At 65.1% G+C, this 114,062-nt stretch carries 103 protein-coding genes (2 of these 103 running past the window's edge); 71 read left to right on the top strand and 32 right to left on the bottom strand.

Going from position 1 to position 114,062, the window contains the following annotated elements; translation table 11 throughout:
* On the bottom strand, positions 1 to 994 hold the beginning of the coding sequence (gene glgB / locus NLR35_RS13400) for a 1,4-alpha-glucan branching protein GlgB (protein WP_257167004.1). The gene continues 1,145 nt to the left of window position 1, outside the view; the window shows 994 of its 2,139 coding nt (coding positions 1-994); it begins with the start codon at positions 992 to 994; the stop codon falls past the left edge of the window.
* Positions 991 to 4,296, bottom strand: a complete 3,306-nt coding sequence (gene treS, locus NLR35_RS13395) for a maltose alpha-D-glucosyltransferase (RefSeq protein ID WP_257167003.1) — start codon at positions 4,294 to 4,296, stop codon at positions 991 to 993. The genes glgB and treS overlap by 4 nt, the downstream gene beginning before the upstream one ends.
* A gap of 344 nt (positions 4,297 to 4,640) precedes the next feature.
* On the opposite strand from treS, the gene malQ reads away from it, so the two are divergent.
* On the top strand, positions 4,641 to 6,593 hold the full coding sequence (malQ, locus tag NLR35_RS13390; RefSeq protein ID WP_257167002.1) for a 4-alpha-glucanotransferase: 1,953 nt from the start codon (positions 4,641 to 4,643) through the stop codon (positions 6,591 to 6,593).
* 42 nt (positions 6,594 to 6,635) lie between these two features.
* Positions 6,636 to 8,447: a glycoside hydrolase family 15 protein gene (locus NLR35_RS13385; RefSeq protein WP_257167001.1), complete on the top strand. Its 1,812-nt coding sequence runs from the start codon at positions 6,636 to 6,638 to the stop codon at positions 8,445 to 8,447.
* 10 nt (positions 8,448 to 8,457) lie between these two features.
* Here NLR35_RS13385 and NLR35_RS13380 read toward each other — a convergent pair whose 3' ends face one another.
* The 5 genes from NLR35_RS13380 to NLR35_RS13360 are packed head-to-tail and all read right to left on the bottom strand — an operon-like array spanning position 8,458 to position 15,974.
* Positions 8,458 to 9,270: an HAD family hydrolase gene (locus NLR35_RS13380; RefSeq protein ID WP_257167000.1), complete on the bottom strand. Its 813-nt coding sequence runs from the start codon at positions 9,268 to 9,270 to the stop codon at positions 8,458 to 8,460.
* A 19-nt stretch (positions 9,271 to 9,289) separates the two neighbouring features.
* Positions 9,290 to 10,543 carry a 6-phosphogluconolactonase gene (gene pgl, locus NLR35_RS13375; protein WP_257166999.1) on the bottom strand — a complete coding sequence of 418 codons (1,254 nt, stop codon included), beginning with the start codon at positions 10,541 to 10,543 and terminating at the stop codon, positions 9,290 to 9,292.
* A 4-nt stretch (positions 10,544 to 10,547) separates the two neighbouring features.
* Positions 10,548 to 12,071 (bottom strand): glucose-6-phosphate dehydrogenase, encoded by a 1,524-nt coding sequence (gene zwf, locus NLR35_RS13370; RefSeq protein ID WP_257166998.1) that lies wholly within the window; start codon positions 12,069 to 12,071, stop codon positions 10,548 to 10,550.
* Positions 12,068 to 13,114, bottom strand: a complete 1,047-nt coding sequence (gene gnd / locus NLR35_RS13365) for a phosphogluconate dehydrogenase (NAD(+)-dependent, decarboxylating) (RefSeq protein WP_257166997.1) — start codon at positions 13,112 to 13,114, stop codon at positions 12,068 to 12,070. Before gnd ends, zwf begins: the two co-directional genes overlap by 4 nt.
* 13 nt (positions 13,115 to 13,127) lie before the next feature.
* Entirely contained in the window at positions 13,128 to 15,974 is a 2,847-nt protein-coding gene (locus tag NLR35_RS13360; RefSeq protein ID WP_257166996.1) for a bifunctional transaldolase/phosoglucose isomerase, read from the bottom strand.
* Between the two features lie 1,036 nt (positions 15,975 to 17,010).
* Between NLR35_RS13360 and NLR35_RS13355 the strand changes: the two genes are divergently transcribed.
* The 3 genes from NLR35_RS13355 (at position 17,011) to NLR35_RS13345 (ending at position 21,986) form a co-directional block, all read left to right on the top strand.
* The gene (locus NLR35_RS13355; protein ID WP_006614005.1) at positions 17,011 to 18,954 is read left to right on the top strand and encodes a PrkA family serine protein kinase; all 1,944 of its coding nucleotides are present in this window, start codon (positions 17,011 to 17,013) and stop codon (positions 18,952 to 18,954) included.
* Between the two features lie 219 nt (positions 18,955 to 19,173).
* On the top strand, positions 19,174 to 20,451 hold the full coding sequence (locus NLR35_RS13350) for a YeaH/YhbH family protein (RefSeq protein WP_257166995.1): 1,278 nt from the start codon (positions 19,174 to 19,176) through the stop codon (positions 20,449 to 20,451).
* Positions 20,448 to 21,986: a SpoVR family protein gene (locus tag NLR35_RS13345; protein WP_257166994.1), complete on the top strand. Its 1,539-nt coding sequence runs from the start codon at positions 20,448 to 20,450 to the stop codon at positions 21,984 to 21,986. The genes NLR35_RS13350 and NLR35_RS13345 overlap by 4 nt, the downstream gene beginning before the upstream one ends.
* Positions 21,987 to 22,061: 75 nt before the next feature.
* Here NLR35_RS13345 and NLR35_RS13340 read toward each other — a convergent pair whose 3' ends face one another.
* The gene (locus NLR35_RS13340) at positions 22,062 to 22,472 is read right to left on the bottom strand and encodes a VOC family protein (protein WP_257166993.1); all 411 of its coding nucleotides are present in this window, start codon (positions 22,470 to 22,472) and stop codon (positions 22,062 to 22,064) included.
* A 332-nt stretch (positions 22,473 to 22,804) separates the two neighbouring features.
* Between NLR35_RS13340 and NLR35_RS13335 the strand changes: the two genes are divergently transcribed.
* Positions 22,805 to 24,076, top strand: coding sequence for a TMEM143 family protein (locus NLR35_RS13335; RefSeq protein WP_257166992.1), 1,272 nt, complete (start codon positions 22,805 to 22,807; stop codon positions 24,074 to 24,076).
* Positions 24,077 to 24,644: 568 nt separating this feature from the next.
* Here the strand turns inward: NLR35_RS13335 and NLR35_RS13330 are convergent.
* From NLR35_RS13330 to pqqA (NLR35_RS13285), 10 genes are all read right to left on the bottom strand, one after another.
* The gene (locus NLR35_RS13330) at positions 24,645 to 25,700 is read right to left on the bottom strand and encodes a 2-oxoacid:ferredoxin oxidoreductase subunit beta (RefSeq protein WP_257166991.1); all 1,056 of its coding nucleotides are present in this window, start codon (positions 25,698 to 25,700) and stop codon (positions 24,645 to 24,647) included.
* A 127-nt stretch (positions 25,701 to 25,827) separates the two neighbouring features.
* Positions 25,828 to 27,678 (bottom strand): 2-oxoacid:acceptor oxidoreductase subunit alpha, encoded by a 1,851-nt coding sequence (locus NLR35_RS13325; protein WP_257166990.1) that lies wholly within the window; start codon positions 27,676 to 27,678, stop codon positions 25,828 to 25,830.
* A complete protein-coding gene (locus NLR35_RS13320; protein WP_257166989.1) occupies positions 27,648 to 29,447 on the bottom strand; it encodes an FAD-dependent oxidoreductase in 1,800 nt (599 codons plus the stop codon). Before NLR35_RS13320 ends, NLR35_RS13325 begins: the two co-directional genes overlap by 31 nt.
* Before the next feature lie 465 nt (positions 29,448 to 29,912).
* Positions 29,913 to 30,584, bottom strand: a complete 672-nt coding sequence (locus NLR35_RS13315) for a DUF4286 family protein (RefSeq protein WP_257166988.1) — start codon at positions 30,582 to 30,584, stop codon at positions 29,913 to 29,915.
* Between the two features lie 152 nt (positions 30,585 to 30,736).
* Positions 30,737 to 31,714: a prolyl aminopeptidase gene (pip, locus tag NLR35_RS13310; protein ID WP_257166987.1), complete on the bottom strand. Its 978-nt coding sequence runs from the start codon at positions 31,712 to 31,714 to the stop codon at positions 30,737 to 30,739.
* Entirely contained in the window at positions 31,707 to 32,900 is a 1,194-nt protein-coding gene (gene pqqE / locus NLR35_RS13305; RefSeq protein WP_257166986.1) for a pyrroloquinoline quinone biosynthesis protein PqqE, read from the bottom strand. Before pqqE ends, pip begins: the two co-directional genes overlap by 8 nt.
* Positions 32,897 to 33,205: a pyrroloquinoline quinone biosynthesis peptide chaperone PqqD gene (gene pqqD, locus NLR35_RS13300; RefSeq protein WP_257166985.1), complete on the bottom strand. Its 309-nt coding sequence runs from the start codon at positions 33,203 to 33,205 to the stop codon at positions 32,897 to 32,899. The genes pqqE and pqqD overlap by 4 nt, the downstream gene beginning before the upstream one ends.
* Positions 33,206 to 33,358: 153 nt before the next feature.
* A complete protein-coding gene (gene pqqC / locus NLR35_RS13295) occupies positions 33,359 to 34,114 on the bottom strand; it encodes a pyrroloquinoline-quinone synthase PqqC (protein ID WP_306577494.1) in 756 nt (251 codons plus the stop codon).
* Between the two features lie 20 nt (positions 34,115 to 34,134).
* Positions 34,135 to 35,064: a pyrroloquinoline quinone biosynthesis protein PqqB gene (pqqB, locus tag NLR35_RS13290; RefSeq protein ID WP_257166983.1), complete on the bottom strand. Its 930-nt coding sequence runs from the start codon at positions 35,062 to 35,064 to the stop codon at positions 34,135 to 34,137.
* A 248-nt stretch (positions 35,065 to 35,312) separates the two neighbouring features.
* Positions 35,313 to 35,393 carry a pyrroloquinoline quinone precursor peptide PqqA gene (gene pqqA, locus NLR35_RS13285; RefSeq protein WP_012029362.1) on the bottom strand — a complete coding sequence of 27 codons (81 nt, stop codon included), beginning with the start codon at positions 35,391 to 35,393 and terminating at the stop codon, positions 35,313 to 35,315.
* 304 nt (positions 35,394 to 35,697) lie between these two features.
* Between pqqA (NLR35_RS13285) and NLR35_RS13280 the strand changes: the two genes are divergently transcribed.
* Complete coding sequence (locus tag NLR35_RS13280) at positions 35,698 to 35,955, top strand: DUF6894 family protein (RefSeq protein WP_006614239.1); 258 nt, start codon at positions 35,698 to 35,700, stop codon at positions 35,953 to 35,955.
* A 53-nt stretch (positions 35,956 to 36,008) separates the two neighbouring features.
* On the opposite strand, the gene NLR35_RS13275 is transcribed toward NLR35_RS13280, so the two are convergent.
* Positions 36,009 to 36,443, bottom strand: a complete 435-nt coding sequence (locus tag NLR35_RS13275; protein WP_257166982.1) for a group III truncated hemoglobin — start codon at positions 36,441 to 36,443, stop codon at positions 36,009 to 36,011.
* Between the two features lie 222 nt (positions 36,444 to 36,665).
* Positions 36,666 to 37,769 carry a lactonase family protein gene (locus tag NLR35_RS13270; RefSeq protein WP_257166981.1) on the bottom strand — a complete coding sequence of 368 codons (1,104 nt, stop codon included), beginning with the start codon at positions 37,767 to 37,769 and terminating at the stop codon, positions 36,666 to 36,668.
* A gap of 402 nt (positions 37,770 to 38,171) precedes the next feature.
* Here NLR35_RS13270 and NLR35_RS13265 point away from each other — a divergent pair, with 402 nt between their 5' ends.
* The 7 genes from NLR35_RS13265 (at position 38,172) to NLR35_RS13235 (ending at position 43,674) form a co-directional block, all read left to right on the top strand.
* Complete coding sequence (locus tag NLR35_RS13265; RefSeq protein ID WP_257166980.1) at positions 38,172 to 39,566, top strand: amidase family protein; 1,395 nt, start codon at positions 38,172 to 38,174, stop codon at positions 39,564 to 39,566.
* A complete protein-coding gene (locus tag NLR35_RS13260) occupies positions 39,566 to 40,042 on the top strand; it encodes a glutathione peroxidase (protein WP_257166979.1) in 477 nt (158 codons plus the stop codon). The genes NLR35_RS13265 and NLR35_RS13260 overlap by 1 nt, the downstream gene beginning before the upstream one ends.
* On the top strand, positions 40,039 to 40,287 hold the full coding sequence (locus tag NLR35_RS13255) for a DUF3297 family protein (RefSeq protein WP_006614234.1): 249 nt from the start codon (positions 40,039 to 40,041) through the stop codon (positions 40,285 to 40,287). The genes NLR35_RS13260 and NLR35_RS13255 overlap by 4 nt, the downstream gene beginning before the upstream one ends.
* Before the next feature lie 569 nt (positions 40,288 to 40,856).
* Entirely contained in the window at positions 40,857 to 41,906 is a 1,050-nt protein-coding gene (locus NLR35_RS13250) for a hypothetical protein (RefSeq protein WP_257166978.1), read from the top strand.
* A 165-nt stretch (positions 41,907 to 42,071) separates the two neighbouring features.
* Complete coding sequence (locus NLR35_RS13245; RefSeq protein ID WP_257166977.1) at positions 42,072 to 42,566, top strand: hypothetical protein; 495 nt, start codon at positions 42,072 to 42,074, stop codon at positions 42,564 to 42,566.
* A 98-nt stretch (positions 42,567 to 42,664) separates the two neighbouring features.
* The gene (locus NLR35_RS13240) at positions 42,665 to 43,135 is read left to right on the top strand and encodes a DUF4265 domain-containing protein (RefSeq protein WP_257166976.1); all 471 of its coding nucleotides are present in this window, start codon (positions 42,665 to 42,667) and stop codon (positions 43,133 to 43,135) included.
* A gap of 74 nt (positions 43,136 to 43,209) precedes the next feature.
* Complete coding sequence (locus NLR35_RS13235; protein WP_257166975.1) at positions 43,210 to 43,674, top strand: DUF2269 domain-containing protein; 465 nt, start codon at positions 43,210 to 43,212, stop codon at positions 43,672 to 43,674.
* Between the two features lie 299 nt (positions 43,675 to 43,973).
* Here NLR35_RS13235 and NLR35_RS13230 read toward each other — a convergent pair whose 3' ends face one another.
* Positions 43,974 to 44,216: a hypothetical protein gene (locus NLR35_RS13230; RefSeq protein ID WP_257166974.1), complete on the bottom strand. Its 243-nt coding sequence runs from the start codon at positions 44,214 to 44,216 to the stop codon at positions 43,974 to 43,976.
* A gap of 145 nt (positions 44,217 to 44,361) precedes the next feature.
* Between NLR35_RS13230 and NLR35_RS13225 the strand changes: the two genes are divergently transcribed.
* Positions 44,362 to 44,772 (top strand): SRPBCC family protein, encoded by a 411-nt coding sequence (locus tag NLR35_RS13225; RefSeq protein WP_257166973.1) that lies wholly within the window; start codon positions 44,362 to 44,364, stop codon positions 44,770 to 44,772.
* 971 nt (positions 44,773 to 45,743) lie between these two features.
* Here the strand turns inward: NLR35_RS13225 and NLR35_RS13220 are convergent.
* On the bottom strand, positions 45,744 to 47,093 hold the full coding sequence (locus tag NLR35_RS13220) for a malonyl-CoA decarboxylase (RefSeq protein ID WP_257166972.1): 1,350 nt from the start codon (positions 47,091 to 47,093) through the stop codon (positions 45,744 to 45,746).
* A 123-nt stretch (positions 47,094 to 47,216) separates the two neighbouring features.
* The gene (locus tag NLR35_RS13215; RefSeq protein ID WP_257166971.1) at positions 47,217 to 48,020 is read right to left on the bottom strand and encodes a helix-turn-helix transcriptional regulator; all 804 of its coding nucleotides are present in this window, start codon (positions 48,018 to 48,020) and stop codon (positions 47,217 to 47,219) included.
* Positions 48,021 to 48,082: 62 nt separating this feature from the next.
* Between NLR35_RS13215 and NLR35_RS13210 the strand changes: the two genes are divergently transcribed.
* The 4 genes from NLR35_RS13210 to NLR35_RS13195 all read left to right on the top strand — a co-directional run bounded on the left by NLR35_RS13210 (position 48,083) and on the right by NLR35_RS13195 (position 51,778).
* The gene (locus NLR35_RS13210) at positions 48,083 to 49,291 is read left to right on the top strand and encodes an MFS transporter (protein ID WP_257166970.1); all 1,209 of its coding nucleotides are present in this window, start codon (positions 48,083 to 48,085) and stop codon (positions 49,289 to 49,291) included.
* Between the two features lie 219 nt (positions 49,292 to 49,510).
* Positions 49,511 to 50,437, top strand: coding sequence for a cysteine rich repeat-containing protein (locus NLR35_RS13205; RefSeq protein WP_257166969.1), 927 nt, complete (start codon positions 49,511 to 49,513; stop codon positions 50,435 to 50,437).
* Positions 50,438 to 50,576: 139 nt separating this feature from the next.
* Entirely contained in the window at positions 50,577 to 50,816 is a 240-nt protein-coding gene (locus NLR35_RS13200) for a hypothetical protein (protein ID WP_257166968.1), read from the top strand.
* A 164-nt stretch (positions 50,817 to 50,980) separates the two neighbouring features.
* Positions 50,981 to 51,778, top strand: coding sequence for a transporter substrate-binding domain-containing protein (locus NLR35_RS13195; protein ID WP_257166967.1), 798 nt, complete (start codon positions 50,981 to 50,983; stop codon positions 51,776 to 51,778).
* A 92-nt stretch (positions 51,779 to 51,870) separates the two neighbouring features.
* On the opposite strand, the gene NLR35_RS13190 is transcribed toward NLR35_RS13195, so the two are convergent.
* The 3 genes from NLR35_RS13190 to NLR35_RS13180 all read right to left on the bottom strand — a co-directional run bounded on the left by NLR35_RS13190 (position 51,871) and on the right by NLR35_RS13180 (position 55,075).
* The gene (locus NLR35_RS13190; protein WP_257166966.1) at positions 51,871 to 52,665 is read right to left on the bottom strand and encodes a substrate-binding domain-containing protein; all 795 of its coding nucleotides are present in this window, start codon (positions 52,663 to 52,665) and stop codon (positions 51,871 to 51,873) included.
* A 194-nt stretch (positions 52,666 to 52,859) separates the two neighbouring features.
* Entirely contained in the window at positions 52,860 to 54,347 is a 1,488-nt protein-coding gene (locus tag NLR35_RS13185) for an NAD(P)/FAD-dependent oxidoreductase (RefSeq protein ID WP_257166965.1), read from the bottom strand.
* A 278-nt stretch (positions 54,348 to 54,625) separates the two neighbouring features.
* Positions 54,626 to 55,075, bottom strand: coding sequence for a cupin domain-containing protein (locus tag NLR35_RS13180; protein ID WP_257166964.1), 450 nt, complete (start codon positions 55,073 to 55,075; stop codon positions 54,626 to 54,628).
* Positions 55,076 to 55,208: 133 nt separating this feature from the next.
* On the opposite strand from NLR35_RS13180, the gene NLR35_RS13175 reads away from it, so the two are divergent.
* Positions 55,209 to 56,252, top strand: a complete 1,044-nt coding sequence (locus tag NLR35_RS13175) for an AraC family transcriptional regulator (RefSeq protein WP_257166963.1) — start codon at positions 55,209 to 55,211, stop codon at positions 56,250 to 56,252.
* Here the strand turns inward: NLR35_RS13175 and NLR35_RS13170 are convergent.
* Entirely contained in the window at positions 56,242 to 57,462 is a 1,221-nt protein-coding gene (locus NLR35_RS13170) for a polyhydroxyalkanoate depolymerase (RefSeq protein WP_257166962.1), read from the bottom strand. The two genes, NLR35_RS13175 and NLR35_RS13170, sit on opposite strands and share 11 nt — an antisense overlap.
* A gap of 184 nt (positions 57,463 to 57,646) precedes the next feature.
* Here NLR35_RS13170 and NLR35_RS13165 point away from each other — a divergent pair, with 184 nt between their 5' ends.
* The 3 genes from NLR35_RS13165 (at position 57,647) to NLR35_RS13155 (ending at position 59,887) form a co-directional block, all read left to right on the top strand.
* Complete coding sequence (locus NLR35_RS13165; protein WP_257166961.1) at positions 57,647 to 58,303, top strand: glutathione S-transferase family protein; 657 nt, start codon at positions 57,647 to 57,649, stop codon at positions 58,301 to 58,303.
* A 343-nt stretch (positions 58,304 to 58,646) separates the two neighbouring features.
* Complete coding sequence (locus NLR35_RS13160) at positions 58,647 to 59,081, top strand: cupin domain-containing protein (RefSeq protein ID WP_257166960.1); 435 nt, start codon at positions 58,647 to 58,649, stop codon at positions 59,079 to 59,081.
* 257 nt (positions 59,082 to 59,338) lie between these two features.
* Positions 59,339 to 59,887 (top strand): HXXEE domain-containing protein, encoded by a 549-nt coding sequence (locus NLR35_RS13155; protein ID WP_257166959.1) that lies wholly within the window; start codon positions 59,339 to 59,341, stop codon positions 59,885 to 59,887.
* Between the two features lie 23 nt (positions 59,888 to 59,910).
* Here the strand turns inward: NLR35_RS13155 and NLR35_RS13150 are convergent, their stop codons facing one another.
* On the bottom strand, positions 59,911 to 60,183 hold the full coding sequence (locus tag NLR35_RS13150; RefSeq protein WP_257166958.1) for a hypothetical protein: 273 nt from the start codon (positions 60,181 to 60,183) through the stop codon (positions 59,911 to 59,913).
* A 135-nt stretch (positions 60,184 to 60,318) separates the two neighbouring features.
* On the opposite strand from NLR35_RS13150, the gene NLR35_RS13145 reads away from it, so the two are divergent.
* The 6 genes from NLR35_RS13145 (at position 60,319) to NLR35_RS13120 (ending at position 65,597) form a co-directional block, all read left to right on the top strand.
* On the top strand, positions 60,319 to 60,678 hold the full coding sequence (locus NLR35_RS13145; RefSeq protein WP_257166957.1) for a hypothetical protein: 360 nt from the start codon (positions 60,319 to 60,321) through the stop codon (positions 60,676 to 60,678).
* 79 nt (positions 60,679 to 60,757) lie between these two features.
* Positions 60,758 to 61,597 (top strand): AraC family transcriptional regulator, encoded by an 840-nt coding sequence (locus NLR35_RS13140; RefSeq protein WP_257166956.1) that lies wholly within the window; start codon positions 60,758 to 60,760, stop codon positions 61,595 to 61,597.
* A 163-nt stretch (positions 61,598 to 61,760) separates the two neighbouring features.
* Entirely contained in the window at positions 61,761 to 62,687 is a 927-nt protein-coding gene (locus NLR35_RS13135) for an SMP-30/gluconolactonase/LRE family protein (RefSeq protein ID WP_257166955.1), read from the top strand.
* 185 nt (positions 62,688 to 62,872) lie between these two features.
* Complete coding sequence (locus tag NLR35_RS13130) at positions 62,873 to 63,466, top strand: GNAT family N-acetyltransferase (protein ID WP_257166954.1); 594 nt, start codon at positions 62,873 to 62,875, stop codon at positions 63,464 to 63,466.
* A gap of 63 nt (positions 63,467 to 63,529) precedes the next feature.
* Positions 63,530 to 65,164 carry a GMC family oxidoreductase gene (locus NLR35_RS13125; protein WP_257166953.1) on the top strand — a complete coding sequence of 545 codons (1,635 nt, stop codon included), beginning with the start codon at positions 63,530 to 63,532 and terminating at the stop codon, positions 65,162 to 65,164.
* Between the two features lie 40 nt (positions 65,165 to 65,204).
* Complete coding sequence (locus tag NLR35_RS13120; RefSeq protein WP_257166952.1) at positions 65,205 to 65,597, top strand: hypothetical protein; 393 nt, start codon at positions 65,205 to 65,207, stop codon at positions 65,595 to 65,597.
* Positions 65,598 to 65,964: 367 nt separating this feature from the next.
* Here NLR35_RS13120 and NLR35_RS13115 read toward each other — a convergent pair whose 3' ends face one another.
* Positions 65,965 to 68,448 carry an LPS-assembly protein LptD gene (locus NLR35_RS13115; RefSeq protein ID WP_257166951.1) on the bottom strand — a complete coding sequence of 828 codons (2,484 nt, stop codon included), beginning with the start codon at positions 68,446 to 68,448 and terminating at the stop codon, positions 65,965 to 65,967.
* Between the two features lie 189 nt (positions 68,449 to 68,637).
* Here NLR35_RS13115 and NLR35_RS13110 point away from each other — a divergent pair, with 189 nt between their 5' ends.
* The 30 genes from NLR35_RS13110 to NLR35_RS12965 all read left to right on the top strand — a co-directional run bounded on the left by NLR35_RS13110 (position 68,638) and on the right by NLR35_RS12965 (position 97,405).
* Positions 68,638 to 69,231, top strand: a complete 594-nt coding sequence (locus NLR35_RS13110) for a DUF2975 domain-containing protein (protein WP_257166950.1) — start codon at positions 68,638 to 68,640, stop codon at positions 69,229 to 69,231.
* Between the two features lie 28 nt (positions 69,232 to 69,259).
* Positions 69,260 to 69,496: a helix-turn-helix transcriptional regulator gene (locus NLR35_RS13105; protein ID WP_257166949.1), complete on the top strand. Its 237-nt coding sequence runs from the start codon at positions 69,260 to 69,262 to the stop codon at positions 69,494 to 69,496.
* Positions 69,497 to 69,985: 489 nt separating this feature from the next.
* Complete coding sequence (pstS, locus tag NLR35_RS13100) at positions 69,986 to 70,996, top strand: phosphate ABC transporter substrate-binding protein PstS (RefSeq protein ID WP_257166948.1); 1,011 nt, start codon at positions 69,986 to 69,988, stop codon at positions 70,994 to 70,996.
* Between the two features lie 96 nt (positions 70,997 to 71,092).
* Positions 71,093 to 72,091, top strand: a complete 999-nt coding sequence (gene pstC, locus NLR35_RS13095) for a phosphate ABC transporter permease subunit PstC (protein ID WP_257166947.1) — start codon at positions 71,093 to 71,095, stop codon at positions 72,089 to 72,091.
* Between the two features lie 4 nt (positions 72,092 to 72,095).
* On the top strand, positions 72,096 to 72,971 hold the full coding sequence (gene pstA, locus NLR35_RS13090) for a phosphate ABC transporter permease PstA (RefSeq protein WP_257166946.1): 876 nt from the start codon (positions 72,096 to 72,098) through the stop codon (positions 72,969 to 72,971).
* A complete protein-coding gene (gene pstB / locus NLR35_RS13085; RefSeq protein WP_257166945.1) occupies positions 72,968 to 73,789 on the top strand; it encodes a phosphate ABC transporter ATP-binding protein PstB in 822 nt (273 codons plus the stop codon). The genes pstA and pstB overlap by 4 nt, the downstream gene beginning before the upstream one ends.
* A gap of 31 nt (positions 73,790 to 73,820) precedes the next feature.
* Positions 73,821 to 74,537 (top strand): phosphate signaling complex protein PhoU, encoded by a 717-nt coding sequence (gene phoU, locus NLR35_RS13080; protein ID WP_257166944.1) that lies wholly within the window; start codon positions 73,821 to 73,823, stop codon positions 74,535 to 74,537.
* 16 nt (positions 74,538 to 74,553) lie between these two features.
* The gene (gene phoB, locus NLR35_RS13075) at positions 74,554 to 75,261 is read left to right on the top strand and encodes a phosphate regulon transcriptional regulator PhoB (RefSeq protein ID WP_257166943.1); all 708 of its coding nucleotides are present in this window, start codon (positions 74,554 to 74,556) and stop codon (positions 75,259 to 75,261) included.
* Between the two features lie 158 nt (positions 75,262 to 75,419).
* A complete protein-coding gene (locus NLR35_RS13070; RefSeq protein WP_306577485.1) occupies positions 75,420 to 76,736 on the top strand; it encodes a trypsin-like serine protease in 1,317 nt (438 codons plus the stop codon).
* Between the two features lie 189 nt (positions 76,737 to 76,925).
* Positions 76,926 to 78,026: a HoxN/HupN/NixA family nickel/cobalt transporter gene (locus NLR35_RS13065; RefSeq protein ID WP_257166941.1), complete on the top strand. Its 1,101-nt coding sequence runs from the start codon at positions 76,926 to 76,928 to the stop codon at positions 78,024 to 78,026.
* A gap of 31 nt (positions 78,027 to 78,057) precedes the next feature.
* A complete protein-coding gene (locus NLR35_RS13060; RefSeq protein WP_257166940.1) occupies positions 78,058 to 79,074 on the top strand; it encodes a HupU protein in 1,017 nt (338 codons plus the stop codon).
* Entirely contained in the window at positions 79,071 to 80,510 is a 1,440-nt protein-coding gene (locus NLR35_RS13055) for a nickel-dependent hydrogenase large subunit (protein WP_257166939.1), read from the top strand. The genes NLR35_RS13060 and NLR35_RS13055 overlap by 4 nt, the downstream gene beginning before the upstream one ends.
* Before the next feature lie 225 nt (positions 80,511 to 80,735).
* Positions 80,736 to 81,827 (top strand): hydrogenase small subunit, encoded by a 1,092-nt coding sequence (locus NLR35_RS13050; protein WP_257166938.1) that lies wholly within the window; start codon positions 80,736 to 80,738, stop codon positions 81,825 to 81,827.
* A 21-nt stretch (positions 81,828 to 81,848) separates the two neighbouring features.
* A complete protein-coding gene (locus NLR35_RS13045) occupies positions 81,849 to 83,639 on the top strand; it encodes a nickel-dependent hydrogenase large subunit (RefSeq protein WP_257166937.1) in 1,791 nt (596 codons plus the stop codon).
* 14 nt (positions 83,640 to 83,653) lie between these two features.
* Positions 83,654 to 84,397, top strand: coding sequence for a Ni/Fe-hydrogenase, b-type cytochrome subunit (gene cybH / locus NLR35_RS13040; protein ID WP_257166936.1), 744 nt, complete (start codon positions 83,654 to 83,656; stop codon positions 84,395 to 84,397).
* Between the two features lie 10 nt (positions 84,398 to 84,407).
* Positions 84,408 to 84,992 (top strand): HyaD/HybD family hydrogenase maturation endopeptidase, encoded by a 585-nt coding sequence (locus NLR35_RS13035; RefSeq protein ID WP_257166935.1) that lies wholly within the window; start codon positions 84,408 to 84,410, stop codon positions 84,990 to 84,992.
* A gap of 25 nt (positions 84,993 to 85,017) precedes the next feature.
* A complete protein-coding gene (locus NLR35_RS13030; RefSeq protein ID WP_257166934.1) occupies positions 85,018 to 85,308 on the top strand; it encodes a HypC/HybG/HupF family hydrogenase formation chaperone in 291 nt (96 codons plus the stop codon).
* Between the two features lie 233 nt (positions 85,309 to 85,541).
* Entirely contained in the window at positions 85,542 to 85,988 is a 447-nt protein-coding gene (locus NLR35_RS13025) for a hydrogenase accessory protein (protein ID WP_257166933.1), read from the top strand.
* Positions 85,985 to 86,848 (top strand): hydrogenase expression/formation protein, encoded by an 864-nt coding sequence (locus NLR35_RS13020; protein ID WP_257166932.1) that lies wholly within the window; start codon positions 85,985 to 85,987, stop codon positions 86,846 to 86,848. The genes NLR35_RS13025 and NLR35_RS13020 overlap by 4 nt, the downstream gene beginning before the upstream one ends.
* Positions 86,845 to 87,057 carry a rubredoxin gene (locus NLR35_RS13015; protein WP_257166931.1) on the top strand — a complete coding sequence of 71 codons (213 nt, stop codon included), beginning with the start codon at positions 86,845 to 86,847 and terminating at the stop codon, positions 87,055 to 87,057. The genes NLR35_RS13020 and NLR35_RS13015 overlap by 4 nt, the downstream gene beginning before the upstream one ends.
* Entirely contained in the window at positions 87,054 to 87,554 is a 501-nt protein-coding gene (gene hybE, locus NLR35_RS13010; RefSeq protein ID WP_257166930.1) for a [NiFe]-hydrogenase assembly chaperone HybE, read from the top strand. The genes NLR35_RS13015 and hybE overlap by 4 nt, the downstream gene beginning before the upstream one ends.
* Complete coding sequence (locus NLR35_RS13005) at positions 87,551 to 88,645, top strand: nickel-dependent hydrogenase large subunit (RefSeq protein ID WP_257166929.1); 1,095 nt, start codon at positions 87,551 to 87,553, stop codon at positions 88,643 to 88,645. The genes hybE and NLR35_RS13005 overlap by 4 nt, the downstream gene beginning before the upstream one ends.
* Positions 88,638 to 88,979, top strand: coding sequence for a hydrogenase maturation nickel metallochaperone HypA (gene hypA / locus NLR35_RS13000; protein WP_257166928.1), 342 nt, complete (start codon positions 88,638 to 88,640; stop codon positions 88,977 to 88,979). Before NLR35_RS13005 ends, hypA begins: the two co-directional genes overlap by 8 nt.
* Entirely contained in the window at positions 88,979 to 89,956 is a 978-nt protein-coding gene (gene hypB, locus NLR35_RS12995; RefSeq protein ID WP_257166927.1) for a hydrogenase nickel incorporation protein HypB, read from the top strand. The genes hypA and hypB overlap by 1 nt, the downstream gene beginning before the upstream one ends.
* Complete coding sequence (gene hypF / locus NLR35_RS12990; protein WP_257166926.1) at positions 89,953 to 92,208, top strand: carbamoyltransferase HypF; 2,256 nt, start codon at positions 89,953 to 89,955, stop codon at positions 92,206 to 92,208. Before hypB ends, hypF begins: the two co-directional genes overlap by 4 nt.
* Positions 92,208 to 92,444: a HypC/HybG/HupF family hydrogenase formation chaperone gene (locus tag NLR35_RS12985; RefSeq protein ID WP_257166925.1), complete on the top strand. Its 237-nt coding sequence runs from the start codon at positions 92,208 to 92,210 to the stop codon at positions 92,442 to 92,444. The genes hypF and NLR35_RS12985 overlap by 1 nt, the downstream gene beginning before the upstream one ends.
* Entirely contained in the window at positions 92,441 to 93,568 is a 1,128-nt protein-coding gene (gene hypD, locus NLR35_RS12980; protein ID WP_257166924.1) for a hydrogenase formation protein HypD, read from the top strand. The genes NLR35_RS12985 and hypD overlap by 4 nt, the downstream gene beginning before the upstream one ends.
* The gene (gene hypE, locus NLR35_RS12975; RefSeq protein ID WP_257166923.1) at positions 93,565 to 94,605 is read left to right on the top strand and encodes a hydrogenase expression/formation protein HypE; all 1,041 of its coding nucleotides are present in this window, start codon (positions 93,565 to 93,567) and stop codon (positions 94,603 to 94,605) included. The genes hypD and hypE overlap by 4 nt, the downstream gene beginning before the upstream one ends.
* Before the next feature lie 3 nt (positions 94,606 to 94,608).
* The gene (locus NLR35_RS12970) at positions 94,609 to 96,066 is read left to right on the top strand and encodes a sigma-54 dependent transcriptional regulator (RefSeq protein ID WP_257166922.1); all 1,458 of its coding nucleotides are present in this window, start codon (positions 94,609 to 94,611) and stop codon (positions 96,064 to 96,066) included.
* Positions 96,041 to 97,405, top strand: coding sequence for a sensor histidine kinase (locus tag NLR35_RS12965; protein ID WP_257166921.1), 1,365 nt, complete (start codon positions 96,041 to 96,043; stop codon positions 97,403 to 97,405). The genes NLR35_RS12970 and NLR35_RS12965 overlap by 26 nt, the downstream gene beginning before the upstream one ends.
* A gap of 18 nt (positions 97,406 to 97,423) precedes the next feature.
* On the opposite strand, the gene NLR35_RS12960 is transcribed toward NLR35_RS12965, so the two are convergent.
* The 3 genes from NLR35_RS12960 to NLR35_RS12950 all read right to left on the bottom strand — a co-directional run bounded on the left by NLR35_RS12960 (position 97,424) and on the right by NLR35_RS12950 (position 99,861).
* A complete protein-coding gene (locus NLR35_RS12960) occupies positions 97,424 to 98,284 on the bottom strand; it encodes a formate/nitrite transporter family protein (RefSeq protein WP_257166920.1) in 861 nt (286 codons plus the stop codon).
* Positions 98,285 to 98,417: 133 nt separating this feature from the next.
* Positions 98,418 to 99,104 (bottom strand): GntR family transcriptional regulator, encoded by a 687-nt coding sequence (locus tag NLR35_RS12955; RefSeq protein WP_257166919.1) that lies wholly within the window; start codon positions 99,102 to 99,104, stop codon positions 98,418 to 98,420.
* 43 nt (positions 99,105 to 99,147) lie between these two features.
* A complete protein-coding gene (locus NLR35_RS12950; protein ID WP_257167162.1) occupies positions 99,148 to 99,861 on the bottom strand; it encodes a GntR family transcriptional regulator in 714 nt (237 codons plus the stop codon).
* A gap of 266 nt (positions 99,862 to 100,127) precedes the next feature.
* Here NLR35_RS12950 and NLR35_RS12945 point away from each other — a divergent pair, with 266 nt between their 5' ends.
* The 12 genes from NLR35_RS12945 to NLR35_RS12890 form a co-directional block, all read left to right on the top strand.
* Positions 100,128 to 100,517, top strand: coding sequence for a copper chaperone PCu(A)C (locus NLR35_RS12945; RefSeq protein ID WP_257166918.1), 390 nt, complete (start codon positions 100,128 to 100,130; stop codon positions 100,515 to 100,517).
* Positions 100,518 to 100,600: 83 nt separating this feature from the next.
* Positions 100,601 to 102,379, top strand: coding sequence for a PQQ-dependent dehydrogenase, methanol/ethanol family (locus NLR35_RS12940; RefSeq protein WP_257166917.1), 1,779 nt, complete (start codon positions 100,601 to 100,603; stop codon positions 102,377 to 102,379).
* A gap of 97 nt (positions 102,380 to 102,476) precedes the next feature.
* Positions 102,477 to 102,974: a c-type cytochrome gene (locus tag NLR35_RS12935; RefSeq protein WP_257167161.1), complete on the top strand. Its 498-nt coding sequence runs from the start codon at positions 102,477 to 102,479 to the stop codon at positions 102,972 to 102,974.
* Positions 102,971 to 103,603, top strand: coding sequence for a hypothetical protein (locus tag NLR35_RS12930; protein WP_257166916.1), 633 nt, complete (start codon positions 102,971 to 102,973; stop codon positions 103,601 to 103,603). The genes NLR35_RS12935 and NLR35_RS12930 overlap by 4 nt, the downstream gene beginning before the upstream one ends.
* Before the next feature lie 132 nt (positions 103,604 to 103,735).
* Complete coding sequence (gene pqqA / locus NLR35_RS12925) at positions 103,736 to 103,831, top strand: pyrroloquinoline quinone precursor peptide PqqA (RefSeq protein WP_257166915.1); 96 nt, start codon at positions 103,736 to 103,738, stop codon at positions 103,829 to 103,831.
* Between the two features lie 176 nt (positions 103,832 to 104,007).
* Positions 104,008 to 104,496 carry a (2Fe-2S)-binding protein gene (locus NLR35_RS12920; protein ID WP_257166914.1) on the top strand — a complete coding sequence of 163 codons (489 nt, stop codon included), beginning with the start codon at positions 104,008 to 104,010 and terminating at the stop codon, positions 104,494 to 104,496.
* Positions 104,493 to 106,787 (top strand): molybdopterin cofactor-binding domain-containing protein, encoded by a 2,295-nt coding sequence (locus NLR35_RS12915; protein ID WP_257166913.1) that lies wholly within the window; start codon positions 104,493 to 104,495, stop codon positions 106,785 to 106,787. The genes NLR35_RS12920 and NLR35_RS12915 overlap by 4 nt, the downstream gene beginning before the upstream one ends.
* Before the next feature lie 570 nt (positions 106,788 to 107,357).
* Positions 107,358 to 108,380 carry a TRAP transporter substrate-binding protein gene (locus tag NLR35_RS12910; protein WP_257166912.1) on the top strand — a complete coding sequence of 341 codons (1,023 nt, stop codon included), beginning with the start codon at positions 107,358 to 107,360 and terminating at the stop codon, positions 108,378 to 108,380.
* A 30-nt stretch (positions 108,381 to 108,410) separates the two neighbouring features.
* Positions 108,411 to 110,294 carry a TRAP transporter large permease subunit gene (locus tag NLR35_RS12905; RefSeq protein WP_257166911.1) on the top strand — a complete coding sequence of 628 codons (1,884 nt, stop codon included), beginning with the start codon at positions 108,411 to 108,413 and terminating at the stop codon, positions 110,292 to 110,294.
* 33 nt (positions 110,295 to 110,327) lie between these two features.
* Entirely contained in the window at positions 110,328 to 111,878 is a 1,551-nt protein-coding gene (locus NLR35_RS12900) for an AMP-binding protein (protein WP_257166910.1), read from the top strand.
* 42 nt (positions 111,879 to 111,920) lie between these two features.
* Complete coding sequence (locus tag NLR35_RS12895; protein ID WP_257166909.1) at positions 111,921 to 112,859, top strand: AEC family transporter; 939 nt, start codon at positions 111,921 to 111,923, stop codon at positions 112,857 to 112,859.
* Positions 112,860 to 112,887: 28 nt separating this feature from the next.
* Positions 112,888 to 114,062 carry the 5' portion of a thiamine pyrophosphate-binding protein gene (locus tag NLR35_RS12890; RefSeq protein WP_257166908.1) on the top strand. Its footprint extends 538 nt past the window's final position, so 1,175 of the gene's 1,713 nt are visible here — the first part of the coding sequence; the start codon lies at positions 112,888 to 112,890; its stop codon lies off the right edge, out of view.

The following is a 114,062-nucleotide window of genomic DNA, read 5'->3' as shown; positions in this document are numbered from 1 at the left end:
GCCCCGGCACCCAATCCAGCCACACCGCCAGCCCTTCGCGATGACAGGCAGCGACGAGCTCACAGAAGTCCTCGGGGCTGCCGAACCGGCTCGTCGGCGCGTAGAGGCCCGTCGGCTGATAACCCCAGGAGCCGTCGAACGGGTGCTCATTGATGGGCAGGAATTCGATATGGGTGAAGCCCATGTCGCGCGCATAGGCAGGCAGCTGCTCGGCGAGCTCGCGATAGGTCAGCCACTGGTTGTTGTCCTTGCGCCGCCAGGAGCCGAGATGCACCTCGTAGATCGAGACCGGCCGGTTCAACTTGTTGACGTCGTGAGGCGCCGGCTGGGGGCGCGGCAGGCTGGTCTCGTCAACCACGATCGAGGCCGTCTTGGGACGGACCTCGGCCGCGAACGCCATAGGGTCAGACTTCAACGGCAGGTGCTCGCCTTGCGGCCCGATGATGTCGAACTTGTAGTGGTCACCGGCGCGGGCGCGCGGAATGAACAGCTCCCAATAGCCGTTGCCGCGCACCCGCATCGGATGCCGCCGCGCGTTCCAGAAGTTGAAATCGCCGACCACGCTGACGCGCCGTGCATTGGGCGCGAGCACGACGAAGCCGACACCGTCGACGCCGTCGATCACCATGGGGTGCGCGCCGAGCTTGTCGTAGAGCCGCTCGTGATTGCCTTCGCCGAGCAGATGCAGGTCGAGATCCCCGAGGATCGGCAGGAAGCGATAGGGGTCCTCGAGGTCGGTGACGGAATCGCCGAAGGTGGCGCGCAGGCGATAGCGCTGCATGGACGACATCGTGCCGGTGAAGAGGCCCGAATCATGGATGCGCGCCAGCGGCGCGACTTCGCCGTGCTCGCCCACGACCTCGACCCGGGACGCCTCGGGCAGAAACGCACGCACGACCGTCCGGCCCTCGACATTGTGCTGACCGAGATAGCGAAACGGGTCGGAATGCCGACCTTCGATGATCGCAAACGCCTCGGGAGAAAGATGGGTCATGAAGACTCGCTGGCAGGTGCTGACTCGGACAGGACGCGAAGCAGATTGCCCAGCGCGACGCGCAACCAATCCGGCCGGTGGGCCAGATCATATTCGAGTGCTCCGAGCGCTTTTTCCAGCAGGAAAAAGTTAAGGAGCGCCTCCGCCGCACGCGGATCGTTGGGCCACAGCGGCTCGGTGGCCTTGACGTCGCGATAACCGGACAAAAAAGCCGCGGTCGCCTGATCGCGCCACTCGGCGAGCGCCGCGACAAGCCTGCCGTGATCATCCGGGGTGGCTCTCATGGCGCGGTCGAGCGCGACGCGAACCGAGCAGTCGATCGAGCGCAGGAAGCCGGCGATGTCCCGGGCCGGCGGCGCCTTGCGGCGGCGCTCGGCCAGCGGCTGCTCCTCGTCGCCATCGAAATCGATGATGACGATATCGTCCTTGACGATCAGCATCTGGCCGAGGTGGAAGTCGCCATGCAGGCGGATGTCGCGGCCGGCGACACCGCGCGGGATCAGATGGCTGAGCCGGTCCGACAATTCGCCGCGCCTGGCGAGCACCTGGTCGGCCAGTCCCCGTTCGGGGTCCTTGAGGTGGTCGCGGCGCTCGCTCAGGCTGGTGAAGATGCGGCCGGCCTGGGCGTGGAGCCGGTCGATCCAATGATCGAGGGCGTCGGCCGTGGTCGGCTCGGGAGCGAAGTCGGCGATGTCGCTGCGCGAGGCCAGCGCCGCATGCAACTCGCCGGCCCGCCGGCCCGCCTGGGTCATGTAGCGCAGATAGGGCGGCAGCTCCTCGCTCTGCCGTTCGTCGCCGCTCCTCGCGAACACGCGCTGGTCGTCGACGTAGCGGTCGAGATAGGCGGCGGTGACGGTCCAGCCGTCGCCCTGGTTCTCGACGAAGCCATGCACGGCGCCGACCGTGCGCCGCTCGTCGTCCTGGATCACCTCGACGCTGCCGAGCAGCGGCGGCACGTTGGGGAAGCGAACGATCTCGGTGAGGAAGCGTCCGACATCGATTTCGGGATGAGGGCCTGTCTCGAGCTCGCGATAGATCTTGATGAAGAATTCGTTGTTGACGACGGCCTTGCTGCTGCAGCGATCGGTCTCGATGATGCGCACCTGCTCGGACTCGCGCACGGGCTTGTCGGGAAAGCGCGAGGTCGGGCGGAATTCGAGCCGTATCCCGTTCTCCTCCACCGTCAGCGACTGCGCGAGATTGCGCAGCAGCAGCGCGAGGAAGATGGGATTGGTGGCCGCATCCAGCAGCGTGCCCTCGCGGGCCCCCTGGCGGACAGCGGCGAAGGCCTGCGGATTGTAACGTTCGCGGTCGAAGCGGACCCACTCGATCTGCATCGGCAGGAGGTAACGCAGCTCGTCCTTGCGCTCGGTGGATTTGAAGAAGATCAGCCACGGCCGGTTGTCGCCGATGTCGCAGAACGGGATCGCGGACGTCAGCGTTGGATGAATCGCCTCGGGCGCGCGCTCGGGGTACCAGCGCGTGCGGGAGAGGTGGCCGGGAAGCACGTCGCGCTCGAACAGGCTGCGGGTGCGCGCCAGCGACACCCAGGTCGAGCCGAGCGGGACGACCAGCGTCTCGAATTCCGGCACGGCGCGCTGGACGACCGGCTCGGACTTGTCGCGCTCCTTGAGCTGGAACCAGTAGAAGCCGTAGGGCGCCAGCGTGATCATGTAGGGCAGCTCGCCGATCGCGGGGAAACGCGAGCGGCCGAGCATCTCGATCGGAATGCGATCCTTGAACGCGGACAGGTCGAGTTCGGTGGCCTGCGCCGAGCGCGACAGGTTGGCGACGCAGAGGATGACCTCGTCCTTGTACTGGCGCACATAGGCGAGTACCGACCGGTTGGCCGGGCGGATGAAGGTCATGCTGCCCCGGCCGAACGCAAGCGTCGACTTGCGCACCGAGATCAGCTTCTTGGTGGCGTTGAGCAGCGACGAGATGCTGCGCGACTGCGCCTCGACGTTGACGGCCTCGTAGCCATAGACCGGGTCCATGATCATCGGCGCGTATAGTCGCGCAGGATCTGCCCGTGAGAAGCCGCCGTTGCGGTCGGGCGTCCATTGCATCGGCGTCCGGACGCCGTTGCGGTCACCGAGATAGATGTTGTCGCCCATGCCGATCTCGTCGCCGTAATACACGATCGGCGTGCCCGGGAACGACATCAAGAGCGAGTTCATCAGCTCGATCTTGCGCCGGTCATTGTCCATCAGCGGCGCCAGCCGCCGGCGGATGCCGACATTGATCCGCGCGCGCGGATCATTGGCGTAGGTCGACCAGAGATAGTCGCGCTCCACATCGGTCACCATTTCGAGCGTCAGCTCGTCATGATTGCGCAGGAACAGTGCCCATTGGCAGGTCGCGGGAATATCCGGCGTCTGGCGCAGGATGTCGGTGATCGGGAAGCGGTCCTCCTGCGCGATGGCCATGTAGAAGCGCGGCATCAGCGGGAAATGATAGGCCATGTGGCACTCATCGCCCTGACCGAAATATTCCTGAACGTCCTCCGGCCACTGATTGGCCTCTGCCAGCAGCAGCTTGTCCTTGGCGTAATTGTCGAGCTCGACCCGCAGGCGCTTGATGACGGCGTGCGTCTCGGGGAGGTTTTCGTTGTTGGTGCCGTCGCGCTCGCACAGATAAGGAATCGCGTCCAGCCGGAAGCCGTCGACGCCGGCATCCAGCCAGCGCTTCATCACCTGGATGATGGCGTTGACCACGCGTGGATTGTCGAAGTTCAGGTCCGGCTGGTGCGAGAAGAAGCGGTGCCAATAGAATTGGCCGGCCTCGGGATCCCAGGTCCAGTTCGACTTCTCGGTGTCGGTGAAGATGATTCGCGTGCCCAGATATTTCTGGTCGGTGTCGCTCCAGACATACCAGTTGCGCGCGCTCGATCCCGGCGGGCTGCGGCGGGCGCGCTTGAACCAATGGTGCTGGTCGGAGGTGTGGTTGACCACGAGCTCGGTGATGACGCGCAGGCCGCGGCGCTGCGCTTCCTGGATGAAGCGCTTGAACTCCTTCATCGTCCCGAAATCGGGATTGATGCTGCCGTAATCGGCGATGTCGTAGCCGTCGTCGCGGCCGGGCGACGGGTAGAACGGCAACAGCCACAGCGCGGTGACGCCGAGATCCTGCAGATAGTCGAGCTTCTCGGTCAGACCGGCGAAATCGCCGATGCCGTCATTGTTGCTGTCGGCGAACGCCTTGACGTGCAACTGGTAGATGATCGCGTCCTTGTACCAGAGGCCGTCGCCATCGGTCTCGGTCTGGAGGCTCGGGGCGTCCAGGGATGACATCACGTTCATGAGGCCCTCACGCCGGAGAGAAGAGAAGAAGGAATCGGTTGCTGTGGGAGGCGGGTCGGCCTCGCCAGATGCGGCTCTCCTCAAAAGAGGGCAGAATAGGGGAGAAAGCGCCGCAGAGGATGACGCTCTCGAACGTGTGCGGAAATTTGTTCACGGTGATGCCATTGACAAGAAAACAGTGTCCCGGTTCGCTAGGAACCGGAACCACCCGATACAAAGCCGCAGTCCCGGCTTTTGTTCCCCAGGGAACGAGGGCCTGCGCGGCGCGTTAGGGGCCTATCCTCTTGCCGTCCAATAACAATTTCACGACGTGCGACCCCTCGTAACGTCAGAACGCGGGCCGAATGGATCTCCACAGCCAAGCTCATCATCTCGGAATCCTGACAGAATTCTACGACGGTCAGGGGAATCGCCGCGTTACCGAGGAGGCGGCACTCAAGATCATCGTTGAGGCCTTCCCAAGGCCCACGCCGCATCGGCTGCTCAGCAGCGCGATCGTGATTCGGCCCGCGCAACCGGCACGCAGCCGGTTGAGCGACGAGGCCAAGCTGCCGGTCAAATGGACCGTCAAGAGCGGCGATGTCGAGGTTGCCAAAGGTGAAACACGCGAGGTCTTCATCGAGTGGCCGGGCGATCTGCCCGCCGGCAGCTACCGGCTCGAGCTGTTGGATGCGTCGTCATGCCGCGAGGAGCTGCCGCTGCTGGTCGCGCCCGACAAGGCCTATTCGGGCGATTTTGATCGCGTCTGGCTGCTGGCGGTTCAGCTCTACGGCATCAAGTCGCGGCGCAACTGGGGCATGGGCGATTTCACCGACCTCGCTAATCTGATCGAGGCCTGCGCGAAGCTCGGCGCTGATGGCGTCGGCCTCAATCCGCTGCATGCGCTGTTCGACGACCGGCCCGGCGATTTCAGCCCCTATGCGCCGAACAGCCGGCTGTTCCTCAATGCGCTCTACGTCGATGTCGAGCAGGCGCCCGGTTTTGCCAACGGGCCGGACAGCAAGGCATTGGAGCCGCTACGGCAGGCCGATCTGGTCGATTACAAGGGCGTCGCGGCGTTGAAATGGCCAGCGCTGCGCGCCGCCTTCGATGCATTCATGGCGGCTCCCGATGCCGCCGACGTGGCGGAGTTCAAGGCCTACCGCGCCGAGCGCGGCGACCTCCTGGTGCGTTTCACCTGCTTCGAGGTGCTGCGGCATCGCTTCCAGAAGCCGTGGTGGGATTGGCCTGAGGAATGGCGTCAGCCCGATGCGGCGCGTTGCGCGGCGCTGCTCAGCGGCCCGGACAGCCGCGAGGCGGATTTCGTCGCCTATGTGCAATGGATCGCCGAGCGGCAGCTGCGCCACTGCAAGGATCTCGCCCATCGGCTGGGCATGAAGGTTGGCCTGTATCTCGATGTCGCGGTCGGCGTCCAATCCGATGGCTTCGATGCCTGGAACGAGCAGGGTGCGATTTCGCGCACGCTGTCGGTCGGCGCGCCGCCTGATCCGCTGAATACGGTCGGGCAGAACTGGGGCCTGGCCGGCTTCAATGCACCCGGGCTGGAGCTGAAGAATTTCGAGCCGTTCCGCGAGATGATCAGGGCCTCGATGCGCCATGCCGGTGCCATCCGGCTCGACCATGTGCTCGGGCTGAAGCGGCTCTATCTGGTGCCGCATGGCTTTCCGGCCAAGCAGGGCGCGTATGTCCAGATGCCGTTCGATGCGCTGCTCGCGGCCACCGCGATGGAGAGCGTCGCCAGCCAGTGCATCGTGATCGGCGAGGATCTCGGCACGGTGCCGGAAGGGTTTCGCGAGCAGATGGCTGATTGGGGCCTGTGGTCCTACAAGGTCATGATCTTCGAGCGCGACGACAACGGGCGCTTCCGCGACGTCGACTTCTATCCGCCGAACGCGCTGGTGACGCTGAACACGCACGACCTCTCGACCTATGCCGGCTGGCGCTCGTTCGGCGACCTCAAGACCAAGCGTGGATTGGATATCGATCCCGGCGAGAGCGACCAGGATCGCTGGCAGGCCCTCGGGCTGTGGGACGAGGTGTTGCGCCACAACGGCATCCAGAGCAACGACGTCCATTCGGCGATCAGCTTCCTGTCCAGGACGCGATCGCGCCTGCTGGTGATCTCGCTGGAGGATCTGCTCGGCATCGTCGATCAGCCCAACATCCCCGGTACCATCGACGAACATCCGAACTGGCGCCGCAAGATGCCGGTCAATATCGAGGACATCACGACCGCGACCGACGTCGATGCACTCAAGGTCGCAACCGCCGAACGGATCAGCCCGGCCGGCGTTTGATCTGTGGGGAACGGGTAGGGGGCATTTGCACACGGATGTGGAATGTCCTGCAGGATCGAAGACTACGCGCTGATTGGTGATTGCGAGACGGCGGCGCTGGTCAGCCGCAACGGGTCGATCGACTGGCTATGCTGGCCGGCGTTCGATTCCGATGCCTGCTTTGCAGCGCTGCTCGGCGATCACAGCAATGGCCGCTGGCTGATCGAGCCGCGCGACGAGGTCAGGTCGCGTTCGCGGCGTTATCGGGGTGACAGCCTGATCCTCGAGACCCGGTTCGAGACCGCGACCGGCACGGTCGAGCTGATCGACTTCATGCCGCCGCGCGGCAAGGCCTCCGACGTCGTGCGCCTGGTGCGCGGCGTGTCGGGCCAGGTCGCCATGCGCATGGACCTGATCATCCGCTTCGGCTTCGGCGTGGAGATCCCCTGGGTGAGGCGCTCCGAGGACCGCTCGGCTTTGCTTGCCGTGTGCGGGCCTGACATGGCTGTGCTGCACACGCCGGTCGCAACGCACGGCGAGGACATGACGACCGTCGCGGAATTCGAGGTCGCGGCTGGCGAGACGGTGCCGTTCGTGCTGACCTACGGCGCGTCGCATCTGCCGGTCCCCAAGGCGATCGATTACGAGCAAGCGCTTCGCGACACCGAGGCGTTCTGGTCGGACTGGTCGGGCCGCTGCACCTATCAGGGCGATCATCGTGATCTCGTGATGCGCTCGCTCGTCACGCTGAAGGCGCTGACCTATGGCCCCACCGGCGGCATCGTCGCCGCTCCGACCACGTCGCTGCCGGAGAAGCTCGGCGGCTGGCGCAACTGGGACTATCGTTTCTGCTGGCTGCGCGACGCAACGTTCACGCTGCTGGCGTTGATGAACTCCGGTTACACCGAGGAAGCGCTGGCGTGGCATAATTGGCTGCTGCGCGCGGCCGCCGGTGCGCCGGCGCACATGCAGATCATGTATGGCATCATGGGCCAGCGCCGGCTGACCGAATGGGAGGCGGAATGGCTGCCGGGCTATGAGGGCTCGCAGCCGGTCCGGATCGGCAATGCCGCCCATGCGCAGCTGCAGCTCGACGTCTATGGCGAACTGATCGACGCCTTCCATCAGGCGCGCATGACCAAGTTGAAACTGAACGACGGCACCTGGGCGCTCGAACGCGCGGTCGTCGATCATCTCACCGATGTGTGGGACCGGCCTGACCACGGCATCTGGGAGCGCCGCGGCGACGGCCGGCACTACGTATTTTCCAAGGTCATGACCTGGGTCGCGTTCGATCGTGCCATCAAGAGCGCGGAGCGCTTCAATCTGGAGGCGCCGCTGGAGCGCTGGCGGCGGCTGCGTGAGACCATCCATCGCGACGTCTGTGAAAAGGGCTACGATCCGGAGATCGGCAGCTTCGTCGAAGCGTATGGATCGCAGATGCTCGATGCGAGCCTGCTGCTGCTGCCAGCGGTGGGCTTCCTGCCGTGCTCCGATCCGCGCATCCGCGGGACCATCGCGGCGATCGAGCAGCATCTCCTGCGCGACGGCTTCGTGCTGCGCCACGATCCGCGCGAAGTATCGTCACAGGAACAGCAGCCGATCGAGGGCGCGTTCCTCGCCTGCACCTTGTGGCTGGCGGATGCCCATGTGCTCTCCGGCAACATCGACAAGGCGGAGACGCTGTTCCAGCGCGTGGTCGGCATCGCCAACGATGTCGGATTGCTCGCTGAGGAATACGACATCGATACGCGCAGGCAGACCGGCAACTTCCCGCAGGCGCTGACGCATATTGCGCTGATCAACACGGCGCAGAATCTGAGCTGCGCCAAGAAGACGAGCGACAAGCCGGCCAAGCAGCGGTCGGACGCCTGAGCTTTGCGCGCTAGCCCTGCGCGTTTTCGGCCAGGATCATCTCCATGGCGTTGGCGAAGCCTTCGTCATGGTTGGAGGTCGTGACGCGCCTGGCCTTGCTCTTCACGTCGTCGGTGGCGTTGCCCATCGCAATCGACAGGCCGCTCACCTCGAACATCGCGACGTCGTTATGCATGTCTCCGATGGTCGCGACCTGGTCGAGCGGGATGCCGAGCCGCTCGGCCATCGCGGTGACGAAGGTGCCCTTGTTGCGGCCGGGCGGCGTGATGTCGAGATAGTAGCTCTGCGAGCGCACGGCGGTCGCCTCATTGCCCAGCAGCTCGCGCATCTCGCCTTCGCAGCGGGCGAGCAGATCGAAGTCGCGGCTGGCGCCGACGATCTTGCAGGCGCTCGACAGATAGGGCGCGAAATCGCCGATGATGGTGGGATCGGCGCGGATCGCACGCTGCTCGTTCGGCACGTAGTCGCCATGGGGATTGCGCGTCAGCCAGGCGTCGGCGGTGAACACCCAGATGTCGATTCCGCGCTGATGGAGAAGGTCGACGGAGCGCTGGGCCGCATCCGCCGGAATCAGGCTCTGCTCCAGTGGCCGCATGTCGGGACTGACGATGGAGCTGCCGTTGAATGGACCGACGGGCAGGTCGATCTGCAGCGGCGCAATCAGGAAGCCCATGCCGATCGCCGGGCGGCTTGAGGTAATGGTGAAGGCGATCCCGGCCTCGCGCAGCGCGCGGGCGGCCTTCGCCGCGCGCTCGGTCAGAACCTTGTCCTTGGTCAGCAGCGTGCCGTCGACGTCGGACACGACGAGAGCGATGCGGGTCATGGAGTCGTTCCATTCGCGGTCAGGTACGGCCCTGACCGATTGCAAGCTGTTGCAGGATGTCGTCGACGATGCGCTCGACCGGCGCGTCGACCGAGACCGTGATAGGATGCTCGTCGGCGCCAGGTGGTTCCAGGGTGGCGAACTGGCTGTCGAGCAGCCCGGTCGGCATGAAGTGGCCCTTGCGGTGGCCCATCCGGTCGCCGATCAGCTCACGGTCGCCTTCGAGATAGACCAGGCGGACGTCGCGGGGATCACCGACCAGGATCTTGCGGTACGCCTTCTTGAGCGCGGAGCAGGCGATGATGATGCGCTCGCCCTTGGCACGGCAGCGCGCGATCTCGTCGGCGATCGCCTGCAGCCAGGGCCAGCGGTCCTCGTCCGTGAGCGGCTGGCCCGCGCTCATCTTGGCGACGTTGGCGGGCGGATGAAAGCTGTCGCCATCCTCGAACCGCCAGCCGAGACGCCGTCCCAAGGCCTCCCCGACCGTGCTCTTGCCCGAGCTCGAAACGCCCATGACGATCAGCGCGTGCGGGAGCTTCGCCGGCGTCTCCGGCCACGCCGCGTCGTCGATGATAAATGTCGTCCTATCGTTCGACCGCGCGCGATTGGCGGGCAGGTCCTCGCCCGCCAGCACCCGCGTCAGGATCGGCCGCTTATCGGCGCCGCCGGCCTCGAACAGCATGGTGCGGCAGGACGCGAGCACAGGCAGCGTCAGGCTGACCCGCGGCACGAACGGGGCGACGTGCGCCTTATCAACGCCGACCACCCAGCGATCCCCGACATCGATGGCCGGGTAGCCTGGAAACAGCGAGGCAACGTGGCCATCGGGGCCGATGCCGAGCAGCACGAGGTCGAACAGCGGCCGCGCAGGGTCGAGCGCGTCGGCGCCGTAGAACGCCATCAGCTCGCGCGCATAGGCGTCCGCGCTGCTCTCGGGCGAGTTGGTCTCCGTCGGGATGGGGTGAATGTTGTCCGCGGGCGCGCAGGCATCGAGGAAGGCATGACGCGCCATCGTCATGTTGTGCAGCGGATCGCCCGGCGGCACGAAACGCTCGTCGCCGATGAACCAGTGTATGCGCGGCCATGGAATGCGGTCGCGATAGGCGTCCGTCGCCAAGAGCTCATAGAGCTGCTTCGGACTGGAGCCGCCGGTGAGGCAGATGGCGATGCGGCCGGAATTGGCCGCGATCCGCGCGAGCAGGAGATCGGCGGCCGGCTGCGCCATTGCCGCCTTGTCAGCGACGCGCACCAGCTCGGGAGACGGCGTGCCCATCACGTCAGGACAGCTTGCGCCAGCTGCGGCCGTCGCGCGCCAGCAGGTCGGCAGCGGCCTTGGGGCCTTCGCTGCCAGCTTGATAGGTATGCAGGCCGTCGCGGCCGGCCTTCTTCCAGGCCTCGATGAACGGCTCGACCGCTTTCCAGCCGGCCTCGACGCTATCGGCGCGCTGGAACAGGATGTTGTCGCCGATCATGCAGTCGTAGATCAGGGTCTCATAGCCGGTCGCCGGCTCCGCCTGGAAATAGTCCTTGTAGTTGAACTTCATCTGCACGCCGTCGGTGCGGATCGTCGGCCCGGGGATCTTGGTGTTGAATTGCAGGGTGATGCTCTGGGTCGGCTCGATGCCGATGACCAGATAGTTCTCCGCCAGCGTATCGATCGGCGTGCAGCTGAACATCGCGAACGGCGCCTGCCGGAACTTGATCGCGACCTCGGTGCGCTTGGCGCCGAGCGCCTTGCCTGTGCGCAGGTAGAACGGCACGCCCGCCCAGCGCCAATTGTCGATCGTCAGCTTGAGCGCCGCATAGGTCTCCGTCGCGCTGTCGGGATTCACATCCTTGGTCTCGCGATAGGCTGTCAGCTCGGTGTCGCCGACCATCCCGGCCTTGTACTGGCCGCGCACGGAATTCAGCAGCGCTTCTTCTTCCGTCAGCGGCTGGATGGCCGAGAGCACTTCGGCCTTCTCCGAGCGCACGGTGTGCGCATCGAACCGCGCCGGCGGCTCCATCGCGACCAGCGAGAGCAGCTGGAACAGATGGTTCGGCACCATGTCGCGCAACGCGCCTGTGGCGTCATAGAAGCTGCCGCGGGTGCCGACGCCGAGCTTCTCCTCGACGGTGATCTGCACGTGATCGATGTGATGCCTGTTCCAGATCGGCTCGAACATGCCGTTGGCAAACCGCAGCACCAGGATGTTCTGCACCGTCTCTTTGCCGAGGTAATGATCGATCCGGTAGATCTGGTGCTCGGTCACCAGCTCCAGCAGCTGGTCGTTGAGCTTCTTGGCCGAGGCGAGATCGGTGCCGAACGGCTTTTCCACCACCAGGCGGCGCCAGGCCTTGCCATCCTCCTTCAGGAGTCCGACGCGACCGAGCTGCTGAGCGATCGGCGCGAAAGCGGCGGGCGGCGTCGCCAGATAGAACAGCCGATTGCCGTGCGTTTCCCGCGCGGCTTCCAATTTCTCAAGCCGCTCTTTCAGCTCGTCAAAACTGTCCGGCTCCTTTGGATCGGCTTCGATCGCGGTCACACAATGCAGGAGGCGTTGGGCGACCTCGTCCTCGATCGGACGCGTGGCGTATTTGCGCAGGCCTTCCATCAAATTGGTTCGCAACTGCTCGCTCGACATGCCCTTGCGCGCGATGCCGACGATGCAGAACCGATCCGGCAGCAGGTTGCCGGCGGCGAGGTTGTACAGCGACGGCAGCACCAGGCGGTGCGTCAGGTCGCCGGTCACGCCGAAGATCACGAAGGCGCAGGCGTCGGGCTTCTGGTGCGGCGGCTGGTGCGGATGAAGTGGTTTCACGCGCGGTCCGCCTTGTCGTTCTTGGGCTTGACGATCTCGGGGGCGCTCTGACGCGCGGGATCAGGATGCTGCTCGGGCTCCTTGTGGCCGCCAAAGCCTTCGCGCATGGCGGAGAGGATCTTCTCCGCAAAGGTGTGCTCCTGGCGTGAGCGGAAGCGAGCGAACAGCGCCGCCGTCAGGACCTCGGCCGGCACCGCCTCGTCGATCGCGGCATTCACCGTCCATCGTCCTTCGCCGGAGTCCTCGACAAAGCCGGAATATTTCTCCAGGCCCGGCGCGCGTGAGAGCGCGCTGGCAGTGAGATCCAGCAGCCAGGATGGAATGACGCTGCCGCGCCGCCAGACCTCGGCGATGTCGGCAAGGTCGAAATCGAAGCGATGCGCTTCGGGCAGAACGTCGCTGTTGGCGTTGCGCAGGATGTCGAAGCCTTCGGCATAGGCCTGCATCAGGCCGTATTCGATGCCGTTGTGGATCATCTTGACGAAATGGCCGGCGCCGGTCGGGCCGGCATGGATGTAACCCTGCTCGACGCGCGGGTCGCGGCCGTCCCTGCCAGGGGTGCGCGGGATGTCGCCGATGCCCGGCGCCAGCGTCGAGAAGATCGGGTCGAGGCGGTCGACAACCGCCTTGTCGCCGCCGATCATCATGCAATAGCCGCGCTCCAGACCCCAGACGCCCCCGGAGGTGCCGACATCGACATAATGCAGGCCACGCTCACGCAGCGCCTTGCCGCGGCGGACGTCGTCTTGCCAGAAACTGTTGCCGCCATCGATGATGACGTCATCGGACGACATCAGCTTGGTCAGCTGCTCGACGGTGGCTTCGGTGATCTTGCCGGCCGGCAGCATGATCCAGGCATGGCGGGGCGTGGCGAGCTGGCCGACGAACTCTTCAAGGCTTGCTGCTCCGATTGCGCCCTCGGAGACCAGCGCAGCGACGGCTTTCGCGTCACGATCATAGACGACGCATGAATGTCCCGCGCGCATCAGGCGGCGCACGATGTTGCCGCCCATCCGCCCGAGACCGATCATTCCCAACTGCATCGAGGAGACCTTCCTAGCTCAGCGCTTCTGACATGGCGCTGTCGAGCATCTTGAGGCCCGACTTTAGATTGCCCTTGAGATGCACGCGCAGGGCGCGGCGGCCGCGCTCGGTGAGCACGTCGAAATCACCGCGCGCTTGCGCCGCCTTGATGACGCCGAAGCTGGCCTTCTGGCCGGGGATCGGCAGATCCTGCGCATCATCGGCGGTGATCTGGAGGAACACGCCGCTGTCGGGTCCGCCCTTGTAGGCCTGGCCGGTCGAGTGCAGGAAGCGTGGGCCGAACTCGGCGCAGGTCGCGAGATGCTTGGTGTCGCGCAGCTTCACGCGCATCCGCTGGAGCGCGTCCGTATTCGCGTCATTGTGCTCGATATAGCCGAGCAGCGCGATGTAGTCGCCCTCGCCGGCACGGCCGAGATGCGCCTTCAGCCAGGAGGCGAGGGTGCCGTTGGCGCCGTGCTCGCGCAGGCTCTCGGCATTGTGGCTGTCGGTGTAGAGCTCGCAGCCCTTGATGGCGACCACCGGCTCCTCCGCGGGAAGTGCGCCGGTCTCTTCGAATGCTGCGGTGAGCTCGCGGGTCTTGATCTTCGCCGACTCGACGTCGGGCTGATCGAACGGATTGATGCCGAGCACCGCACCGGCGACGGCCGTTGCCATCTCCAGGCGGAAGAACTCCTGCCCGAGCTGATCGATCGAGGCCAACACGATGCGCACCACCGGATGACCGGCCTCTTCGAGTGCGGCAAGCTTCTCGTCGTGACCGTCGACATCGTCACCGTCCACCTTGATGTCGATGAAGAAGCGATCGTGGCCATAGACGTCAGGCGAAGCGACCGGCTCGCCATCGATCGGGATCAGGCCCTTGCCTTCCTTGCCGGTGGATTCGGCGATCAACTGCTCGGCCCAGGCGCCGAAATCGGCGATCTTCGGCGAGGCGAAGATCGTCACCTTGTCGCGGCCGTCCAGGCCGGCGAGGCCCATGGCAAGGCCGAGCTGCACGCCCGAATTCTGCAGCGGCGGCACGTCCGGGCCGCAGGAGCGCACCATCGACAAGGCGTTGGTGATCAGCTTGCGCACGTCGATGCCCGCGGTCGCGGCCGGGACGAGGCCGAACGGCGACAGCACCGAATAACGTCCGCCGATCGTCGGTTCGCCGTGGAAGATGCGCGCAAAGCCTTGCGCCTTGGCTGCCTTCTCCAGCGACGAGCCGGGATCGGTGACGGCAATGAAACGGTGGCCGGCCTTCTTCGGCCCGATCGCTTCGCTGACGCGCGCGAAGAAGTAATCCTTCATCGCGTTCGGCTCGGTGGTGCCGCCGGACTTCGAGGACACGATGAACACCGTGTTGGAGATGTCGATCTTCTTCTCCATCGCCCGGACCTGCGCCGGATCGGTGGAGTCGAGCACGTGCAGCCGGGGGAAGCCGGCCTTGCGCGGGAAGGTCTTGGCGAGCACCTCCGGGCCGAGGCTGGAGCCGCCCATGCCAAGCACGACGGCGTCGGAGAACTTCTGGCCCTTCACGCGCCGGGCATAGTCCTCATAGTCGGCGAGATCGGCCTTGCCGGCGCTGGTCAGCCAGCCCAGCCATTTATGCTCGTCCTTGCCGGTCCAGACCGAGGCATCCTTGTGCCAGAGGCGGCGGATATTGGCCGACTTGCGCCAGTCCTCGGTGGCCGCGGCGACCTTCTTCTCCAGATCAGCAGCAACCGCGATCGACTGCTGCCCGAGCGCTTCGCCGAGCACGACAGCGCGCTTGTGCGCGACCGCCCCATACAGCTTGTCGGCGGCGTCGGCGAATTGCTTGACGCCGTCGATCACGAGATCGGCGGTGATGTCGTCGAGCGAGATCCCGGTCTTGGCCAGGTCCTCGAGCGCGGCCTCGGCCGCTTCCACATTCTCTTCGAGGCTGTCGCGCACCTCGCCATGGTCGCGGAAGGCGTCCAGCGTGGCCGGCGGCACGGTGTTGACGGTGTTAGGGCCGATCAGCTCCTCGACATAGAGGACGTCCCTGTAATCCTTGTTCTTGGTGCCGGTGGAGGCCCACAGCAGCCGCTGCGGCTTGGCGCCCTTGGCGGCCAAGCGCTCCCAGCGGTCGCCGGCGAACAGGCGCTTGTAATCCTGATACGCCATCTTGGCGTTGGCGATCGCGATTTTGCCCTTCAGTGCGGTCAGCCGCTCCTTTTCGGAGGGATCGTTGGCCTGGGCGATCTTCTCGTCGAGTTGCTTGTCGACGACGCTGTCGATGCGGCTGACGAAGAACGAGGCCACGCTCGCGACATGTGAGGGATCGCCGCCATCCGCGACATAGGCTTCGAGGCCGGCGAGATAGGCCTCGGCAACCTGCCGATAGACCTCCTGCGAGAACAGCAGCGTGATGTTGACGCTGATGCCCTTGGAGATCAGGTGCTGGATAGCCGGCAGGCACGCATCGGTGGCCGGCACCTTGATCATCAGATTGCGGCGGTCGACCGCCTTCCAGAGCTGCTCGGCCTCGGCAATCGTCCCCTTGGCGTCCATTGCCAGATAGGGCGAGACCTCCAGGCTGACGAAGCCGTCATTGCCGTCGAATTCGTCATAGACGGGGCGCAGCACGTCGGCGGCGTTCTGGATGTCCTCGACCGCGACCGTCTCGAACAGCTGCGTCGGCGAGCGATCGCCGCTCTTCAGCGCCTTGGCGATCGGCGCGTCGTACTCGTCCGAGCTGCCGATCGCCTTCTCGAAAATGGCCGGATTGGAGGTCACGCCCTTGACACCATCCTCGTCGATCAGCCGCTTCAGGTCGCCCTTGGCGACGAAGCCGCGCGCGAGGAAGTCGAGCCAGACCGCCTGGCCGTGTCGTTCGAGTTTCTTGACGGGGTTCATTGCTGCCTATCTATGTGCTCTGGCTTGCTTTTCTGGGTTCCAGGCAGAACCGGCCTGGCCCGGGACGAACTATGCGTCAGCCGTTCGGATAACGCCATTCATATTGGATTGATCCTGGTGGAATCCCAACAGCTTCGTGACAGTTTTCGAGGTTGTTCGGGAGCGTTGTCGGGGCGTGGACTGCAAGCCCGATCTGACGGCAGGCGAGAAGCCGGCAGATGTGAGCCCAGGACCGCGCCGCGCGATCAACGGCCAGTGAGATCGCGAGGTGATCCGCAGCATCGCCGCCGCCGTAAAGATTCCACGGATCGCCGCAAGCTCGACTTGGCGATTTCAGACTTGGCGATTTCAGACTTGGCGATTTCATTCGGAAGGAAGACGATCGGAGCAGGCCATGCCGACTTCGTCATCTTGCAAAGCCAAAAGCGCCGCACATCTCTTTCGTGAGATGCTTTCGTTTGTGCCAAAGTGCTACGGACGTTCTGGGGCGCTGCCGGTCGCGTCGCGTTTGAGCCGTCGCCCGGAGATGCGAGCGAAGCCGAGTTGCCGACGACGCGATGGGCGTTTGAGCAAGTTCGTCAGTCACGTGCGATGCGCGCGGGGCGCTCCGCATCACGAACACGCCGCATCACGAATGAGTCGTTCCGGCGCTTCGACGTTACGGAGAAGATATTCGTTCATATGCGGTTCACCAGCATCGCCGACACTCGTTCGCACGTGTCGCAGCCCTGGTTCACGCGGCTTCACAACACCTTGTGCGGCGCGGGGAGACTACGGTGCCGGGGTATTGCGGATGTTGCGAAGCAGAGACATTGAGGTACAAATGGAGACGATTGGCGTGGTTTTGCCGAACTATTGAGCGAAGTGCATGTTGATAGGGCATATGCTGCATGCACTTTGCGTTGCGGAAGAGGACCAAGACGGTGCCCAATGAGGGCTAGCGCGCTTCACTCTGAGTCGGTTCGAGATCAGTAGGAACGTACTTAGATCTCGGCCCGTTGCAGCAAGTGCGGCGGAACCTACGTGGAGAGGGATCATGTACAACGATTCGTTGTTCAACGCGTTCGCGAGGTCGTTCGAGGCCCGAAGCCAGACCGACATGTCGATGCAGGAATATCTAGAATCGTGTCGAACCGACCCGATGCGATACGCGAACGCTGCTGAACGACTACTAGCTGCGATCGGCGAGCCTCAGATGATAGACACGGCCAAGGACCCACGCCTTGGCCGTATTTTTTTGAACCGGACGGTTCGCCTGTATCCCGCCTTCGCCGGCTTCTACGGGATGGAAGACACGATCGAGCGCATCGTCGGCTTCTTCCGGCACGCCGCGCAGGGTCTCGAAGAGCGCAAGCAGATCCTCTATCTGCTCGGCCCGGTCGGCGGCGGCAAGTCGTCGCTCGCCGAGCGGCTGAAGCAGTTGATGGAGACCCATCCGATCTACGTGCTCAAGGCCGGCGATGAATTGAGCCCGGTTTTCGAATCCCCGCTCAGCCTGTTCGATCCCGACACGCTGGGCCCGATGCTGGAGGAGAAATACGGCATTCCGCGCCGCCGCCTCACCGGTCTGATGAGCCCGTGGTGCTACAAGCGGCTCGAAGCGTTCGGCGGCGATATCTCGCAATTCCGTGTCGCCAAGATCCAGCCGTCGCGGCTGCGCCAGATCGGCATCGCCAAGACCGAGCCCGGCGACGAGAACAACCAGGACATCTCCTCGCTGGTCGGCAAGGTCGACATCCGCAAGCTCGAGACTTTTGCGCAGAACGATCCCGACGCGTACAGCTATTCGGGCGGCCTCAATCGCGCCAACCAGGGCATTCTCGAATTCGTCGAGATGTTCAAGGCGCCGATCAAGATGCTGCATCCGCTGCTCACGGCGACGCAGGAAGGCAACTATATCGGCACCGAGAATATCGGCGCGATCCCCTACAGCGGCGTGATCCTCGCCCACTCCAACGAAGCGGAGTGGCAGAGCTTCAAGACCAACAAGAACAACGAAGCCTTCATCGACCGCATCTGCGTCATCAAGGTGCCGTACTGCCTGCGCGTGACTGAAGAACGCAAGATCTACGAGAAGCTGATCCAGGGCTCCGAGCTCGCCACCGCGCCCTGCGCGCCGGCGACCTTGGAAACGCTGGCCCGCTTCTCCGTGATGTCGCGGCTGCGCAAGCACGAAAACTCGACCTTGTACGCCAAGATGCGGATCTATGACGGCGAGAGCCTGAAGGAGTCCGATCCGAAGGCGCGCAGCGTGCAGGAATATCGCGACGCCGCCGGCGTCGACGAGGGCATGGACGGAATCTCGACCCGTTTTGCCTTCAAGGTGTTGGCTGCGACCTATAACCACGACACGTCGGAAGTCTCTGCCGATGCCGTTCATCTGATGTACGTGCTGGAGCAGTCGATCAAGCGGGAGCAGTTGCCGGAGGAAATCGAGAAGCGCTATCTCGAATTCATCAAGGCGGACCTCGCACCCCGTTACGCCGAATTCATCGGCCACGAGATCCAGAAAGCCTATCTGGAATCCTATTCCGATTACGGCCAGAACCTGTTCGATCGCTACGTCGATTACGCCGACGCCTGGATCGAGGACCAGGACTTCAAGGATCCCGATACGGGACAGCTGCTCAACCGTGAACTCCTGAACCAGGAGCTGACCAAGATCGAGAAGCCGGCCGGAATTGCCAACCCGAAGGACTTCCGCAACGAGGTTGTCAAGTTCTCGCTGCGCTCGCGGGCCCAGAACGGCGGAAAAAATCCGTCCTGGACCTCCTACGAAAAGATCCGCGAAGTCATCGAAAAGAGGATATTCTCACAGGTCGAAGATCTGCTTCCGGTCATCTCGTTCGGCAGCAAGAAGGACGGCGAGACCGAGAAGAAGCACGACGACTTCGTCGCGCGCATGGTCGAACGCGGCTACACTGAGCGGCAGGTCCGCCGGCTGGTCGAGTGGTACATGCGGGTGAAGCAGGCGGGTTGATCGTGGTCCGGCGCCGGTGTTCACTGCGTGTGTGACAGGCCAACGGTGGATACCGGCGCCAGGACTATGATCTGATGCGGAGCGTTCGACGCAAGTTTCGTTGAAGCGTCGAACAGAAATGATGCGGGTGCCGGGTCGATCTGACGCTGCACCGCGGCATCGCGGCGGGGGAGAGCAGGAGTCGAAGCCGCTGCAGCAGGAGGCGTGTGGAACGTGGTCATGCACATCATTGATCGGCGCCTGAATCCGGGCGGCAAAAGTCTGGAAAACCGCCAGCGATTTTTGCGCCGCGCCAAGGCCCTGGTTCAGGGAGCGGTCAAGAAGACCTCGCAGGACCGCGACATCAAGGACGTGCTGGAAGGCGGCGAGGTGTCGATCCCGCTGGACGGCATGGACGAGCCGCGCTTCCGGCGCGAGGGCGGCACCCGCGACATGGTGCTGCCGGGCAACAAGAAATTCATTGAAGGCGACATCCTGCCGCGCTCCGGCGACGGCAGCGGCCGTAAATCGGGGCCGGGGCAGGGCGACAGCGAGGACGCCTTCCGCTTCGTTCTGAGCAAGGAGGAGTTCGTCAACCTCTTCCTCGACGATCTCGAACTGCCCGATCTCGCCAAGCGCAAATTCGCCGAAGCCGAGAGCGAAGGCCTGGTGCGGGCCGGCTATTCGACGTCGGGCTCTCCGGCCAACATCTCGATCAGCCGGACGGTCACAAGGGCCATGGCTCGCCGTGTTGCCTTGCGTCGGCCACGGCCTGAAGCAATCGCCGAGCTGGAAGCCCAGATTACGGAGGAAACGGACGAGGAGAAGAAGGCCGCGCTGCTGGCCGAGCTCGAAGCCTTGAAGGCCAAGGCCAAGCGCATCCCCTTCATCGATCCCATCGACATCCGCTATCGCCGCTTCGAAGCGGTGCCGAAGCCGATCGCGCAGGCCGTGATGTTCTGCCTGATGGACGTCTCCGGCTCGATGTCCGAGCACATGAAGGATCTCGCCAAGCGATTCTACATGCTGCTCTACGTGTTCCTGACCCGGCGCTACCGCCATGTCGAGATCGTGTTCATCCGCCACACCGACCGCGCCGAGGAGGTCGACGAGCAGACCTTCTTCTATGGCCCGGCCTCGGGCGGCACGCTGGTGTCCAGCGCCCTGCAATGCATGCACGACATCGTCCGCTCGCGCTTCCGCCCCTCGGACTGGAACATCTACGCGGCGCAGGCCTCCGACGGCGACAACGCCACCTCGGACTCCGAGAACGTCGCGCGGCTCTTGACCGACAACATCCTGCCGGTGTCGCAATTCTTCGCCTATCTCGAGGTCGGCGAATCCGGCACCTATTCGTTCGAGATGCCGGATTCCGCGCTGTGGTCGCTGTATGAGCGGCTGCGTGCCAATGGCGAGCCGCTGTCGATGCGCAAGGTGCGCGACCGCAGCGAGATCTTCCCGGTCTTCCACGACCTGTTCCAGCGTCGCGGCACCACGCAGGAGAGGGCGGCATCATGAGCGGATTGCTGTTCGAAGGCGCCGACTGGAATTTCCTCACTCTGCAGCGCATCCACGATGCCTGCGAGACCGTGGCGCAGAAAGAGCTTGGGCTCGACACCTATCCGAACCAGATCGAGGTGATTACCGCCGAGCAGATGCTCGACGCCTATTCCTCGGTCGGCATGCCCTTGTTCTACAAGCACTGGTCGTTCGGCAAGCACTTCGCCTATCACGAGGCCTCCTATCGCAAGGGCCTCATGGGCCTCGCTTATGAGATCGTGATCAATTCCTCGCCGTGTATCTCCTACTTGATGGAGGAGAACACGGCGACGATGCAGACCCTGGTGATCGCGCACGCCGCGTTCGGCCACAACCACTTCTTCAAGAACAACTATCTGTTCAAGCAGTGGACCGACGCCGACGGCATCCTCGATTATCTCGATTTCGCGCGTGGCTATATCGGACAATGCGAGGAGCGGTTCGGCCGGATGGCCGTCGAGCACACGCTCGATGCCGCGCATGCGCTGATGTCGCATGGCGTCGACCGCTATCCCGGCAAGAAGAAGCTCGACTTCCGCGAGGAGGAGAAGCGCGCCGGCAAGCGCAGGCTCTACGAAGAGGAGCAGTTCAACGACCTCTGGCGCACGGTGCCGACGGGCCCCGCCAAGACCAGCGCGGTGCTGAACGTCGAACGCCGGCGCGCTCTGCTCGGCCTGCCGCAGGAGAACCTGCTTTATTTCCTGGAAAAGAGCGCGCCGCGGCTGGCGCCGTGGCAGCGCGAATTGCTGCGCATCGTCCGCCACATCGCGCAGTATTTCTACCCGCAGGGCCAGACCAAGGTCATGAACGAAGGCACGGCGACCTACGTGCACTATCGCATCATGAACCGCCTGCACCAGGACGGCCGCCTCACCGACGGCAATTTCCTGGAATTCCTGCAGTCGCACACCAACGTCGTGTTCCAGCCGGAGTTCGACGACCCGCGCTTCTCGGGCTTCAATCCCTATGCGCTCGGCTTTGCGATGATGCAGGACATCGAGCGCATCGTGAAGGATCCGACCGCGGAGGACCGGGAGTGGTTCCCGGACATCGCCGGCACCGGCGACGAGATGGCGGTGCTGCGCGACGTCTGGGCCAATTTCCGCGACGAGAGCTTCATCAGCCAGTTCCTCAGCCCGGCTCTGATCCGGCAGCTTCGGCTATTCCATCTGCATGACGATCCGGCCGAGCGCGCCGGCATCCTGGTCGACGCCATCCACGACGAGCGCGGCTACCGTCGCATTCGCCGCGAGCTGTCGAAGCAGTACGACGTCGGCTACATCGACCCGAACATCGAGGTCGTCGACGTCGACCTCGCCGGCGACCGCCGCCTGATGCTGCGGCATACGGTGGTGAAGGGCGCCCAGCTCAACGAGATCGACACCAAGCGCGTGCTGCAACACCTCGCCGACCTCTGGAGCTACGACGTCCAGCTGACCGAGGTCGACGCCGCCACCGACAAAGTGCTGAAGGAGTATGTGCTCAATCCCCGGATACAACCGGCGGCCGCGTAGCGCGGCCGCCAAGCCTTAAATGTTCGAGCCTTAAATGTTCGAGCCTTCGATGTCCGAGCCTTCGATCTTCAATCCCTAGATCTCTGCATAGACCTCCAACAGGTTGCCGTCGGGGTCCCTGAAGAACAGGGTCCGGTGGCCAAACGGCTGGTCGGTCGGTGGCTCCATGAGGGCGATGCCCTTGCTGGTCAACTCAGCCGCGCAGCGGTCGACGTCGTCACGGTCCACCTTGAACGCGAGCTGAAGCGAGGCGCTGCCCGCCTGCGTCGGCTGGTCCGCTGCGAGCCGCTTCGGCTGGGCCAGCGCCAGCGTGTTGGGGCCGATCTGGTATTCGATCCAGGCCTGCGACAGCTCGCGCGTGATCGGGAAGCCCAGCACGATCTCATAGAAGTTGCGCATGGCGGGCCAATCGCGGACGAGGATGATCGTATAGTCGATGGCCCGAATGGCGTTGAAGGCGGACTTGATCTCCAGGCTGCTGGTCACGAACGTTCTCCCTGTCTGTGAGGTTCACCCTAACCCATGGAGATGAGGCTGGGGCCAGGACCTTTCCGTCGTCATGGCCGGGCTTGACCCGGCCATCCATCTCTTTGGCGAGTGGATGGATGCCCGGGTCGAGCCCGGGCATGACGAGCTATATTGGCGGCGGCGAGCAAGACCAAACGCCTGGAGACCGACTCAAGCTCGGACGAGATCGGGGCGATGCCAGCCGGCAGGAATCGACGGCAAGTGGCGCAAGCCTGATCGGCCCGCTATGGTGCGCGCGGCGGGCCTAAGCCCAGCCGGTGAAAACGTCGATCGAAGTGGGCGTAAGGCGCGTGGTTGAGGCAAAGGAGACGGTGACGGCGAGCCGGCGGGACCGGTTCATTCCGATACGCAAGTCCGACGTCCTCGACGCCGTGATCTCGCATGGCGGTCTGGATGACGCCCAGGCCAGCGATCTGCGCCAGTTGGCGCACATGCTCGGCGCCATCCTGCACCATGAGTATTTCGACGAGCTTGATCGGCTGCGTGACGCCTATTTCGACTTCGACCCCGAGGTGCCCCTTGGCCGCCATCGCTCGCCGGAAGAGAGCGACACCGCCTACCGAAATCTCACCGACGAATTCGTCCGGGTGCTCGGCGAGGCCAATTTCATCGAGATCCCCCATGATGAGATCGAGCGCGCCTTCTCCGAGCATGCGCTGGTCCGCGTGAAGCTGAAGGCGCCGATCTCCGATTATCGCGCCGTGCGCATGTTCCGGCGGGGCACGCATCAGGAAACGATCGAGGTGCCCGCGCTCTATGGACTGCGGCGGCGCAAGCAGGAGATCGAGGTCTATGACGACATCATTCTGATGGTCGCAACCAAGCCCGACGAGCCTACAAAAAAGAAACGCAAGACCGCCGCTTGGCGCGGCCGCAACAAGATCCGCGGCGGCGCCGTGCTGTTCAAATATTTCCGCCACATCGCGCGCTTCGATCTCGAAGCGTTGCTGCCCAACGTCCGCGTGGTCATGGGCCTGCGCGAGCAGCTGACGTTAGGCGTGCCGGCCCTGGTCGGCGGCGTGCCGATCCTGCTCAAGCTGGCCTCGACACTCACCGTGCTGTTCATCGTCGCCGGCTTCTACCTCGGCCTGAGCGGTACGGTCCACGACAACGACACCGAGCAGGCGCTGGCAGCGCTCTCAGGTCTATTCGCACTCGGCGCCTTCATCCTGAGGCAATGGGGCAACTTTCATCGCCAGTCGCTGATCCATCAGAAGCAGGTCACCGACAACATCTACTTCCGCAACGTCAACAACAACTCCGGCATCTTCAACTATCTGATCGGCGAGGCCGAGGATCAGGACTGGAAGGAGGCCGTGCTGGCCTATGGCGGGCTCTTGCTGGCCTCGGTGCCGCTGTCGCGTGCTGCATTGGGTAGCCATGTCGAGGAGCTCTTGCAGCAGATGTTCGGATTGGTGCGCGCGTTCAATGTCGACGAGGCGCTGATCAGGCTGCGGGAGTTCGGTCTCGTGAGCGGAGATGACGACGCGCTGTCCGCGCTGCCGCTGCGAGAAGCCATCGCGCAGCTCGAGCGCGTCTGGGCGAACGCGCTGCGGTCATGAGATCGGGGCCTCATGGTTCGAGACGCGCCTGCGGCGCTCCTCACCATGAGCCTCCAGCACGGAGCGTGCTGCACCCAGACCATGAGGTCGCTGTCGGGCTCCCATAGCAACCACATGGAGAAGCGGGAACCAATCGACCTCGCCGCGGGCGCGACGGCCGTGACTGCGCCCTCGCCCCTTGTGGGAGAGGGCATGGATGGCAGCGCAACGACCTCGGTCGGGTGAGGGGTCTGCCTCAACGTGTTGCACTCGCGGAGAGAACCCCTCACCCGAACGAGCGTGAGGATCGGCCTTCGCTGCCCTCTCCCACAAGGGGCGAGGGCACTGCATCGCGGAGCGGTGCGGAGGTTGCAGGCTGGTCTGAACGCGATCATCAGACAGAGATCGTCCGGCTCCGAAGCCGGAATGTACATCGACCGTGAGCCGCGTCCTCATGGAGAGGGGTGAGCGTGGGGCTCACTCGGGCTCTATGTTGCTACATGCTCCGCCCTCGTCCTGAGGAGCCCGCCGGAGGCGGGCGTCTCGAAGGGCGGTGAAGGGCAGGCTGTTAACCCGGCACTCTGCTGTCCTATCGCAGGCTCGCATTGATCTTGTCGAGCACGCTTTGCCCCGGGCACAGATCCGCCGCTTCCATCCGGTTCAGCGGCCGCTCCACCGTATTGAGGTGGCTGTGCAGGTCGTCGGCCTCGGGATCGACGTACAACAACCCGGTCACGATCTGGCCCTGTGCGGCGTGCCTCTGCAGGAAGGTCATCGCGCCCAGCCGGTCGTGCGGATCGTAGTCGGCGTCGAGCTTGCGCAGCGCCAGCCGCGAGCCGTCGTGCTGCTCGACGATCTGCACCGTGCCGGGATCCTGGTCGATCTCGATCGGATCGCGCCCGGTCAGCACGTCCAGCCGGTTCACGGCGTCGTTGTGTTCGCGGACATAATCGAAGCTCTTGGTCGAGCCGGCGTGATTGTTGAAGGCGATGCACGGGCTGATGACGTCGATGAACGCCGCCCCCTTGTGCCGGATCGCGCCCTCGATGATCGGCACCAGCTGCTTCTTGTCGCCGGAGAACGAGCGCGCGACATAGGTCGCGCCCAATTGCAGCGCGATGCCGACGAGGTCGATCGGGTTGTCGGTGTTGGTGACGCCCTTCTTCGACTTCGAGCCGCGGTCGGCGGTGGCCGAGAACTGGCCCTTGGTCAGGCCGTAGACGCCGTTATTCTCGACGATATAGGTCATGTTGACGCCGCGCCGGATCGCATGCGCGAACTGGCCGAAGCCGATCGAGGCGGAATCGCCGTCGCCGGAGACGCCGAGATAGATCAGCTCGCGGTTGGCGAGATTGGCGCCGGTCAGCACCGAGGGCATGCGGCCGTGCACGGTGTTGAAGCCGTGCGAATTGCCGAGGAAGTAGTCCGGCGTCTTCGACGAGCAGCCGATGCCGGAGATCTTCGCCACCCGATGCGGCTCGATCGACAGCTCGAAGCAGGCCTCGATGATCGAGGCGGTGATCGAGTCGTGGCCGCAGCCGGCGCACAGGGTCGAGATCTTGCCCTCGTAGTCGCGATGGCTGTAGCCGAGCGCGTTCTTCTTGATCCCGGGATGCTGGAATTTCGGCTTTGCGATGTAGGTCATGAGAGCCTCGCATCAACCGGCGTCGTCATGGCCGGGCTTGACCCGGCCATCCACGTGGGTGCCGGGCGGAGGGACGTGGATGCCCGGGTCAAGCCCGGGCATGACGGAGGAGAGAGTAGGGGCCGCATCATGACACGGCCTTCCGCAGCGGGGTCACCTTGATCTGGTCCTGATGGGTGCCGATCGCCTCGGCGATGAAGCGCGCGGTGATCGGGGTGCCGTCATAATGCAGGATCGGCACGAGGCGCACCGGGTCGATGCCGTTCTCGGTGACGATCAGCTGGCGCAGCTGGGCATCGCGGTTCTGCTCGACCACATAGACGAAGTCGTGCTCGGCCACGAAGCTCGCGACGCTGGAATGGAACGGGAAGGCGCGGATGCGAAGGCGATCCAGCTGGTGGCCGCGGGCCTCCAGCAATTCGATCGCCTCGTCCATCGCCGGCGCGGTCGAGCCGAAATAGATCACGCCGTATTTGGTCGGCTTGGCCGCATTGGCCTGCAACGGACGCGGCACCATGTCCTGCGCCGTCTGGAACTTGCGCAAGAGACGCTGCACGTTGTCGGCATAGACGGCGCCTTCTTCCGAATAGCGCGCGTAGCGGTCACGCGAGGTGCCGCGGGTGAAGTAGGATCCCTCAGTCGGATGCGTGCCGGGAAGGGTGCGGAACGGAATGCCGTCGCCATCGACGTCGAGATAGCGGCCGAAGTCGCGGCCTTCGTCGAGCATCTCGGCCGTCATCACCTTGCCGCGGTCATACTGCTTGGCGTCGTCCCATTTCAGCGGCCGACACAGCCGCTGGTTCATGCCGATGTCCAAATCGAGCATCAGGAAGACGGTGGTCTGCAGCCGCTCGGCGAGATCGAACGAAGCGGCGGCGAATTCGAACGCCTCCGCGGGATCCTCGGGGAACAGCATCACGTGCTTGGTATCACCGTGCGAGGCATAGCCGCAGGCTATCAGATCGCATTGCTGCGTCCGGGTCGGCATGCCCGTGGAGGGGCCGGCGCGCTGCACGTTCATGATCACGGCCGGGATCTCGGCGAAGTAGGAGAGGCCGATGAACTCCGTCATCAGCGAGACGCCGGGCCCCGAGGTCGTGGTGAAGGCGCGGGCGCCGTTCCAGGACGCGCCGACCACCATGCCGATCGAGGCGAGCTCGTCCTCGGCCTGCACGATGGCGTATTTGGCCTGGCCCGTCGCCGGATCATGCCGCAGCTTCTTGCAGTGATTGGTGAACGCCTCGGCCACCGAGGATGACGGCGTGATCGGGTACCAGGCGCACACCGTGGCGCCGCCATAGACGGCGCCGAGCGCGGCGGCATTGTTGCCTTCGAGGAAGATGCGGTCGCCGACCTTGTCCGCCTTCCTGATGCGCAGGCCGATCGGGCATTTCAGGTTCTGCAGCGCCCAGTCGCGGCCGAGATGCAGCGCATGGACGTTGGAGGAGAGCAGCTTCTCCTTGCCCTTGTACTGCTCGCCGATCAATTGCTCGATCAGTTTCGGGTCCATCTCGAGCAGCGCCGAGAGCGCGCCGAGATAGATGATGTTCTTGAACAGCTGGCGCTGGCGCGGGTCCGAGTAGGTCGAGTTGGTGATCGCGGTCAGCGGCACGCCGATGACGTTCACGTCGTCGCGGAACTTGGTCGACGGCATCGGCTTGGTCGAATCGTAGAACAGATAGCCGCCCGGCACGATGCCGGCGACGTCCTTGTCCCAGGTCTGCGGATTCATCGCGACCATCAGGTCGGTGCCGCCGCCGCGCGCGCCGAGATGGCCGGCCTCGGTGACGCGCACCTCGTACCAGGTCGGCAGGCCCTGGATGTTGGACGGGAAGATGTTGCGGGGGCTCACCGGCACGCCGTGGCGGAGCACGGCGCGCGCGAACAGCTCGTTGGCGCTGGCCGAGCCGGAGCCGTTGACGTTGGCGAAGCGGACGACGAAGTCGTTTACGCTGCTGAGCGGCGCTTGCTGGGACATGCGTTACCTGCGTGAGTGGTCTCGATGAAGTACTTCTGCATGTCCCACGCACCGGTGGGGCAGCGTTCGGCGCACAGGCCGCAATGGAGGCAGACGTCCTCGTCCTTCACCATCACGCGTCCGGTCTTGAGATCCGATGACACGTAGAGGTCCTGGTCGGGATGAACAGACGGCGCCCGCAGCCGCGAGCGCAGATCGGCCTCCTCGCCATTCTCGGTGAAGGTGATGCAGTCCATCGGGCAGATGTCGGCGCAGGCGTCGCATTCGATGCACAGCGTGTTGGAGAACACCGTCTGCACGTCGCAGTTCAGGCAGCGATGCGCCTCGCCGAGTGCGAGCTTGACGTCGTAGCCGAGCTCGACCTCGGCGCGGATGTCCTTCAACGCCACCACCTTGTCGCGATGCGGCACCTTGAAGCGCTTGTCGGCCGAGATGTCGTTGTCGTAGCTCCATTCGTGGATGCCCATCTTCTGCGACGAGACATGCACCTCCGGCAGCGGCCGCTCGGTGATGTCCTCGCCGGAGAGAAGACGATGGATCGACAGCGCCGCCTCGTGGCCCTGCGCAACCGCCCAGATGATGTTCTTCGGACCGAACGCGGCATCGCCGCCGAAGAACACCTTTGGATTGGTGGAGACGAACGTTTTCGCATCGACGACCGGCATGTGCCATTTGTCGAACGCGATGCCGCAATCGGCTTCGATCCAGGGGAAGGCATTTTCCTGGCCGACGGCAACCAGCACGTCGTCGCATTCGAACGTCTGATCGGGCTCGCCCGAGGGCACCAGTGAACGCCGGCCCTTGTCGTCATATTCTGCCTTCACCTTCTGGAAAGTGACGCCAGTCAGCTTGCCGTTGTCGTGCGTGAAGGCGACCGGAACCAGATAGTTGAGGATCGGAATGTCCTCATGCAGCGCGTCCTCTTTCTCCCAGGGCGAGGCCTTCATCTCCTCGAAGCCGGAGCGGACGATGACCTTGACGTCCTCGCCGCCGAGGCGGCGTGCGGTGCGGCAGCAGTCCATCGCGGTGTTGCCGCCGCCGAGGACGATCACGCGCTTGCCGATCTTGTCGGTGTGGCCGAACGAGACGCTGGACAGCCAGTCGATGCCGAGATGGATGTTGGCGGCGGCTTCCTTCCGGCCGGGAATGTTCAGCTCGCGGCCGCGTGGCGCGCCGGAGCCGATGAAGACGGCATCATAGTTGTCGGCCAGCAGCGCCTTGAGGCTGTTGACGCGATGGCCGGCCTTGTAGTCGACGCCGAGGCTGAGCACGTAGCCCGTCTCCTCGTCGATCACGCTGTCGGGCAGGCGGAACTTTGGAATCTGCGAGCGCATCATGCCGCCGGGCTTGGGATCGGCGTCGAACACGGTGCAGTGATAGCCGAGCGGCGCGAGATCACGCGCCACCGTCAGCGACGCCGGGCCGCCGCCGACCAGCGCGATGCGCCGGCCGTTTTTCGGCACGGGCCGCGGCATGCGCTGCTGCACGTCGTCCTTGAAATCGGCGGCGACGCGCTTCAGGCGGCAGATCGCGACCGGGCTCTCCTCGACGCGGCCGCGCCGGCAGGCGGGCTCGCAGGGGCGATCGCAGGTGCGTCCGAGAATGCCGGGGAAGACGTTCGACTTCCAATTGATCATGTAGGCGTCGCTATAGCGACCCTCAGCGATCAGGCGAATGTATTCGGGGACCGGCGTGTGTGCGGGACAAGCCCATTGGCAATCGACCACTTTGTGAAAGTAGTCGGGCGCCGAGATATCAGTCGCTCTCATTCCTACCCTGTCCGCGCGGCGAACCACGAGCGCGCGGCCTTCCTGACGTGAGGACGACTGATGATCAGGATCAGCAGAGGATCGGTTGAGGTCCGGAGCAGGCCCTGGTCGTCGCCCTTCTGTTTTTTGAATGGCTCAATTGAATAGTCATATCAGACTAGAGCCATTCCAAGGCGCGCACAAAGGCAAATTTGCAGAGCTGCTGCTCATACACAGTGTGCAATGCCGCATTGCAGTCGCGAAGCCGCCATGTGTTGCGATGCGGGATATGCGGTGAGGATGGCAGACGAGTGACGATGATGGACTGAGGCTAGAGAATAAATGAGTGGAGCACGCGAACCGCCACACACTCTGTCGTCATGCCCGGGCTTGACCCGGGCATCCACGCGCTTCCCAGGATGTTGAACGACGTGGATGGCCGGGACAAGCCCGGCCATGACGCGTGGAGAGAGACGGGGCTCTCACTTAGTTCGTAGACGCGATGTCCGCGCGGCTGAGGTCCCACATCAGGCGGTAGATGCCGGCCGAGATCTGCGTCGCCAAAGGTCCATCGACAGCGGCGAAGCGTGTCGTCATCAGCGTCGCAATCGCGTGGCTGTCGGTACCGTCGATTAGGATGAACCAATCGGCATCGCGTGAGGTTGCTGGGACACCAGCCGCGGGACCGGACAGATCGGCATCGCCTTCGAGCAGGTGCATCGAGATCACGCCTCTGAGCTCGCGCGGATCGAGCTCGATCTGCAGCGCATCCCGCAGCGCTTCATCCTGCCCCGGCTTCGGCCGCAGCCGGATGATGCCGAGCACGGCGCCGCGTCCCGCGCCCTTCGAGATCGTGATCCGCGCGACACTGCGGAGCATGTTCTTGAACCGCGCCATGACCGTCTTCGACCAGTCCGTCGGTGCTTCGAGCCGCGCGCGATAGGCGTCGCTGTCGAGCACGTCGATCGTCTCGGTCGAATACAGGCAGAGATATTTCGGGCTGCCCTGCTCGGCGACATAACGCCGCGCCTCGATGAAGCCTGGGATCGCGACGCGCTCCTCGAGATGCTCGCTGTCGTACCAGCGATTGAAGTCGGCCTCGTACGCTGGGTCGATGTTCATCGACGTCAACAGCATGCCTTTCCCGGCGATGGGCATCTCGAAGCCTCCTGGTGCGTGTGCTGACCTTCATCCTGAGGAGGCCGCCAATGGCGGCCGTCTCGAAGGATGAGGCCCGGAGAGGTCACGGGCCTCATGCTTCGAGACGGCGCTGCCGCGCCTCCTCAGCATGAGGGGAATGAGTGATGTGTTTAAGGCGCGCTCGTGCGCGTCGCCAGATCGCAGATGGCTTTCATGACCGCATCGCGGATGCCGGGGTCATAAAGATTGTGACCTGCGGCTTCAACGACACGGATTTCGGCGTCGCGCCAGATCTCGGCGAGCTTCGCCGAGGTCGAGGGCGGGCAGAGCAGGTCGTAGCGGCCCTGCACGATGATGCCGGGAATGCCGGCGAGCTTGGTCGCATCGCGCAGCAGCTGGTCCGGCGCCATGAAGCTGTCGTGGGAGAAGTAATGCGCCTCCATGAACGGCGTCGCCGGCAAGGCGCTGCCGGAGCGGATGGCGAGGCGGTCGAGATGGGTCCGCGCGGGCTTCACTTCCGACAGCGCCCGCTCGACATCGTGCCAGGCCCGCGCCGCCGGGCCGTGGATGGCGGGATCGGGATCGAGGATGCGGCGGAAGTAGGCGTCGCAGGGATTGGCGCGCTCGGCTTCGGGCAGCATCTCCAGGAAGTCGCGGTGGAGTGCAGGGTGAAACCGCGCCAGCGTCTCGCCGAACGCCATGTCCACCTCGGCGCGGGTGCCGAGAAAGGTTGCGCGCAGCACCAGCCCTGTGACCCGCGTTGGATAGGCCTGCGCATAAGCCAGCGCCAAGGTCGCGCCCCAGGAGCCGCCAGCGACGATCCACGTCTCGAAGCCGAACTTCTCCCGGATTGCCTCCATGTCGGCAATCAGATCGGGCAGGGTGTTGTTGTCGCGGCTGCGCGCAGGCTTCGAGCGGCCGGCGCCGCGCTGGTCGAACAGCACGGCATGGAAGCGCTCGGGATCGAACAGCCGGCGGTGATCCGGCTGGCAGCCGGAGCCGGGGCCGCCATGCAGATAGACGGCGGGCAGGCCGCCGACGCGGCCGCTGCTCTCGACATAGATCTGGTGGCCGCCGGAGACGTCGAGCCATTCCGACGTCAGCGGCGCGAACGGATCGTTGCGGCGGCCGGCTTCGGCGTCAGGCATCGTTGCTCTCGGGCGTGCCACCGGCGAAGTTGCGATACAGGAAGCGGTCCTGGCCGGAGGCCGCATCGCGCTCGGCCTGCTTGAAGATGCTCTCGTGCAGCGGCGACAGCGTGCAGGCGGGATCGGTGTTGGCGGCGTCGCCGGTCAGCGCGAAGGCCTGGCAGCGGCAGCCGCCGAAATCGATCTCGCGGAACTCGCAGCTCTTGCACGGCTCCTTCATCCAGCCGGTGCCGCGATAGCGGTTGAAGGCCTCGGAGTTCTGCCAGATCCACGCAATGGAATTGTTCGAGCGCACCGACATGAAGTCGAGCCCGGTGATGCTCTCGGCGGCATGGCACGGCAGCACCTTGCCCGAGGGCGAGATGTTGAAGAACTGCCGGCCCCAGCCCCCCATGCACTTCTTCGGCCGCAGCGCGTAGTAGTCCGGCACGACGTAGTCGATCGTCAGCGTGCCCTTCAGCCGCTCGCGCGCGTCTTCGACCAACCGATCGGTTTCTTCGAGCTGCTGATAGGTCGGCATCAGGCTGGCGCGGTTCTTCAGCGCCCAGCCGTAATATTGCACGTTGGCGACCTCGAGCCGGTCGGCGTCGAGATCGACCGCCATCTGGATGATGTCGGGCAACTGATGCAGGTTCTGCCGGTGCATGACGGCGTTGACCGTCAGCGGCAGGTCGAGCTCCCGGGTCCAGCGCGCCACCTCGAGCTTCTTGGCATGGCCGCCCTTGTAGCCGCCGACACGGTCGGCGACCACGGGCTCATTGCCCTGGAAGCTGATCTGCACGTGGCACAGGCCGGCATCGGCCAGCTCTTTCAGCCGCTCCCGCGTGAGCAGCACGGCCGAGGTGATCAGGTTGGTGTAGAGGCCGACCTCGTTGGCGTGCTGGACCAGCTCGACGATGTCCTTGCGCGCAGTCGGCTCGCCGCCGGAGAAATGCACCTGCAGCACGCCGATCTCGGCAAGCTCCGACAGCACCTTTTTCCACTCGGCCGTCGTCAGCTCCTGCCCGGATCTGTCGAGCTCGAGCGGGTTGGAGCAATACGGGCACTGCAGCGGGCAGCGATGGGTGAGCTCGAGCAGCACGGCCAGCGGAATGCCGTATGTCTCGGCCACAGAGCCGCGGCGCTCCAGCACGGCGAGGCTGTCATTGCTGTCGATCTGCGGCGTGGTCTCGGTGAGCTCGGTCATGTCGTCGTCTCCCGAACCTCGGTGAGAAAGCCCTTGTCGGCGAGATCCTGCAACATCGCGACGACGTCCGTGGCAATGACATCGCGCGGCGCGGCATATTTCGCCGCGAGCTCGTCGATGATATCAGCGACGCTGCGCGCGCCGTCGCACAGCTTGAGCACCTCGACCGCGATCTCATCCGGCGCCAGCACGCGCTCCGGCGCGAGGATCACCCACACCTGCCGCGTCTCGTCATATTTCAACTTGGTATGCCGCGGCAGCACCACGCGGCTGGTTTCGGTGACCTGGATGTGACGCGGGGCCATGGTGAGATATCTCTAAGGCGTTCTATCGAGAGAGCAGGGCGGCCGCCCAGCACGCGGTGCAACTCCCCTCCCCGCCTAGCGAAGCTCCGCTTCGCCCGGGGGGAGGGGAGCGCACCATTCGTGCGGCGGCAGCTGTGATCCACAAGCGCAACGCTATCCCTCCTTCGGCACGAACGCGCCGGGCGGGATGTGGCCCTCGACATACGCGTGATACAGCGCGTCGAGCTGTACCCACAGCACGTTGGTCTTGAAGATCAGCGCATTGCACACGGCGGCGCGCTGCTCCGGCGTTGTCGCATGCTCCTTCACGTAATGCAGCGCGAAGTTCGCATCGCGCGGCGCCTGGGTGAGGCGGCGCTTGAAGTAGCTCATCGTGTCGTTGTTGACGAAGTCGTAGTGCTCCAGCATCCCCGAGATGCGCTCTTCATGGATACCGGGCGCGAACAGCTCGGTCAGCGACGAGGCGATCGCCTCGAGCGGCGAGCGGTCGCGGCAGAAATGCACATAGGCCTCCACGGCGAAGCGCGTCGCCGGCAGGATGCCCTCGGTGGATTCCACGTAGGCCGTGTCGAGGCCGAGGCCTTCCGTGAGCTTGATCCAGCGCTCGATGCCGCCTTCGCTGCCGACGTCACCGTCATGATCCTCGATGCGATGCCGCCATTCCAGCCGCGTGGCGCGGTCGCGGAAGCGCGTCATCACCATCGCGTCCTTCAGCGGGATCGTCGACTGGTAGTAGTAGCGGTTCAGCGCCCAGGCCTGCACCTGGCCCTTGTTGAGCTTGCCGCTGTGCAGCAGCTTATGGAACGGATGGTGGTTGTGATAGCGCACAGCGCCGATGTGGCGCAGCGCCGCTTCCAATTCGCTCGCATTGTTCAGCGTCACGCCGCGTCCGATCGACAGCGCCGTCATTCCGCTCAGATTGACCTCACTCACAGTACGATCTCCATCCCTTCAGCGGGGATTTCCCATCCCTCGCGTTCCAACGTTTGCCGCTCGGGTGAGGCGTGCAGCCACGCCGGATTGGAGTTGTTGATGTGCAGGAAGATCTTCCTGCCGATCCCGAGGTCCGCCAGCTGCTTGATCGCGCCGCTTTCTCCGGACATCGCGATATGTCCCATGCTCTGCCCGGTCTTGTTGCCGAGCCCGGCCTGGATCATCTCGTCGTCGCGCCACACCGTGCCGTCGAACAGCACCAGCGGCGCGCCTTTCAATCTCGTTTTCAAGTCGAAGTCGACGTCGGCGCAGGCGGCGATGACATAGGCATATTGCCCGCTCTCGACGTCCTCGATCTTCAGGCCGAGCGTGTCGCCGGTCGAGGAGCTGCCGCCCGGATGCTGCTTGTCGCGCAGATACCAGGCGCTGGTGCCGGTCACGGCGAACGCGGTGATCTCCAGTCCCGACGGCGCGCCGTCCTGCAGCGTGGGGCGGAACGGGACGTCGATCACGATCGGCACGCGCTTGACGTTCTCTTCCTTCAACACATCGAAGATGTTGTTGGACTTGAGGATCGCAAGCACCTTCGGGTGGGCATGGATCGAAAACGGCGAGCTCTCCCGCATCGACAGCAGCCCGGTGACCGCGTCGATCTCGCCATTGGTCAGGATCACGCCGGCGATCGGGCTGTGGCGCAGCGCGCCGGGCTTGGGATGCAGTTGCGGCGTCGCGGTGACCTGCTGGCGCAGGTCCGGCGAGGCGTTGACCAGGAACCAGTTGGCGCCGTCGGCGCTGACGGCGACCGAGGCCTGGCTGTTGCGGATCTCGGGATGGTCCGTGCGCGCGGCGCGGCACACGGCGCAGCCGCAATTCCACTGCGGGACTCCGCCGCCCGCGGCGGCGCCCAGGACGACGAGGCGAAGCATGAGCCGTCTCCTGGAATTCAGCTGTGATGGCGCACGCGATTACCGGCGGCAGGATGGCCAGCGATCAGATCGACCAGAGGTCAGATCGATCAGCAGGCCACGAAGGCGACGAGGGTGGGACATCGGATCTGCGCCAAAACCCGCGCATCGGCGCTGGCCCGTACGCGATCGCTGACCCCCACCCTCAAGCGTCGACGTCCGGATCGGGCGGGAGCTTCTCGCCGGGACCTGGACGTCACACCCGCGAATTATTTGCGGGCGGCGCAGGCGTACATGTTGATTTCCATGCCGACCGGCACTTCAACAATCTTCGGTGCTTTCCAGGCCATTGTCCTCTCCTTCAAGACGGGACGGTTATCGTCCTCAGCATTAAACTACCGTGCTACGAAAAGTTCGCCAGTGGAATCTTTTTGTTTGAACGTCTCAGGCCCGCTTATTGCAGTGCGAAGTCGCAAACGCGAATTGCTGCGTTTTTCGTCGGTTTGAGCCGCGAAAACAACGAATTCGTGATCGAAGGCTTCGCACCGCCGTCCTGTTCCGCCATTAGCTTGGGGCGCGACGCGGGCGGATAAAGCGGTTGTGAGAGGTTCGAGACTTCAAAATCCCAGCGTGTGACCCCATTGGAAACTGACGATGCCTAGATATTTCTTCAACACACGGATCGGCGAGGAACTGGTCTCCGACACCGACGGCGAAGTGCTGCGCAATCCCGACCGCGCCTGGGAAGTCGCGCGCGACATGATCAAGGAACTGTTGCGCACCGAAGGCGGCAACGCGGCGCTGATGACGGCCGTCATCGAGGTCACCGACGAGGATGGCGAGATCGTGCTGGAGTTTCCGTTCTCCGAGGCGATCTTCAACATGACCGCGCAATCGATGACGCGGCACTGAGCGGCGCCGTGCCGCGGATCGCACGCGGGCGGCGCGGGCTCAGACGGATGGGCTCAGACGGAATGACGGGGCCGGACCAGCTCGCCGCGGGTGCTGGCGATTCCCATCTCGAAACTGTCCGCAATACGGCGGGCGCGGATGATGAAGAGCTCGGCGAGCTCAGGCGCGAACAGGTCCTTCGCCGTCGCCTCGAACAGCTGCAGCCAGCGGTCGAAATGCGGGCCGTGCAACTCCAGCAACAAATGCGGTCGCATCGGTGCGCCGCTGTAGCGTCCCGTCTTCAGGAACATCGACGACCAGAAATCGCTGATCCGGCCGATATGCTCGTCCCAGTCCTCGACCGTGCGGTTGAAGATCGGGCCGATCAGCTCGTCCTCGCGCGCACGGCCGTAGAACGTCTCGACCAGCAGGCGGATCGCGGCGTCATCGAGGTCCGGATGCTGGACGGCGAGGGGATGACGATCGGTCTGCGGCGCGGGACTGTTCATGGCGCTGTATATAGGGATGGATCGTGCGGAAGGAAACGCCGGAGCGCACTGGGGCCTCATGGTTCGAGACGGCGCGTTGCGCCTCCTCACCATGAGGAGAGGCCGCGTGACACGCCTTAAGAGTTCTAGCCGCATCCTCCGCCCTCATCCTGAGGAGCGCGCCCTCGGGCGCGCGTCTCGAAGGATGGCCGCGGCGGCAGTGCCGCCGCACAGACCCGCCGCTCAAGGCAGGCTGACGAACTCCACCCAGTTCGGCTTCTTGCCGACCGCGGTCGACTTCACCTTCTCCAGCGCACCGCTGCTCGGGTCGATCTTGTACACCGTCATGCCGTTGGACACCTCGCCGACCGCGGCGAGATAGTGGCCGGTGGGATCGATGGCGAAGCCGCGCGGCTGGGTCTCGGTCGGCACGCTGCCGATCAGGTTCAGGCGCCCGCTGTCCGCATCGATCTTGAATGCGGCCAGCGTGTTCGAGCCGCGCTCCGAAGTGTAGAGAAACTTGCCATCCGGCGTCGCATGAAGATCGGCCGCCCAGGGCTTGCCGGTGAAGCCAGGGGGCAGGGTGGTGAGGCGCTGCTGCTCGGTCCACGTGCCCTTGTCAGCGTCATACGCATAGACGGCAAGATCGGCGTTGAGCTCGTGCAGGAGATAGATGAACTTGCCGTTCGGGTGGAAGATGAAGTGGCGCGGGCCTGACTTCTCCGGCGTCTTCACCGTCAGCGCGTCCTTGGCCGTCAGCGCGCCCGTGGCGGCATCGAAGGCGAAGCCGAGCACCTGGTCGGAGCCGAGATTGGTCGCGAACACGAAGCGGTTGTCGGGCGAGGGCAGGAAGGCGTGAGCGTTCAACCCGGTCGGGATCACCTGGCTCGGGACTGCGACGACGCCATTCGCCTGCACCGGGTTCGCCGCCACCTTGTTGCCGCCATAGGAGGCGCTGAACAGCAGCTTGCCGGTGCGGTCGAAGGCGATGTTGGCCATGCTGTCGGCGAGCGGTCCATTGCCGAGATGCGTGAGCTGGCCGGTCTTGGCGTCGATGGCAAAACTCTCGGCGAGGTAAGGCTGCGAGCGCACGCCTGCGATCAGCACGCGTCTGTCCGGGCTGACCGCGAGCGGGGTCGAGGATCCCGGCTTCTCGACGCTGACAAAGGCGGCCGTCTGCACGGGGCTCATCTCGCCGGAGGCGGCATCGAACTTGAACACGCTGATGTCGTTGCTGTCGGCATTGCCGACATAGGCGTAGGTCTCGGCGTGGCCCGCGCGCGGCGCCAGCGTGGCTGCCGCTGCGAGGACGAATGTTGCGGCCATGATGGTGCCCGATCTGATCATGTTGTTTCCCCCTGTCGTGATGTTGTTGCTTCAGCTCTTAAAGTCGATTGTGAAGCTTGGCCAAGCCTGATTCCGGATCGATCGATGCAGGATGGGTATTGATCTCCAGTGGAAGCCTTTGGGGCCTCATGGTTCGAGACGCGCCGCGAGCGGCGCTCCTCACCATGAGGGGAAGCAGTGCGATGCGCCGCCATCGTTCGGCGCCACACCCTCCGCCCTCGTCCTGAGGAGCCCGCCGGAGGCGGGCGTCTCGAAGGACGGCCGCGGGCGCGACTGCTCTGCAACACGCGCGTGAGACGCAGGCGAGCTGGGCCGCGCTTGTGCATGGCCACCTCGCCCGGCGCACGGCTTTCTCCGTGCTCTCCGTCGCGCTAAGAACGCGGGACCACCACGGAGCTCCCCATGACCGATCTCTGGCGCCTGCCGGCTGCCGATCTCGCCGCCCTCATCAAGTCGAAACAGGTCTCCGCGCGGGACGCCGCGACGTCAGCGCTGGCGCGGCTCGACGCGGTCAACCCGGCGATCAACGCCGTGATCGACCACCGCCCCGAGGACGTGCTGCAGCAGGCCGACGCGATCGATGCGCGCCTGGCGCGCGGCGAGGATCCGGGGCCGCTCGCCGGCGTGCCGGTGACGATCAAGGTCAATGTCGACCAGGCCGGCTACGCCACCACCAACGGCCTCAACCTGCAGAAGGACGCCATCGCCTCGGCGCATAACCCGGTGGTCAACAATTTCGTCAAGGCCGGCGCCGTGCTGCTCGGCCGCACCAACACGCCGGCGGTGTCGTATCGCTGGTTCACCAGCAACCTCATCCACGGCCACACCAAGAACCCGCGCGACCCCGGGATCACGCCGGGCGGCTCCTCGGGCGGCGCCGGCTCGGCGACCGCCGCCGGCATCGGCCATATCGGCCACGGCACCGATATCGCCGGCTCCGTGCGCTATCCCGCCTATGCCTGCGGCATCCACGGCCTGCGCCCGACAGTCGGCCGCATCCCCGCCTTCAACACCTGCCTGCCGGAGCGCCCGATCGGTCCGCAGATCAGCGCCGTCTCCGGCCCGCTCGCCCGCACGGTCAACGACGTCAGGATCGCGCTGGCCGCGATGTCGGCGCGCGACGTCCGCGATATCTGGTGGATGCCGGTGCCGCTCGAAGGGCCTCCGCTGCCGAAGCGCGTCACGCTCTGCGTCAATCCCGATGGCCTCAATCCAGTGCCCGAGGTCGTTGCCGCGCTGCGCGACGCCGCCAGGCGGCTCGAGGCCGCCGGCTGGACCGTGGAAGAAATCCAGGACACGCCGCCGATGCAGGAGGCCGCGCTGCTGCAGACACGGCTCTGGCTCGGCGACGGCTACGAGGCCCAGCTCGCCGCGGCCGAGACGGAAGGCGACCCCGGCGCGCTCGCCTGCCTGCGCGGCAACCGGGACAAGGTGCATCCGTTCGACCTGTCGGCGACGCTCGCGCGCCGCGCCGCGCTGACCCGGCAATGGCTCCTGTTCATGGAGCAGCATCCCCTGCTGCTGATGCCCGTGTCGGGCATGCTGCCGTTCGCCGACCAGCTCGACCGCAAGGACGAGGAGTCCTTCAAGCAGGTCTGGCACGCCCAGCTGACGCAGATCGCGATTCCCTTCTTCGGCCTGCCGGGCCTCGTGGTCTCGACCGGCATGGTCGGCCGCGTCCCGGTCGGCGTGCAGCTCGTCGGCCAGCGTTTTCGCGAAGACATGTGCCTCGCGGCGGGCGAGGCCATCGAGGCCGGCGGCACGCCGCCCTCGCCGATCGACCCGGTGCTGGGCTGATGGCCAGCATCACCGATTTCACCGCCGTCTCGCTCACGGGCGAGGAGGTGCCGCTGAAACGCTTCGAGGGCCAGGTGCTCTTGATCGTCAACACGGCCAGCGCCTGCGGCTTCACGCCGCAATATCGCGGCCTCGAGGCGCTGCACCGCGCCTATGCGGGCAGGGGCTTTGCCGTGCTCGGTTTTCCCTGTAACCAGTTCGGCGCCCAGGAGCCCGGCACGGCCGAGGAGATCGGCGCGTTCTGCTCGACGAAGTACGATGTCACCTTCCCGCTGTTCGCGAAGATCGACGTCAACGGCGCCGAGGCGCACCCACTCTACAAGTTCCTGAAGGGCGAGAAGACGGGCCTCCTGGGTTCGGCGATCAAATGGAATTTCACCAAGTTCCTGGTCGATCGCTCTGGCCGCGTGGTGTCGCGCCATGCGCCGACCACCACGCCCGAGGCGCTGAAGAAAGAGATCGAGGCACTGCTGTGAGCGACAACGAGACCTTCACCTTCCCCGACCGCCTCTCGGTCGATCCGAAGAGCCCCTATTACAATGCGGAGATCCTGTCGCGCGACGTCGGCATCCGCTTCAAGGGCGCCGAGAAGACCAATGTCGAGGAATACTGCATCAGCGAAGGCTGGATCCGCGTCGCCGCCGGCACCGCCAAGGACCGCCACGGCAACCCGCTGACCATCAAGGTCCACGGCCCGGTGGAGCCGTATTTCAAGGATTGAGGGGCGGGGGGGCGAGCCTCTGTCGAATTGGATCTGAGGTCAGCTTCTCCAGCGTCATCGCGAGCCACCCGGTCCGCGCGAAGCGCGGCCGGATGACAGGCTCCGCGACGCGATCCAGGGCCGAGTAAGGACTCTGGATTGCTTCGCTTCGCTCGCAATGACCCGGAGAGAGCGCGTTCGACCCCGAGCTGTCATCGCCCGCGGCAGGGGATAGTTCCCGCAGCATTTACGATGGCTGTTGCGAACTCTGCCATATCGTCTCCACCGGTGTCGTCCCGGGCTTGACCCGGGACCCATACTCCGCGGCGGTCGTGGCGTGGCGCGGTCTCACGACAGGCCTGCCTCACACGTCTCCCTGTGGTTATGGATCCCGGCGTTCGCCGGGATGACGGCGGAAAAGCGGATGGAGACAGAAATATTGAGCGTTGCTCAAATTATTTATTGAACGTCGCTCACGTTTCGTTACACTCATCCTTATCCGCCCCGCCGGCATCGGCCGTGACGCGCGACGCGAACAGCGTTGGCGCGACCGGACCCGCACGCCCGGAGGACTATTCGAGGTAACCACCATGTCCTATTCCGAAACCGACCTCCGCGCCGCCGCCGGTGCCGGCGCCATCAGTCCCGACGAGCTGCAGCGCCTGCTCGCCTATCTCCACCAACGCGCACCCTCAACCGACACCCCCCGCGCCAAATTCGATGCCGCGCATTTGCTCTGGTACGCCGGCGCGCTGATCGTGATCGGCGCCATGGGCCTGTTTTCGACGGTCGCCTTCTCGCAGATGGGCAGCCGCGCGCTCACGGCTTGCGCGCTCGCTTACGCCTTGGCCTTCGGCTTCGCCGGCGACCACCTCTGGCGCCGCAGCTTACGCGTCCCCGGCGGCCTGCTGATCGCCATCGCCGTCTCCATGGCGCCGCTCGCCGTCTACGGCATCCAGGAGGAACTCGGCTGGTGGGGCCGCTTCGGCAAGCCCGGCACGGTTCAGGACTTCTATGTCTGGATCAAGGGCAGCTGGTTGTTCATGGAGCTCGCCACCATCGCAGCAGGGGCCGTCGCGCTGCGCTTCTACCGCGTGCCCTTCATCTACGCGATCATCTCGGTGGCGCTGTGGTTCATGTCGATGGACCTCACGCCCTGGATCTTCAACGTCAGCCACATCGATTGGGAGATGCGCCGCATCGTCTCGATCTGGTTCGGCCTCGGCATTCTCGTGACGGCCTGGATCGTCGACTACACCAGCGACAACCGCGACTTCGGCTTCTGGCTGCATCTGTTCGGCCTGATGGCCTTCTGGGGCGGCATCAGCGCCACCGAAGGCGCCACCGAGCTCGGCAAGGCGATCTACTGCCTGATGAATGTCGGCCTGCTCGCCGTGGCCGTCATCATCGTCCGCCGCGCCTACGCCGTGTTCGGCGCCATCGGCATCACGATGTATCTCGGTCATCTCGCCGACGTCGTCTTCAAGGACTCACTACTGTTCCCGTTCGCGCTGTCGCTGATCGGCGTGGCGGTGGTGGCGGTGGGGCTGGCGTATCACCGGAAGCAGGAGGTGATTGCGGAATGGCTGGCGGCCAACCTGCCGCCGGCGGTGCTGCGGCTGCGGCCGCAGGCCACCTGACTGGTCATGGCGAGGGAGCGTCGCTCGCGGCGCGTCTCGACCCATGTCGCCGGAGTTGCAGCGGGTATTGACGTTCGAGTTTGGGGCCGAAATGCTCATCCAAACCAGCGAAGGATTGCGAGCGATCGCTGGGAGCTGCAGATCTCATCCTGGCAGGGTCTTCAAATGAGTTCGGATAGCGCGATAAATCTGACGGACGAAGTCGATTTGCTGTATGTCCGCGGGATCGGTGGATGGAGCGATCTGCATTTGATCACGCCGCGCGGCCAGATCTCGATCCAGATAACGCACGTGTCCGGAGATCCAGTGATAGAATTGTCCAACCTCTGTCGCTCGCTGCTGCGAGGTGAGGCCAGCGGTTTTGCGAGGCTGCGCGATGAGCCGGGTTCGATGGTCGTCACGGGATCTGTCCACAGGGAGCAACGGCATCTGGCCCGCGTGGAGTGCTGGGAGTGCAGCGGATGGGACGGAGTCCCACCGCACGGCTCGCTCATTTTGAGCGTGGACGTGAGGGTCCGGCAGTTCGTCGGGCTGATGTATCGCCAATTTGAGAAGGTACGGTGGCTGTATGGCGAGCCCAGCTTCCAAAAGAGGCGCGACACATTCCCGCATCGCTCCTTCGAAGCATTCGAACAACTATGGCTGGCGTCAGCGACCTGATTGGTCGTGGGATGACGAGCTGTTCCTGAACGTAAGATGTGCTCGGACGAGGAGCGGTAAGGCGCTGGTCAAAGGCGTCAGGCGAGGGAAGAGCAGATATGGAGGAGGGGATCATACAATTGCCGATTGCTGCCGTGGACGGCCGTCTGAAGCGGGAAGTCGTCCTCGCGCAGATGACACGGCAAGAGGGGCAATATGTCATTCGGAGCATTCCTGGCTTTGCCTACGGTGTCGGCCTTGACGATGTCGTCAAGATTGTCGATCCGGATAGCGGTCAGTTCGAGATCGTGTCGCGGAGCGGACAAGTCGCCATTCGCGCGTTCGTCGAGGGGCCGCTGGACCGACCGGACGTGCGCGCGCTGATCGATGCGATTCTTTCCGAAAACGGAACGTACGAAGCGGCAAGGAGTGACGAGGACGTGTCGCTCCTCCTTTTGAGCATTCATATCAATCTCGGCCTGGATAAGATCAGGTCACTCATGAAGCTGGTGGCGGGTCCCGACGTTCAATGGGAGTTCGGGAACATTTTTGACGAAGATGGAAACTTAGTAGATTGGTGGGTGAACTGATTTTTCGAAAGATTCTGTGCGTTCGCTTCGTTGCGGAAACGCTTGATCGACAATGACGGGGGCGATGCCGGTCCATGCTCTATCAGGCGCTGACGTTGATCCACATCATCAGCTCGACGGTTCTGTTCGGCGGTGGCGTCTTTGCTGCGGTGCTCGGCACGATCGTCTACGGCTCGAAGAAGACGAGATGGATTGCGGAATTCGGACCCGCTATCGTCAAGGTGGAGCTCTATCTGACGGTCGTGTTTGCGCTGATCCAGGTGGCGACTGGGGTTTGGATGGCATCGATCGCGGAGTATCCGATGTCGACGGGATGGATCGGATGGGCCTTGATGCTGCTCGGCGTGGCGGCGGTCTGCTTCCTCATCGGCGTCCGGCTGCAGCATCGCATGGTCGACCTCTCGAACGAGGCCGTTGCGGCCGGCTCGGAGCTGCCCGCCGAGTATCACAGACGATTCAAGATATGGACCTTTCTCGGCCTCCCGTCGACGGCAGCCATGCTCGGAATTTTCTATTTGATGGTGTTCAAGCCGGACTGAGGACCTTGGAGTGAGGGGTTTGTTTCCACAAGCTCGACCGTCTCTGCGGAGAGAGACCCCTCACCCGGTTTCTCACTTCGTGAGAAACCACCCTCTCCCACAAGGGGAGAGGGTGCACCGGCGCTTGGCGATAGAGCAGCGTCGCTGCCGTGCCAATGACTGCGCCCTCTCCCCTTGTGGGAGAGGGCTACACGGATATCGACGACAGGCTCGCTCGGGTGAGGGGTTCTCTCCGCACGCGCGAACGCATCTGCGGAGAGAGGCCCTAACCCGGCATGATCGTGAAGCCGGGCCGCCAGCTACTCATGTTTCGCCCTGAGCACGACCTTGGCACATGCGACGCCGGCCCACATTCCCAAGAGACCGCCCATGCCGAGGCCGACCACGACGCCCAGCAGCGCGAGGATGCTCCAGTCGCTGTGAATGCCTCCTGGGACGAAGCTGAGGGCAAAGAAGCCGATCGCCAGCGCCGCGTAGCCGAGGATGGCTGCACCCAGCGCGCCGCCCATTAGGGCTGCGACGGCGACGAATGACGCTCGCATCGCTGTTCCCACCGATCATGCTTGCAGCGACCCCGGAGCAGAATTTATCTCACCAACTGTCGGGACTGGCCAGCCTGGATCGTCCTTCGAGCACATCCGCTGCACACCTGCAGCGAGCCGTCACATCGAGCGAGGAGCAACACCCATGCGGATCACCGTCGAAACCACCGTCGCAGCCCCGATCGACCAGGTCTGGCGCGCCTATACGACGCCGGCCGACATCGTGAAATGGAATGCTGCGTCCGACGACTGGCATACGACCAAGGCCACAGTCGATCTTCGGGAAGGCGGCGCGTTCTCCTCGCGGATGGAGGCCAAGGACGGCAGCATGGGTTTCGACTTTGCCGGCACCTACACCAAGGTGGTCGAGCACAAGCTGATCGCCTACGCGTTCGGCGACCGCAAAGCCGAAGTACACTTTGAGCCGGGTCCGAAGGGCGTGGTCGTTCGCGTCGTCTTCGATGCCGAAACGACGCATTCGGTCGAGCAGCAGCAGGGCGGCTGGCAGGCGATTCTCGACAGCTTTGCGCGACACGTGGAGGCGAGGGCGTCGTGAGGGGTACGGGCAGGGGGCGCATGCGCGTCGTGAGCGGAATCCGAATCTTTCCGCTTGACGGTTTCCGAAAATCAGCAATATATACGCGTGTCCTGCCTCATCGCAGAGGGGCGTACGCGTCGTCACGAACGTCGGGCAGGGACGCGGTGGCTGTGAGGATGTCGGCAGACGACCGGCGTTCTTGCGGACGGAGAAGTCGTGTGGTCCTGGCCTCTCGACGCTGAGGTCAAGTCTGCGTTGTTGCTTGACGGCGCGCGCGGATGACGGGGGCAAGAACGCCGATCCCCGGGGAGAGCACGAAGGACACCGTGAAAACCATCGCGCAGGGAAGGCCGGAATGCACCGGTCGTACCTGTGGTTCCTGCCCCGTGCATTTTCTCTCGCACGGGGGCCATGGGTGTGGCCAGCACCCGGTCTTCCCTGCGCCCTCTGTTTCGATCGGAGGGACATGAGCGATGCAGCACTCGGGCGCGAAGCGCCGCGAGGCCACGGTCGCACGTCCCCAAGGCTGTTTGAGATGTGAAAGCGGTTATTCCATCGGTGTCGTCCCGGACAAGCCGTGACGCGCAAGGCGCGTCGCGGCGCCGATCCGGGACCCATACTCCGCGGCGGACGTGGCTTGGCGAGGTCCACCGACGTGTCTGCCCCAAACCACTCCCTGTGGTTATGGATCCCGGCGTTCGCCGGGATGACGGAGGTGTTTGTTGCGAGAGCGCACCATCTCATGCGTGTGTTTGCGAGCCACCAGCGCATCTGTTTTCCATCGCTGTCGTCCCGGACAAGCCCTGACGCGCAAGGCGCGTCGCGGCGCCGATCCGGGACCCATACTCCGCGGCGGTTGTGGGCTTGGCGAGGTCTAACGGCGGGCCTGCCTTAAACCACTCCCTGTGGTTATGGATCCCGGCGTTCGCCGGGATGACCCTGACTTTGTAGCGCGAGCGTTCCGTCTCATGAACCTCGTGAGGGCCCAACTACGACGACAACCTCATATCCAGCAGCCGCCGGCCTTCGCCGCGCAGCAGCTTCTTCACGGCGCTGGACGCGACGACTTCGCCTTCGTTCGCGTACGCCTCGTGGTTCTTCTCGATGTCCTCGAGCCGGTACAGGTAGTTCACCATGACGGTCGCCGACTCGCGCTGGCCCTTGGCCGAGAGGTCGCCGAGCCAGTTGATGCGCTCCAGCCGGGCGCCGTTGCCGAGGTGGAAGCGGGCGACGGGGTCGATCAGCTTGCCCTTCGATGTGCGTGCCTTCAGGAAGTACTGCGCGGCGAGCGGCTCGATCACGGTGCGCAGCTCGGCCGTCATCTCGGCGTCCTCGACCCAGCGCGGCTCGTTGAGGAGCTTGAGCACGTTGCGATCCTCTTCGGTCGCATCCTCGGTCGATTTCAACCAGCCCATGAAGCCGGGCACCGGCGACAAGGTGACGAAGGTGTCGAGCTTCGGCAGCTCGCGGCGGAGCTCCTCGACCACCTGCTTGATCAGGAAGTTGCCGAACGAAATGCCGCCGAGGCCACGCTGGGTGTTGGAGATCGAGTAGAACACAGCGGTGCGGGCGCGATCGGCCGGTACCGGCGCGCGGTCGACGGCGAGCAGCGGCGCGATGGCGCCGGGGATGGTCTCGGTCAGCGCGATCTCGACGAAGATCAGCGGCGCATCGGGCATCGCAGGATGGAAGAAGGCGTAGCAGCGCCGGTCGACCGGATCGATGCGGCGGCGCAGATCGTCCCAATCGTGGATCTCGTGCACGGCCTCGTAACGGATGATCTGCTCGAGGATATTCGCCGGCGTCGACCAGTCGATCTTGCGCAGCACCAGAAACCCCCTGTTGAACCACGAACTCAAGAGATGCACGATGTCGCGATCGAGCGCGGCGAGTTCCGGATTGGACTTCAGCAGATCCTGGAGATCGGTGCGCATCGCGACCAGCTCCGGCGTGCCGCCCGGGGCGCGGTTGAGCCGGCGGATCAGCTCCTGCCGGCGCGGCTCCGAGGCGAAATGCAGCGCGCTGGCGCCTTCGTCCGACGGCGTCGCGCGCCACGCCTCGATCGCCTTGGCGAGCTTGGTCTTGTCGGGACCGAAATCATGCACCAGCGCGGTGAAGAACGCCTTGCGGCCGTCGGCGTCGAGATCATGATAGCCGTCGAGCACGTCGCGGGCCATCGCGGTGCCCGAGGCCTCGCCGGCACCCGACACCAGCGCCTCGCACAGTTCGGCAAGGCTCGTGGCATCGTGCTTGTCGACGGCAGGCGTGCCGCCGCGCAGCAGTGTCCGGCCGCGCTCGGAAATGGTGGTGATCAGGTCAGTGAAAAAGGCGTTGGCCATCTGGTCTCAGTCGAATCCCCGAAAAGCGACAGGCTGCGATGTTACATGGATTTATGGCAAAGGTGGCGACATTCAAACATAACAAATCGTCAACGCCGTTGCCGCCTCGACGCGCGGCTGCCGTCACGCGCCCTGGCCGGCGAATTCGGTCGGTGTGCGGCCGGTCACCTGCCGGAACGCATGCGAAAACGCCGGAACGCTGGCATAGCCGAGATCGGCCGCGAGCTGCTTGACCGAGAGATGACGGTCGGTCGCGAGCCGCTCGATCGCCGCGGCGATGCGGGCGCGCTGGCACCACGCCTTGAAGCTCAGACGCGTCTCCGCCGCGAACAGCCGCGACAGGGTGCGGGCGGAGCTGCCGACGGCGCTCGCGAGGGTCGCGAGATCCTGCTCGCTCGCGGGCGAGGCGAGCACGAGCAGCGCGGCGCGGCGGGCGCGCGGATCCTGCGGCAGCGGGATGAAGGTCGAGGAGTCCTCGGCGCGGCGCAATTCCAGCAGCGCGAGGCGGACCAGCAGCGCGGTGCGCTCAGGCGCAGCGTCGGGGGTGAACATCGCCAGGACGGCCTGATGCAGCAGCGGCGAGACCTGCACGACGAACTCGCGGTCGAGCCGCTGACCACGCGCCTCGCGCTTCAGCCAGTCCTGCTCGAAATACAGCGTCCGCATCTGGCTGTCGGCCAGCATGTCGATCGCATGCGCGTGCCGCGCCGGCACCCACACCGCGCGATCCGGCGGCACCAGCCAGCGGCCCTGCGGCGTCGTCACCTGCATCGTGCCGGCGGAGGCGTAGATCAGCTGCGACTCCCGGTGCATGTGCGGCTCGAGCCGGGCGCCCTTATGGTAGCTGCGCGCGATCAGATGGACGCCCGGCTCGGTCGTCACCCGGTCGTCGCCGAGCGGCTTCAATGGCGTGTCCACGATGGTCATTGGCGGCTTCTCGTTGGGGCGAGCCAGTATAACCGATTTACCCGGGAATCGAGGATACGCTCATGAACAGCCCAAGCCGGAACAGACCAAGCCGCGTCATCGGCTTCGTCAACGCGGCCCACTTCATCGACCATTATGCGATGCTGATCTTCGCGGCGGCGGTCATCATCATGGGCCCGGCGCTCGGCATGGCCTATGCCGACCTGTTGCCCTATGCGACGCCCGGCTTCATCGCCTTCGGCGCCGGGGCGCTGGCGACGGGCTGGCTTGGCGACCGCTGGAGCCGGCGGCACATGATGCTGATCTTCTATCTCGGCATCGGCCTGTCGATGATCTCGGTCGGCCTGGTGCAGACGCCGTGGCAGCTCGGCGCGGCGCTGTTCGCGATCGGCCTGTTCGCTTCGATCTATCATCCGGTGGGAACCGCGATGCTGGTGTCCTATGCCGACCGGCTCGGCCGCGACATGGGGCTGAACGGCGTGTTCGGCAATCTCGGCGTCGCCTCCTCGGCGCTGGTGACGGGTGTGGTGGGACAGTATTTCGGCTGGCGCTTCGCGTTCATCGTGCCCGGCGTGATCACGATCGGGATCGGCGTGGCCTTCGCGATGCTGGTCGCACATGAGGATCGCCGCGGCTCGAAGCAGGCTGCGGCGCAGGCCCGCGTCGCACGCGAGCAGATGTGGCGCGTGGTGCTGGCGCTGCTGCTGGTGGTGATCGCGATCTCCACCACGTTCAACGCGATCACCGTGGCGCTGCCAAAGCTGTTCGCGGAGCGGCTGGCGGGGCTGACGCAGAGCCCGGCGCTGCTCGGCGTGATCGCCGCCGGTGTCTACGTGTTCGGCGCGATGACGCAGTACACGATCGGGCGGTTGCTGGATCGACACACGCTGAAGGCCGTCGCGCTGCCGCTGTCGCTGGTGCTGGCGCCGCTGCTCTATCTCGCCGCCGACGCGCGCGACTGGGCGCTGATCGCGGCGTCGATCGGCATTGTGATGGGCGCGTTCGGTCAGGTCACCGTCAACGACGCGATGGTCGGCAAGTACACCGCCGAGGAGTGGCGCTCGCGCGCCTATGCCGTGCGTTATTTCGTCGGCTTCACGGCGGCCGGCGCCTCGGTCGGCCTCGTTGCTTGGCTGTACGAGCGCGGCGGCTTCGTCACCATGCTGCAGGCGTTCGCGGCGCTGGCGCTGGTCGCGATCATTGCCGCGCTGATCCTGCCGCCGGAGCTTCCGGCGGCGCGGCCCGCGTTACGGGAGGTGCCTGCGGAATGACGAGCTCATGAGGGCAACATTGATGAGTCAGAAGGAGACAGCTGCAGCCCGAAGAAATCCCAGCATCAGGCAATCCACCCATTTTTTCCCAGTTGCCAAGCCCTGACCGCCAGCGCAGCGTTTGCCGCGAAGAGAGACTGACAATTTTCAATCGATCGTCATGCGCCACGTTGCGCCGGCGACAATGAATTCAAGCTCAATGCCATTGAGGACCGACCCATGATCAATCGTTTCGGATGGATGCTTGCTCTCGGGCTGGCGGCTGCCACAGGGGGCACTGCACCCCAAGCGCTGGCGCAGACCGATGCACAGCGTAATGCGATCAAATCGGCCTGCCGATCGGACTACATGTCGAAATGCTCCAGCGTGACGCCGGGCGGAGCTGCGGCATTTCAATGTCTGCAGAAGAACATGGCGAGCCTGTCGTCATCCTGTCAGACGGCGGTGAAGGCGCTCGAGCCCGCCGCGGAGGCGAAGCCCGCTGCTGAAGCCAAGCCGGCGGCTCCACCGCTTCCAACTGCGAGTAAGCCGGCCACAGCCGAAGCAAGCCCGCCGGCCGAGCCGCCGAAGGCGGTCGCACAGCCGGCGCCGGCGGCTTCACCGGCCCAGGCCGTCGCGGTCGCCAAACCTGAGGCGGCCAAATCTGAGCCAGCCAAGCCGGAGCCAGTGAGGCCAGAGCCGGCGAAGCCAGCGGCGGCGGCTCAGGCCGCAAAGCCGAGCGAGGCGCAGGTCGCGGCGATCCGCAGCGCCTGTAGTTCGGACTATCGCAAGGTCTGCAGCAGCGTGCCGCCGGGCGGCTCGGCGGCGCTGCAATGTCTGGAGCAGAACAAGGCGAGGGTATCGCCATCCTGCGCGCAGGCGATCGCAGGCGGCGGCGCGGCTCCGGCTGCGAAAAGCGCGGCGGTTGCGGCTGTGCCGGCGGTGACACCGGCCGCGGCCCCGGCTGCTCCTGCGATGGTGCTGCGCCCGCTGCGGCCGTTGGAGGAGCTGCGCATCGTCCGGGCGGCGTGCGGCACGGATGCGCGTGCGTTGTGCAGCGGCATCGATCCCGGCGGCGGCCGCATCGCGCAGTGCCTGGCGGCCAATGCGAGCGCGCTGTCGCCGGGCTGCAAGGGCGTGCTGGCGGAGTTTGCCGTCAATCGGTAGCGGGATCTGCGCAAGCGCGCATCCGGCTGATGCGCAGCTTCAATCCACCCAAATTGTCACAGTTGCCAAGATCAGGCGCGCTCGGCAGATTTCGGACAGGGTGGATATTTTACTAACGAATGATCATCAGGAGTTCGACATGCGCGCCATTCTTTCACGTATCGTTCTTTCCACCCTGTGCGGCCTTTTCGTCCTGGCCTTGATGCCCTTCGTATCAATGTCGGATGCGAATGCCGTCGTCTGCGCACGCGGTGTCGTCCGCGCTGGCTGTGCCGGCGCGGGCGGCGCCGTGGTCGTCCGCAAGCCGCCGGTGGCGGCTGCCACTGCCGCCTGCCGGACCGTGCTGGTGAACGGCGTCTGGGTGCGGCGCTGCGTTTAAGGCTGGCTTAATAAGTATTCGATATCGCATTATTCGAATCGTTAATTGCGGCGCGCGAGTTTTACGCGCCGCATGCTGCTTTGCATAAGCAAGGTAAGCTGTATTTAACGGTGCTCCCGGCAAGGTGCGGTCTGTATCCACTTGCAATTCGATGGGAGAGGGCCATGGCGTTCTGGCGCTGGCTGCGTGACGCAGCCCTGGCAGCTGCGGTAGTCACGGTTATCGGCAACACGGCATTCGCAGCCGGCTTGAAGGAAGAGATCGCGCCGACAGGCAAGCTCCGGGTGGCTATCGCCGTGGGGGCGGCCGGCGGTGCGTTCTGGTGCATCAAGTCGGACAGCGGTTACGCCGGCGTGCCGGTGGAGCTTGGCAAGGCGATGGCTGCGCAGGTCGGCGTGCCCGTCGAGTTCGTCGAGCATTCCAATGCGAACTCCATCGTGGAGGGAGCGCCCCAGGGCGCCTGGGATGTCAGCTTCCTGCCGAAGGATTCCGAGCGCGAGACCAAGATTTCGTTCGGCCCCGTCTACGACTCGGTCGACACCACCTTCATCATTCGCGCCGGCCTCGACGTCCCCAATATCGCGGCGCTCGATCAAGCGGGCCATGAGGTCGCGGCGATCAACGACACCACCGTCATGCGCGGTGCCAAATCGTTCATGAAGAAGGCGACCGTCGTCGGCTTCAAATCCTACGAGGAGGTCTTCGCATTGTTGTCGGCCGGCGAGATCGACGCACTCACGCTCGCCCGCGATCAGCTGAACCTCATCGCCAAGCAGATCCCCGGCACCAAGGTGCTCGCAGAGACCTTCAAGAAGACCGACACCGCGGTCGCGGTGCCGCAGAAGCGACCGCAATCGCTGGCCTTCGTGACCAAGTTCATGACCGAGGCCAAGGCGAACGGACTGCTCAAGAAGGCCTACGGCGCCAACAATCTCAGCGAGTCCACGCTGCTCACGCAGTGATGGTGTCGGCTCCTTCATTTAGCTACGGCGACTAAGCTCTCCCCGCGTATCCCGCGAGGAGAGCTTCCGTCTGGACCTCCAGCGCCGCCGAATTAGTTCGGCGACCTCCTGACGATCGGATCGAGCCCGCTCTCCGCAATCGTCTTGCGCGCATCCGGTGATCCCAGGAAATGGATCAGCGCCTTGCCGGCCTCCGGCTCCTTCGAGGCCGTGGCGATGCCGGCCGAGAACACCGTGATCTTCTGCAGGCCCGCCGGCAGCGGCCCGACGATATCGATGCCGTGCACCGGCTTGAGCTCGCTGATCTGCTGGAAACCGATCTCGGCCTCGCCCTGCGCCACGATCTCGCCGACCGGCGTTGCCGGAATCATCCGCGCCTTGCCCTTCATCTCCTCCCTGATGCCGAGCTTGTCGAACATCTCGGTCGAGACGTAGACGCCGCTGGCGCTGTCCGAATAGGCGATGGTCTTCGCGGCGATCAGCATGCGCTTCACCGCATCGGCATTCGAGATGTCAGGGTGGGGCGTTCCCGACTTGACGGCGACGCCGATCGGCGAGTTGGCGAGCTCGACATAGCTGTCGGGAGCTACTTTGCCCTTGGTGGTGAGATCGCTCAGCGCGTAGCCGACCATGATCAGCACGTCCGCCGGCTCGCCGCGTTCGAGGCGAACCGGAATCGCGTTCGCCGTCGTTCCCATCGACGGGCCATAGGCTATGCTGACCTTGTGGCCGGAGCGCCGCTCGAATTCCGGCACCAGCGATTTAAAGGCAGCGGTCATGCCGCCTGAGATCATCACATGGATTTCGGCGGCTTGAGCTGCAGTGGTGACGAGGATGGCGGCCGAGACGGCAAGGCCAAGGGTGCGGAGACGGGTCGTGATTGTCATGGCAAGCTCCGGGCGGACCGCTGAAAGCGGAGGGCGCCCTGGATAGCGCGGCCTTGCCCGGAAGACCAGCCTCGGACAGGCTGGGCCGCCCGCCTGCGAGCTCCGCTGGGAGCCCGCTCTTGCCACCACCATCCGCCATGCTTGTGACGTCGCCGTGTTTGCAGTGCGGCGAACACGTCGACCGGTTCTGCCGATCAACTCGCCTGGTAGGACGGCGCCGACGCCAGGAAGTCACCATACGCGTCTGCGTCGGGAGGCGCGAACATTTCTGCCAGGGGATTTCGCTTCCGCCGCTTCGCGCCGATGTCGGCCAGCAGCTCGTCGAAATGCTTGAAGTGATACGGCGCGACGCAGAGCCCGCCATAGACTCCGGCGGCTGGACGCTCGACGCGCTTGAAGTGCAGCATCATCTCGATGTTGTCGCGCATCTCGCGCTCGCTCGGCTGATGCGCGAGCTGCTTGTCGGCGTAACGCACCAGCCAATGCGCCGCCATGTCGGCGCAGAGCACCGTGCAGAAGCTGGAGTTGAAGCCCACGAAGCCCATGTCGGGCAGGTCCGGATTGGCGATCAGACGATACAGGCGGTACTGCCCGTCGGGATCGACCAGCTTGGCGCGGTCGGCCTCGGAGAGGAAGGGGACGCCGAGCTTGTAGCCGATGGCGAGGACGGCGACGTCGGCCGCAATGCGCTCGCCATTGCTGGCGACGACCGTGTTGGCCTCGTAGTGATCGAAGGTGCCCAGCACCGCCTTGATCCGGCCGTCGGCCACCATCGGGAAGAAGTCGGGTGTCGCGATCGGGACCGAGCAGTTGACCCCGTCTTCGATTCGCTCCTTGGGCACCATGTTGCATTTGGCGAGCTTAAGCTGCGCCTTGAGCAGGCTCTCCAGGCCACGCCAATTGGCCCACACCAGCGGCTTGGCGAGGACGTGCGCGAGGCGCGAGAGCGGACCGATGCCCCAACTCGCGAACATCTGCTCCTGCGCGCGAATGTAGAGGATGCGCTTGAAGTTGATCAGGCCGCCGATGAAGTAGGGGATGCGCCACACCGGCTCGCGAAACACGATGGTCACGGATCGCGCGCCGGAGCGCACGGCGTTGACGGCGATATCGGTGGCTGACTTCGAGCCGCCGAGCACGACCACGTTGCGCCCTTTGATCATGCCGGGATCGTTGTATTTCGACGAATGCACGACGGCGCCGCCGCCCGCCTTGAACTGATCCTCGCCGGGAAGTGATAGCGTCTGAGGCTCGTTGAATTGGCCGGTGCACACGGCCACGAAATCGAAATTCTCACGACCTGTGTGATCGCCGGTCTTCAGATCGAGCGTCCAGCCCGGCTGGCCGTCGGTACGCCGTTGCATCGACAGAACGGTGGTGTTCATCCGCATCAGGCGCGTCAGGTCGTGGCTCCTCGCGTAGTCGGCTAGATAGGCATAGACCTGCGGTCCCTTCGGCCACTCCGGATAGGTGTCGGGCATCGCCTTGTCGGTGTAGCGATAGAGCTCCTTGGGGCTCTGCGTCTGCACGTCAGGGTAGGAGCGTGCCGGCTCCCAGACGCCGCCAAGGTCGGCGCTGCGCTCGACGATGGTGACATTGTGGCCGTGGGCGTTGAATGCCTTGGCTGCGGCGAGGCCGGAGACACCGGCGCCGATCACGCAGACGTTCTTTCGAGTGATCATGGGACCTCCTGTTGTCGAGCGAAGCCGCGTGCGGACAGCCTTGACCGGCCGCGCTGCAACAGCTCGCTGAGAACGTGATGATGACGAAGGTCGCCCGGCGCGACCGCTGTGTGCGACGATGGACAGGCCAGCGTCGGTGACACGGCGAGACACTCTCGCCGGTCGGACGTCTTTCAAGCCGAGCACCCGCTCATCCGGCAAGGCGTGCAGCACCGATCGCGCTTATCGCGCGCCGCGCTGCAATTGCAATGAAGAGCTCGTGGGCTCGGCGTCGTCGCCTAGTCGTTGGCTTCAGGCGGCAGGAAGTTGACCTCGTGCTCGGCGGAGATCCTCACGACTTCTGCGGGGTCTGCGAGATTGTCCAGCATGTTGAACAGCGCCTCGAGCTTCTGCATAGGCGACACCCAGAACAGCGCGCGCGCCGGTTTGTCCGACTTGTTGAAGTAGCCGTGCGGAATGCCGCGCGGCATCCTCACGAGATCGCCGGCATGCGCCTTCACCCAGACGCCGTCGAGCTTGAGATCGAGCACGCCCTCCTGCACCAGGATGAACTCATCCTGGGTGGGATGGACGTGAACCGGGACGAACTGTCCGGGATCGCTGTTGGTCTCGAACGCGAAGGTGGAGTCGGTGACGGCCTTGGGGAAATAGAGCTGACCCAGGATGTTCCAGGTCTTGCCGGCATAGCCGGTGCCGGCGGGCGTGATGCCTTTTTCCAGTGTGGTCATGGCGGATCTCCTTGCTGCACACGAGGTAAGGATCGAGCAGATCGCGACGCGGTGTCTATCCAGAAAACGAATCCCTCGACGCCAGATGCTAATTATTATAGGTTTCAAACGATTTCGACGGACGATGTGAGCCATGACTGCGGACGCAGCCGCTGATCGTAGTTGGAAAGGAGCCGCCTCGCCGCGGCTCGCGGCCTATTGCCGTGTTGCAACGCACGATGTCGATGAGGCCGCTGAACAAATAGGCCGCATCTTCTGTCCCCATGGGCTGCAGCCCAAGGCAGAAACTGCGCGCGATTTCCTCGCGCTGCATAATTGTGCGGCATTTGGCGGCTTCTCCATCAACTACGTCGAATATGGCGGCGTGGTCACGATCGATCCCGGCTGCCTCGATCGCTTCTTCCTGGTTCAGCTGCCATTCGCAGGAGCAGCAAGCATCCACACCGCCGCGCGCGAGGTTGCGACGGGGCCGAATCGCGCCGCCTCGTTGTTGTCGCCCACGATGCCGACGCGCATGGTCTGGGACAACTGCGCCCAGCTGATCCTGCTGCTCGACCGCCGCATGGTCGAGCAGCGCGCGGCGGCGCTCTCGGGCCGCGCGGTGCAGCCCATCGAGTTCGATCCCGCGATCGCTTTGTCCGGAGAGCGCGGTTCGCGGCTGCGGGCGCACATGCTCGCGCTCGCCGAGCTTGCAGAAAATCTCGGGGGCGAGGGAAGGCTGTCGGCCGTCGCCGCTGCCGACTGGCGCGAACTCCTGTTGGACATCCTGTTCCAGCAGCCGAGCGGCGGGCTCTCGGAGGCGATCAGGCTCCATTCCGGAAGGAGCGACGCGCTGCCCCGGGCCGTTCGCCGCGCCCGCGATCTGCTCGCCGCGCAGGCCACGGAGCCGCTGGATCTCGCCGAGCTCGCAGCAGCTTCCGGTGTCGGCGTCCGTGCGCTGCAAGGTGGCTTCCGCCGTCATTTCGGCATGTCGATCTCGGACATGCTGCTCGATATCCGGCTCGCCCGGCTGAATGCGCAACTGATGACGGCACCGCCGGAGGCGCGCATCATCGACCTCGCCTTCGAGCTCGGCTTTACTCATCTCGGGCGGATGGCGGGCGCCTATCGCGACAAGTTCGGCGAGGCGCCGTCAGCGACGCTGCAACGCGTGCAGCGCAGCCGCTTCACGAATTGACGTGGACGAAGTCGCGTAGCAGCGGATAGATCTCGTTGTTCCACTTCTTGCCGCTGAACACGCCGTAATGGCCGACGCCGGCCTGCATATGATGAACCCGGCGATAGGCGCGCACATTGGTGCAGATGTCCTGCGCGGACAGCGTCTGGCCGATCGAGCAGATGTCGTCGCGCTCGCCCTCGACAGTCATCAGGCCGATGCGCCTGACGGCCTTGGGATCGACCGGATTGCCGCGATGCATCAACTTGCCCTGCGGCAGGAGATGATCCTGGAAGACGTCGCGCACGGTCTCGATGTAGAACTCGGCCGGCAGGTCCATGACGGCGAAGTACTCGTCATAGAACGTCTTGATGGTCTCGGCCTTCTCGACCTCGCCTTTGGCGAGGTGATCGGCGAGGTCCAGGTGCTGCTTGACGTGACGCTCGAGATTCATCGAGACGAAGGCCGTGAGCTGCACGAAGCCTGGATACACTTTCCGGAACGCGCCCCTGCATTGAAACGGCACGTAGTGGATCAGATTGTCCTCGAACCAGTCGATCGGCTTGCTCTTGGCGAACTCGTTGACCCTGGTCGGCTGTATCCGAGTGTCGATCGGCCCGGCCATCAGGGTCAGCGTGGCCGGCCGCGACGGATGGTTGCCCTCGCACATCACGGCGGTGGCGGCCAAGGCCGAGACCGATGGCTGGCAGATCGCGACCATGTGGGGCCGCGGTCCGAGCTGACCCAGAAACGTGATGAGATGATCGGTGTAATCTTCCAGCCCGAAGCGGCCCTGGTCGCGGGGGATGTCGCGCGGATTGTGCCAGTCGGTGATGTAGACGTCGTGGTCCTGCAGCAGCGTCTTGACCGTGCCGCGCAACAGCGTGGCGAAGTGCCCGGACATCGGGGCGACCAGCAGCACCTTGGGCTGATCCGCAGCGCCATCCTTCCTGAAGTGCAAGAGTGAGCCGAACGGGGTCTTGAACGTGACCTCCTCGGTGACGCCGAGCTCGCGGTTGCCGACCATCACGCTATCGATGCCGTAGGCCGGCCGTGCATAGGTCAGGGCCGAGCGCGAGATCAGCTCGAGCGCCGCGGACACGCGCCGCATGGCGCGGCTGGAGAGGCCTGACGGGACCAGGTTGAGGTAGCGCATGGCCGCCGCTGCGCCCTGGCGCCAGGGTTCGCTCAGGTCCATGTGGTTCTGATAGGCTTGGTACAGCAGCGCCATCGGGTCCGATCCGTTACAGATAGTGACCTATGCAATATCGGAGCCAGAGCGGCTGAGTCTTGCCTGAAAAACTGGCATGTCGCTTGCTGAATGAAATCGCTGGAGTATCGGGCTCCGCGCGTGATGCCGCGGACGCGGAGCGGCCGCGCGGGCTGAACGACAGGCGACAAAGGGGGAGGGCGAGATGTCCAAAGCGACGTTGACGATCAGCAGCAAGAATTACTCGTCATGGTCGCTGCGCGGCTGGCTGCTCGCCAGGTTCGCCGGGCTCGATTTCGACGAGGTGGTCGTTGACCCCGATGATGCCTCCGCGCGCGCCGAGATCCTGCTGCTGTCGTCGTCGATCCTGGTGCCCTGCCTGCGGCACGACGGCGCGACGATCTGGGATACGCTGGCGATCGCGGAATACCTCAACGAAACCTTCCCGCAGGCCGGCCTGCTGCCGGCCGATCGGATCGCGCGCGCGCATTGCCGCTCGATATCAGGCGAAATCCATTCCGGTTTCACCACCTTGCGCGCCTCGCTGCCGGTCAATCTCAAAGGCCGTTTCCCGGGCTTCAAGGTCTGGACCCGCGCGCAGGCCGACATCGACCGTATCTGGGCGATCTGGCGCGACTGCCTGGACAAGTCCGGCGGGCCGTTCCTGTTCGGCGCACAGCGCGGCATGGCGGATGCGATGTATGCGCCCGTGGTGACGCGCTTCGTCACCTATGAGGTCAAGCTCGAGCCGCGGCTCAAGGCCTATGCCGACCTGATCATGGCGATGCCCGAGATGCAGGAATGGATTGCCGCGGCAAAGGCAGAGCCGGAGGAGATCGAGGAGCTCGAGGTCGAGTACTAACTGCGTCGCGAGTCCCGGTCCGAGGCCCCAGTCCTCCCTTCATGCTGTCGAATGAGCGTGAGAGCCGCTCATCGCCCGGGCAAGTGCTGCCCAATTTCGAGCCGGATGGACGTCCCTGTCGCGGAGGATCTGGCGCGCGGCCGCTGACGCATATGTCGCAAAAGCCGCTTTGTTAACAATCAGTTCTGACCGACATTCCGCGCCGGTCGTCGATTCGCGCGCAGCGCGTCAGGCGTGGCGTGGTTTTCGCATGGCACAACGGACTTTCGGGCTTGGTGGCCAGCGTGGCCAATCGATCGGTCGCGACGGTCGCGGAAGCCGCGATCAACCGGTGGAGGCCGTCATGAACCAGCATGCTGTGGTGACCAAGTTCTCGCACGTGAAGCCTGAGGACACCAACTACGAGGGCGGTGGCCTGCGTGACTTCTTCCTCTACCGCGATCTCGGCATCGCCGACGCCACCGGCGGCCAGGTGATCTGCCATCTCGTCAAAGCCAACCCTGATTGTCCGCCCGTCGATGGTACCGGCTGGCATCGTCACGACTGCGACTTCCAGATCGTGATCATGATGAAGGGCTGGGCGCGCTTCATGTATGAGGACAAGCCGACACTGGTGAAGGCCGGCGACGTCGTGCATCAGCGGCCGGGGATCGTGCACTACCTCTACGACTATTCCCCTGACATGGAATATATGGAGATCGTCAGCCCGGCCGACTTCAAGACGGTCGAGATGCCGCCGGCCACCGACAAGGTGCCGCCGGTCACGCCCTGGACCTGACGAGCCCGCGTCACACCAGACTCGCCGCCGTCGGTTAACGCTGGCCTCCGGTCGCGCCCTGCGATCGGATTCCCCGTATCATCATGTCGTGGGACATGCGGTCGCGCGCCGACATCTAGGCGTGAACAGCTGCGTACGTGGCATCGCGTCCGATTCGGACGCGATTCGTTCAGGGCGCGTTCCAGAGATTAAGGCGGCAGCCGCGCACCGTCACATTATGACACACTGCCGGATTCGATCGCGGCAAGCGATCCCGTGTGCGAGCCGTCTCCGGAGCCTCTTTGCCGATTCATCCCGTGCCGTTACACCGCGCGCATGGGAGATCGATCATGACATTGACCACACTGGCCTGGCTGGCCCTGGCCGCCTATGGCGCGCACATTCTCGAGGAATATACATTTGATTGGCGCAACTGGGCGCGCGCGGTGATGAAGCTGCCGGTCGAGTGGAGCGATTTCTATGTGACCAACGCGCTGGTCGTCGTGCTCGGCGCGGTCCAGGCGGAGCTGGCCGCGACGTGGCCGCTTGCACCGCTCGCCTATGCCGCGCTGATGATCATCAACGCGGTGTTCTTTCACGTGCTGCCGTTTTTGCGGAGCGGCGGCCGATTCTCGCCCGGGCTCGCCACAGCCGTGATTCTGTTTTTTCCGGTGGCGATCGCGATGTGGTGGCGGGCTTGGAGTGACGGGGCGCTCGACGGCGGGACGGCTGTTGCGGCTGTTCTCGTCGGCGCCTTGCTGATGGCCTATCCCGTCGTGATGCTCAATTTGCGTTCGAAACCATATTTTCGGCAAGACCGGCCCTGAGCAGAACTCAGGGCCCGGTGGGATCAATAAGACGAAGCGCGATCGGCAACGAAGCTGGGCTGCGGGCGGCGTCCACTGCGCTCCTCATAACGCGAGCGCGGGAAGCGCCAGCCGATCACGGTAGCTTCGAGCGCGCCGCCGGATTCCTTGTTGTGCCATTTGCCATCGACGTAGAAGCAGGGGAACGGCAGCTGATAGGTGCCGCTGTGATCTTCGCACAGCACCTCGACCGTCTGTCCGGGCGGCGGCTCACCGCTGCCGTCGAATTGCGCCAGCCGTTTTTCGCGCGTAGCCATTCTGTCCATCTCCCTAAAAACGGGCCCCAGCCCGGAACATCAATGCGCGAATGAGGTCTCAGTATGGTATCAATCAGAAAACACCTTCAGTTCCCTGCAAAATCATGTGTTTGGCAAGCCGATGAGAAAATTGTGATGCGAATTGTCGCAGTCGCGAGCGTGGTCGCAATAGGACTGTCATCTGTCGCGCATGCTCAGGATATTCCTGGTCTCGAGATCTGCACGGCGGAAAAGGCCATGGATCGCCGGACATCATGTCTGCAGAGCAACATCGATTTTCTGCAGAAGACGATCAGCAAGCAGTCGCTTGATCAGCAGCAGAAGCTCGACGCAGCGAATCGTCAGATTCAGGCTTTGAGGGCTGCGCTGATTGCTCAGCAGGGCGTCATCGACGAGCTCAAGGCGTCGCAGGCGAAGTTCGCCGACGAACTGAAGAAGAGGGCCGATGCGCCGGCCGCGAAGGACGCCGCGCCGGCCAAGCCGAGTGGTAAATAGGTCGGCTCGCAGCGCAAGAACGATCAAGCGGCTGAAGCTGCCGCCCCGCATGATGGGCGGCTCCGTCAGGAGGACAGGCGTGTCCACCAACCCGGCTCAGAAGGCGCTCTGGTATATCGAGAGTCATCTGTCGGCGCCGTTGTCGCTCGATGACATCGCCCGTGTGGCCGGCGTGTCGCGCTTCCACATCGTGCGTGCCTTCGCAGCCGCAACCGGCGTGTCGGTGATGCGTTATGTCCGGCTGCGCCGTCTCAGCGAGGCGGCGCGTGCGCTGGCCAGCGGTGCGCCCGACATTCTCAGCCTCGCGCTGGAGGCGGACTACGGCTCCCACGAAGCCTTCACCCGCGCGTTCCGCGATCAGTTCGGCGTCACGCCGGAGATGGTCCGCGCGCATGCGTGCCTCGATGGCCTCGCATTGCAGGAGCCTGTCCTGATGGACCAGACCCCGCTCGATGATTGTCCCGTCCCGCGTTTCGTCACCGCACACCCGCTGCTCGTCGCCGGCCTCGGCGAGCGCATGAGCGTCGACAACGGCGCCGGGATCCCGATGTTGTGGCGCCGCTTCAACGCGATCACGCACGAGGTTCCGGCGCGCCGCGGGACCGTGGCTTACGGCGTCTGCTGCAACGGCGATGATGCCGGGAATTTCGACTATATCGCCGGCGTCGAGGTGGCCGATTTTTCCGACCTGCCGCGGACCTTCAGCCGCGTGCGGGTTCCTGCGGCGACGTTCGCCGTGTTCACCCATGCCGGCCACATCTCGTCGATTCGCCGCACCGTGCATACGATCTGGAATCGCTGGCTGCCGCAGTCGGGCTATCAGATTGCCGATGCGCCGAACTTCGAGCGCTACGACCAGCGTTTCGATCCGCTGACCGGCGATGGCGGCCTGGAAATCTGGCTGCCGGTGATCCGCTGAAGCCGCGCCGGCTTGCGTCGACACGCTGCAAGCGCCGGCCGTAGCAGGGCTGCTCTGCGTCGTGCGGACCGCCGCTTGCTTGGCAAGCCGCGGTGGCTTTGCGATAACTCCCTGATAACAACAAGGCGCCGCATCGCGGCGTGACAAGCGGGAGGTCCGTCCGATGTCCAACATGCGCGTGCTCGCCAGCGATCTCGAATTCCCGGAAGGGCCCGTGGTGATGCCCGACGGCTCGGTGGTGCTGGTCGAGATTCGCGGCCGGCGCCTGACGCGGGTTCATCCCGATGGCCGCAAGGAGATCGTGGCGCAGATCCCGGGCGGGCCGAATGGCGCAGCCCTCGGGCCCGACGGTAAAATGTACATCTGCAACAATGGCGGCTTCTCCTGGATTCCGACCGGCAACATGATCATGCCGGGCCCGCAGCCGGAGGATTATCAGGGCGGCTCGATCCAGCGCGTCGATCTGCAGAGCGGCGCGGTCGAGACCGTGGTCAGCCGCTACGGCGAGCACGAGCTGCGCGGGCCGAACGATCTCGTGTTCGACCGCCATGGTGGTCTCTGGTTCTCCGATCTCGGCAAGCGCCGCGCCCGCGACATGGATGTCGGCGCGTTCTATTATCTGAAGCCCGGCATGGGCGAGATCGTCGAGGCCGTGCATGGCATCCTGCCGGCCAACGGCATCGGCCTGTCGCCGGACGAAAAGACCGTCTACATCGCGGAGACGCCGACCGCGCGGCTGTGGGCCTACGACGTGCCGGAGCCGGGCACGGTGAAGCCGCGCGACGTGATCTATCGCGGCGAGCGCGGCCGGCCGATCTGCGGCCTCGGCGGCTACCAGATGTTCGATTCGCTCGCCGTCGAAGCCAACGGCAATGTCTGCGTCGCGACGCTCGTCTCCGGCTGCATCAGCGTGATCGCGCCGGATGGCACCCTGGTCGAGCAGGTCCCGACCGGCGACCGCGTCACCACCAACATCGCCTTCGGCGGCCCCGAGCTGAAGACCGCCTATATCACGCTGTCCGGCAGGGGCGAGCTGGTGGCGATGGACTGGCCGCGGCCGGGGCTGCCGCTGAATTTTCTGAACAAGTAAGTGCGGTTGGGCATCGTCATCAGGGCATGCCAGTGATAACCAGCTCGCTGAAATGCCCTCGAATTTGCTCCTCATGGTGAGGAGCGCCGCAGGCGCGTCTCGAACCATGAGGCCCCGTCATGGCCTCATGGTTCGAGACGCAGCGCTTGCGCGCTGCTCCCTTGGATGAGGGGAAGGAGTGTCTGATGCCCTTTCTTGAACCGGTGACCCTGCGCGGCACGCACGCCAGCCTCGTGCCGCTGTCGCCCGACCACCACGACGCCCTGGTCGAAGCCGTCAGCGACGGTGAATTGTGGACTCTCTGGTACACCGCAGTTCCGAAACCCGAGACCATGGCCAAGGAGATCGAGCGCCGGCTCGGCCTGTTCGCCGCGGGAAGCATGCTGCCGTTCACGGTGCTCGATGCCGACGGCAAGGTCGCCGGCATGACCACCTACATGAACGTCGATGCCGCCAACCGCCGCGTCGAGATCGGCTCGACCTGGTACGCGAAGCGGGTGCAGCGCAGCGCGCTCAACACGCAGTGCAAGCGGCTGCTGTTGGCGCAGGCCTTCGAGGCGATGGACTGCATCGCGGTCGAGTTCCGCACGCATTTCTTCAACCACCAGAGCCGCCGCGCCATCGAGCGGCTCGGCGCCAAGCAGGACGGCATCCTGCGCAGCCACCAGATCGCGCCGAGCGGCACGCTGCGGGATACCGTCGTGTACAGCATCACCGCCGCGGAATGGCCGACGGTGCGGGCGCATCTCGACTATCAACTGCATGACAAGGCGCGCTGATCGCGCTATGGCCGCCTTGCCGCGTGACGCGGCGGGCATGACGAGACCGGGACGACAGACGAGATGGATACGTTCGACTATGTGATCGTGGGCGCCGGCTCGGCCGGCTGCGTGATCGCCAACCGCCTCAGCGAGGATCCGTCGGTGACGGTCTGCGTGCTGGAGGCGGGCCCGCGCGACTGGCATCCCTACATCCATCTGCCGGCCGGCTTCATCAAGACCTTCTACATGAAGAGCATCAATTGGGGCTACCAGCAGGAGCCGGGGCCCTATACCAACGGCCGCAGCATCTATGCGCCGCGCGGCAAGACGCTCGGCGGCTCCTCCTCGATCAACGGCCACGTCTACAATCGCGGCCAGAGCCAGGACTTCGACACCTGGGCGCAGATGGGCAATCGCGGCTGGAGCTATTCCGACGTGCTGCCGCACTTCCGGCGCATGGAGAGGCGCATCGGTGCCGGCGACGAGCAGTATCGCGGCCGCGACGGCAGCCTTGATGTCACCACCATGGAGTGGAAGGACACGCTGTGCGAGGCCTTCATGGACGGCGCCGTGTCGCTCGGCATTCCGCGCAATCCGGACTACAACGGCGCCATCCAGGAAGGCGTCTCCTACGTCCAGCGCACCATCCAGAACGGCCGCCGCGTCTCGTCGGCGACCGCGTTCCTGAAGCCCGCCAGCAAGCGGCCGAACGTCGAGATCCGCACCAACGCGCATGCGACGGGCATCATGCTGGAAGGCAAGCGCGCCGTCGGTGTGCGCTACAGCCGCGGTGGGCGCGGCGGCGTGCCGGTCGAGGTGCGCGCGCGCAAGGAGGTGATCCTGTCCGGCGGCGCCTACAACTCGCCGCAGCTGTTGCAGCTCTCCGGCATCGGCGCACCCGAGCTGCTGCAGGAGCACGGCATCGAGGTGCGTCACGCGCTGCGCAGCGTCGGCGAGGGCCTGCAGGATCACTACGCGCCGCGCACGGTGGCGCGCGTCAAGAACATCAAGACCATCAACGAGCTCGCGCGCGGTCTCAATCTGTGGGGCGAGGCGCTGAAATGGGCGGTGACGCGCAAGGGCATCCTGTCGCTGTCGCCGACCATGGTCTACTGCTTCTGGCATTCCGGCGAGACCGCCGAAAGCTCCGATCTGCAGCTCACCTTCACGCCTGCGAGCTACAAAGAGGGCGTGCAGGGCCAGCTCGAGGACGAGCCCGGCATGACGGTCGCCTCCTGGCAGCAGCGCCCGGAGAGCCGCGGTTACGTCCGCATCCGCTCCGCCGATCCGTTCGCCCAGCCGATCATCCAGACCAACTACCTCACCGCCGAGCTCGATCGCCGCGTCATCGTCGCCGGCATGAAGCTGGCCCGCCGACTCTTGGCCTCGGCGCCGCTCGCTCCGTACTACGCCTACGAGGATTTCCCAGGCCCGAAGGTGAACAGCGACGACGAATTCCTCGCCGCCGCCATCCAGCGCGCCACCACGACGTTCCATCCCGGCTGCTCCTGCCGCATGGGCCCGTCCGACTCCACCTGGGCCACCGTCGACGACCAGCTCCGCGTCCACGGCCTGCAAGGCCTGCGCGTCGCCGACGCCTCGATCATGCCGCGCATGATCTCCGCGAATCTGAATGCCGCGACGTTGATGATCGGCGACAAGGCCGCAGATTTGATTTTGGGTAAGGGCGACGCGGGAGAGAGGTTGTCGGCCTAAGAGGGCGCTGCGTCGGTTGGGCATAGAAGCGTCGACGACGATGAAGAGATTCATCACTGCCTGGCTGGCCTCCAGTGCCGCAGTCTCAGCGGCCTTCATCATCTTCATGATGGTCTGGTCCTGGCTGGACGATGGGCACATCGGAGGCTCGCTGCCTCGCCTCACGCTGGTCGCTGTCGTAACGGCTGTCGTCGTCCAGTTCTTCTACGGTGGAGTCCTCTATCTGATTTTGACCCGGACCGGCCTTTGGTCCTTCTCGGCGGTGTTTCTCGCCTATCTTCTGCCGCTGGTCCTGATCGGCGAGTACGGGATAGACACCGAGCGCGAGGCCTATGGAATGACCGCTTGGGCGTTGTTCGCGCTCATTGTGTCGTGGACGTTCTGGCGCCTGGGCTCCGCACCGCCAGCTCGACCTGATCTGTCGGCTCGATAACGCTGAGTGCGAGCCGCAACGGCGGTGCGCTCCCCTCCCCTTTGCGAGGAGGGGCGGGGGGGCTCCGAGCGCTGAACAGCGCAGGATTCACCGGGGCGTCAACTGAGCTAACTACACGTCCTGCCTCCGGCCGCGTTCTCAGTCCATATGACCCGTCATTGCGAGGAGCGGAGCGACGAAGCAATCCAGGGCCAAGCAAACAGCCCTGGATTGCTTCGCTTCGCTTGCAATGACGAGGTGAGGTCGTCCCACTCGCGCGACTGCCCCACCTGCAGTCGAGATCCGCTCTCATCACATGCAGCGGGACTCGCGGACCCCCCCCGACCCCTCCCCGCAAGGGGGAGGGGAGTGCACCTCCCGCGCGTAACTAATTCACCGGCACCGGCAGCGAGAGGTTTCCGATGGTGCGCAGACCGAGCGTCAGCATCATCGTCTGGTTGGTCTGTGGCGCCACGCCGGCGACGGCGTAGGTCGTCGAGGTGACGTAGCTCGCGGCCAAGGTGAAGCAGTCGTCGACATAGCCGGCCCCGACGACATATTGGTTCATCTTGTTGGCGACGAGGTCCCAGCGCGCGGCGCCGGACACCACCCAGTTCTGTGCGACCTTGACCGAGCCGCTGCCGAGCAGGCCCTCGCGCCGGTCGAGAGCGCCGAGCGTCGGCTGCGCAGCATAATTGCCGTAGGTCATCGCGACCGACCAGCGGTCGAAATTCGCCTTGGCCTCGGCCTCGAAGCGCTGGACGTTGATGTTCTGCTGGTCGAGCCGGCTGCGCATGCTGAACGTGTAGGTCCGGTTCGGCGAATAGTCGACGCGCGTCACGTAATCCGACGCGGTCTTGTCGAGACCGGAGCCGAGGCTCGTGTTGTTCGGGTCCTGCACCGTGTAGGAATTCAGCCCGAACAGATGATAGGACTGCCCGAACAGCAGATTGACGGTGCCGCCGCGGTCGAACTGCGTGGTCGCCTGCGCGCCGACATTGGCGCGGCCGCCGCCCTCGGCGCGATCATAGCCGGAGAACTTGTCGACGCTGAACAGATTGCTGGTGTCGAACACCAGGCTCTGCGCATCCTCGTTCGGCAGCCGGCCGGCGGAGGTCTCGTTCGGCCGCACCAGAACCTGCGCGATCGGCTCGATCGTGGTGGTGCCCCACGACTGCACGTTGATGAACGGGTAGCGATATTCCAGTCCGATCGTCGGCGTCACCCGCAGCGCCTGGGTGTCGCCGGTCGGCAGGAAGTTGCCGACGCCGGGTTGCGCCGTGACATTGGCGTTGATCGCGTCGGCGCGCAGGATCGCGAACGGCGTCCAGATCTGGCCGTAGGGATCGGTGAACGAGCGCCGCCACTGTGCCTGCGCAGAGAGGCGCGTATAGGTGCCGGGCGTCGCACGCAGCAGGCACTGTGTCGGCAGGCGCGCTGCGGGATCTGCCGACGCCGTCGTACACAGGCCACTATTGCTGGCATTGGTGGTAATGGGATCGAACACCGCCTGTTCGCGGCTCAGATTGACGAAGTTCGTCTTATAGCTGAACTCGCCGCCGAGCACGGGAGAGTTCAGCACGTTGGAATAATCGAGCACGGGATAGACGATCGGCACGGTCTGCTGGTTGCCGGAGAGGCTCAGATAGTGCATCGCCCGGATGTCGAAGAAGCTGCGGCTGCCGACGCCGGTCAAATACAGCTGCGAGATCGCTTCCGTCGGCAAGGTCATGAAGGCATTGAACGGATCGCGATACTGCGCCAGCCGATAGTCCGACAGGAACATGTAGTCCGACAGCAGGATCCCGTCCCAGCCGAACACCCATTTGTCCGACAGCGCGAACTGGCCCTTGGTGTCGATGCCGCCGCGCAGCGTGCGGTCGCCCGGCTGGCCGGCGAAGGCGTTGCGGTCGAGCTGATCGATGCCGTAGAGGCGCACCTGATAGGCGCCGGTGTCGAGGCGCTGGCGGAATTCGGTCTGCAGCAGCACGCCCTGCTTGGAGGTGATGCGTGGCGTGAACGTCGCGTCGTAGCTGCCCTCGATCGCCCAGTAATACGGCATGTCGACGCCGATGCCATAGCTGGTCGCCTGGGAGAAGCCCGGCATGAGGAAGCCGCTCTTGCGCTTCACCGTCGGGTCGGGCGTCGAGAAATACGGCATGTAGGCGATGGGCATGCCGAAGAATTCGAGCTGCGCATTCTCGAAATACAGCATCTTCTCGGTCTGGTCGTGGATGATGCGCGCACCCTTGACCTGCCATAGCGGCGGCTTCTTCGGATTGTCCCGGCACGGCGCGCAGGCGGTGTAGACGCCGTTCTCGAACACCGTGGTGTTGCCCTTGGTGCGGTCGGCGCGCGTCGCCGCCATCCGCGTCTGGTCCTCGGTCTCGACGCGCAGCGAATCGACGAAGCCGTCGCGATAGTCGTCCGCCAGATCGAGGCTGTTGGCATAGGTGATCTTGCCGTCGGCGTCGGTCATGCGGATGTTGCCTTCCGCATGCAGCCGCTTGGTCTTCTGGTCGTAGATCACCCGGTCGGCCTCGACCGAGGAGCCGTTGTAGAACAGCTGCACATTGCCGACCGCCGAGACGCGCGAATTGTTGGTGTCGTACTCGACGGTGGTCGCCTGAACCAGCATCTGGTTGTCGTTGGCGACGCGCGGCGCCGGCGCCTTCGGCGGACGCACGTTGTAGGTGAAGCCCTGAGCCGCGGCGGTCGCCGGCACCAGGGCGCCGGCAGCCAGCGCGAGACACAGGACGAGCGCGGAATGCCGCATCGCGGAGGTCCATCCGCGCGGCTCTCTCGCGGCCGCAGCCCGCGCAGGGGAGAGGCCGGTCACCCGGACGGGCTTGGCGATGGGACGCTTCGACATGGACGCACGCAGAACATCGCTGGAGACGCGGGGAGACCACAGCTTGCGCTGACGCGATGGCTTTTGTGGCGCGCCGGCCATCTGCGTCTCCTTGATTGACGTGATAGAGTTATCGTTTTACAATAATAATGTAAAGCAGCCGGCTATGATTAGAGATATTCTGCGGGACGCTGTGACCGGGAGCCCACGATGAGCGCGATGTCGGCGGGAGCCGCCCTCGACGAAATCCCCGCTGCGCAGGCCACGCTGCACGGCCGGATCAAATGGTTATGCCGGTCGATCCAGCTTGCCGCGGCGGCCTGGAGCGTGTGGGTCCCCGTGTCCTTCCTATGGCGTTGGCTTCCGATTGATCCCGACGGCCTGGTCGGCCCGCTCGGCTACGCGCTGAAGACCGACATGTCCGGCCTCTCGGCGGCGCAGGTCGAATGGTTTCTGGCTCTCACTCTGGTGGTCTGGATTCCCGACCTCGCGGTCGGCTATTGCATCTGGCGTCTGTTCGGAACCTACCTCGACGGACGGATATTCACGGCGGATGCGGCAATCTGGATGCGGCGCGTCGGGGTGAGCGGACTGGCGGCGGTTGCGGCCGACATCGTGGTGCGAAAAGTCGGGCTGTTCATATTGACCAGCCATGTTCAGCTGCCGCTCTCGACCTTGCTGGCGTTCCAGACCGTCCTGCCCGGCGATCTGCTGCGCCTTCTGTTCTCGCTGTTCGTCACGGCGCTCGCGCTGATCTTCAAGGCCGCGGCCGAACTCGCCGATGACCACGCCCAGATCGTTTGATGACATGTTTGAAAAGATTGTTTGACTCATGCCGATCATCGTCAATCTCGATGTCATGCTGGCCCGGCGCAAGATGCGCTCGAAGGAGCTCGCCGAGCGCATCGGCATCACCGAGCAGAACGTCTCGCTGCTGAAATCCGGCAAGGTGCGCGGCGTGCGCTTCGACACGCTGGAGAAGATCTGCGAGGTGCTGCGCTGCCAGCCGGGCGACATCCTCGAATACAGGCCCGACGGCGCCGAGGAGCCGCAGCGGCTCGCCGGGTGACGTCAAGCTGACAGCGACGTGGTCGAAGTGTGAGCCAAGCTCTCCGCTGTCATCCCGATCACTGCCATGGAAGGCGCCGACCAAGACCTCCGCTGTCGTCCCGGCCTCGAGCCGGGACCCATAACCCCAGGGCGATGTTTGAGGCGCGCTGGTGGACCGATCTCACCTGGCTACATCAGACGGTGGCTATGGGTCCCGGCTCGAGGCCGGGACGACACCGGTTGAGAGGTGGGCGGCCGGGTCGAGGAGTCCTCGTCCGTCATTGAGCGACGCTCGCAAAGGCGCGGGGGACGCGGCCCGCCGCACGGTGTCATCTGGTCCGTAAAAATTCGGGATGAAATCGGAATATCAATAAATATCAACTGGTTGCGACTGTCATCCAGCTGTCATCGAACCTTTATAAAAGCCACACCGAGGCCCCTTAAAGCGGCCCGGGAAGCGCAATCGGGTGCATATGGCGCTTCGCTTCCCCAGGCATGGAGACCAGCTATGAATTTTGTCAAAGCACTCGTCGCTGCCGGCTTGGTCGCCGCATCGACGTCGGCATTTGCTGCCGACATCACCGGCGCGGGCGCGACGTTCCCGTTCCCGATCTATTCGAAGTGGGCCGACGCCTACAAGAAGGAAACCGGCAACGGTCTGAACTACCAGTCGATCGGTTCCGGCGGCGGCATCAAGCAGATCCAGGCCAAGACCGTGACCTTCGGCGCCACCGACGCGCCGCTCAAGGCCGAGCAGCTCGAGAAGGATGGCCTGGTGCAGTGGCCGATGGTGATGGGCGGCATCGTGCCGGTCGTCAACCTCGAGGGCGTGAAGCCGGGCGAAATGGTGCTGGACGGCGAGACGCTCGCCAACATCTATCTCGGCAAGATCACCAAGTGGGATGACGCCGCGATCAAGAAGCTGAACCCCAGCGTCAAGCTGCCGTCCGACGCGATCGCCGTCGTCCGCCGCTCCGACGGTTCGGGCACCACCTTCAACTTCACTTATTATCTCTCCGAGGCGAGCGCCGACTGGAAGAGCAAGATCGGCTTCAACACCGCCGTCGAATGGCCGGTCGGCGTCGGCGCCAAGGGCAATGAGGGCGTGTCGGGCAACATCAGCCAGACCAAGAACTCGATCGGCTATGTCGAGTACGCCTACGCCAAGCAGAACAAGCTGACCTACACCGGCATGGTGAACAAGGCCGGCAAGACCGTGCAGCCGACCGTCGAGGCCTTCCAGGCTGCGGCCGCCAACGCCGATTGGGCCAAGGCTGCCGGCTACTACGTGATCCTCGCCAACCAGCCGGGCGACAAGTCCTGGCCGATGACGGCGGCGACCTTCATCCTGATGCACAAGGAGCCGACCGACAAGGCGGCGTCCGCCGAGGCCATCAAGTTCTTCAAGTGGTCGTTCGAGAAGGGCGGCAAGATGGCCGAGGAGCTCGACTACATCCCGATGCCCGACAGCGTCGTGAAGCTGATCGAGAAGACCTGGTCGGCCGATATCAAGAGCTGATCGTCGACGAACGACATTCCCCTCTCCCGGGTGCCGGGGGAGGGGACGCTACCGGGGTCAGGCGTGTCAAAAAAACAGGGGGCAGAATTGGCAGAGATGGCGGTTCAGACCGAAGTCAGCGATATCGCGGCTGCTGCCGGGCCCTATGACCGGGCGCGGGCGCTCAGCGCCTTCAAGCTCGGCGATGTGACGTTCTACTGGATCACCCGCCTGTCGGCCATTTCCGTGCTGCTGATCCTCGGCGGCATCATCATCTCGCTGATCATCGGCGCCTGGCCGGCGATGAAGACCTACGGCTTCGACTTCCTGCTAACCAAGCGCTGGGCGCCCTCCGCCGATCCGCCGGTCCTCGGCGCGCTCGGGCCGATCTACGGCACGCTGGTGACGTCCTTCATCGCCATGCTGATCGCCATTCCGGTCGGTCTCGGCGTCGCGATCTTCCTCACCGAGCTGTGCCCGCAATGGCTGCGCCGCCCGATCGGCATCGCCATCGAGCTGCTCGCCGGCATTCCCTCGATCATCTACGGCATGTGGGGCTTCTTCGTGCTGGGCCCGTTCCTGGCCTACACGTTCCAGCCGTTCATGATCAGCATCTGCGCCAACATCCCGGTGCTGCAGGACATCTTCGCAGGTCCCCCATCCTATCTCAGCCTGTTCAATGCCTCGCTGATCCTGGCGATCATGGTGCTGCCCTTCATCACGGCAATCTCGGTCGACGTCTTCAAGACGGTCCCGCCGGTGTTGAAAGAGGCCGCCTACGGCGTCGGCTGCACGACCTGGGAAGTCGTCCGCAGCGTCGTCATTCCCTACACAAGGGTCGGCGTCATCGGCGGCGTCATGCTAGCGCTGGGTCGCGCGCTCGGCGAGACCATGGCGGTGACCTTCATCATCGGCAACTCGTTCCGGATTTCGTCCTCGATCTTCGCGCCGGGCACGACGATCTCCGCCGCGATCGCCTCCGAATTCCAGGAGAGCGACGGTCTGCACCAGTCGAGCCTGATCCTGCTCGGCCTCCTGCTGTTCGTTCTGACCTTCTTCGTGCTCGCCGCAGCCCGCTTGATGCTGATGCGGCTCGAGACCAAGGCGGGGAAATAAGCTCATGACTGCCGTCGACGTTCAGCCCACGCCCGTCAATCCGATCTACACGCGCCGTCGTCGCACCGACATCGTGGTTCGCGTGCTCTGCTTCGCAGCCGCAGCGTTCGGCGTCACCTGGCTGGCGCTGATCCTGTTCACGCTGTTCTATAACGGCCTGGCCGGCCTCAGCCTGCAGGTCTTCACCGCCGATACCCCGCCGCCGGGCTCCAGCGACGGTGGTCTGCGCAACGCCATCGTCGGCTCGGTCATCATGACCATCATCGGCGTCGGTATCGGCGCCCCGCTCGGACTGTTCGCCGGCACCTATCTCGCCGAATATGGTCGCAACGACCGGCTGACTTCGGTGATCCGCTTCATCAACGACATCCTGCTGTCGGCGCCCTCGATCATCATCGGCCTGTTCATCTACGGCGCCGTGGTCGTGCCGATGGGCGGCTTCTCGGCCCTGGCCGGCTCGCTGGCCCTGGCGGTCATCGTGATCCCGGTCGTGCTGCGCACCACCGAGGACATGCTGCTGCTGGTCCCCAATCCCTTGCGTGAGGCGGCGTCCGCGCTCGGCCTGCCGCGTTCGCTGGTGATCCGGCGGATCGCCTACCGTGCCGCACGCTCCGGCCTCATCACCGGCGTGCTGCTGGCGACCGCCCGCGTCGCCGGCGAGACCGCGCCGCTGCTGTTCACCGCGCTGTCGAACCAGTTCTGGAGCCTGAGCCTCAACAAGACGATGGCCAACCTGCCGGTGACCATCAACAACTTCGTCCAGAGCCCCTATGCCTACTGGAAACAGCTGGCCTGGAGCGGCGCCCTGCTTATCACCTTGACCGTGCTGGCCCTGAACATCGGCGCGCGCATCCTTGGCGCCGAGAGGAGCTCGAAATGACCGACATGTCTGTATCCGTGAGCAGCCCGACGGCCGCGCTTCCTCCGAAGGCGCTGCCGGACGCGCCGGCCAAGGTGACCGCCCGCAACCTGAACTTCTATTATGGCGATCACCACGCGCTGAAGAACATCAATCTGTCGCTGGGTACCAACCGCGTCACGGCCTTCATCGGTCCGTCCGGCTGCGGCAAGTCCACGCTGCTGCGCATCTTCAACCGGATGTATGATCTCTATCCGGGCCAGCGCGCCACCGGCCAGCTGATGCTGGACAACACCAACATTCTCGACCCCAAGCTCGATCTCAATTTGCTGCGCGCCCGGGTCGGCATGGTGTTCCAGAAGCCGACGCCGTTCCCGATGACGATCTACGAGAACATCGCCTTCGGCATCCGCCTCTATGAAAAGATCTCGAAGTCCGAGATGGACGATCGCGTCGAGAAGGCGCTGCGCGGCGGCGCGCTGTGGAACGAGGTCAAGGACAAGCTCAACGCCTCCGGCCTGTCGCTGTCCGGCGGCCAGCAGCAGCGCCTGTGCATCGCCCGCACCGTGGCGGTCCGTCCCGAGGTCATCCTGTTCGACGAGCCGTGCTCGGCGCTTGACCCGATCTCGACCGCCAAGGTCGAGGAGCTGATCCAGGAGCTTGCCGAGAGCTATACGATCGCGATCGTCACCCATAACATGCAGCAGGCGGCGCGCGTCTCCGACAAGACCGCCTTCATGTATCTCGGCGAGCTGATCGAGTTCGACGATACCAGCAAGATCTTCACCTCGCCGAGCGATCGGCGGACCCAGGATTACATCACCGGCCGGTTCGGCTGACGCCGACAGCAAATGCCTTCAGGAGATCATCATGGCCAGTGAACATACCGCCAAGGCGTTCGACAGCGATCTGCAGGACCTCACCCGCCTGGTGTCGGAGATGGGCGGCCTCGCCGAGCGGCTGATCGTCGAGTCCGTCGATGCGCTGGTGCGGCGCGACGTGGCGCTCGGCCAGAAGGTGGTCGCCGGCGACGCCGAGGTCGACAAGCTGCAGCGCATCATCGAGGAGCGCGCGGTGCTGACGATCGCGCGTCGCCAGCCGATGGCCGTCGACCTGCGCGAGATCGTCGGCGCGATGCGCGTCGCGACCGATCTGGAGCGCATCGGCGACCTCGCCAAGAACATCGGCAAGCGCGTCGCCGCGCTGGAGAGCGACTTCCATCCGTTGAAGCTGATCCGCGGGCTGGAGCACATGACCGACCTGGTGCAGTCGCAGGTCAAGACCGTGCTGGACGCCTATGCCGCGCACGACCTGCCGGCGGCGATGACGGTGTGGAAGGGCGACGAGGAGGTCGACGCGATCTGCACGTCGCTGTTCCGCGAGCTCCTGACCTATATGATGGAGGATCCGCGCAACATCTCGTTCTGCATCCATCTGATGTTCTGCGCCAAGAACATCGAGCGGATCGGCGACCACGCCACCAACATCGCCGAGACGGTGTTCTATATGATCGAGGGCCAGCAGATCATGGACAAGCGCCCGAAGGGCGACATGACGAGCTTCGCGACCACGATCCCCGGCAACTGAGAAAGACGATTCAGACATGGGCGCGCGAATTCTGGTGGTTGAGGACGAGGAGGCGCTGACGACGCTGCTGCGCTACAACCTCGAAGCCGAAGGCTACGAGGTCGAGACCGTGGCGCGCGGCGACGAGGCCGATACGCGGCTCAAGGAGCGCGTGCCGGATCTCGTCGTGCTCGACTGGATGCTGCCGGGGCTGTCCGGCATCGAACTGTGCCGCCGCCTGCGGGCACGGACCGAGACCCGGCAGCTGCCGATCATCATGCTGACGGCGCGCGGCGAGGAGAGTGAGCGCGTCCGAGGTCTCGCGACGGGTGCGGACGACTACATCGTCAAGCCGTTCTCGGTGCCGGAGCTGCTGGCCCGCGTGAAGGGCCTGCTGCGGCGGGCGAGCCCGGAACGGCTGGCAACCGTGTTGTCCTATGGCGATATCGAGCTCGACCGCGAGAAGCGTCGCGTCGCACGATCGGGGCGGCCGATCGATCTCGGCCCGACCGAATACCGCCTGCTCGAATTCTTCCTGGAGCATCCCGGCCGCGTCTTCAGCCGTGAGCAGCTGCTCGACAGCGTCTGGGGCCGCGACATCTATATCGATGAGCGCACGGTGGACGTGCACATCGGCCGTCTCCGCAAGCTGCTCAATCCCGGTCGCGAGCAGGATCCGATCCGCACCGTGCGCGGCGCCGGCTACGCGCTGGACGATCGCTTCGCCAAATCTGAGCAGGCGTAACGGGCGAGCAGGCGTGAGGAACGATCAGGCTTGAGAGTGAAGCGAGGGTGATGCACGAGCGGGCCGGATTAAGGACGTTGCGGTCCGCTTTCCGCCACGCCGCCGCCGTCTTGATCGTGCCTGCTGAGCGGCCGATGTTTCGGTTTCAGCGGACGCCCTTGATCAAGACCATCCTCATCAGTCTCGCCGTGCTGCTCGGCAGTTTCGGGGGCGCCTCGGCCGCCGAGCTCGAGGACGCCGTCGCCGCAGCAGGGAATGGACAGGCGGCCGTGGCGTTGCGCCGGCTGCAGCCGCTCGCCGCCAAGGGTGATGCGCGGGCGCAATTCGATCTCGGCTTCATGCAAGCCTTCGGCGTGGGCGTCGCGCGCAACCAGGCGGAGGCGCTGGTCTGGTACCGCAAGGCTGCGGATCAGGGACTCGCTGTCGCCCAGCACTATCTGGGGATCGCCTATTTCAACGGTGAAGGCGCCGCCCGCGATCACGGCGAAGCCGCGCGCTGGTTCAACCGTGCCGCCGCACAGGGCTTTGCCCAGTCGCAATACATGCTCGGCCTGATGATGCTCGATGGCCAGGTCATGACCCGCGACGTCATCCAGGGGTATGCTTGGCTGGTGATGGCCGGACGCAACGGCGTCAGGTCGGCCGGCCGCGAGATTCAGCGAGTAAGGCTCACCGAGGCGCAGCGGCGACAGGCGGAGGAGACGATCGCAGCGTGGCGGGCGAGGCCTGAGTCGGCCGATGCCGGCATTGCCAATCCGCGCGCCGAGCAGCTGCTCGGGCTCGACCGGGACTTCGGCGATGTCGTCGATCCCACCTCCTGGCCGGCGTCGTCGATCGGTGTCGTGACGCAGGCGCAATTCAGCTCGGGAGGCTCGTGCACCGGCACGCTGGTGGCGCCGCGCGTGGTGCTGACGGCGGCGCATTGTGTCTTCAACGGCCTGGCTCAGGTGAGCCCGGGTAATGTCCATTTTCTGGCAGGCCTGAACAAGGGCACCCCTGCCGCCTCGTCGGTGGCCGACAAGCTGATCGTCGCGCCGGACTTCATCCCGACCCAGCACGACCAATGGTCGATCGACCGCTCGCCGGCCGATTGGGCGTTGATCATTCTGAAGGACGCGCTGCCGTCGAAGCCGGTGGCGGTGAGGCCCGTGAGCCGCGATGACCTCGCGGCTGCGACCAGGGCGGGCGCCATCTCGGAGATCGGCTATGGCCAGGAGAGGCGCTATTCGCCGACCGGCCAGCGCAATTGCAGCGCCGGCATGACCAAGGACGGTCGTCTTCTGACCGTGCATTGCCTCGCCAATTTCGGCTATTCGGGCTCGCCGATCCTGGCCGAGCTCAATGGCGAGCCGGTCGTGGTCGGCATCTTCTCGGCGTTCCACGAGGAGACCCGCCTGATGTTTGCCGCGCCCGCGAGCCAGTTCGATGCGACCGTGCGCCGCGAGATCGCCGCGCAGAGCGCCTCGGCGCGGTAAGGGGGAGGGGGCAGGAAGGAAGAGAGTTGGTCGTCGTCTGGTCAATGTTTGAGCTTGACCGGATAGCGCCTTGCCAAGGGCAGGAGGTCGATCCCGGTCCAAGGGGCCGCGACGATTGATTTATATGGGATTTGGGCGCTGGCGCGCGAGCCTTGCCTTTTGGCGCGGGTCTTGCTCTCCTGTCCGAGTATGACGATTTTGCCAATTGATCATCCTCGCCCTGCCGCCGCGTTCGCGGCCCGGCTCCGCACTGAGCGCGCGCGCAGCGCAGCGCTCGTGGCCGGCCTCGTGCTCGCCAACGCGCTCGCCTGGGCCTGGGCGTTCGCGCTCTATGCCGACCGGCCCTCCATCGTCGGCACCGCGCTGCTGGCCTGGCTGCTCGGGCTCCGCCACGCCGTCGATGCGGACCATATCGCCGCGATCGACAACGTGGTCCGCAAGCTGGTGCAGGATGGAGACCGGCCGCGCGCCGCGGGACTCTACTTCGCGCTCGGCCATTCCAGCGTCGTCGTGATCGCCACCATCGTCGTGAGCCTCGTGGCCGGCGCCGACCTGTTGAGTGAAGACAGCACGATCCGCGCGATCGGCGGGACCATCGGCACCTCGGTCTCCGCCGGCTTCCTGCTGCTGATCGCCGTCGCCAACTTGTTCCTGTTCGTGAACCTCTGGCGCCGCCCGTCTCATTTGCACGGCAGCGATGCGGCCGGCGAGACGGGGCGCGGTTTGCTCATCAGGCTGTTGCGACCGGTGCTCCGCGTCGTCTCGCGCGCCTGGCACATGTACCCGCTCGGCTTCCTGTTCGGCCTGGGCTTCGATACCGCGAGCGAAATCGGGCTGCTCAGCCTGTCGGCCACCGAGGCGGCGCGCGGAGCGAGTCTCGCGCATGTGCTGGTCTTCCCCGCGCTGTTCGCCGCGGCGATGGCGACGGTCGATACGGCCGACAGCATGCTGATGGTCGGCGCCTACCGCTGGGCGCTGACCGATCCCGCGCGCAAGCGGCGCTACAATCTCGTCATCACCGGCGCGTCGGTCGCGATCGCGCTGGTGATCGGCGGCGTCGAGGTGGTTGCGCTGCTGGCGCCGCGGCTTGGCCTCACCGGAGGCTGGGCCGATGTCGTGGCTGCCCTCGGGGACGCCCTCGGCAATCTCGGCATCGTGGCCATCGGGCTGTTCGGCCTGATCTGGTTGGGCGCCGTGCTGCTCGGCCGCCGCTCCAGTCGTTCCGCGGACACCTCGGGCGGGGAGCTTGCCAGCGTTCACGCCGCGGCGCTAAACCCAACGGCGAAATAGGACGGAACGCACGGGGACGGATCGACCCAGGATGGCCGGCGGTGAGGACATGACCAGGATGCTGTGGCTGCAGGGCGCGAGCTGCGGCGGCTGCACCATGTCGATCCTGGAAAGCGGTGCCTCCGGCTGGTTCGACGAGCTGCGCCAGTCCGGCATCGACCTGATCTGGCATCCCTCCGTCAGCGAGGAGACCGGCGAGGAAGTCGTCGAGCTTCTGGATGCCATCCGCGACGGCCGCGAGCGGCTCGATCTCCTGGTGCTCGAAGGCTCGGTGGCGCGCGGACCGCATCTGAGCGGCCGCTTCAACATGCTCGCCGGCACCAACCGCTCGATCTATCACTGGCTGCTCGATCTCGCCCCGCTCGCCGACTACGTCGTCGCCGTCGGCAGCTGCGCGGCGTATGGCGGCATCCCTGCGGCCGGCATCAATCCGACTGACGCTGTCGGGTTGCAGTTCGAGGGCAGCGATGGCGGCGGCGCGCTTGGGGCGGGCTTCCGCTCGAAGCGCGGACTGCCGGTGATCAATGTCGCGGGGTGCGCGCCGCATCCCGGCTGGGTCATGGAAAGCCTGTTGGCGCTCACATCAGGCGACCTGACGACCGAGGGGCTCGACGCCGTGGGGCGCCCGACCTTCATCGCCAACCACCTCGCCCATCACGGCTGTTCTCGCAACGAGTTCTACGAGTTCAAGGCCAGCGCGGAAACCATGTCGGAGCGCGGCTGTCTGATGGAGCATCTCGGCTGCCGCGCGACGCAAGCCGTCGGCGACTGCAATCAGCGTTCGTGGAACGGCGGCGGCTCCTGCACCAAGGGCGGCTATGCTTGCATCGCCTGCACCTCGCCGGGCTTCGAGAATGCGCAGAACTATCTGCAGACGGCGAAGCTTGCCGGCATTCCCGTGGGACTTCCGACCGACATGCCCAAGGCCTGGTTCGTCGCGCTGGCCGCGCTGTCGAAATCGGCAACACCGCGCCGCGTGCGCGTCAACGCGACCTCCGATCACGTCGTGGTGCCGCCGAGCCGGTCGGGCGACAAGCGCAGCTCATGACACGGATCACGGTCGGCCCGTTCAACCGCGTCGAGGGCGACCTCGAGGTCCGGCTCGATATCGAGAGCGGCCGCGTTGCGCGCGCCGAAGTCACGGCGCCGCTCTATCGCGGCTTCGAGCAGATCCTCGAAGGCCGTCCGCCGCTCGACGCGCTCGTGATCGCCCCGCGCATCTGCGGCATCTGCTCGGTGTCGCAGTCGATCGCCGCCGCAGCCGCGCTGCGTCAGGCGATGGGCGTGACGCCCGCGGCCAACGGCGTCCTCGCGAGCAACATCGCGCACGCCGCTGAGAATGCCGCCGACCATCTCACCCACTTCTACATCTTCTTCATGCCCGACTTCGCCCGCGACGCCTACGCGTCTCACGCGTGGCATGGCGCTGCGGCCGAGCGGTTCACCGCGACCAAGGGATCAGCGGCGCGCGAGGCATTGCCGGCGCGGGCGCGGCTGTTGGAGATCATGGGCGTGATCGCCGGGAAATGGCCGCACAGCCTCGCGTTCCAGCCGGGCGGCACGACGCGGGCGATCGAGCTCGGCGAGCGCGTCCGGCTGAACGCGATCGCGGCTTCGTTGCGCGGCTTTCTCGAGCGCGTGGTGTTTGCCGACAAGCTCGAGAACGTGCTCGCCTTGTCGACTCCGGAGGAGCTCGACATGTGGCGGGAAGGGCGGGGTGGCGACTTCGCACACTTCCTGCGCTTGGCGGATGCGCTCGCGCTGGCGCGTCTCGGGCCGGGACCGGGCCTGTTGATGAGCTTTGGCGCGTACCACGACATCCACGGCGCGCGCTTCCGCGCCGGGCTGCGCACGAGGGATGGGACGATCCAGGCCCTGCCATCGGATCGGATCACCGAGGACGTGTCGCACGCCTGGATGCGCGACACCTCGCTCGACCCGGCCGAGAGCCGCACCGAGCCCGACGCCGACAAGCCTGATGCCTATAGCTGGTGCAAGGCGCCGCGGCTTGCGGGAGAGCCGGTCGAGGTCGGCGCACTGGCGCGGCAGGCCGTTGATGACCAGACGCTGATTACGGCATTGCTGTCCGAGAGCGGCAGCAATGTCCGCAACCGCGTGATCGCCCGCCTCATCGAAACGGCCCAGCTCGCGCTATCGATCGAAAACTGGATCAAGGCGCTGCGTCTCAACGAGCCGTTCTGCGAAGCCAGTGGCGATGCGATGGACGGCAACTATGTCGGCTTCGTCGAGGCCGCGCGCGGCAGTCTCGGCCACTGGCTTGCGGTGCGCTCCGGCCGCATCGCGCGCTATCAGATCATCGCGCCGACCAGCTGGAACTTCTCGCCACGCGACACCGAGGGTGTCCCGGGTCCGCTGGAGCAGGCGCTGGTCGGAACGGATGTCGGCGACGCCGGCGCGCGCGCCGTCGGCATCCAACATGTCGTGCGATCGTTCGATCCCTGCATGGTCTGCACCGCGCATTGAGCGGGCTCCAAGGGAGCGGAAACTAGCTTGTCGGGTGCAAAGCGCGTGATTTCCGTTTGTCGCCGGATAATCCGCTCTGACGTGGTATTCGAGCTCGCACCCCAACTCCAAGCATCTGGAATCATTATGATTCAAATTCAGCAATGATGCTGGCCCGCATCTTGCTGTCCCTCTCGCCAGATCGCGATCGGATGATCGCCAACGCGATAGCAGGGGGAGGACTTGATGGGCGCGACGACAGAAACTTTTTACAGCGTGATCCGGCGCCAGGGCATCACGCGGCGCAGCTTCCATAAGTTCTGCAGCCTGACCGCGACGAGCCTCGGGCTTGGCCCGCTCGCCGCGACGCGCATTGCCAATGCACTGGAGACAAAGCCGCGTACGCCGGTGATCTGGATGCACGGGCTGGAATGCACCTGCTGCTCGGAGAGCTTCATCCGCTCGGCGCATCCGCTCGTGAAGGACGTCGTACTGTCGATGATCTCGCTCGATTACGACGACACGATCATGGCGGCGGCCGGCCAGCAGGCCGAGGAGATCCTCGAAGAGACCCGCGCCAAGTACAAGGGTCAATACATCCTCGCCGTCGAGGGCAACCCGCCGCTCAACGAAGGCGGCATGTTCTGCATCGACGGCGGCAAGCCGTTCGTCGAGAAGCTGAAGGTGATGGCCGAGGACGCGATGGCGATCATCGCCTGGGGCGCGTGCGCGTCCTGGGGCTGCGTGCAGGCGGCCAAGCCCAATCCGACGCAGGCGACCCCGATCGACAAGGTGATCACCAACAAGCCGATCATCAAGGTGCCGGGCTGCCCGCCGATCGCGGAAGTGATGACCGGTGTCGTCACCTTCATCACCACCTTCGGCAAGCTGCCCGAACTCGATCGCCAGGGCCGGCCGAAGATGTTCTACTCGCAGCGCATCCACGACAAATGCTATCGCCGACCGCATTTCGATGCCGGCCAGTTCGTCGAGGAATGGGACGACGAGGCCGCGCGCAAGGGCTATTGCCTCTACAAGATGGGCTGCAAGGGCCCGACCACCTACAACGCCTGTTCGACCGTGCGCTGGAATGGCGGCGTGTCGTTCCCGATCCAGTCCGGCCACGGCTGCATCGGCTGCTCCGAGGACGGATTCTGGGACAAGGGCTCGTTCTACGACCGGCTCACCACGATCAAACAGTTCGGCATCGAGCGCAACGCCGACGAGGTCGGCATGGTCGCGGCCGGCACGGTCGGCGCGGCGGTCGCGGCGCATGCGGCGGTCACGGCCGTGAAGCGGCTTGCGACCAACCGCGACGACACCAGGCAAGATCATTAATTCAGTTCAGGGCAGGCAACGATGGGCATCCAGACTCCCAACGGCTTCAATCTCGACAATTCCGGCAAGCGCGTCGTCGTCGATCCGCTCACGCGCATCGAGGGACATCTGCGCGTCGAGGTGAACGTCGACTCCAACAACGTCATCCGCAACGCCGTCTCGACCGGCACGATGTGGCGCGGCATCGAGACTATCCTGCGCAACCGCGATCCGCGCGACGCCTGGGCCTTCACCGAGCGGATCTGCGGCGTCTGCACCGGCACGCATGCGCTGACCTCGGTTCGCGCGGTCGAGAACGCGCTGGGGATCATGATCCCCGACAATGCCAACTCGATCCGCAACATCATGCAGCTCTGCCTGCAGGTGCACGATCATCTCGTGCACTTCTATCATTTGCATGCGCTCGACTGGGTCGACGTCGTCTCGGCTCTGAAGGCCGATCCGAAGGCGACCTCGGCGCTGGCGCAGTCGATCTCGGACTGGCCACTGTCGTCGCCGGGCTATTTCAAGGACCTGCAGATCCGGCTGACCAAGTTCGTCGAGTCAGGCCAACTCGGCCCGTTCAAGAACGCCTATTGGGGCCATGCCGCCTACAAGCTGCCGCCGGAGGCGAACCTCATGGCGGTCGCGCATTATCTGGAAGCGCTCGATTTCCAGAAGGAGATCGTCAAGATCCACACCATCTATGGCGGCAAGAACCCGCATCCGAACTGGCTGGTCGGCGGCGTGCCCTGTGCGGTCAATGTCGACGGCACGGGCGCGGTCGGCGCCATCAACATGGAGCGGCTCAACCTCGTCTCCTCGATCATCGACCGCTCGATCGAGTTCGTGCAGAAGGTCTATCTGCCCGACGTCGTCGCCATCGGCTCGTTCTACAAGGACTGGCTCTATGGCGGCGGCCTCTCCGGCAAGAGCGTGATGTCCTATGGCGACATCCCGGAGAACGCCAACGACTATTCGGCCAAGAACCTCAAGCTGCCGCGCGGCGTGATCCTCAACGGCAATCTCAACGAGGTGCTGCCGATCGATCATGGCGATCCCGAGCAGATCCAGGAGTTCGTGACGCATTCCTGGTACAAATACCCCGATGAGAGCAAGGGTCTGCACCCCTGGGACGGCGTGACCGAGCCGAACTACCAGCTCGGCCCGAATGCCAAGGGCACCAAGACCGACATCAAGGAGCTCGACGAGGGCGGCAAATACTCCTGGATCAAGGCGCCGCGCTGGCGCGGCAATGCGGTCGAGGTCGGGCCGCTGGCGCGCTACATCATCGGCTACGCGCAGAACAAGCCGGAGTTCAAGGAGCCGACGGACAAGCTCCTGAAGACGCTGAATCTGCCGGTGACGGCATTGTTCTCGACGCTCGGCCGCACCGCGGCCCGCGCGCTCGAATGCGACTGGGCGGCGACGCAGATGCGCTACTTCCAGGACAAGCTGGTGGCGCGCATCAAGTCTGGCGATTCCTCCACAGCCAATGTCGAGAAGTGGAAGCCGGAGAGCTGGCCGAAGGAGGCCAAGGGCTACGGCTTCACCGAGGCGCCGCGCGGTGCGCTCGCGCACTGGATCAAGATCAAGGACACCAAGATCGACAACTACCAGTGCGTGGTGCCGACCACCTGGAACGGCTCGCCCAGGGATCCCAAGGGCAACATCGGCGCCTTCGAGGCGTCGCTGATGGATACGCCGATGGCGGATCCGGAGAAGCCGCTGGAGATCCTGCGGACGATCCATTCGTTCGATCCGTGCCTGGCGTGCTCGACGCACGTCATGAGCCCGGACGGCCAGGAAATGGCGACGGTCAAGGTCAGGTAGGGCGGAGAAGCACCATGATGGATGCCGTTGCACGTCCGCCGGAGACCGAGTCCAACCTCGCCGCCATCGCGGCCGACGCCGCCGGTGAGCGCGCGATCGGCCGGCCCACGGTCTATGTCTACGAAGCCCCGGTGCGCATCTGCCACTGGGTCAACGCGTTCGCAATCCTCGTGCTGATGGTCACCGGCTATCTGATCGGGACGCCGCTGCCGACCGTGGAGGGCGAGGCCTCGGGCAGCTTCGCGATGGGCTATATCCGGTTCACGCATTTCGCGGCCGGGCAGGTGCTGGCGGTGTTCTTCCTCGCCCGCATCCTCTGGGCCTTCGTCGGTAACCATCACTCGCGGCAGATCTTCTACATCCCCGTGCATCGCAAGCAGTTCTGGAAGGAAGTGCTGCACGAGATCCGCTGGTATGCGTTCCTGGAGCGTGAGCCGAAGATGTATGTCGGACACAACCCGCTGGCGCAGACGGCGATGTTCACCGGCTTCACGGTGTTCGTCGCCTTCATGATCGTCACCGGCTTCGCGCTGTATTCTGAAGGCGAGGGTATCGACAGCTGGCAGTACAAATTGTTCGGCTGGGTGTTCTCGATCTGGCCGAACAGCCAGGACGTCCACACCTATCATCATCTCGGCATGTGGGCGCTGGTGATGTTCGTGACGGTGCACGTCTATGCCGCGATCCGCGAGGACATCATGTCCCGTCAGAGCATCATCTCGTCGATGATCTCAGGCGAGCGGCAGTTCCGCGAGTAGGAGCCGCGTGATGGCTGAAGCGAAGCTCGACCGCATTCTGGTGCTCGGCATCGGCAACATCCTGTGGGCCGATGAGGGGTTTGGCGTGCGCGTGGTGGAGGAATTCCACCGCCGCTACGCCGTGCCGGACAACGTCACGATCCTCGATGGCGGCACGCAGGGGCTCTATCTCGTGAACTACGTCGAGGAGGCCGACGGGCTGATCGTGTTCGACGCCATCGACTATGGCCTCGCGCCCGGCGAGCTCAAGCTCGTCCGGGACGAGGAGGTGCCGCGTTTCACCGGCGCCAAAAAGATGAGCCTGCACCAGACCGGCTTCCAGGAGGTGCTGAGCGCAGCCGATCTCCTCGGCCGCTATCCGCAGCGGCTTGCGCTGATCGGCTGCCAGCCGCTGGATCTCGAGGATTGGGGCGGGCCGCTGACGGGACCGGTCCGCGCCCAGATCGAACCTGCGATCCAACTGGCCTGTGCCGTGCTCGCCGAGTGGGGCGTCTCGGCCGTGTTGCGGAGCGAGCCGCTCGCCGGCGATGCGCGCCTGCTCGCCAACGACATCGATCATCACAGCTACGAGATGGGCGCGGACCCGGCCGGATAGCCGGCGTGTCGCGAGGGAGTTTGCCATGTGCCTGGGCCTGCCGATGACGATCGTCGAGACCGATGGCGTCTCGGCGCTGTGCAGATTTGACGGCGAGGAGCGCCGCGTCTCCGTGCTGCTGCTGTCGAACCCGCCGGTCGGCGCGAAGGTCCTGGTCTATCTCGACAATGCGGTGCGCCTGCTCGATGACGAAGAGGCGCGGCTGATCGGTGACGCGCTGCGCGGGCTGCAGGCCGCAATGAGCGGTGAGAATTGCGACGACTTCTTCGCCGACCTGATCGGCCGCGAGCCGGAGCTGCCGGAGCATCTGCGCTGAAGGGCGCACGAGCCTCTGTCCGGTCGCCGACAACAAGGTATCCAATCAAAAAGAAAGTTGTCGGCTTCCGTCTGCAAACTATCTTTGCAGAGATCTTGCGCAATTCCTAATGCAGAAAAATTACTGAGAATATTCAGTCACTTGATGTGATCACGGCGACGGCGGCCGTCTGGCACGTCGATTGCTGTCCATTCAGAGGACCGACAACGATAACTGGTCACAAAGGAACATCCATGGAGAGGCTGCAGCGTGATGGCACGCGCTTGCGAGGCGGTTTGCCGGAGGTCGATGCCGGCACTGTCGATGCGTTCCTGGACGGCGTGGCGCGGACGGGCGCGATTGCCGTGCTGCTCTCGGCCGGCGATCCCGCGCGCTTTCCGGAGGCGCTGGACGTCGCCATCGTCTTGCCAGAGCTGATCACGGCGTTTCAGGGCCGGCTGCGGGGCGCGGTGATCGCGCGCGATGCGGAAGCCGAGCTTGGTGCGCGCTTCGGCGTCCGGGTGCAGCCGTCGCTGATCTTCTGCCGCGGCACCGAGACGCTCGGCGTGATCGCCAAGATCCAGGACTGGTCGGTCTATGTCGATCGCATCTCGCGGCTCATTGATCGCCCGGCCGGCGCAGTGGCGACGGTCGTCGCCAGTATCGTTCCCGCGCATCAGCTTTCAGGAGGCGACCGATGAAGCCAGGTTTCTGGATTGCGCCTGAAGGCGCGGAGCAGCCGGTCAGCGTGTTTCCGATCGGCGAGGAGGCCCTCGACGTTCAGTACAAGGGACTGACCGCTTCCGGCGCCCTGGCCAAGCTCGCGACTCTTGATTCGGAAGAATTGGCGCGGAGCTGTCCGCGCGCCGTCGAGTTGCTGTCGACGATCGCATCGGTGATCGCCAAGCAGACCGCCGATGCGCCGACGCAGCTGTTCCGGCTGGCGGGTCTCAACGATCTCGAACGCCGGCTGATCGATGACGTGCTCGGCGAGGGCGAGGTTGCCGGCGTTGTGGCGCTGCCTGACGGCTCGCTGGCGCAGATCCAGGAATCCGTGCTGGCTGGGATTTGGCGCGTCCGGCTCGAGCGGGACGAGAGCCACGATTATATCGAGATCGGCGCGGTGCCGGAGATCGTCGCGCGCGCCGCGATCGATCTGACGGCCGGCGATGTCGTGATCGGGCCGGCGCCCGAGGGCACGATGAATGCGCTGCCGGTGCTGGCCGAGGTCCGCGAGCGTGCGCTCGCCTGGCGGCCGGGACAGCGTTCGCAGACCATCAACTTCACTTTGCTGCCGATGAGTCCCGCTGACATGAGCTTCCTGCAGGAGACGCTCGGCAACGGCCCGATCCAGCTGATGTCGCGCGGCTACGGCACCTGCCGTGTGCTCGCGACCGGCGTGCGCCATGTCTGGTCGGTGCAGTTCTTCAATGCGATGGACACGATCATTCTGGACACGCTGGAAGTCGGCGGCGTGCCGGTGGTCGCGCTCGCGGCGCCCGAGGATTTCGAGGATTCGGCCGAGCGTCTGAAGCAGATCATCGAGGCGTACTTCACATGAGCGCCGGCTTCGAGAATTTCGGCGTGCGCAGCGATCTCGCCGACGAGGTCACGCTGGAGTGCGGCATCTGCTGGACGCGCTACGATCCGGCGGAAGGCGACGGCGTCGCGCAGATCGCGCCGGGCACGCCGTTCTCGGCATTGCCAGAGGATTGGCACTGCCCGAACTGCGATGCGCCGAAGGCCAAGTTCATGGTGGTCGAGTCATGAGCGCCGTCGCGGCCGAGCAGGGGGCGAACGAGCTCGCGCCGGCCGCGTGGGGCGAGCGCCTTGCCGATGTCTACCGCGAGATCGGCGACCGCGCCATGCGCGACCTGCCGATCTATCACGATGCGCTCGCCGTCGAGGCCATTGGCTTCACATGCGTTGACGGGCGTATGGTCGGCATCGTCGTCACGCCGTGGTTCATGAATGTCATCACTCCGGCCGAAGGCGATGTTGGATCGACCGTCCAGATCGCGCTGCCGGCCGGATCGTTCGACTTCACGATCGGCGATGTCGACGGGATTGGGCGTATTGCCAGCTGCTCGCTGTTCTCGCCGATGTCTGAGTTCGAGGACATGGCGGCGGCGCGCGTCGCGGCCGACGCCGCTCTGACGGCGTTGATGACTGCACCTGAAGACACGAGGCCGGCGCCTGCCGAGACGGCATCGCGTATCGATCGTCGCGCCTTCCTGCGCGGGACGCTGTCGGAGAGCCGCGCATGACGCCGGTCTTCCGCAACCATCTCGATATCGAGCTGTCGGTCGCCGATCGGGTCATCGTCGCGGTCGACATCCTGTCGCGGACCCGACCGCCGCTCGGGCGGCTGGCGGTGGGCAAGCCGGCGGAGACGCTGCTTGCGGCGCTGCCGCGGCTGTTCTCGCTGTGCGCCACTGCGCACCAGGTTGCCTTGCTGTCGGCTGTCGAGGCCGCGCACGGCGAGCAGGCCGGCGCGCTGACCCGACACCGCCGCATCAAGGCGCTGATCTCCGAGCGCCTGGCCGAGCTTCTCCGCGGCCTGCTGCTCGCACCGGCGCTCACGCGCAGTGTGCTGCAGCAGACTCAACCGCTGTTGCAGGCCGTCACGTCGCTGCAGCGTCCGTCGGATCGCGATCCACGGTCCCGCACCGAAACCTTGTCACAGATCAAGATGGGGCTGCAGGCTTTCGGCATAGACTGGACGACTGAGTTCGTCCTGCCGGGAACTCCGCTCGCAATGATCATGATGGCGGCCGAGGAGGTCGCCGATGGGGAAGGATGGAGGCACATGCCATCAGCGCATGGCGTGCTGTCGGCCGCCGACGATCGCGCGGTCGTCACCCGGCTGATGGACGAGGGAGCCGCGTTCGCGGCGGCGCCCGACATCGATGGCCGCGTCCCCGAAACGGGCGTGTGGGCGCGGCACGCGGCTCGTGCTGCTTCTCCCGCCGGACCAGCTGACCGGCTCGCTGCAAAGATCGCCGAGATCGCAGCGTTGCTGCGCTGGATCGAGGCCGGCGAGTCCGACGATGAGGCGGTGGATGGCGACGTGCTCGCAAGCTATGCGCTCGGCCCGCGCTGCGGCGCGGCCGCGGTCGAATGTGCGCGGGGCCGGCTGCACCATGTGGTCGAGCTGGACGCGCAAGGTGCCATCCGGCGGTTCGAATTCCTGGCGCCGACGGAGTGGAACTTCCATGCGCGTGGGCCGGTGGTGAAGAGTCTGACCGGCGCGATGTTGCGAGACCGCGGGGATCGCAATGCCATCGATGCCCTGATCGGCGCCTTCGATCCCTGCGTTGGCTACCGCCTCTCGATCCGGGAGATGGCCGATGCATGAGATGGCGCTGTGCGAGGGCATTGTCGAGATCGTCGAGGCGGAGGCGCGCAAGGGCGCCTTCTCCAAGGTGAAGACGGTGTGGCTGGAAATCGGCGCGCTCAGCCATGTCGCGCCGGAGGCGCTGCGATTCTGTTTCGAGGCCGTCACGGCCCATACGATCGCGCGCGGCGCGGCGCTGGAGATCATTGAACAGAAGGGAACGGCCTGGTGCCTCGGCTGCTCTGGTAGCGTCGAGATCAGCCGGCGTTACGACGCCTGCCCCGAATGCGGCAGCCATCAGCTGCAGGTGACAGGCGGTGAGGACATGCGGGTCAAGGAGCTGGAGGTCGAGTGATGTGTACGGTGTGCGGCTGCGGCGACGGCAAATCCGCGATCGAAGCGGGTGAGCATCACCATCATGATCACGGCGATCATCATCATCACCATCATGATGGCCATGGACATGATCACAGCCATGATCATGCCGGGCATCATCACCACGACCACGATCATGACCACCACCACGATCATGGCCACCACCATCACCACGATGATCATGCGCATCACCATCATCGCGGGCACGGCGCCGCCGATCACATCGACTGCGCGGCCAATCCCGCGGGGCAGGAGATCGCCGGCCTGTCGAGCGGGCGCATCATCCAGATCGAGCGCGATATTCTCGGCAAGAACAACCGGCTTGCTGCCGAGAACCGCGCGCGCTTCGCCGCCCATGATGTGCTGGCCTTCAACTTCGTCTCCAGCCCCGGCGCAGGCAAGACGTCGCTGCTGGTGCGCGCCGTCTCCGAGCTGAAGCAGAGCCATCCTGTCGCGGTGATCGAGGGCGATCAGCAGACCTCGAACGACGCCGAGCGCATCCGCGCCACCGGGGTGCCGGCGATCCAGATCAACACCGGCAAGGGCTGCCATCTCGACGCGGCGATGGTCGGCGAGGCCTATGGCCGGTTGCCGCCGCTGCGCGGCGGGTTGTTGTTCATCGAGAATGTCGGCAATCTCGTGTGCCCGGCGGCGTTCGATCTCGGCGAGGCCTGCAAGATCGTCGTGTTCTCGACCACCGAAGGCGAGGACAAGCCGCTCAAATATCCCGACATGTTCGCAGCCTCGTCACTGATGCTGATCAACAAGATCGATCTGGCGCCGGTGCTCGATTTCGATCTGGCGCAGACGATCGAATATGCCCGCCGCGTCAATCCCAAGATCGAGGTGCTGACGATCTCGGCCAAGACCGGCGAAGGTTTTTCCGCCTTCTATGCCTGGATCAGGAAACAGGCCGACCGCGTCAAAGCGAGCGCGATGGGCGCGGTGCAGGGATGAGCGTGACAGGCCAGATATTGGCGACGGATCGCACGCGCCTCAGGCTCCGCATTCGCGGCGCCGTGCAGGGCGTCGGTTTCCGTCCCTATGTCCATGGCCTGGCCACGCGCCACCGCCTCGGCGGCTTCGTCGCCAACGACGCCGATGGCGTCGTGATCGAGGTCGAGGGCGAGAACGTCGTGTCGTTCGTCGAGGCGCTGCCGCAGCAGGCGCCGCCTTTGGCGCGCATCGACGACATCGCCGTCGAACCGGTCCCGGCGCAGGCGAGCGCTGAGTTTCAGATCGGCGCAAGCGTCGGTGGCCGGGTGACCACCCGCATCGTGCCGGATGCCGCGACCTGTCCAGAGTGTCTCGCGGAGCTGTTCGACTCCACCAGCCGCTTTCACCGCTATCCCTTCGTCAACTGTACCCATTGCGGTCCCCGCTACACCATCGCCGAGCGCCTGCCTTACGACCGGGTGACGACGGCGATGAAGCGGTTTCCGATGTGCGACGCGTGCCGTGCGGACTACGCGGATCAGAGCGGCCGCCGCTTCCATGCCGAGGCGATCTCCTGTCCGGACTGCGGACCGCGTCTCAGCCATGACGTCACTGACATCGCGGTGGCGCTCGCGGATGGCCGAATCGTCGCCATCAAGGGGCTCGGCGGCTATCAATTGCTCTGTGATGCGCGCGACGAGCGAGCGGTCCAACGGCTGCGTGCGAGCAAGCAGCGCGACGGCAAGCCGTTCGCGGTGATGCTGGCTTCCGTCGCGGCGGCCGCTGAGATCGCCGATCTCGATCCCGCCGAGCGCGGATTGCTGGAGCAGGTGGCGCGGCCGATCGTTCTGCTGCGATCGCGCCAATGTCTTGCGCCGGCGGTGGCGCCGGGTCTCGCCAAACTCGGTGTGATGCTGCCGGTCGCGCCGCTGCATCACCTGATCTTCGACGCGCTGCGTGCGCATGGTGACGGCGATTGGGCGCTGGTCTGCACCAGTGCCAATCCGAGCGGCGAGCCGCTGCTGACCGACAATGACGAGGCGCTGGCCGATCTCTCCGATATCGCGGATCTGATCGTCACCCATGACCGCGACATCGTCATCCGCGCCGATGATTCCGTGGTCGCAATGGTCGCAGGAGCGCCGCGCTTCATCCGTCGTGCCCGCGGCTATGTTCCGGAGCCGATCCGGCTGCCGCGTGCCCTGCCGCCGGTCCTCGCGGTCGGCGCTCACCTCAAGTCGACCGTGACCGTGATCCGCGGCGATGAGGCCTTCGTGTCGCAGCATCTCGGCGACCTCGACACGGCCGCTGCGATCCGCTTCTTCGAGGAGACGATCGCGCATCTCACCTCGATCCTCGACGTCGCGCCCGTCGCGATCGCGCACGACCTGCATCCGGACATGGCGTCGACGCGGTTTGCGCAGGTTCAGGGCCTGCCGACCTTCGCCGTGCAGCATCATCATGCGCATGCCGCCTCGGTCATGGCCGAGCATGGCTTGCGCGAGGCTGTGCTCGCGCTGGTGCTCGACGGCTACGGTTACGGCAGCGATGGCGGCGCCTGGGGCGGCGAGATTCTGCTGTGCGAGGGCGCCAGCTTTCAACGTCTCGGCCATCTGGCTCCGCTGAAGCTGCCGGGCGGCGACCGCGCCGCGCGCGAGCCGTGGCGGATGGCGGCTTCCGTGCTGCACGATCTCGGGCGCGATGATGAGATCATCTCGCGTTTCCCGAGCCAGCCGCAAGTCCGCCATCTGCCGATGCTGCTCGGGCGATCCGATGCTGCCGTCACGACCAGCGCCGGGCGTCTGTTCGACGCCGTGGCGGGATTGCTCGGTGTCAGCACGGCCCAGGGCCACGAGGGCGAGGCTGCGATGAGGCTCGAAGCGCTGGTCCGAGCGCCTGCGTTGCTGGAGCACGGCTGGACCATCGTCGATGGCGTGCTGTCGCTGCGTCCGTTGCTCATGCATCTCATCGCGAGCGACCTCGATGTCGCCGAAGCCGCCGGCCTCTTTCATGGGACGCTTGCTGCGGCCTGCGTCGACTGGATCGCAACAGTATCGCGCACGACCGGCGTCGACACCGTCGTGCTCAGCGGCGGCTGTTTTCTCAATGCGCATCTTGCGGAGCAGATCGTCAGCGGCTGCCGTACCGCCGGCATCGATGCGCGTCTGCCGCGTCGGCTGCCGGCAAATGATGGCGGCCTGAGCCTGGGGCAGGCCTGGGTCGCCGGGCTCCAACTGATGGAAAGACACAACACAGCTGGAGGGATCATCTGATGTGCCTGGCCATTCCTGCCGAGGTGATCAAGCTGCTACCCGACGACATGGCCATCGTGTCGATCGACGGCGTCAGCAAGGAGGTCTCGATCGCCCTGATCGAGGAGATCGCGGTCGGCGACTACGTCATCCTCCATGTCGGCCATGCGCTGACGAAGATCGATCCGGAGGAGGCGCGCGAGACGCTCGACCTGCTCCGGCAGATGGGCGCGGCAGCCACGGAGGTCGCATCATGAAATATGCCGACGAGTTTCGCGACAAGGAGCTGGCTGTGGGACTTGCGCGCGCCATTCGCGCCAAGGCTGACCCCGCTCGCGCCTATCGTTTCATGGAATTCTGCGGCGGCCACACCCATGCCATCGCGCGCTATGGCCTGGAGGACATGCTGCCGGAGAACGTCCGCATGATCCATGGCCCCGGTTGTCCGGTCTGCGTGCTGCCGGCGGGGCGGATCGACATGGCGATTGCATTGGCCGAGCGGCCGGAAGTCATCCTCTGCGTCTATGGCGACCTGATGCGCGTGCCAGGCTCGCGCGGCTCGTCGCTGCTCAAGGCCAAGGCGCGCGGCGCCGACATCCGCATGGTCTATTCGACGCTCGATGCGATCGCGCTGGCAGAGCAGAATCCGGGGCGCGAAGTCGTGTTCTTCGCGATCGGCTTCGAGACGACGACGCCGCCCACCGCGGTGATGATCCGTGCGGCAGAGAAGAAGCAGCTGGCAAACTTCAGCGTGTTCTGCAACCACGTGCTGACGCCGCCGGCGATGCGCGCCATTCTCGACAGTGATACGCCGATCGAGATCGATGGCTTCGTGGGTCCGGCGCACGTGTCGACCGTGATCGGCACCGAGCCCTATGCGCCGTTCGCGCGTGACGATGGCAAGCCGGTGGTGATCGCGGGCTTCGAGCCGCTCGACATGATGCAGGCGATCCTGATGCTGGTCGAGCAGGTCAATGACGGCCGCCACGAGGTCGAGAACCAGTATCGCCGCGCCGTCACCGGCAGCGGCAATCAGCGGGCGATCAGGGAGGTGGCCGAGATCTTCGAGCTGCGCGACCAGTTCGAGTGGCGCGGTCTCGGCAGCATTCCCTCGAGCGCCTTGAAGCTGCGACCGGCGTTCGCGCATCTCGATGCCGAGCTGCGCTTTGAAATGCGTGAGCTGGTCGTCGCCGACAATCCGGCCTGTGAATGTCCCGCCATTCTGCGCGGGCTGAAGAAGCCGGTCGACTGCAAGCTGTTCGGCACCGCCTGCACGCCGGAGACGCCGATCGGCTCCTGCATGGTGTCGTCGGAAGGCGCCTGCGCGGCGCATTGGACCTATGGCCGCTTCCGCGACCATCAGCGGAGGCTCGCCTCATGAGCATGCATCAGCGCCGGCTCGACTTGAAGAACGGCTGCGTCGACCTCTCGCACGGCGCTGGCGGCCGCGCTATGGCGCAACTGATTGCCGGCCTGTTCCACGAGGCCTTTGGCAACGAATGGCTTGCGCGCGGCAACGATCAGTCGGCCTTCGACGTGGCTGCCGGCCGTATGGTGATGACGACCGACGGCTACGTCGTCTCGCCGCTGTTCTTTCCCGGCGGCAACATCGGTTCGCTCGCCGTGCACGGCACGGTCAACGACATCGCCATGGCGGGCGCCAAGCCGCTGTATCTGTCGGCGAGCTTCATCATCGAGGAGGGCTTTCGCTTCGACGATTTGAAGCGGATTGCCGACGCGATGGGGGAGGCCGCGCGAGAGGCCGGCATCGCGATCATCACCGGCGACACCAAGGTGGTCGAGCGCGGCAAGGCCGACGGCGTGTTCATCTCGACAGCCGGCGTCGGCGTGCTGCCCGACAGCCTTGATCTCTCCGCCGACAAAGCGCGGCCGGGCGACCGCGTGCTGCTGTCCGGCAGCCTCGGCGATCATGGCGTCGCCATCATGTCGAAGCGGCAGAACCTGACCTTCGATACCGAGATCGTCTCCGACTCGGCGTCGCTGCACGGCCTGGTCGCCGCCATGGTCGCGGCCGGCGGCCAGGGCATCCGGCTGATGCGCGATCCGACGCGCGGCGGGCTGGCGGCGACGATGAACGAGATCGCGCAGCAGTCCAATCTCGGCTTCCGCCTGCAGGAAGAAGCCATTCCGGTGAAGCCGGCAGTCGCGGCGGCCTGCGAGCTGCTCGGGCTCGATCCGCTGCATGTCGCCAATGAAGGCAAGCTGGTCGCGGTGGTTGCTCCCGATGTCACCGACGCCGTGCTCGCGGCGATGAAGGCGCATCCGCTCGGACGGGATGCGGCTGACATCGGCGAAGCCGTGGCCGACGATCATCGCTTCGTACAGATGGCGACGAGCTTCGGCGGCGGCCGCATCGTCGACTGGCTGTCGGGCGAGCAGCTGCCGCGGATCTGCTGAGACATGGGAATTCAGGGAACCATATTGGTCGTCGACGACGAGATCCGGTCGCAGGAGGCGCTGCGGCGCGTTCTCAACCAGGATTTCGAGGTCTTGTGTGCCGGCAACACGGCCGACGCCGAGAAGCTGCTCGAAGGCGAGATCGTCCACGCCGTGATCTGCGACCAGCGCATGCCGCAGGAATCCGGCGTCAGCTTCTTGAAGCGCGTCCGCGAGCTGTGGCCAGATCCCGTCAGGATGATCATCTCAGGCTATTCCGATTCCGAGGACATCATCGCCGGGCTCAACGAAGCCGGCATCTATCAATACATCACCAAGCCATGGCAGCCCGATCGCCTGATCGACATCGTGCGGGAGGCCGTGCAGCTGTATCGGCTGCAGAAGGAGACCGAGACTGCCGGCGTCGACGTCAAGGCGACGCCGGCGCACATCAAGCAGGTCGTCTCGGTCAAGCGCGGCGCGGCCAAGAAGCTTTACGATTTCGATCGCATCGTGCATTCGGCGGCGAGCCCGATGCGCAATGTGATCGAGCTCGGCCGCCGGGCCGCCGACTACGACATCTCGGTGCTGATCACCGGCGAGTCCGGTACCGGCAAGGAGCTGCTCGCCCGCGCCATCCATTACGGCTCGGCACGTGCGAACAAGGCCTTCGTGGTCGAGAACTGCGGCGCGCTGCCGGACGAGCTCCTGGAAAGCGAGCTGTTCGGCTGCAAGAAGGGCGCGTTCACCGGCGCCTATCAGGACCGCATCGGCCTGTTCGAGGTCGCCGACGGCGGCACCATCTTCCTCGACGAGATCGGCGAGACCTCGCCGGCATTCCAGGTCAAGCTCCTGCGCGTGCTGCAGGAGAGCGAGATCCGGCCGCTCGGCGCGCAGCGCGTGCGCAAGGTCGATGTCCGCGTCGTCGCGGCGACAAATCGGGATCTCGAAGCGGAGGTCGAGGCCGGCCGCTTCCGTCGTGACCTGTACTATCGGCTGGCCGCATTCCCCGTGCACATGCCGTCCTTGCGCGAGCGCCCGATGGACATCCCGCTGATTGCCGAGGGTGTGCTGTCGGCGGTGAAGACCTCTTTCAACCGGCCGCATCTGCGCTTCGTCCCAGCTGCGCTGGAAGAGTTTTCGAAATATCACTGGCCGGGCAACGTCCGCGAGCTGCAGAACGAGATCCAGCGGATGGCTGTGCTCGCCGATGCCGACGAGCTGCGCTGCCCGCCTTTCGCGGGGCGCCGCAGTGCCCGCCGCGCGGCGCCTGCCGCCGTCAACGGCAAGCTGAACGGCAGCGGCAGTCTCAAGGACCGGGTCGAGGATCTCGAAAAGACGATCATTGTCAGCTGTCTCGAAAAATACGAGGGTAACATCAGCCGCGTGGCCAGCGAGCTCGGCCTGTCCCGGGTCGGCCTGCGCAACAAATTGTCGAGATACGATCTGAAGAAAAATGGCAAAGGCCACGCATTCACCTGAGTCCGGCGCCGACACGCTGCTGAAGCTGATCGCGAGCAGCAGCACGCTCGAATTCGACAGCGAGCGCGAGGGCGTGTGGATCGAAGTGATCCGCAAGATGGACGAGGTCTATTCCGACTTGCTGCGCTACGAGGTCGACCTCGAGCACAAGAATGCGGAGCTCGAGGAGGCCCAGGCCTTCGTCACCAACGTCATCGAGTCCGTCTCGGACATTCTCGTCGTCTGCGATGCGAGAGGCACCGTGCAGCAAGCCAATTCCGCGTTCCAGCGCACCTCGGGCCGTACGCTGGGAGAGATCGCCGGCCGCAACATTGCCGAGATGATCGACGTCGATCACCGCAGCAAGCTGGCGTCGCTTCTGAAGCCGCGCAGCAGTGCCGAGGTGGTCGATGGCGAGTTGCGCTTCGCCGCCGACGGCCCGAGCTCCGACCTGTTCGCGATCAACAGCTCGCCGCGGCACGATCATCGTGGCCGTTTCATCGGCGTGGTGCTCACGGGGCGTCCGATCGGCGAGCTGCGCCGTGCCTATGAAGCCCTGCACAAGGCGCATCAGGAGCTGCAGCGCGCGCAGCGGCAGCTGGTCGAACAGGAGAAGATGGCGAGCCTCGGCCGCCTCGTGGCCGGCGTCGCGCATGAGCTGAACAACCCGATCAGCTTCGTCTATGGCAACGTTCACACCCTGATGCGCTACCGGACCTCGCTGGTCGGTTATCTCGACGCGGTCCATGAGCAGCCGATCTCCGAAGAGGTCGCCGCGCTGCGTAACGACCTGCGCATCGATGCTATCCTTGAGGATTTCGGGCCGTTGATAGAGGGCACGCTGGAAGGCGCGGTCCGCATCAGCGAGATCGTCAAGAACCTGCGCCGGCTGTCTTTCTCCAAGCTCGGCGAGGTCGAGCGCGTGAATATCGAGCGGCTGATCAACACGGCCGTGCTGTGGGCCGGCCGTACCAAGCAGCATCGCGTCGACATCCAGATCGAGGTCGAGCCGGACCTCTGGATCTCCGGCAATGAAGGCCAGCTGCATCAGGTCATCGTCAATCTCGTCGAGAACGCCATCGATGCGATGCGCGCGACCGAGCTGCCGCGCCTCGTGGTCGCCGCATCGCGGCAGGGCGCCGAGATCGCTTTCCGCATCACCGATAATGGTCCGGGGATCGACAAGGATCATCTCAGCCACATCTTCGAGCCGTTCTTCACGACCAAGCGCGTCGGGGAGGGCACGGGGCTTGGGCTGTGGATCAGCTACGGCATCGTCCGCGAGCATGGCGGCGAGCTCTCCGCCCGCAACGAGCCCGATGGCGGCGCGACGTTCTCGTTTGCTCTTCCCGCCGCGTGACGGCCAGCTCGTTCCCGCTCAGCCGTCCTGGTCGAGCTCGGCCGCAACCTGTCCATAGTTGAGAATGGCCACCAGCGTCGTGCCGCCGACGACGTTGCCGAGCAAGGTCGGAACGAAGAAGACGCGAACATAGTCGGCGAGCGAGACCTCGCCCTTGAACACGAGGAATGCGCATTCGACGGAGCCGGCGACGATGTGCGCGAACTGCCCCAGCGCCACCAGATAGGTCATCACCACCACGATATGGGCGCGGGCCCCGCGCACGGCCGGCAGCAGCCAGGCCATCAAGGCGATCAGCCAGCCCGCGAACACCGCGCGCGCAAAGGTGGTCGAGAATGGCCCTTCGACGGTGTGGCGGCTGATCTCGGTGAACGCATCGACGATGCGCTGCTCGAACACGTGGGTGTACGCCAGCGCGGCGGCCGCCGCCCATGTCCCTGCGACGTTGGCGATGAGCACCAGGGTCCACAGACGTGCGACCTGGCCGAGCGTCTTCACGTCGCGATGATGCAGCAGCGGCAGGATCGGCGTGAGCGTGTTCTCGGTGAACAATTGCTGCCGGCCGAGCACCACGACCAGGAAGCCGGCGGTATAGCCGAGGGGAGCGAACAGCCGCCGCGTAGCTTCGTCGGAGACGAAGGCGTGGAATTCGCCCTGCACGATCAGCGACAGACTGATCGACAGGCCCGCGGCGAGCCCCGACAGCAGGATCGCCCACCAGCGCCGCTCGAGCTCGCTCTCGCCTTCGGCGCGGATCGTCTCGTGAATCAGCGCGGCGTTCGGCCGGCTTTGCGCCTGGATCTCGCGCCGCTGCTGATCCGAGACGCCTTCAATGTCGGCGGCCGGGCTGAACGTCGGCGCGGTGGCCTTGCTGCTCACGTCGGATGCTCCGTCGGCTGGCGCAGGCTGTTGCCGACGCTAAACGGAGATCGAGGTCTCCCTTCGGCCTGAACGTTCGACAAGCTGGCAAGGTTCCTGACCCAGGATGCGGCGCGATGCCGTCAGCGCCTCATCAGGAGGGCGTCGCGACGGGGACGCGATCGCGCTGTCTGGATAGCCGTGCCAACAACACGGTGGCGGTGCGCGTGATGTGCTGCCGCGCGAGATCTTCGGCCTTCTGCGCATCGCCCGCGATCACCGCACCGAGGATCTCCTCATGCTGATCCCAGATCCGCCGCGGCGTCTCGTCCCGCATCAGCACCTCGCCCATCAGCCGGCGCAGATGCAGCCAATGCGGCTGCGTGGTGTCCTGGATGACGGAATTGCCGGAGATCTCGTAGAGGAATTCGTGAAACTTGACGTCGGCCTCGATCAGCTTCTCGACCGAATGCTCGCGCTCGGCGCGGCGGCCTTGCTCGATCAGCTTCGGGCCTTCCTCGGCCGCACGCTCGGCACCACGGGTGGCTGCGAGCCTGCAGGCGAGACCTTCGGCGACGGCGCGGATTTCATAGAGATTGCGGATGAAGTCGGTGTCGATCGGCGCAACCTCGAGGCCGCGTCCCGGTGCCTCGCGGACAAAACCCTGGTTACGCAACAGCAGCAGCGCCTGCTGCACCGGCTGCCTGGACACGCCGAGGTCGCGCGCCAGATCGTCCTGGATCAGCCGCGCGGATTCCGGCAACTCCCCGCCGACGATGTCGGACAGGATGCGCTGATAGACGCGCTCGGTCAGGCTCGGTTCGGTCTTCAGCGGCGGCACGCGGCCTCCTGCGTCAGATCAGGATTGTTCCGTCGGCGAACCGTCATAGCGACATCTTTCGTCCCGAGAGCGTACGGCGCTGCTTCGCCTTGTCGCCTTGCTGGGCTTCCAGGTGGTGGATGAAGACCGCCGCCGCGCGCGAGATGTGGTCGCGGCTCAGCCGTTCGGCCTCGGCACTGCGGCCCTCGATGATGGCCGCGAGAATATCCTCATGCTCGTCCCAGACGGTCTGGGACATGCTCTCCTCCTTCTGAAACACGTCCGACATCACGCGCTTCAGATAAGGCCAATGCGGTGCCATCGTCTCGTCGATCATCGCGTTGCCGGAGAGCCCGCTGAGAAAGCGGTGGAAGGCGATGTCGGTCTCGATCTTGCGGCTGACCAGGCCACTCTTGAGCGCCTCATGGCCAGCAACGATGTAAGCCGGTCCTTCGCGCGCCGCGCGATCGCTGGAACGCTCGGCGGCAAGCCGCGCCGCCAGGCCTTCGAGCACGGCACGCATCTCATAGAGATCCCGCACGAAGCTCGGATCGAGCGGCGCCACGATCAGGCCGCGCCCTGGCGCGCTCTGCACGAGGCCGCAGCCGCGCAGCAGAATCAGCGCCTGCTGAACCGGCTGCCGCGACACGCCATAGGCCTGCGCGAGATCGTCCTGAATCAGGCGCGAGCCGGACGCCAGCACGCCGCTGACGATTTCGTCAGTGATCGCTTCGACGACCTGGTCGACCAGGGAGGGGGCAGGGGGCACGATTCGCATGGGCATCACATTCTCAGGAACAATAACACGCAAAGCGCGAAAATCCATTTGCGAGGAATTCGAATTCAGAGTACGAATTCAGAAGCAAGGAGCCAAGCTAAAACGGCTTCAACATTTCGGGGAGGGCGTCCGTGTCGGATCTACCGGCTCGTTCGAAGCGTGATGACGGCTGTTCGGCGTCCTTGGAGGGCAGCGTGCGCGCGGCTGCGCGGGCGCTTGTCTCGCGGGGTGCTTCGGCGGCATTTTCCGTTGTTCTCGTCGGTCTGATGTCTCAGGTGGCGCTGGCCGGCGAAGGCCTCAGCCTGTCCGATGCCTGGGTGCCCGCGGCGCCCGAGGTCGGTCGCGACATTCCTCTGCTGATCACCATCAAGAACGAAACATCATCGGCCGAAGCGTTGATGCGCGTGCGCTGTCCGATCGCGAATTTCTCCGAGCGTCACACCGTCGATCGCGGCGAGGGCGCGCCGGCGATGCGCTCCATTCCCAACATTCCGATCGCCGCGGGCAGCACGCTGGTGCTGTTGCCGACGGCCTATCACGTGATGCTGCTGCAGACGCGCGAGCCGCTTGAGCCGGGCAAGCGTTTCACCTGCACGATCGTTTTCCAGAAAGCGGGATCCATCGAAACGGAGGTCGAGGTTCGCAAGTCCCCGTGAAGTCTGTTTGTCGCCTGCGGCCCTTCGCTGACTGGCGGAGCGGTTTTCGTTCGAACGCATAATCAAGATGGGAGAAGGAAACGATGAGGATCAACGTCAGGACAACCCTGCGGGCGGTGCTGCTCGCCAGCGCCGCCTTTGCCTGCTTCAATCTGGCGTCGCCGGTGCGAGCCGCCGACGAGATGACGCCGGAGCGGCTGCTCAATGCCGAGAAGGAAGCCGGCAACTGGCTGCATCATCACAAGAACTATTCGGGCACGCGCTTCTCGACGTTGAAGGAGATCAACAAGGACAACGTCAAGAACCTGAAGGTCGCCTGGACGATGCATCTCGGCGGCGTCGAGGGCGGCGGCATCTGGAGCCATGGCGGTCTCGAAGGCACGCCGATCGTCGAGAACGGCATGATCTACGTCACCGACGGCTGGGGCTCGGTCTACAAGATCGATGCGCGCGGCGGCAAAGGCCAGATGGTCTGGAAGATGGATCCGAAGACGGATCACGACTGGGCCGGTGCGATCGCCTGCTGCGGCGTCGACAATCGCGGTGTTGCGCTGTGGGGCAATCTCGTCGTCTCGCACACGCTCGACGGCCGCCTGATCGCAACTAATAAAGAGACCGGGCAGGTCGCCTGGCAGCGCCAGGTCGCCGATCCCGACAAGGGCGAGGTCATCACCGGTGCGCCGCTGATCGTGAAGAACATGGCGATATCAGGCGTCGCCGGCGCCGAATACGGCATCCGCGGCTGGATCGCCGCGACCGATCTCACCACGCAGAAGGAAGTCTGGCGCACCCACACCATTCCGGCGAAGGGCGAGCCCGGCAGCGAGACCTGGAAGGACAGCAACGATGCGGCTGCGGCCGGCGGTGGCTCGACCTGGGTCACGGGCACCTACGACCCGTCGACCGACACCATCATCTGGGGCGTCGGCAACCCTGGTCCGGACTGGGACAACGCCTATCGCCCGGGCGACAATCTCTACACCGACAGTTCGCTGGCGCTCGACGCCAACACCGGCAAGATCAAGTGGCACTATCAGCACACGCCGAACGATCCCTACGACTATGACAGCGTCGCGGAGAACGTCCTGGTCGACGTGCCCACGCCGAACGGACAGACCCAGAAGCTCGCCCTCGAGGCCGATCGCAACGGCTTCGCCTATGCGATCGACCGCACCAACGGCAAGTTCCTCTGGGGCCTGCCGTTCGTCAAGAAGGTGACCTGGACCAAGGGTCTCGATCCCGAGACCGGCAAGCCGATCGAGTACGATCCGAAGAATCCGGTGCAGCGCTACAATGCGTCCGTGACGCCGCATCGTGAGAACAAGATCGCGGACATCTGCCCCGGCAATATGGGCGGCAAGAACTGGCCGCCGACCTCGTACAATCCGGACCTGAAGCTCTGGTACATCCCGGTGATCGAGAGCTGCAACCGGATCACCGTCGAGGAAGCAACCAAGGACAAGCTGAAGGCGCGCGAGTTCTGGACCGGCGGCGGACCGAGCCAGCCGTTCAAGATCACGGGCAGCGTGACCGCGATCGACGTCACCACCGGCAAGATCGCCGGCAAGATGGAGACGCCGTTCCCGAATCTCGGCGGCATGCTGTCGACGCCTGACCTCGTCTTCACCGGCCAGCCCTCGGGCGAGGTGATGGCGCTCGATGCCAAGACCCTGCAGAAGCTGTGGGAGTTCAACACCGGCGGCGGCGTCAACGCGCCTCCCGTGACCTTCTCGGTCGACGGCAAGCAGTATGTCGCGATCCTCGTCGGTCTCGGCGGCGCCTGGGACAAGTGGTTCATCGAATCCACGCCCGAGCTGAAGAAGATCCAGCCCGGCTCGATGCTCTACGTCTTCGCGCTGTAAGTCGATCAAGGAGCGGAGGCGCTGCCTCCGCTCCTTCCCTTTCCCCGTTCGGCAAGTCAATCAGATGAAATTCAGTGCGATCACGTCCACGGTGGCGTTGGCTTTCGTTATCGTCTCCAGCTCCCTCGCATCGGCCCAGTCTGCTGCGCCGGCCGATCCGACCGACGCCGGCAAGGCGGTGTTCAAGCGCGCCAACTGCGTCGGCTGCCACAAATGGCATGGCAATGGCGGCGGCGGCTATGGCGGTGACGCTCTGTCGCTGCGCAAGACCGAGCTCGACCGCCAGCACATCATCGAGACCGTCACCTGCGGACGGCCGGGAACGGGCATGCCGTATTTTGCGCGTGGCTCGTACGACACTACGAAGTGCTACGAGATGAGCCGGCAGGATGTCGGCGAGCGCATGCCGCCCGAAGGCGGTACCTTTCTGCGCCCGAACGACATCGAGGCGGTCGCGGACTACGTGCTCGCGCACATCAAGGGCCGGGGCGAGCCGACCTATGACGAGTGCACCGCCTTCTTCGGCAACACCTCGCGCGTCTGCGATATCTACAAGGCCAATGCGACCCAGCCTGCAAGCGAGCCATCCAAATGAAACGCTCCACCTGCACTGCGATCTTCGCGACGATCCTGCTGTCCCTCGTCATGCACACCGCCTCTGCGCAGGCCGTGCCGAGCTACGATCTGCGCGACATCACCGTCGGCATGCCGGTCGGCAACCTCCCGAACGAAGGCTATGTCAACCTCAGCTGCGCCGGGGCGCCCGATCGCAAGCTCGATGCATGGTCGGGCTGGCGCGACTGTCCGGCCGATGAGCAGGGGCGGCGAGCGGTGCGCTTCGAGTTCGATCCGGAGACCAGCCAGGACGGCACCAAGGTGGCCGGCCACCCGGTGCTGCTCACGGCTGTGATCGACGACAAGGCGACGGTGTTCGGGCTCAACATCGAGACCGACCCGAAGGCGCGGCTCTACATCCGCAAGAAGGCATTCCTGCTCGGCAACCAGGTGAAGTCGCGCTATGGCGCGGAAGGCTGGGACTGCAAGGAGCTGCAGCCGACGGCAGGCGAGCAGCCCGTCGGCGGCGTTTTCCTGCGCGAGGTCTGCAAGAAGACGGTGCCGGGCCGGATGCTGACGGTCGAGCGCGAGCTGTTCCGCAAGCCGGATCAGGACATCAAGAGCTTCGTCGATCAGACGCTGGTCCGGATCACCAAGCAGACGAACTGATCGAACTCATGCCTCGCCCCTCAGGCGAGGCACATGCGTGTCATGCCTGCCGTCGCCGGGTGCGGAGAGTTGCCGGAGATGCGGGTGGCCGTCGGTTGCGCGGCGATGATCATCCTCTCCTGGAGAACGAGCATGAGCTGGACTGCCCCCAAGATCGTCGAAGTGCCGGTCGGCATGGAAATCAACATGTACGCCTGCGCGAGCCGGAAGGCCGAGCGCAAGGGCTGATCTGACGTGACCTGGGGCAGCGGCTCGCAATCCGCGGTCGCTGCCCCAAGCTGAGACTGCAATTTCACCGCTCCGGCGAGCGTGCGGGCGATGGGGCGCCGCGCGGCCGAGATGAGCCGGAACGCCGATGGGCGTTCGCTGCAGAGCAAATCCGTCCCGTAAGGAGGTTCTTGGCAATGGCGAAACTCAGTATCAACGGCAGAGACGTCTCTGTCGATGCGGCGAACGACACGCCGCTGCTATGGGTCATCCGCGAGCAGTTGCAGATGACCGGAACCAAGTTCGGCTGCGGTGCCGGGCTGTGCGGGGCGTGCACCGTGCATGTCAACGGCGAGGCGGTGCGCTCGTGCCAGACCATGGTCGGCGACGTCAAGGACAAGAAGATCACCACGATCGAGGGGCTGTCGCAGAAGGGCGATCATCCCTTGCAGAAGGCGTGGATCGCCGAGCAGGTGCCGCAATGCGGCTACTGCCAATCGGGGCAGATCATGCAGGCGGCCTCGCTGCTCGCCAAAACGACGAGCCCGACCAAGGAGGAGATCACAGCGCACATGGACGGCAATCTCTGTCGCTGCATGACCTATTCGCGGATCCAGAAGGCGATCCAGCGCGCCGCGTCCGAGATGCGCACCGCCTCGAACGGCAGCGACCGGAGGGCGACATGAACGAGCACGTGAAAGCAGCGCCCGCCATGACCCCAGATATGGCCCCCGATCTCAGCCGCCGTTCCTTCCTGGTCGGCACCGCCGCCACCGGCCTCGTGCTCGGCTATGCCGGCCTCGCCGATAGCGCGCTTGCAGCGACGACGCCCTCAGCCTTCGAGCCGAGCGTCTGGTACTCGATCGCGCCCGATGGCCTGGTCACCGTGACCTGCGGCAAGGCCGACATGGGCCAGCACATCGCCTCCACCATGGCGCAGATTATCTGCGAGGAGCTCGGTGCGGCCTGGAAGGACATGCGCGTCCAGCTCGCCTCCAACGATCCGAAGTTCAACGATCCCGTGCTCGGCGCCCAGATCACCGGCGGCAGCTGGAGCACGATGATGAACTTCGACGCCATGAGCCGGGCCGGTGCGGCCGGGCGCATCGCGCTGACCGAAGCCGCCGCGACTTCCATGGGCGTGCCCGCCAAGGAGCTCACGGTGCGCGACGGCGTCGTGATGCATCCGAAGTCGAAGAAGCAGATGAGCTATGCCGAGATCGTCAAGAGCGGCAAGATCACCAAGAGCTTCACGCCGGACGAGCTGAAGGCGATCACGCTGAAGTCGCCGGATCAGTACACCATGATCGGCGTCTCGGTGCCGCAGCTCGACATCCCCTCGAAGACCAACGGGACGGCGAAATACGGCATCGATACGATGCTGCCGGGCATGGTCTACGGCAAGGTGGTGACCCCGCCGGTGCGCTTCGGCGCGACCGTCACATCGGTCGACGACTCCGAGGCCAAGAAGGTCCCGGGCTTCATCAAGGCGGTGACGCTCGACGACAAGACCGGCTCGACCTCGGGCTGGGTGGTCGCGGTCGCGAGCACCTTCGCCAACGCCAAGAAGGCGGCGGATGCGCTGAAGATCAGCTACGACAAGGGTCCCTATGCCAATGTCAGCACCGACAGCATCATCACCGAGGCGATGCGGCTGCAGGCGCAGGACGATGCCGGGCAGTTCTTCGTCAAGGACGGCGATGCCACGGCAGCACTCGCCGGTGCGGCGAAGGTGCTGGAGGCGGAGTACACTACCAGCATCAACATCCATGCGCCCATGGAGCCGATGAACGCGACGGCCGAGTTCAAGGGCGACATCCTGCATATCTACTCGGGCAATCAGTTCGCGACCCGCTCCGGCGCGATCGCGGCCGGCGCCGCCGGGATCGATCCGAAATACGTCGTGATGCACCAGGCCTGGCTCGGCGGCGGCTTCGGCCGCCGGCTCGATGCCGACATGATGGTGCCGGCGGTGCAGGCGGCGAAAGCGGTCGGCAAGCCGGTCAAGGTGATCTACTCCCGCGAGAACGACATGACGATGGACTACTCGCGGCCGCTCACCTACCAGAAGGTCAAGGCAGGCCTCGACGCCGACGGCAAGCTGGTCGCACTGAGCCACGACGTGGTCTCGGCCTGGCCGACGGCGCGCTGGGGCATTCCGGACTTCCTGTCCCCCTCGGTCGACAAGAAGGGCCCGCTCGACTCGTTCACGGTCAACGGCGCCGACTTCTTCTACACCGTGCCCAACCACCATGTGCGCGCGATCAAGAACGAGCTCGCGCACAATGCGACGCCGTCCGGGCAGCTCCGCTCGGTGGCGCCGGGTTGGACGTTCTGGGCGGTGGAAAGCATGATCGACGAGATCGCGGCCGCCTCGGGCCAGGACCCGGCGCAATTCCGCATCGCGCTGCTCGACGGCAAGGGCAAGAACGATGGCGGCGCGCAGCGGCTGCGCAACACGCTGCTCGCGGCGATGGGGCTCTCGGGCTACGGCGCCAAGAAGCTGCCGAAGGGCGAGGGCATGGGCGTCGCCTGCGTCTCGTCGCAAGAGCGGGCGACCGCGAGCTGGACGGCCTGCGTCGCCCATGTCGCGGTCGCCGACAACGGCGCGGTCACCGTGAAGAAGCTCACCGTGGCGACCGACGTCGGCACGCAAGTGCATCCCGACAACATCCGCGCCCAGGTCGAGGGCGCGGCGCTGTGGGGCCTGTCGCTGGCGATGTACGAGAAGGCGACGCTGAAGGATGGCGGCATCGAGCAGACCAACTTCGACAGCTACACGCCGCTGCGCATGAGCCAGGTGCCGGAGGTCGCGATATCAGTCATCGCCAATGGCGAGAAGGCGACCGGCGTCGGCGAGCCCGCAGTGACCGTGGTCGCGCCGGCGCTCGGCAACGCCATCTACAATGCCTGCGGCGCAAGGCTGCGCTCGCTGCCGATCACCGCCGAGGCGGTGAAGGCGGCGATGAAGGCGTAGTCCATCACGAGATGGGTGGGGCGGTGCGTCGCTCCACCCATCGATTGCTCAAGTTCTTTAGCGCGGCCGCATCATCTCGCACGCGCGGTTCGCGTCTATTAGTTAGCTAGTTTATTTGGATCTTAGCTTTATCGGACTGGCGAGCCGTCGTTCGTCGATTACCCCGGTGACATTCGCCGCAGCGCGCGAGCGGGTCGACGATCAAGCAGGTCCGGGGATTGGCAATCTGCCAGTTCAGATCTCCGTCGTCGTCCCGGACAAGCGCGCAACGCGCGCGCCGATCCGGGACCCATAACCCCAGGGAGACGTGCGGGGCACGATGGTCGACCCATCTCGCCCAGCCACGTCCGCCGCGGCGTATGGATCCCGGGTCGGCGCGCGCCAACGCTGTCGCGTTGGCGCGCTTGCCCGGACGACACCTTTGAGTTTGGTGAGCGCAAGCCCTTCGTTCGGCCTACGGTATCTATTAACCGTAAAAACCTCAGGTAGAATCTACTTGCTTTGAATTCGAATTCGGAATACGAATTCGTTCAGAAGTCGCGAGAATGCGGCCGTTCAGGGAGAGAGCCAATGCTCAAGGTGAGCCGTCGTGCGTTGTTGACCACTGCTGCCGGCGCCGCCGCTGCCGGCTATCTCGCGAAGACACCGGCCGTGCTGGCGCAGGCCGCGCCGCTCAAGCTGAAATTCGGCAACGACCTGCCCGCCACGCATTCGGTGAACGTGCGGCTGCGCGAGGCGGTCGATGCGATCACCGCCGAGACCAAGGGGCAGGTCGAGATCAGCCTTTTTCCGAACAATCAGCTCGGCAGCGACAGCGACATGATCACCCAGCTGCGCTCCGGCGCGCTCGAGCTCGCGACCATGCCGGGCACCGTGCTGTCGACCCTGATCCCGACCGCTTCGCTCACCGGCGTCGGCTTCGCCTTCACCAGCTACGACAAGGTGTGGGCGGCGATGGACGGCGAGGTCGGCGGCTTCATCCGCCGCAACATCGAGAAGGTCGGGTTGTTTCCGTTCGAGAGCGTCTGGGACAACGGCTTCCGCCAGATCACGACCAGCACCAAGCCGATCAACACGCCGGCCGATCTCGCCAACTTCAAGATCCGCGTGCCGGTGGTGCCGCTGTGGGTGGCGATGTTCTCGGCGTTCGGCGCCTCGCCGGTGAGCATTCCCCTGAGCGAAGCCTATTCGGCGCTGCAGACCAAGATCGCCGACGGCCAGGAGAACCCGCTGGCGCTGATCGAATCCGCGAAGTTCTACGAGGTGCAGAAGTTCTGCTCGCTGACCAATCACAGCTGGGACGGCTTCTGGCTGCTGTCGAGCGGCAAGATCTGGAAGACGATCCCGAAGGACGTGCAGCAGCTGCTGCAGACGAAGTTCAACGACGCAGCCAAGAAGCAGCGCAACGACATCGTCCAGGCCAATGCCGACCTGCAGAAGACCCTGGAAGGCAAGGGGCTGACCTTCAACAAGACCGATGCCGAGCTGTTCCAGGCGACGCTCGCCAAGACCAGCTTCTACAAGGACGCCAAGGCCAAGTTCGGCGACGAGGCCTGGACTCTGCTGCAGCGCTACGCCGGCAACATCAGCTGACCCCTCCCACCCGGTTGCGGATCTCGGGCCATGACCATGCAGCTCGCCGACCATTCCAGTGCATCCGTGCTTCCCGCAACCGGCCTCGCTTCCCTCGCGCGCGCTATCGAGCGAGGATTGGGCGCCATTGTCTCGGCTGCGGCGGCGCTGCTCGTCGTCGCCGAGATCGGCGTGCTGTTCGCGGGCGTCTGCGCCCGCTACGTCTTCCACAAGCCGCTGATCTGGTCGGATGAGCTGGCCGGCATCCTGTTTCTCTGGCTGGCGATGCTCGGGGCCGCCGTCGCGTGTCAGCGCGGCGAGCACATGCGCATGACGGCGGCGGTCGGCCGGCTGTCGAAGCCGATGCAGTCGTTCCTCGACGTGCTCGCCATCGCCGCGCCGCTGGCTTTCCTGATCCTGGTGATCGATCCCGCCTATGAGTTCGCCGCCGACGAGGCGATCGTCACCACGCCGGCGCTGGAGCTGTCCAATCTCTGGCGCGCCGCGGCGCTGCCGACCGGGCTCGGCATCATGCTGGTGATGGCCGTGCTGCGGCTGTGCGCGCTCAACGTATGGAAGCTGGTGGGTGTCGCCGGGCTGCTGATCGGTGCGGTTGGTCTCGGACTCCATCTCGTGGGGCCCACGCTGATTCCGCTCGGCAACATCAATCTCCTGATCTTCTTCGTCGGCCTCGTCGGACTCCTCGTGTTCGCGGCGGTACCGATCGCCTTCGCGTTCGGCCTCGCGACCTTCGCCTACATCACGTTGACCACGAATACGCCGTCCACGGTCGTGATCGGTCGCATGGACGAGGGCATGAGCCACCTCATCCTGCTGTCGGTGCCGCTGTTCGTGTTCCTCGGCCTGCTGATCGAGATGACCGGCATGGCGCGCGCGATGGTCGGATTCCTCGCAAGCCTGCTGGGACATGTGCGCGGCGGCCTGCAATATGTGCTGGTCGCGGCGATGTATCTCGTCTCCGGCATCTCCGGCTCGAAGGCCGCCGACATGGCGGCGGTGGCGCCGGTGCTGTTTCCGGAGATGGTCAAGCGCGGCGCCAAGCCCGGCGATCTCGTCGCGCTGCTGTCGGCGACCGGCGCGCAGACCGAGACCATCCCGCCGAGCCTGGTGCTGATCACGATCGGCTCGGTCACCGGCGTGTCGATCGCCGCGCTGTTCACCGGGGGGCTGCTGCCGGGCCTCGTGCTCGCCTTCATGCTCTGCGTTGTCGTCTGGCAACGCTATCGCGGCGAGGATCTGTCCCATGTCAGCAAGGCGAGCCTTGGCGTGATCGCCAAGACCTTCGTCATCGCGCTGCCGGCGGTGGCGCTGCCCTTCATCATCCGCGCGGCCGTGGTCGGCGGCGTCGCCACGGCGACGGAAGTCTCGACCATCGGCATCGTCTACTCCGCACTGTGCGGCCTGCTATTGTACCGCCGTTTCGACTGGCGCCGGCTGTCGCCGATGCTGATCGAGACCGCGGCTTTGTCCGGCGCCATTCTGCTGATCATCGGCGCGGCCACCGGCATGGCCTGGGCGCTGACGCAGTCCGGCTTCTCCACGGCACTGGCGCGCTTCATGACCAATCTGCCCGGCGGCGCGCCGATGTTCCTCGCGGTGACCATCCTGGCGTTCATCGTGCTCGGCAGCGTGCTCGAGGGCATCCCGGCCATCGTGCTGTTCGGCCCGCTGCTGTTTCCGATCGCCAAGCAGATCGGCATCCACGAGGTGCACTACGCGATGGTGGTGATCCTGGCGATGGGCATCGGCCTGTTCGCGCCGCCGTTCGGTGTCGGCTACTACGCCGCCTGCGCCATCAGCCGGGTCCATCCGGATCTCGGCATCAAGCCGATGCTCGGCTACACGCTGGCTCTATTGATCGGCACGATCGTGATCGCGGCGGCGCCGTGGTTCTCGATCGGTCTGCTGCACTGATCCCTGGGCTATCAAGAGAGGAGGGGAACGACGATGAGGGATCTCCTGAACTTCGGGCAGATGCTGTCCGCTCACGCCCGCACATCGCCGGAGCGCACCGGCGCCCGCGACCTGGAGCGCGCGATGAGTTTTGCGCTCTGGAACGAGCGCGCCTGCCGGCTCGCCAATGCGCTGCTCGGGCTCGGTCTCAAGAAAGGCGACCGCGTCGCCATTCTCGCCTATAATTGCGTGGAATGGTGCGAGATCTATGCGGCCACGGCCAAGGCCGGCTTGGTCGCGTTGCCTATCAATTTCCGCCTCACTGCGCCCGAGGTGCAGTTCATCGTCCAGAACGCCGAAGCGGCGGCGATGATCGTGCAGGATGAACTCACCGGCCTAGTCGAGGAGGCGCGCAAGGATCTCGGAATCCCCGATCATCGCTTCGTTCATTTCGGCGTCAAGCCGCGCCCGGCGGGCTATCGCGGCTACGAGGACATCATCACGGCCGCCTCGTTGCGCGAGCCCGACCAGCAGGTCGCGCTGTCCGATCCCTGGACCTTGATGTATACGTCGGGCACCACGGGCAAGCCGAAGGGCGTGCTACGCAGCCATCGCAGCGCCGTGCTGCTGTCGATGGTCACCGAGATCGAGCTCAAGCTCAGCCGCAACGACGGCGCGCTGCTGGTGATGCCGATGTGCCACGCCAACTCGCTGAACTTCTTCGGCGCGTTCGGCTATATCGGCGGCGTCAACTCGATCTATTCGCGCAAGAGCTTCGATCCCGAGCACGCGGTGACGACGCTGGCCGACGGCGGCTCGACCTTCACCTCGCTGGTGCCGACGCACTACATCATGATGCTCGACCTGCCGCGCGCGATCCGCACCCAGCACGATTTCAGCGCGATCACCAAGCTGATGATCTCCTCGGCGCCGGCGCGGCCGGAGACCAAGCGCGAGGTGATGGAGATGTTCCCGAAGTCCGGTCTCTACGAGCTCTATGGCGCGACCGAGACCGGCTGGGTCACGATGCTGCATCCGCATGAGCAGTTCACCAAGCTGGGCTCAGTGGGGCGCGAATGCGTCGGCGCCGCGCCGATCCGCATTCTCGACGAGGCCGGCAACGAGGTGCCGGACGGCGAGGCGGGCGAGCTCTATTCCTCCAACGCCCACACCTTCGACTGCTACTGGCGCCTTCCCGAGAAGACCGCGGAGGCGTTCCGCGGCGACTATTGCTCGGTCGGCGACATGGCGCGCCGCGATGCCGACGGCTACATCCTCCTCGCCGACCGCAAGAGCAACATGATCATCTCCGGCGGCGAGAACATCTATCCGTCCGAGGTCGAGGCTCTCGTCGGCGCGCATCCAAGCGTCAAGGACATCGCGGTGATCGGCCTGCCCGACGACAAATGGGGCGAGCGCGTCCATGCCGTGATCGTGCCGCGCGACGGCATGACGGTGCAGGAATGCGAGCTGGTCGACTGGGCCAAGGAGCGTCTCGCCGGCTTCAAGCGGCCGCGCTCCTATGCCTTCATCACCGACGCCGAGATGCCGCGCAACGCCACCGGCAAGATCCTGCATCGCGAGCTGAAGAAGAGATTTTCGTGAGCTGGCCGCTGCAATGCGCTGCGCGTCTGATATGTAGCTGCGATGCAGGCTGTTCTCAATTCCGCGCTTCCCATCTTCGCGCTGATCCTCACCGGGTTCCTGTGCGGCAGATTCGGTGTGTTCGACCGCATCGCGACCGACAATCTCAACCGCTTCGCGGTTTATCTCGCGCTGCCTGCGCTGATCTTTACGGCGATGTCCAAGATCGGCGTCGAGCAGGTCAGCCAGTTCGGCTTCATCGGCGCGTTCTGCGGCGGCATCGCCGCGACCTTTGCGACCGGCTTCGTGATCAGCCGGCTGCGCGGCCGCCGCGTCGCCAATGCGAGTATCGAGGGGCTCGACGCCGGCTACAGCAATGTCGGCTTCATGGGCATTCCGATGTGCCTCCTGGTGTTCGGCCCCGACAGTGCGCCGGCCTCGATCATCGCTACGCTGTTTACGGCCTGCGTGCTGTTCCTGTTCGCGATCGTCGTCGTCGAGATGGATCTGCAGAAAGGCGCGACGCTCGGAGCCACGATCGCCAAGGTCGCGCGCTCGCTGCTGACCAGCCCGCTGTTCATCGCGCCCGTCGCCGGCCTTGCGGTCGGCTTGAGCGGCTTCGCGCTGCCGGCGCCGTTCATGAGCTTCACGAGCCTGCTCGGCGGCGCGGCCTCGCCCGCGGCGCTGGTCTGCATCGGTCTCTTTCTGGCGCAGGAGCGCGTCGTCACGCACGATGCGACCTCGATCGCGCTTCTCGTCTCGCTGAAGCTCGTGATGCAGCCCGCTGTGACCGCGCTGCTTGCATTCCACGTGTTTTCGATGCCGCCGCTGTGGTCGCATTCGGCCGTCATCCTGAGCGCGCTGCCGATCGGCTCCGGGCCGTTCACCATCGCCAAGCTCTATGGGCTGGAGGCGGGCGTCACATCAGGCGCGATCCTCGTCTCGCACATCTTTGCCGTTCTTACGGTCTCGCTGCTCGTGGCCTGGCTTGTGCCGGGCTGATTGCCTTCTCTTCCGCCGGAGTGGTCCGATGAAAGTCTCTCCCGACAGTGCCGCCGACCTGATCGCTCGCCTGCTCAAGCGCCGCGGCGTCAACCGCGTCTTCGCGCTGTGCGGCGGCCACATCATGCCGATCTGGATGCGGCTCGACGCCGAGGGCATCCGCATCATCGACGTGCGCGACGAGCGCGCCGCCGTGCACATGGCGCAGGCGCATGCGGAGCTCACCGGCGAGCTCGGCGTTGCGCTGGTCACGGCGGGGCCCGGCATGACCAATGCGATCACCGGGATCGCCAATGCCCACGTCTCCCGCGCCCCGGTCCTGGTGATGTCGGGTGGCAACCCGCGGCCGCAGGAGAATCGCGGCGGCCTTCAGGACATGGATCACACCCAGCTGGTGCGCTCGATCACCCGCTATGCGCGCACCGTGCGCGAGCCGTCGCTGGTGCTGCAGGAGCTCGACGAGGCGATCTCGCGCGCGTTCGGCGATGGCGGCGAGCCCGGGCCGGTCTTCATCGACTTCCCGGTCGACACCTTGCGCGGCCTCGTGCCCAAGGCGTTGCAGCTCGAGGAGCATCTCGCGCCGAAGCCGCGCGCGGCGACCCGGCCGGATCCGGCCGAGGTCGAGAAGGCCGTGGAGCTGCTGTGGTCGGCGCGGCGCTTGCTGGTGATCTCCGGTCGCGGCGCGCGCGGCGCAGGTCCTGAGCTGATCGCGATGCTCGACCGGCTCGGCGCAGTCTATCTCGACACCGGCGAGAGCAGGGGTCTGGTGCCCGACGACCATCCCTCCGTGGTCGGCGCGATGCGGGGCGCGGTCATGGGCGATGCCGATGTGATCCTGACCGTCGGCCGCAAGCTCGATTTCCAGCTGGCCTATGGCTCGCCGGCCGTGTTCAAGGACGCCAAGTTCGTGCGCGTCAGCGACACCGCGAGCGAGCTGCGCGACAACCGCCGCGGCGCGGCCGAGATTCTCGCGTCACCTGCGGAAACGCTCCGCGCCATTATCGCGCTCGCCGGCAACCGCGAATCGGCCGTCGACAAGTCCTGGGCGGCGAAGCTGCGCGCGAGCCATCAGGAGCGCGCCGCCAAGCTGAAACAGAGCATGGCGCAGGCGCCTTCCGGCTCGGACGGCCGGCTGCATCCGAATCGTGTGCTCTCGGCAATCCAGGACGCCATCGGCAACGATGCCGTGGTCATCGCCGATGG

Source organism: Bradyrhizobium sp. SRS-191 (genome assembly GCF_024586915.1).
Lineage (GTDB): Bacteria > Pseudomonadota > Alphaproteobacteria > Rhizobiales > Xanthobacteraceae > Bradyrhizobium.
Note: the sequence above shows the minus strand (reverse complement) of the source record. Positions and strands in the feature narration are given on the sequence as shown.

Coding starts and splice junctions, on each gene's coding strand:
- treS (WP_257167003.1), bottom strand. CDS start 4,296: ATGAACGTGATGTCATCCCTGGACGCCCCGAGCCTCCAGACCGAGACC.
- malQ (WP_257167002.1), top strand. CDS start 4,641: ATGGATCTCCACAGCCAAGCTCATCATCTCGGAATCCTGACAGAATTC.
- NLR35_RS13385 (WP_257167001.1), top strand. CDS start 6,636: ATGTCCTGCAGGATCGAAGACTACGCGCTGATTGGTGATTGCGAGACG.
- NLR35_RS13380 (WP_257167000.1), bottom strand. CDS start 9,270: ATGACCCGCATCGCTCTCGTCGTGTCCGACGTCGACGGCACGCTGCTG.
- pgl (WP_257166999.1), bottom strand. CDS start 10,543: ATGGGCACGCCGTCTCCCGAGCTGGTGCGCGTCGCTGACAAGGCGGCA.
- gnd (WP_257166997.1), bottom strand. CDS start 13,114: ATGCAGTTGGGAATGATCGGTCTCGGGCGGATGGGCGGCAACATCGTG.
- NLR35_RS13360 (WP_257166996.1), bottom strand. CDS start 15,974: ATGAACCCCGTCAAGAAACTCGAACGACACGGCCAGGCGGTCTGGCTC.
- NLR35_RS13355 (WP_006614005.1), top strand. CDS start 17,011: ATGTACAACGATTCGTTGTTCAACGCGTTCGCGAGGTCGTTCGAGGCC.
- NLR35_RS13350 (WP_257166995.1), top strand. CDS start 19,174: ATGCACATCATTGATCGGCGCCTGAATCCGGGCGGCAAAAGTCTGGAA.
- NLR35_RS13345 (WP_257166994.1), top strand. CDS start 20,448: ATGAGCGGATTGCTGTTCGAAGGCGCCGACTGGAATTTCCTCACTCTG.
- NLR35_RS13330 (WP_257166991.1), bottom strand. CDS start 25,700: ATGACCTACATCGCAAAGCCGAAATTCCAGCATCCCGGGATCAAGAAG.
- NLR35_RS13325 (WP_257166990.1), bottom strand. CDS start 27,678: ATGTCCCAGCAAGCGCCGCTCAGCAGCGTAAACGACTTCGTCGTCCGC.
- NLR35_RS13320 (WP_257166989.1), bottom strand. CDS start 29,447: ATGAGAGCGACTGATATCTCGGCGCCCGACTACTTTCACAAAGTGGTC.
- NLR35_RS13315 (WP_257166988.1), bottom strand. CDS start 30,584: ATGCCCATCGCCGGGAAAGGCATGCTGTTGACGTCGATGAACATCGAC.
- pip (WP_257166987.1), bottom strand. CDS start 31,714: ATGCCTGACGCCGAAGCCGGCCGCCGCAACGATCCGTTCGCGCCGCTG.
- pqqE (WP_257166986.1), bottom strand. CDS start 32,900: ATGACCGAGCTCACCGAGACCACGCCGCAGATCGACAGCAATGACAGC.
- pqqD (WP_257166985.1), bottom strand. CDS start 33,205: ATGGCCCCGCGTCACATCCAGGTCACCGAAACCAGCCGCGTGGTGCTG.
- pqqC (WP_306577494.1), bottom strand. CDS start 34,114: ATGACGGCGCTGTCGATCGGACGCGGCGTGACGCTGAACAATGCGAGC.
- pqqB (WP_257166983.1), bottom strand. CDS start 35,064: ATGCTTCGCCTCGTCGTCCTGGGCGCCGCCGCGGGCGGCGGAGTCCCG.
- pqqA (WP_012029362.1), bottom strand. CDS start 35,393: ATGGCCTGGAAAGCACCGAAGATTGTTGAAGTGCCGGTCGGCATGGAA.
- NLR35_RS13280 (WP_006614239.1), top strand. CDS start 35,698: ATGCCTAGATATTTCTTCAACACACGGATCGGCGAGGAACTGGTCTCC.
- NLR35_RS13275 (WP_257166982.1), bottom strand. CDS start 36,443: ATGAACAGTCCCGCGCCGCAGACCGATCGTCATCCCCTCGCCGTCCAG.
- NLR35_RS13270 (WP_257166981.1), bottom strand. CDS start 37,769: ATGATCAGATCGGGCACCATCATGGCCGCAACATTCGTCCTCGCAGCG.
- NLR35_RS13265 (WP_257166980.1), top strand. CDS start 38,172: ATGACCGATCTCTGGCGCCTGCCGGCTGCCGATCTCGCCGCCCTCATC.
- NLR35_RS13260 (WP_257166979.1), top strand. CDS start 39,566: ATGGCCAGCATCACCGATTTCACCGCCGTCTCGCTCACGGGCGAGGAG.
- NLR35_RS13250 (WP_257166978.1), top strand. CDS start 40,857: ATGTCCTATTCCGAAACCGACCTCCGCGCCGCCGCCGGTGCCGGCGCC.
- NLR35_RS13245 (WP_257166977.1), top strand. CDS start 42,072: ATGAGTTCGGATAGCGCGATAAATCTGACGGACGAAGTCGATTTGCTG.
- NLR35_RS13240 (WP_257166976.1), top strand. CDS start 42,665: ATGGAGGAGGGGATCATACAATTGCCGATTGCTGCCGTGGACGGCCGT.
- NLR35_RS13235 (WP_257166975.1), top strand. CDS start 43,210: ATGCTCTATCAGGCGCTGACGTTGATCCACATCATCAGCTCGACGGTT.
- NLR35_RS13230 (WP_257166974.1), bottom strand. CDS start 44,216: ATGCGAGCGTCATTCGTCGCCGTCGCAGCCCTAATGGGCGGCGCGCTG.
- NLR35_RS13225 (WP_257166973.1), top strand. CDS start 44,362: ATGCGGATCACCGTCGAAACCACCGTCGCAGCCCCGATCGACCAGGTC.
- NLR35_RS13220 (WP_257166972.1), bottom strand. CDS start 47,093: ATGGCCAACGCCTTTTTCACTGACCTGATCACCACCATTTCCGAGCGC.
- NLR35_RS13215 (WP_257166971.1), bottom strand. CDS start 48,020: ATGACCATCGTGGACACGCCATTGAAGCCGCTCGGCGACGACCGGGTG.
- NLR35_RS13210 (WP_257166970.1), top strand. CDS start 48,083: ATGAACAGCCCAAGCCGGAACAGACCAAGCCGCGTCATCGGCTTCGTC.
- NLR35_RS13205 (WP_257166969.1), top strand. CDS start 49,511: ATGATCAATCGTTTCGGATGGATGCTTGCTCTCGGGCTGGCGGCTGCC.
- NLR35_RS13200 (WP_257166968.1), top strand. CDS start 50,577: ATGCGCGCCATTCTTTCACGTATCGTTCTTTCCACCCTGTGCGGCCTT.
- NLR35_RS13195 (WP_257166967.1), top strand. CDS start 50,981: ATGGCGTTCTGGCGCTGGCTGCGTGACGCAGCCCTGGCAGCTGCGGTA.
- NLR35_RS13190 (WP_257166966.1), bottom strand. CDS start 52,665: ATGACAATCACGACCCGTCTCCGCACCCTTGGCCTTGCCGTCTCGGCC.
- NLR35_RS13185 (WP_257166965.1), bottom strand. CDS start 54,347: ATGATCACTCGAAAGAACGTCTGCGTGATCGGCGCCGGTGTCTCCGGC.
- NLR35_RS13180 (WP_257166964.1), bottom strand. CDS start 55,075: ATGACCACACTGGAAAAAGGCATCACGCCCGCCGGCACCGGCTATGCC.
- NLR35_RS13175 (WP_257166963.1), top strand. CDS start 55,209: ATGACTGCGGACGCAGCCGCTGATCGTAGTTGGAAAGGAGCCGCCTCG.
- NLR35_RS13170 (WP_257166962.1), bottom strand. CDS start 57,462: ATGGCGCTGCTGTACCAAGCCTATCAGAACCACATGGACCTGAGCGAA.
- NLR35_RS13165 (WP_257166961.1), top strand. CDS start 57,647: ATGTCCAAAGCGACGTTGACGATCAGCAGCAAGAATTACTCGTCATGG.
- NLR35_RS13160 (WP_257166960.1), top strand. CDS start 58,647: ATGAACCAGCATGCTGTGGTGACCAAGTTCTCGCACGTGAAGCCTGAG.
- NLR35_RS13150 (WP_257166958.1), bottom strand. CDS start 60,183: ATGGCTACGCGCGAAAAACGGCTGGCGCAATTCGACGGCAGCGGTGAG.
- NLR35_RS13145 (WP_257166957.1), top strand. CDS start 60,319: ATGCGAATTGTCGCAGTCGCGAGCGTGGTCGCAATAGGACTGTCATCT.
- NLR35_RS13135 (WP_257166955.1), top strand. CDS start 61,761: ATGTCCAACATGCGCGTGCTCGCCAGCGATCTCGAATTCCCGGAAGGG.
- NLR35_RS13130 (WP_257166954.1), top strand. CDS start 62,873: ATGCCCTTTCTTGAACCGGTGACCCTGCGCGGCACGCACGCCAGCCTC.
- NLR35_RS13125 (WP_257166953.1), top strand. CDS start 63,530: ATGGATACGTTCGACTATGTGATCGTGGGCGCCGGCTCGGCCGGCTGC.
- NLR35_RS13120 (WP_257166952.1), top strand. CDS start 65,205: ATGAAGAGATTCATCACTGCCTGGCTGGCCTCCAGTGCCGCAGTCTCA.
- NLR35_RS13115 (WP_257166951.1), bottom strand. CDS start 68,448: ATGTCGAAGCGTCCCATCGCCAAGCCCGTCCGGGTGACCGGCCTCTCC.
- NLR35_RS13110 (WP_257166950.1), top strand. CDS start 68,638: ATGAGCGCGATGTCGGCGGGAGCCGCCCTCGACGAAATCCCCGCTGCG.
- NLR35_RS13105 (WP_257166949.1), top strand. CDS start 69,260: ATGCCGATCATCGTCAATCTCGATGTCATGCTGGCCCGGCGCAAGATG.
- pstS (WP_257166948.1), top strand. CDS start 69,986: ATGAATTTTGTCAAAGCACTCGTCGCTGCCGGCTTGGTCGCCGCATCG.
- pstC (WP_257166947.1), top strand. CDS start 71,093: ATGGCGGTTCAGACCGAAGTCAGCGATATCGCGGCTGCTGCCGGGCCC.
- pstA (WP_257166946.1), top strand. CDS start 72,096: ATGACTGCCGTCGACGTTCAGCCCACGCCCGTCAATCCGATCTACACG.
- pstB (WP_257166945.1), top strand. CDS start 72,968: ATGACCGACATGTCTGTATCCGTGAGCAGCCCGACGGCCGCGCTTCCT.
- phoU (WP_257166944.1), top strand. CDS start 73,821: ATGGCCAGTGAACATACCGCCAAGGCGTTCGACAGCGATCTGCAGGAC.
- phoB (WP_257166943.1), top strand. CDS start 74,554: ATGGGCGCGCGAATTCTGGTGGTTGAGGACGAGGAGGCGCTGACGACG.
- NLR35_RS13065 (WP_257166941.1), top strand. CDS start 76,926: ATGACGATTTTGCCAATTGATCATCCTCGCCCTGCCGCCGCGTTCGCG.
- NLR35_RS13060 (WP_257166940.1), top strand. CDS start 78,058: ATGGCCGGCGGTGAGGACATGACCAGGATGCTGTGGCTGCAGGGCGCG.
- NLR35_RS13055 (WP_257166939.1), top strand. CDS start 79,071: ATGACACGGATCACGGTCGGCCCGTTCAACCGCGTCGAGGGCGACCTC.
- NLR35_RS13050 (WP_257166938.1), top strand. CDS start 80,736: ATGGGCGCGACGACAGAAACTTTTTACAGCGTGATCCGGCGCCAGGGC.
- NLR35_RS13045 (WP_257166937.1), top strand. CDS start 81,849: ATGGGCATCCAGACTCCCAACGGCTTCAATCTCGACAATTCCGGCAAG.
- cybH (WP_257166936.1), top strand. CDS start 83,654: ATGATGGATGCCGTTGCACGTCCGCCGGAGACCGAGTCCAACCTCGCC.
- NLR35_RS13035 (WP_257166935.1), top strand. CDS start 84,408: ATGGCTGAAGCGAAGCTCGACCGCATTCTGGTGCTCGGCATCGGCAAC.
- NLR35_RS13030 (WP_257166934.1), top strand. CDS start 85,018: ATGTGCCTGGGCCTGCCGATGACGATCGTCGAGACCGATGGCGTCTCG.
- NLR35_RS13025 (WP_257166933.1), top strand. CDS start 85,542: ATGGAGAGGCTGCAGCGTGATGGCACGCGCTTGCGAGGCGGTTTGCCG.
- NLR35_RS13020 (WP_257166932.1), top strand. CDS start 85,985: ATGAAGCCAGGTTTCTGGATTGCGCCTGAAGGCGCGGAGCAGCCGGTC.
- NLR35_RS13015 (WP_257166931.1), top strand. CDS start 86,845: ATGAGCGCCGGCTTCGAGAATTTCGGCGTGCGCAGCGATCTCGCCGAC.
- hybE (WP_257166930.1), top strand. CDS start 87,054: ATGAGCGCCGTCGCGGCCGAGCAGGGGGCGAACGAGCTCGCGCCGGCC.
- NLR35_RS13005 (WP_257166929.1), top strand. CDS start 87,551: ATGACGCCGGTCTTCCGCAACCATCTCGATATCGAGCTGTCGGTCGCC.
- hypA (WP_257166928.1), top strand. CDS start 88,638: ATGCATGAGATGGCGCTGTGCGAGGGCATTGTCGAGATCGTCGAGGCG.
- hypB (WP_257166927.1), top strand. CDS start 88,979: ATGTGTACGGTGTGCGGCTGCGGCGACGGCAAATCCGCGATCGAAGCG.
- hypF (WP_257166926.1), top strand. CDS start 89,953: ATGAGCGTGACAGGCCAGATATTGGCGACGGATCGCACGCGCCTCAGG.
- NLR35_RS12985 (WP_257166925.1), top strand. CDS start 92,208: ATGTGCCTGGCCATTCCTGCCGAGGTGATCAAGCTGCTACCCGACGAC.
- hypD (WP_257166924.1), top strand. CDS start 92,441: ATGAAATATGCCGACGAGTTTCGCGACAAGGAGCTGGCTGTGGGACTT.
- hypE (WP_257166923.1), top strand. CDS start 93,565: ATGAGCATGCATCAGCGCCGGCTCGACTTGAAGAACGGCTGCGTCGAC.
- NLR35_RS12970 (WP_257166922.1), top strand. CDS start 94,609: ATGGGAATTCAGGGAACCATATTGGTCGTCGACGACGAGATCCGGTCG.
- NLR35_RS12965 (WP_257166921.1), top strand. CDS start 96,041: ATGGCAAAGGCCACGCATTCACCTGAGTCCGGCGCCGACACGCTGCTG.
- NLR35_RS12950 (WP_257167162.1), bottom strand. CDS start 99,861: ATGCGAATCGTGCCCCCTGCCCCCTCCCTGGTCGACCAGGTCGTCGAA.
- NLR35_RS12945 (WP_257166918.1), top strand. CDS start 100,128: ATGTCTCAGGTGGCGCTGGCCGGCGAAGGCCTCAGCCTGTCCGATGCC.
- NLR35_RS12940 (WP_257166917.1), top strand. CDS start 100,601: ATGAGGATCAACGTCAGGACAACCCTGCGGGCGGTGCTGCTCGCCAGC.
- NLR35_RS12930 (WP_257166916.1), top strand. CDS start 102,971: ATGAAACGCTCCACCTGCACTGCGATCTTCGCGACGATCCTGCTGTCC.
- pqqA (WP_257166915.1), top strand. CDS start 103,736: ATGAGCTGGACTGCCCCCAAGATCGTCGAAGTGCCGGTCGGCATGGAA.
- NLR35_RS12920 (WP_257166914.1), top strand. CDS start 104,008: ATGGCGAAACTCAGTATCAACGGCAGAGACGTCTCTGTCGATGCGGCG.
- NLR35_RS12915 (WP_257166913.1), top strand. CDS start 104,493: ATGAACGAGCACGTGAAAGCAGCGCCCGCCATGACCCCAGATATGGCC.
- NLR35_RS12910 (WP_257166912.1), top strand. CDS start 107,358: ATGCTCAAGGTGAGCCGTCGTGCGTTGTTGACCACTGCTGCCGGCGCC.
- NLR35_RS12905 (WP_257166911.1), top strand. CDS start 108,411: ATGACCATGCAGCTCGCCGACCATTCCAGTGCATCCGTGCTTCCCGCA.
- NLR35_RS12900 (WP_257166910.1), top strand. CDS start 110,328: ATGAGGGATCTCCTGAACTTCGGGCAGATGCTGTCCGCTCACGCCCGC.
- NLR35_RS12895 (WP_257166909.1), top strand. CDS start 111,921: ATGCAGGCTGTTCTCAATTCCGCGCTTCCCATCTTCGCGCTGATCCTC.